Consider the following 115,343-nt stretch of genomic DNA (forward strand, 5'->3'; position numbering starts at 1 on the left):
TGTGAACATGACTGAACAGGAAAAACTGAACGCCCTGTTAAGCCAGAAGAAAAATGAGCTTAGCGAAAGAGAACGCACTATCAACGAGCTGCAGGATATGATTAATGCTCAAAATGATAAAGTGCAGAAACTATTGAGCAGCGTGAAAGATGCATTGCTGGGCTTTAGCACCGACGAACTGACCATCCGTGAGAAAGATGGGAAAGTGTATGTAGCCATGTCGGATAAATTACTGTTCGAATCAGGAAGTGCCCGCCTGGATAAGCGCGGTGAAGAAGCTCTTGGCAAACTAGCCGAAGTGTTGAACAAGCAGACAGACATTGATGTATTTATCGAGGGACATACCGACAACAAGCCTATCAACACGGTGCAGTTTAAAGACAACTGGGATTTGAGTGTGATTCGTGCTACTTCTGTTGTTCGCATCCTGATTAAGAACTATCATGTGAATCCGCTGCAAATACAACCCAGCGGTCGTGGTGAATATATGCCTGTTGCCGATAATGAGACAGCAGAAGGCAGAAGCAAAAACCGCCGTACGGAGATTATCATGGCTCCGAAACTGGATAAGTTGTTCCAGATGTTGCAGACTTCGGAAGAAGCTAAATAAAAATCTTACTATAAAAGATTATAGACTTTATAGAGATAATAAATGAAATAGGCGTTTCAACTTTGAAACGCCTATTTTGTTATAATAAAGGAAATCCATTTCTTCGTGATAACTTTTCTTTCATTCCAGTATTATTTAATCGCATGTATGGTGTTGTATTCTGTTTTTCTCTACCGACACTTCGTTGCAATCTCGTGTCTGAATAAAATCTGATTCTTTATTTTTCTCCGCATCGGAAGTATAAATCAAATTATGACGTATCACCAGTCCATCAACAGCTTTTGCCCGAATAACAGATGAACTGTTTTTACGCATATAAAAATAGTTTTCTTCGATAGTAATGTTTTTATGAACTGCACCTTTATATTCTCTGTTTTCCGGAGCTATATTGATGACCGGTTCTCCGCAGTTTAAGAACGTATTACGACGGATAGTCAGGTCGTGCACCGGTCCGGATTCATACCAGCTCAATCCGTCATCAGCTACCAATATTCCACTCATTTGCATGCCATAGAATGTATTCCCCTCAATCAAAGATTTGCGACGTGTTGTGATAAGAATTCCTCTGGTAGGGATTCGTTCAAAATAGTTGTTTGTAATCCGTACTTCCGGTGTCCATAATACGTTCTCTACCACCAAATCTTTTCGTTGTATCACTTCCGGAGAAAGCGGGCCGGATAGAGTGAGTTCCATTTCGCGTGGTGTCACCAACTTCGCTTCTTTCACTTTGGCTTTTTCCACTGCCAACAGCGAAAGAGGATCAACCAGTTCAATATCGTCCCCTTTGAAGAAAGCTTCAAATCCGAAAGTCTGATCGTGCATAAAACGAACTTTCAAGCGATTCGGCGACAGAAATTCCGTCACCCGCAAATGCGTACCATGTATATTGATAGGATCATCGTGCGCACCGGAAAAACGAGAGTTCCTGATATCAATCATACCACGGCAGCCAGAAACCTGAATGAAATCAGCAAATCCTGCATTGGTACGTCCGGAATCCGGACGGGGAGCGAAGTTACAACGATCAAAAGTGACATTCTCACTATATTGACAGACCACTCCGAAGTTTCCCAGATAATAGAAATTAAGATTCTCCAGCTGTACATTCTTACTCCTATTAACAAATCCACTCACTTCATCACGGAAAGAATCGCGCATCTGAAAGACAATATGCAGTCCCACTTGAGGTTTTTCTTTGTATTGCAGATATAACACATTCGGACGGAGTTTCACCGCACGAATCAGATTTTCCATCGGACTCCAAGAGCGCCAGGTCATATTACTTGCACGATCATACGACTGTGCAATTCCATTCTTGAAAGACCAGCCATCGCCATACCATTCCAATTGTTCGTCCACAATCCGATACTGGGAGGTGGGATGAACCTGAACAATCAGGTAATCTTTTCCTTCTTCCAACACTTCAACTTCCGTCTGGGTGGGATGTTTATAATCGATATTAAGATTCTTCAAGATAATCCCTTCACACCTGTCGAGTACGAAGCTTGTCATTTCACCATTCATCTGCAAGGTTGATCCGCAACCGTCGATGGTGATATTCTTTAATGAATGAAGATATAGTCCGATATGTTTGGTTGGATCAGGATCCTCTGATTCGGAAGTGGTATTCGATATGTGATATAACACTTGTGTCGATTTCGAACGGTCCAGCTCGTAAATACCCGGCGAAAGTCTGACGGTAACCGGTTTCCCTTTATACCCGGCAGCCTTTTCCAAAGCCAACATCAGATTTTCATTATCTTTTCCCTGTTCCGGAGAAATTTCAATCACTCTGGACTGCGCAAGAATAGTCAACTGGATAAGCCAAATACTGACCACAAATAAAATGCATTTTCTCATGGTATTAATCATTAGATTTCACTTCTTCCACAAAGATAAAGATTATATATCTCCCTCCTATCATAAATACAAAACAGTCAAAAAATAGAATACTTTACTGCAAATATCCTATTCTTTGACTGTTTCGTACTTATATTTTTTAAAAAATTCGTCTACAATCCCAATTGAGCCGAAATCTCCAGCATCCGTTGAATCGGCTTCACTGCTTTCTCTGCCACTTCAGGATCTACCGTAATTTCCGGTGCTTCATTCTTCAGACACTCATACAGCTTCTCTAACGTATTCAACCGCATAAAGCTACACTCATTACATCCGCACGTACTATCGTTCGGAGGAGCGGGGATAAACGTTGTTTGCGGACACTTCTTCTGCATCTCATGCAAGATACCCGATTCGGTAGCCACAATATATGTATTTTCAGGATGATTCACGGCATACTTCAACAGGGCAGCCGTAGAACCTACCACATCCGCCAGTTTCAACACCGTACTCTTACATTCGGGATGTGCCAATACCAAAGCTTCGGGATGCTGTGCTTTCAGTTCCACAATCTTTTCAACCGAAAATTGTTCATGCACATGACAGGCTCCGTCCCAAAGTAACATATTCCGGTTCGTAACAGAGTTAATATAATTCCCCAGATTCCTGTCCGGACCAAAGATTATTTTCTCATCTTTGGGGAAGCTTTCCACAATCTGCTTTGCATTGGTGGAAGTCACCACTACATCTGTTACCGCTTTCACGGCAGCCGTCGTATTGACGTACGAAATAACAGTGTATCCCGGATGCTCTTTGACAAACTGCGCAAACTTATCTGCCGGACAACTGTCGGCCAGCGAACAGCCTGCTTCCATGTCGGGAACCAACACTTTCTTTCCCGGACAGAGCACTTTCGCCGTCTCACCCATGAAGTGAACACCGCACATCACAATAATATCCGCTTCCGTTTTTGCCGCCCATTGAGCCAGTGCCAGACTGTCGCCAACGTAATCGGCGATGTCTTGTATTTCACCCTTCTGGTAGTAGTGACCCAGAATGATTGCATTCTTCTCTTTCTTTAGCTCGTTAATAGCCTTTATTAGTTCATTCATTATTATATTCTTTTTTCTTTCCTTCTAAAAAAAATCCTTTGTTAGTAATGATAGCCTGTTAATAGTGTTAGCAAATAAATCCGTTTTTTCTTGCCGGATAAGTTATTAGTCCACACTTCCACTTTATGAGTCCGTTATGAACGGAAAAAAAGAAGAAGATATCCTATCTATTCACTTCATTATCAATGAGAGTACCGACAATAGACAGTTTGCTATTAACTCCCTGTTGATAAAGTGCAAAGTTAAAAACTTTATGGATATAAACAGATAGATAAGTGCTGAAAAATATGTTTATGTCTGCATGGAAAGTTTTGATTTTATTTTTTGGAATGTTCATAACGAGTGCCTCATATATCTTCTTTTGAATAATGCAAGAATTATTTTTCAAAATCTTTGCCGATAGTTTTGACAGGTTTTAAACCGTTATCAACATCTCTGTTAACAGAAAAGAATTACCTTTGTAGCAAGAACGTAATAAAAGAAAAGACGTATGCGTAAACTGAAAATAACAGAGCTGAACCGTATCAGCGCCGAAGAGTTCAAACAGGTTGAAAAACTGCCTCTGGTAGTAGTGCTGGACGATATTCGTAGTTTGCACAATATAGGTTCTGTGTTCCGCACTTCGGATGCATTTCGTATTGAGTGCATTTATCTTTGTGGTATAACAGCTACTCCTCCACATCCTGAAATGCATAAGACAGCTTTAGGAGCAGAGTTCACTGTTGACTGGAAGTATGTTAATAACGCTGTTGATGCTGTTGATAACCTCCGAAAAGAGGGATATATCGTTTATTCCGTAGAACAAGCGGAAGGGAGCATCATGTTGGATGAACTTGAACTGGATAAGACGAAGAAATATGCCATCGTGATGGGAAACGAAGTGAAAGGGGTACAACAGGAGGTTATTAACCATTCAGATGGCTGTATAGAGATTCCTCAATATGGTACGAAGCACTCCTTGAATGTTTCTGTAACTACCGGTATTGTAATTTGGGATTTGTTCAAAAAGCTACGTTAGCGGCTTCAAACCGCATTGGTTAATAAGTAGTTGATAACTGGTGGATAATGTAGTTAATTTGCTTATAATCAATATATATAGAATTGTTCATAAGTATAGAATCCAAATGATGTAATTATACTCTTTACAGGATATATAGATGCTGTTTATAGGGGATATATATCCTGCGTATTGGACATATATGCGCTGCACGTTGGATATATAGTTCCTGTAAGTAGCATATATAGCTCTTGCACATTGCTTAGATTTGCCCGTTCTCTACCATCAACACCACACGTTCTGTTAGTTTGTCCTCACCCTGCGGATCATATTCCTTTTTGAGGCTGGCACCGAACAATGCGGCAAATGCCTGATAGAACCCTGCTTTGAAAGGTCCCATAAATGCTTTTACCAGTTCATAACTAGTCTGGTTACTTTGACGGTCTACTAACTTTATCAACAATTTTCCCTGTGTAAAAGAGAGTTTCTTCATTCGGGCAGTATATTGATCTTTCAATCCTTTTTCAACCCGTTTGATATGTTTCTGACGGGCTTTCTCATTGGGTAGTGTCTGAAGATATTCGTAAGTTTCGATGATAGCCTGGTTAATTTCTCTGGAAATAGGATATACTTTTTTCACATTCCGAATCAACCGATAGTATTCCTGGCGTTCTTTTTCATTTTTGAATTTAAGTGGTTTGAAGATATACACAGTTGGTAGCTGGATAGATGGGATTGTATCTCCGTTGTAGATACACATCGGAACCAAATATCCATTGATGCTCTGCTTTTCCTGCGCCTGTAAATGTAGTGAGCAGCAAACAGTGGCAAACAGTATCATTACTACTATGTTAAGCCTTCTTTTCACGATACAAAAATAGAATTAAAATTTTATTATTTAGACATTTATCCCGGACGTTAACCTATTTAAAGTATCTTTGCAGCCTTGTCTGTAAAAAAGCAGGAAGAAAGATACATTTTATTGATGAAAACTATTCAACTTTTACGGTTGATAAGTATTATAAACAGCCTGTTAATAATTCCTGCTTGTAGTGCTCAAAACCCTTCTGAAACTGTTTTAGAAGATATTCTTGAAGATTTATCTGTTAATAATGATACTGATAACTCTGTTAATACACCCAATTGGGAAAATGAGTTGGAAGAACTTTCCAATCGTTTGCAGGAACCGGTTAATTTAAATGCTGCGACCCGTGAACAACTTCGTCAATTTCCTTTTTTAAGTGATATACAAATCGAACATCTGCTGGCTTACATCTATATACACGGACAGATGGAAACGATCTACGAACTTCAGCTGGTAGAAGATATGGATAAGCAAACAATCCAGTATTTACTGCCTTTTGTCTATATAAAAGCTATTAACAATGAACCTGTTTTTCGGTGGAAAACTATGTTGAAAAGTGCAGGTAAGTATGGGAAGAATGAACTGTTAACTCGCTTTGATATACCGTTTTATAAGCGAAAAGGTTATGAACAAACCTATTTGGGACCTTCTGTTTATAACTCTGTGAAATACAGTTTCCGGTACAGTGATCGGCTCTATGCAGGAGTCGTTGCTGAAAAGGATGCCGGAGAGCCTTTTGGGGCTTTGCATAATCGCTATGGCTATGATTATTATTCCTTTTATCTGTTATTAAAAGATTGTGGACGGTTAAAAGCGTTAGCTGTTGGTAACTATCGTCTTAGTTTCGGACAAGGCTTGGTGATTAGCACCGATTATCTGATGGGAAAAACAGTCTACGCTTCTTCTTTCAACAGCCGTAGTAGCGGGATAAAGAAACATTCTTCCACTGACGAATACAACTATTTCCGAGGAGTAGCTGCCACTGTTTCTTTGGCAAAAGATTGGGATATTTCCGGTTTCTATTCACATCGTTCTCTGGATGGAGTAATCACTGACGAAGAAATCACCTCTATCTACAAAGCCGGGCTGCATCGAAGTCAAAAGGAAGCGGATAAAAAGAACCTGTTCACCATGCAATTAACAGGTGGAAATGTGAGTTATCAACACAACCGTATCAAACTGGGTATCACTGGTATTTACTACCTTTTCAACCGATCTTATGAACCGGAATTAACAGGTTATTCCAAATACAATCTTCATGGAAACAATTTCTATAATCTGGGGATTGATTATGCCTATCGCTGGCATCGTTTTTCTTTTCAAGGAGAGACGGCCATAGGAAAACAAGGTTGGGCCTCTTTGAATCGTTTGCAGTATTCACCGGTTCAAAACACTCAAATCATGTTGATACATCGATTCTATTCATATAATTATTGGGCTATGTTTGCCCATTCATTTGGTGAAGGAAGTACCACTCAAAACGAACAGGGGTATTATATCGGATTGGAAACTTCTCCTTTTGCTTATTGGAAATTCTTCGCTTCATTTGATTTATTTTCGTTCCCGTGGAAAAAATACCGGGTTAATAAACCTTCTCGTGGAACAGATGGTCTGGTTCAAGCTACTTTCACTCCATACAGCAATTTATCCATGTATCTAAAGTATCGCTATAAACAAAAAGAACGTGACTGGACAGGCAGTAAAGGAACACTAACACTTCCTATTTTTCATCATCAACTTCGCTATCGTTTGAACTATTCTTTAGGAGATGTGTTAAGCAGTCGTACAACTTTAGATTATAATCATTTTCATTCTCAGGACAGAGCTGCTAATAAAGGATATCAGGTTACACAAATGATATCCTCCCAACTGCCTTGGGCCAGGCTGTTTGCTGACGTTCAGGGCAGTTACTTTTTTACAGACGATTATGATTCGCGTGTATATATCTCGGAAAGCGGATTACTCTATACGTTTTACACTCCGTCCTTCCAAGGGCGTGGATTCCGGTGTACGTTTCGTTTGCGATATGAACTGAATAAACATTTCCTGTTAATAACCAAATTCGGTGAAACCGTCTATCTGGACCGTAACGAGATAGGTTCCGGCAACGATTTGATCTGTGGAAATAAAAAAGCAGATATGCAAATGCAACTGCGTATCAAGTTTTAGGCTATCTTTGTGCAGAACTAATTGGAGAAATTAGTAGACAAAGTGAACAGTTTAATTTTGCGGTGTTAACTAAGAATGATTAGTTGATAAAGTGGTAAATTGTAAATGATAAAATTAGAATAAAATGACTATTATTTTTCCTTCACCCATCTTCGGCCCTATCCATTCCCGCCGTTTGGGCGTTTCTTTGGGAATCAATTTATTGCCGGACGACGGTAAGGTTTGTTCATTCGACTGTATTTATTGTGAATGTGGTTTCAATGCCGAACATCGTACGAAGAAGCTTCTCCCTACCCGTGAAGAAGTTCGTGCGGCTCTTGAAGAAAAACTGAAAGATATGCAGGTGAACGGTCCCGCTCCTGATGTACTGACCTTTGCCGGAAACGGTGAACCAACTGCGCATCCCCACTTCCCGGAAATTATAGAAGATACGCTTGCGCTCCGTAATCAGTATTTCCCGAAAGCAAAAGTGAGCGTATTGAGTAACTCTACGTTTATTGATCGTCCTGCCGTGTTCGAAGCATTGAACAAGGTAGATAATAATATTCTGAAACTGGATACAGTGGATGAAGAATATATCTATCTGTTGGACCGTCCTAACGGAAAATATTCTGTGAGAAAAATCATCGAAAAGTTGAAAGAGTTCAAAGGAAACTGCATCGTACAAACGATGTTTCTGAAAGGAGGTTATCAGGGAAAGGACATGAATAATACATCTGATAAATATGTGCTTCCCTGGATAGAAGCAGTGAAAGAAATCGCTCCCCGTCAAGTGATGATTTATACGATTGACCGGGAAACACCCGACCATGATCTACAGAAAGCTACGCATGAAGAATTAGACCGTATTGTAGCTTTACTGGAGAAAGAAGGGATTTCGGCAACAGCTTCTTATTAAAATCTATGTGGTAGATATACCTGTGCCGAAAAGAAAGTAGTCAATAAAACTACGGGTAATTTGAGTCTGATCCGGTAAATCCTTTCTTCACATAATCTTTCGGCAATATCCCGAATTGCTTCTGGAAGCAACGGGCAAAATACGAAGGATTATTGAATCCGACAATGAAACAAACCTCATTGATCCGGTATTCTCCTTCGCGCAGAAGTTCTCCGGCTGTTTTGAGCCGTATCAACCGGATATAATCATTGGGAGGCATTCCAGTCAGCCCTTTCAATTTGCGTTGCAGATTGGAACGGCTGATTGCCATCTCTTCCGCCAGCTTGTCAATCGTGAATTCCTCATTGGTGAAGTTGCGAGTGATAATCTCATTGACCGTATTGATCCATTTCACATCAGACTTATTCATCAGCGTCTGATCGTACGACATATTCGGCACACTTGTGAAGTGATTGAACAACATACGCCTGTTTTCCAGCAGATTGTTGATCGTGGCTTTCATGTGATTCAGTGAGAAAGGCTTCTCTATGTAAGCATCCGCACCATAGTCGAGACCTGCGATCTTTGAATCAATGCTGTCGAGTGCCGAAAGCAAGATGAACGGGATATGGCAAAGCATATTATCGGAACGGATCGACTTTAATAATTCGAATCCGTCCATATAAGGCATGACGATGTCACTGATAATCAAATCCACCGTTGTTGTTTCCAGACATTCCAATGCTTCCTTACCATTGGTAGCCGTATGAATCGTATAGGCATTTCCCAGATTCTTAGCCAGAAATTCCAGCATATCCGTCGTATCCTCCACGACGAGTAGAGAATAACCACTGGGTTCGGCTTCTTCTTCCAGAGCGGCTACCTTGTCCGGTATGGAAGTGACGGCGTGGGTTGCCGGAATACTTTTCTCCAAATAAGGAATTTCGACGCACACTTCGCAACCATCGGTATAATTAGGGTTGATATAAACTTTCCCATTATGCTTTTCGACCAATAATTTAACCAGGCTTAGCCCGATACCTACTCCCGATCCGTTATTACCGGCATTTCCCACCTGATAAAACGGTTCGAACACCTTACCGCATTCCTCTTGCGGAATTCCCGGACCGTCATCGCGTACACAAATAGAAAGAATACGTCCTTCGGAAGACAAATGTTCGTCCATAATCACCCTGATGCAGGTACGGGCATATTTCATGGCATTGGTCAGCAGATTGCTGACGATTTTCGTTAAAGCCTCCTGATCTACATTATATTGCAGATGCTCCTCGGGCAGGGAAACACTGAAAGATATTCCGGTCAGGGAGATGGCACGGAAACGATCGATGATATCCTCAATCATCCGGTTAATATCTACTTCATTGAATGAAAGTGTATATCCTTCCTTATCCACTTTGCGGAAGTCGAGCAGTTGCTTGATAAGCTCCATCAGCCGGTTGGTGTTCTTCCGTATCACAGACAGGTTACTCTCTACTTCACTGTTCCATTCATGCATTTCCAAAATAGCTTCCAGCGGAGCCTTGATGAGGCTTACCGGAGTCTTAATCTCATGTGCCACCTGTGTAAAGAACGTAATCTTCGACTGAAACAATTCCTGATTCTTGATTTGCTCCATCTCTTTCATCTTTCTTAATTTCACGGCCTGTTGCTTGCGCAGATAAAGCCTTACCAGAAAATAAGTGAATCCACATGCAATTAGTAAATAGAAAATCTTGGCGTAGATCGTCTTCCAGGGTGGAGGAAGAACTTCAATATGCAGACAGCAGTCGTCATTGCTCCAATATTCATCGTTGTTACTCGATTTCACACGGAACGTATATTCACCCGGAGGCAGGTTGAGAAATGATACGTTATGTTTGTCCGTGTATATCCATTCCTTATGGATGCCGTCCAGTTTGTAGGCATATAAATTCTTGCTGGGAGCCACATAACTTAGACTTTCAAATGTGATGTCGAACGAAACTACCTGATAAGGAATAGTCACCTGTCCGCTAAGGGCAGGAATGCGTTTGCTAAGGCTCACCTTATCATCGGGACTGTGCATATACACTGCCGAAATAGACGCCGTAGGCTTTACCTTATTGATCGATAATTTGAACGGATAGAAACTATTGAATCCATTCACCCCACCGAAATAAAATTTCCCGTCACGGGCTTGCATGGAAGAGCGGAAATTGAACTGGTTACTTTGCAATCCGTCTTCAATGGTATAAAGTTGTGCCCGCTTGTTTTGCGGCTCATACCGGATCAGCCCCCTGTTGGAAGAAAGCCAATAGTTACCTGATTGATCGTCCAGTATGCCGTAAATGATATTGTTCGGCAGATTCTCTTTGGTGGAGAAATTTTCAAAACGGTCCTCCTGGTAGTGATAACGGCAGATGCCGCCTCCCTCGGTACAAAACCATAGATTCTGTTTATGATCGATATACACACGAATGACCCAGTTGCTACACGGAGAAGCGGGATTAGCCGGATCGTTACGGTAGTTGTGCAGCTTACCGGTCTGGCGGTTGTAACGCCAGATACCATCCCTTTTACTTGCCAGCCATAAATCCCCATACTGGTCTTCCACCATATCGTAGATAAAGATATGACTTAAAGGTTCCAGTGTCCGGAACGAATCACTGTTCGGATCATACTGGCAGAACCCGGACAGAGTGCCCAAATAAATACTGCCATCTTTCGTTTGATAAATGGAGTAGATATGATCGTTAGGAATGGAATGCGGGTTAGTACGGTTGTGGCGATAGTTCTTCGTTTTTCCCGTTTGGATATCCAGGATATATAATCCCCGGGAGAAACTGCCGATCCATAACTTTCCTTCATTGTAGAGCAGCGCATGGATATTGTGATAACCGATATTGAGATTACTGCTTTTCAATAGATGATTCTTAAACTTCCTCGTGCGGGGATCGAAGAGATTCAATCCTCCGTCTTCAGTAGCAATCCAGATATTACCGTCGGGATCTTCACAAAACTGGCTGATTACATTTCCCGAAAGAGAATTCGTACCATTGGGATAATACCACTCGATATCCTTATGCTTGGGAGACAGGTAACTCACTCCACTGAAATAACTCCCTATCCAAATTCCCCCTTCCCTGTCCTGATAACAGTCATAGATGCTTTCCTTGTTCTGTTCATCGTCAGTTGGCAGACACTCTCCTGTGGCAGTGTTGAAGGTATAAAGCCCGTCGTCGGAGCCAAGATAGAAAGAATTGGCCGTCCGTTGAAACAGGGTACGGATGCGCGGAATGGTGAGAGTATCCCCTTCTCCGAAGTAATAGCGGAATTGCCCCGTTTCCTTATTGAAACGTGCCAGCCCTCCATACCAGGTACCCGCCCATAGCACTCCCTGCGAGCTTTCCATCAAAGAGATAATCTCGTTGCAGGCAGGGCGTCCGAAAGAAGTCTCTTCGGATATATACCCTGTGAAATTGTCCGTACGCTGGTTATACTTTGCCAAACCATTCCGGGTGCCTATCCAGATCGTCCCGAACGAGTCGTTATAAATCACCCACACATGATTATCCGGTAATGAATGAGGATCGGAAAGAGAATGTAGATACTGCCTCAACGTACCTTTTTTCTCATTGTAGACAAACAATCCGTTGGTTGTTCCAATCCATAACTGCCCGTCATTGTCATAAGCCATTCCGAAGACACTGTTGACTGTCACCCCGTCTTCCGTCTGTTTGTCGAATACGGAGAATTTCTCTTCCTGCGAGTCGAATAAATACAGCTTTTCCGTGCTTGCCACCCAGATCTGATTGTTATCCTGATGGCGGCAGATGGTTACTATATTCATATAACTGTTTCCGCCGTTTTCTGACGAATGTCCGTAGTTGGTAAACTCGATACCGTTGAAACGATTCAACCCGTCCTGTGTGGCAAACCACATATATCCGATGCTATCCTGAAGGATGCTCCGGACACAATTGCCTGATAACCCTGATCTAACGTCATATTTCTTGTAGATATTGGCGAAGACCAGAGAAACCGATGCCAGCAATATACATATAGATAAGATGGATCGTTTCATAATTTCCCTTCTTTGTATCTCCTGTTTATAGGCAATATATCTTCTGTTTGCAGGATCTATATACCCTGCATGTTGTATCTATATACCCAACACGCAGGACATATATTGCCAACAGATTGGATCTATATCTCCTGTAAACCGGGTAACTATCCCCTCTGTAGGGCTCTTTATTTCACGTCATCCCACGTATCCGTGCGGAACGGGAAAGCGCTCAATCCGAAAGTGTTGCGCAGGGTGATATTTCCTACATAATTACGGAAAGCATAGCGCACGGCAACCGGTTGGGCAACCTCTTCACTCGATACTTCCACCGTGTTGGTACGTCCTATAATCTTCGCTTTCGCCGGATAGAACTTCTTGTCGGCTCCTGCAATCTCGAATCCCTCCAGTTGGGCGAAAGTAGGGAACAATCCCGCAGGTGCGTTATTGAATGTCACTATGGCCTTGTTGCCCTCATAGTCTACTTTAGTCATCATCGGACCGTTGGATGGCAATCGGCCGATACCGTATGTTTTGGTCAATGCAAGCGTAGCCAGCCGGAGCCCTACCACATCCTTTGGCGATGGATGGATACAAAACTCATCACCAATATCCGTAGTAGGTATCATGCCTGAATTAGGAATCGTTTTCAATGCTTCCATTTGTGCTTCACGCAATAAAGCGGCCCCCGTATTGCTGCTGTTTTCATATTTGTAAGGAGCAATCTGCACATAATAGAAAGGCATATCGGGAGCCTCCCATACGTTTCTCCATAGCTGCACCATGGCAGTCATCATCGGAGCATAGAACTGATAGTTGGATATGTTCGATTCTCCCTGATACCAGAGGAAACCCTTTGCCGTGAAGTTCTTAACAGGCCATAACATCGAGTTGTACAGACATTCCAGACGCTGATGCACCCCTCTTTTAGGATCTTTGGCAGCTTCTACGTCCATACCTTCGACGGTTTTCAATGTCGGTTCATCTATCCATGCTTCGATAGCCGAACCTCCCCAACTGTTGATAACCAGCCCTACCGGAAGATGAAGACTTTCAGTCAGTTGTCTGGCAAAGAAATAGGCGGCGGCACTGCAATCAATGGTCGTTTCAGGTGACGAAACTTCCCATTTCCTTTTTTCAAAATCCGTGCGGCGCTCTGTATCATTGGTTCTCGGTACGGTAATAAAGCGAATACGGTCGCGGTAATTTCCCGAGTTTAGAAGCGTTTCAAGTGAGTTGTCAATGGGCTGTGCGGCATTTCCCATCATGCGCATTTCCATGTTCGACTGTCCGGAGCAGATCCACACCTCCCCTATCAGTATATCCGAGAGAGTGACCGGAGTTCCGTCGCTGATTGTAATAGAATAAGGTGTATAACCTCCTTTGGGAGTGTCCACTTTCACCAGCCAGGCCCCGTCTTTGTCGGTAGATGCCTGATAAGTCCGGTTGTTCCATGAAGTAGTGACGGTTACTTTTTTGCCGTCTGCCCAACCCCATAATTTAACGGAACTGTTCTGTTGAAGCACCATGTGATCTCCCATCATTGCGGGGAGTTTTACTTTGCCTTGTGCAAGCGGTAGGAATAAAAGTGATAGAATCAGAAGTAGAAAATGTTTTTTCATACTGTTTTTTATTAGATATTCGACGAATAGTTATTAGGTATCCGGCAAAAATACAATCAATTTTTAAATATGGAATAAAATTAGCTAGTCATTTTCTGATAAAAGCTAGTCGAAATCTTAAAAGCTGGTTTTTCCTTTCCATTCTCGGTCGAATTTTCTTAATTAGTGGCATCAATCGCCTAAACAGTATTATTAGATTGGTTAAATATCCCATTTCTTTGCACTGTGAGTATTTAACAACCTAATTGTTTCATTAAATCTAATCAAATGAAAAAGAAGCATTATTTATTATTTTTATTGGCTTCGCTCTTTTTACTGACAGATGTGGTGTGGGCACAGACATCTGCTACAGTAAGTGGAGTAGTGATCGATGAGAATGGAGAAACCCTGCCGGGTGTTTCCGTCGTCGAAGTAGGTACAACGAACGGTGTCTTGACAGATTTGAACGGTCACTACACCTTAAAAACAACTTCTGCCAAACCTTCTGTTTCTTTCAGTTACATTGGTTATCAGACCACCATGCTTCCCCTGAACGGACGCACGAAACTCGACGTCCAGATGAAGGTGGAAACGAAAGTACTGGATGAAGTAGTGGTAGTGGGTTACGGTGTGCAGAAGAAAGTGAACCTGACCGGTTCCGTGACTTCCATCAACTTTGCCGATCAGACGGAGGGACGTCCCATCATGAGTGTTTCTTCTGCCCTTTCGGGGCTCGCTGCCGGTATGAACGTGACGCAGGCTTCGGGACAACCCGGATCGGACGGCGCCACCATCCGCGTGCGTGGTAACGGTACGTTCAATACCAACTCCCCATTGGTACTGGTAGACGGTATTGAATGGAGCATGGACAACGTGAACCCCAACGACATTGAAAGTATCTCCGTACTGAAAGACGCTGCCTCAACAGCTATTTACGGTACGCGTGCCGCTAACGGAGTGATCCTCATCACCACCAAAAGCGGAAAAGGTAAACCGCAAATCTCCTATTCTTATTCGGGAGTCGTGCAGATGCCTTACAACAATCTCTCTTTCGTAAGCGACTACGCCCGCTATATGGGACTGGTCAACGAGGCTTGCGAAAATGTGAATACCAAAGGTATTTTCTCGCAGGAAAGCATTGACCGCTGGAGGGCTGCTTCTGCCGATCCGAACGGACTGAATGAGTACGGAGTGCCCAATTACGTGGCCTATCCGAACACAGATTGGTTCGACGAAGTATTCGACACCGGATATTCGCAGGAACACAACCTCTCTGTCTCCGGCAGCTCGGAGAAAGTGAAGTATATGCTCTCCTTGGGCTATCTCGACAATCAGGGAGTCATGAACCGCTGGAACCTCGATTCAAGTACGCAGAAAATCAATTTCCGTACCAATCTGGAAGCCAAGATTGTGAAATGGATGACCGTCGGTACCCGCCTTTACGGACAAAAGCAAGATTACGGGATGGCAAACATCAGCAATGGATTCAAGTATCTCTACCAGACTACTCCGGGTGTATATCCGGGCGAACCGAACTACTGGGGACGTCCCGCACTGGCAAGTGAAGAATCTTCCAATGCCAATAATATCTTCGGGCAGATGGCGGGAGCTACCGGTTTCAATACCGTATGGCGTCTCAACGCTTCAGTCTACGGAATTATCACTCCTTATAAAGGCCTCAACATCGAAGGTACATTCAACTATTCGCCGACATTTACCGACAAGTCTTCCTATAGCCGCCAGAATGGTTATTGGGACTACGTGACCGACCAACGTGTCAGCGAAAGCGCACTGGAGAACGCTTCCATTACCAATACAAGCGCGCGCACCTGGCGTCAGAGTGCCGAAATACTGGTACGCTATCAAACCACCATCAAGAAAGACCACGATCTGGGCGCATTACTCGGATATTCCGCACAAGAATATTACAGCAAGAGCTTTGCCGTTTCCCGTAAAGGAGCTACTGACTGGACACTGAACGAATTGAGCACCTATGAAACTCTCGTCAGCTCTTCCAGCTCGGCACCTGCCAAGTGGGGACTGCTCTCCTATTTCGGCCGTGTCAACTATGGATATAAAGGACGCTACCTCTTCGAAGCCAACCTACGTGCCGATGCCTCTTCCCGTTTCGGTGTGAACCAGCGTTGGGGATATTTCCCCTCGTTCTCCGGTGGATGGCGTATCTCGGAAGAATCGTTCATGCAGGGAGCATCAGACTATCTCTCTAACCTGAAACTGCGTGTTTCGTGGGGAAAGACAGGTAACAACTCTACGGGCAACTACGACTGGCAGGCAAATTATGCCACAGGCAATGTTGTAATCGATGGTGAAGGAACCAAAGGACTGGTACGTAAAAAACTAAGCAACGACAAACTGCATTGGGAAAGTACCGCAACAACCGACATCGGACTTGACTTCGGTTTCTTCAACAACCGCCTGACGGGTGAAATAGACTACTATAATAAATATACTTCGGACATTCTCTACCATCCCGAACTCTATCTCTCGATGGGTGTTGTCGGCTCTGCTCCCGAAAATCTGGGTGAAGTGCGCAACCGCGGTGTAGAATTTACCCTGAACTGGAACGACCGTATCGGAAAAAACTTTGAATACCGGGTAGGCATGAACTTCTCTTTCAATGCCAATAAGGTAATGAAATTCAAGGGCGATCTCCAGAAATACTGGACGTATGATGCACAGGGAAACAAAGTCAGCTATGTCAACAACTTCAGTGATGTGTCCGAATCCGGATTCGGAGGATACATCTGCGAAGGTCGCCAACTGGGTGAAACCTATATGTATAAGGTGTACAGAGGTTCCGGCGAAGGCTATACCGGAGGTGCGGTGGACATCCATGCGGGACCGAAGGACGGAATGATACGTACAAAGGAAGACATGGTATGGGTACAGGCCATGATTGACTCCGGTTATTCATTCGGAGGAATGAAGACGATTGCCAAAGACCAGCTTTGGTATGGTGACATTCTCTATGCCGACAGCAATGGGGATATGAACTATGGTGATACGAACGACAGGGATTTCTCCGGTCATACCAGTGTGCCGAAATTCAACCTGGGCTTCAACTGTGCTTTCTCTTACAAAAATATTGATTTCTCCATGTTGTGGTCGGGAGCTTTCGGACATTACCTCAACTGGAATACGGATTACTACAACTCCACGCTCGTGAGTCACGGATATGGCATTATCGAACATATTGCCGACAATCATTACTTCTTCGATCCTTCCAATCCGGACGATTCGCGCACCAACCAGTCGGGCAAATACCCCCGTCTGACGTATGGAACTACGTATAATAACAGAATCCAGAGTGATTGGAACGAATATAAGGCCGACTATTTCAAGTTGAAGAATATCCAGATAGGCTATACATTGCCGCAGCGGATTTCCAGTAAGTTCTTTGTAAGCAAGCTCCGTGCTTTCGTGTCGATGGATAACATCCTGACGATTACAAGTTACCCGGGACTTGATCCGGAAATAGGAACTGAAATCGGCTACCCATTGATGCGTCAGATCTCTTTTGGCGGACAGATTACCTTTTAATGATGTAGAACTAAAAAACAGAATCTGATATGAAAAAGATATTAATGATTTTAACGATGGCTCTGGCTGCTACCTCCTGCATGGATATTCTCGATGTGGCCCCGGAAGACCAGATCGCAAGTGAAAACATGTGGACTACGGAGGAGCTTGCCGACAAGGGAATGGCAGGACTCTACTATCCGTTCTATGCCACCCAACTCTCGTCTACCCAGCTCCGGCGTGCCGACGGTTTGAACCGCCAGGGAATCGAAGCCATGAGCTTCGCAACCGATTATTATTCCAACAACTATCCGGTGGAACTGCTTTCGCTGGCTACCAAACCTGCCAATGACTTTCAGGTGTGGTATGAATGGAAGTTCTGTTACACCATCATCCATGCGTGTAACGATGCGATTGCCAATCTGCATAAAGCGGATATGAGTACTGATAAACTGGCACGTTATCAATGCGAAGCCCGTTTCCTCCGTGCGTGGGCCTATAACCGTCTGAATATGCTTTATCAGGGTGTTCCCGTTTATCTGGAACCCATCAATAATGAAGACTGTACGCGTGGTCAATCTTCGGTAGATGAAGTCTGGCAAGTGATTCTGGACGATTTGACGTATTGCATCAATAATCCTGATTTCCCCCATAACACGCTGAACGAAAACTACGGACGCCCTTCCAAGGGAGCTGCCTATGCGCTTCGTGGCATGGTGTATATGTGGAAGAAGCAATACAAGGAAGCAGGCAACGATTTCAAAGAAGTGGAAACCTGCGGCTACGGCTTGTGGACAGGCGAATATGCCGACTTCTTCAAATATGAAAACGAGAAAGACAAAGAAATGATTTTCTCGCTCCAGTTTAGCGAAGAAACCGGTTACTGTGACAACATTCAGCAAATGACCGGTGCGCGTGATACGTATGACGGATGGACGGAAATAAAACCTTCCGCAGACTTTGTAGACTATTATAAGAATGCCGACGGATCGGACTTCAAATGGTCGGAAGTAGACGGTTTGGAAGATTGGGACTTATTGACTCCGCAACAACGTGAAATCTTCTTCTGCCGTGACGGGTTGGAATCCATGTCCTCACAAAAGAATGCCCTTATCAAACGCGTAGGTGAAGATATTTATCAGAAATACTACCTGAACAGCGGTAACGAAGCCCGCATTAAAAAGGCGTATGACAACCGCGACCCACGTTTGCAACAGACAGTCGTTACCCCTTATATCCCGGTAGATTGCTACAAGCCTAACTATGCCGGAGATGCCAACCAAATCGGTAAACAACTCCGCTGGCCGTTGAAGGAACAAGGCACGAATGGAGGAGACTTCTGGCTGGATAAACGTACTTCCGCTTTCTACTGCTATCGTAAATACAATGAGTTTGAGAAAGGTCGCTTGATTAGCCGGAGCCGTTGTCATACCGACTGGCCGTTGATTCGCTATACCGATGTATTGTTGCAGTATGCGGAAGCATTGGCACAGACCGACCAGATAGGAGAAGCCATCCGCCTGGTGAATAAAGTACGTACCCGCGCCCACATGCCTGCGTTGACAGAGGGCGGAAGCGGTCCGTGCGCAGTGAACGGAAAAGAAGACATGCTCGAAAGAGTGCGCTATGAACGTCGCGTGGAATTCTGTCTGGAGGGAATTAACTTCTTCGACGAAGTACGTTGGGGAACCTATAAAGAAACCAAATTCCAGGGGAAAGACGTGAATGGCGGCAAGTCCTGGTGGGGCGATATGGTAGAGTATAACTGGTATTACACCGATTATATGTGGCCGTGGACTGCTCCTATCGTTGAAACGCAAAAGAACCCGAACCTGACTAAACGAAGCGGTTGGGCGTATTAATCATAAAGATTTGAATAAGGATGAAGAAAATACTTTTACTATTACTCATTTTTGTATCCGGTTGCACAGGTGTATTTGCGCAACAGTTTGACTATGGCAAGATAGCGCCTCATCCCCGGCTGTTATTGCCGGAGGGCGGAGAAGAAGCTATTAAGAAAGCTATTGCGGAGTATCCCCCGTTGGCAGCAGTTCACCAACGGATCATGGAACTTTGCGACCGGACACTTACGGAACCACCTGTGGAACGTATCAAGGAGGGCAAACGCCTGTTGGCGATTTCGCGCATCGCATTGAAGCGTATCTATTACCTCTCATACGCTTACCGTATGACGGGAGATAAGAAATACGCTCACCGTGCGGAACAGGAGATGCTCGCTGTCAGCCGTTTCACGGACTGGAACCCTACTCATTTCCTGGATGTAGGCGAGATGGTAATGGCATTGGCTATCGGTTACGACTGGCTCTATGATTCTTTGCAGCCCGACACCCGCCGGGTGGTGCGTGAAGCAATCATCGAAAAAGGATTTGATGCGGCAAAGAATACCCGTCATGCCTGGTTCTACACTGCCAAGAATAACTGGAATTCCGTATGTAATAGTGGATTGGCGTATGGTGCACTGGCTCTTTTCGAAGAGATTCCGGAGATTTCGAAAGGTATTATCGAGAAATGCATGGAGACAAATCCGAAAGCGATGGTAGGCTATGGTCCTGATGGAGGTTATCCCGAAGGATTCGGATATTGGGGGTACGGGACGAGTTTTCAGGTAATGCTCATTGCTGCGCTCGAAAGTGCTTTCGGCACAGACAATGGGCTCTCCCAAGCCCCCGGATTTAAGAAGTCTGCCCGTTTCATGCAGTATATGACGGCTCCGAGTGGAGACTGCTTCTGTTTCTCGGATTCTCCGGTAGAGGCGGAATGTAACATGATGATGTTCTGGTTTGCAGGCAAGGAGAAAGACCTTTCCCTGTTGTGGATTGAACGTCAGTATCTCGACCGCCCGGATATGCAGTTTGCCGAAGACCGTTTACTGCCCAGCTTGATGGTGTTCTGTTCACAGCTCGACCTGAACCGGATCGGAAAGCCGAAGAAAAACTTCTGGTTTAACCGTGGAGATACGCCTGTGTTTATCTACCGTGGCGGATGGGACAGCAAGAAAGATACCTATCTGGGAGTGAAAGGAGGTTCGCCCTCTACTTCTCATGCACACATGGATGCCGGGTCGTTTATCTTCGAGAGAGACGGAGTGCGTTGGGCGATGGACTTGGGGATGCAGAGTTATATCACACTCGAAAGTAAGGGAGTGGACCTGTGGAATATGTCGCAGAACGGACAACGCTGGGAAGTATTCCGGCTAAGCAATATCGCTCACAATACGTTGACGATTAACGGAGAACGCCATTTGGTAGAGAGCAATGCCCCGATCACCCGTACTTTCGAGTCGAAGAAACAGAAAGGGGCGGAAGTAGACCTGTCGACTGTGTTTGCCAATAGTGTGAAGAAAGCTGTCCGCACCGTGATATTGGATCAGAAAGACCATCTGGAAGTAATAGACCGCTTGGAGACGCGCGATAAGGAAGCTACCGTATCCTGGATTATGGTCACTCCGGCAGAAGCCAAGATTACAGGCAAGAACCGCATAGAATTGACTAAAGACGGACAACGGATGCTCCTGACAGCAGATACCGGTACGGAAGTAGAAATGAAAATCTGGTCCAACGTGCCCCCGCATGAATATGATTTCCGCAATCCGGGAACCATCCGCGTTGGCTTTGAAACGGTGATTCCTGCCAATCGTGCCTCGCAACTGAAAGTACGACTTATTCCTTTGAAGTAATACAAATAAATTCATTGAACCATGAAAACGATTCTTTTTAAAACAATCATCATAGCTTTCTTCGTAGGAACAGCCGTAAGTTGTTCCGATGAGGACGAGAACAGATTCCGTCCGGGATCTACCCATGAGAAACCGAATCCTACGGAGCCGGAGGGTGGACTGGATTATTCCAAACTGACTGCGGATAACCATCCCCGTCTGTTGATGAACGCCGAGGCTTTCACTGCATTGAAAGCCAAAGTGGATGCAAATACGAGTGCCAATCTGACTTTGCTGCATAACACCATTATGGGAGTGTGCAACAGCAAAGGGATGAATGCAACGGCACTGACTTATAAGCTGGATGCCAGCAACAAACGTATTCTCGACGTTTCCCGTGATGCTTTATTGCGTATTTTCACCTGCGCTTATGCCTACCGGATGACTGGCGATGCCAAATATCTGACTAAAGCAGAAACCGATATCAATGCCGTATGCAACTTTCCCGACTGGAACTCGAAACATCACTTTCTCGATGTGGGCGAAATGGCTACGGCCGTTGCTTTCGGCTACGACTGGCTCTATAACGAACTAAGTGCCTCCACCCGTACGAAAGCAGCCAACGCATTGCTGAAGTTTGCTTTCCAACAGGCACAGAACAAGAACTGGAACCTAAACTTCTATGAAGCTACCAACAACTGGAACCAGGTTTGTAATGGCGGACTGGTCTGTGCGGCACTGGCTTCTTATGAAAACAATCCTTCCGAAGCAAAGGACATGATTGAAAAGGCTTTAGAATCCAATAAACCTGCATTGGAAGTGATGTACTCTCCCGACGGCAACTATCCGGAGGGCAGCGGTTACTGGTGTTATGGCACGCTTTATCAGGTGTTGATGCTTGCCGCCCTCAACAGTACGCTTGGTACGGATAACGGGCTTTCCGATACACCGGGATTCTCCAAGACGGCAGAATATATGTTGTATATGACAGGGCTGAACAGCAAGTTCTTTAATTATTCGGACTGTGCTCCCTCTTCTACCGCAGCACTTGCTTCATGGTGGTTTGCCGATAAATACAGTAACCCGTCATTGCTCTATAATGAACTGAAAATGCTGAAGAACGGTGAATACGCTTCCTGTGCCGAAAACCGCTTACTGCCAATGATTATGGCTTTTGCCAATAATCTGAATCTGGATGCGATCTCCGCCCCTTCCAATAAGCTATGGAGTGGAAAAGGGGAAACGCCTGTGGTGATGGTGCATACCGACTGGACATACACGGATACGGATAAATACCTCGGTATCAAAGGGGGCAAGGCCGGTTCTAGTCATGGCCACATGGATGCCGGTTCATTTGTATACGATGCGTATGGAGTGCGTTGGTCGATGGATTTCGGTCTGCAAAGTTATACAACTCTTGAGTCGGTACTGGCCGGTTTGGGTGGTAATCTTTGGGATATGGGACAGAATTCGATGCGTTGGGATGTATTCCGCCTGAATAATCTCAATCATAGCACGATCTCAATCAATGATGCCCGTCACCGGGTGGACGGTGCGGCTACCCTGACCACTACTATCAACACTGCTACGGAATTGGGAGCCACTTTCGATCTGACAGAAGTAGTGTCCGATCAGGCTGCATCCGCTACCCGTACCGTGAAAATCGTGAACGATAAAGATTTAGTAGTCATGGATGAGATAAAGGCAAGAACGGATAAATCCGCCAAAGTACGCTGGTGCATGGTGACGCCTGCCGTCCCGACGGTGGAAAGTAACCGCATCGTACTAACTAATGGAAGCAAAGTGATGTATCTCACAGCCAGCGGAACCGTAAAGCCTACCTACAAAACATGGAGTACCACTAGTGAAAACTCTTATGACCAGGCTAATCCGGGCACTTATATGGTCGGCTTTGAAGCAACGGTCACAGCCAACCAGACTGCCACATTTACCACAACCCTGTCCCCCAAATAAAATGAATTGAACGTATGAGAATCTTATTATTATCTATACTAGGGCTTCTAACATTGGCATCCTGCTCCAGGCAGGAGCCAATGGAGGCGCTGATTGACCGTGTGTTTACCGTTGCAGAGCAACAATACACGAATATGGATACCCGCCTGACGGAAAAGACACTTCCCCGCACGCTCTCTGCCGAGGGTGAGTTTGTCCCTTCGAATATCTATTGGTGGTGCAGCGGGTTCTATCCCGGCTCCCTCTGGTATATCTATGAATATACCCGGAACGATGCCGTGAAGGCGCTGGCCGAGAAGAATACGCTGAAACTCGACTCTATACAGTATGTGACCAGAGATCACGATGTAGGTTTCCAGTTGAACTGCAGTTATGGGAATGCTTTCCGGCTGACGGGCAATGAGGCTTATAAACAGGTGCTCTATCAGGGAGCTAAATCCTTGTCAACCCGCTTCAAACCTACCGCCGGTGTAATCCGTAGCTGGGACTTTGTGCGCAAAGGTTGTGACTGGAAGTTTCCGGTGATTATTGACAATATGATGAACCTGGAATTACTGTTATCCATGTCGAAAGCCTATGCCGATGATTCTTTGCAGAACATAGCCTGCACGCATGCCAACACCACTATCCTGAATCATTTCCGCGATGATTACTCTACGTATCATCTAGTGGATTACGATCCTGAAACCGGAGAAGTGCGCGGCAAGCAGACAGTGCAGGGTTTCTCGGACAATTCTTCCTGGAGTCGCGGACAGGCATGGGCCTTGTATAGCTATACGATGATGTTCCGCCTGACGGGTTATCAGAATTATCTGTTGCAAGCCGGACATATTGCCGATATGCTGCTCCGCCGTTTACCTGCCGACGGTATTCCTTACTGGGACTTTGACGCTCCGGTGGAAGAACATTCCTATCGGGATGCTTCTGCTGCCGCTATCATGGCCTCTGCTTTTATCGAGCTAAGCCGCTATATCCCCGGAACGGAAGCCAAGGAATCTTATCTTGCCATGGCGGAAAAGCAACTTCGCACGCTTGCCTCGAAAGAGTATCTGGCCGAACCGGATACGAACGGGAACTTCCTCCTGAAGCATAGCGTAGGCGCACTTCCAGATAAAAGCGAAGTAGATGTCCCCCTGACGTATGCCGATTATTACTTTTTAGAAGCATTGCTACGGTATAAGAATCTACAAAAATAAAACTAATACAATATGATTATGAAGAACTTACATATAAGCATGGCATTTATCTTCGTATTACTGCTGATAACTGCCTCCTGTTCGGACAAGGATGATTCGGCTCCACGTGTCATCCCCACCATGAATCTGACAGTTTCGGAGATTGCAGACAATACGGCTCTGATTACTTCCGAACAGCAAACAGGTACTACATTCGGAGCGAAAGTCATTGATTTCTATCCGGTGGCCGACATCGGCTTTGACTATAACATTGAAGTGAAGCTGGTGAAATTCGTAGAAGAAAACGGAGAACCGGTATCTCTGCCCTATACCCGTAAAGTCACCGAAGGATTGCGTCCGGGAGTGAATTACATTAGTGCTATCATTGCCTATAATGCCGAGGGGCGTGCCGTGTGTTCCGCTTTTCAGACTTGGAAAGCGGCAGGAACAGAAGGCGCATGGAGTGATGGCGGTTCTGCCGGTGATCTGGAAGAGAATGAATGGTAAACGAGGATGTAACTCAAAAGAATGAATGGTATGAAAAATAAATTATATGCAATAGGTGTAACGATTCTGATGATGACAAGTTGCACACAGGACGAGCTTATTTCGTCCGATAACGGTCGGGAACCGGTAACGGCAGGTTCATGTCTGACGCTGGTCGGACTCTCGTCTCCGCAGACGCGTGTTTCTATCGGTGATAAAACAGGCGATGTTTATCCGGTGCTTTGGAGTGAGGGTGATGCCTTGGGAGTTTTCTCCCGTACGGCAGGGACTGATATTCACAATGTGCAGTCTTTATTAAGTGATGAATCGATCGGGCAGAATTCCGGTGTCTTTACTTCAGACGATGTGAAGATGGCGGAAGCAGGAGCTACGGAACTTCTTATCTATTACCCTTACCGGGCAAGTACGGAACTGGCCGAGGACGGGAACAAGATTACTTCTTCCTTGTCTGTAGAGCAGGAGCAAAGTCGTCCGGGTGATAGTCATCATATTGGAAAGTATGGGTTTGCATTTGCCAAGGCAACAGTCAGCGGTCCGGATATGCTTGCCAAATTTACGTTGAATCATGCGATGGCTTATGTGAAGTTCAGCATCTCGTCCCAGGAACTTTCTACGTACAGGCTAAAGAGTGTTTCCCTGTATGACAAGGAGACGAAAACGCCTCTTTCCGGTACGTTTACCGCGAATCTGGATACGGACGAGTTGACATACAGTACGGATGTCAAACCGTATGCCACTGTTTCACTGACTACTCCCGAGTTGCTTGCTTCCGCACAGGATATATATCTGACTACGTATCCTGCTGATTTAAGCGGCAAACAGGTGTACATTGTGGTCACTCTGGAGAATGACCGGCAGACGGTTACAATTCCTATTCTAAAGGAAGGAAAGCAGCTGAAAGCCAATGCAGTCAATACGATTGCTATTAATAACTTGAAACTTTCGGATAATTCCTGTGAATGGTACGAGCCTGTAGAGACACGTCTGCTGGCAGGTGGATGGGCTTATGGTGAATCCAACTGTTTGATGACGAATATTTCGACCAGTGGTGTGAGCAATACGATTAGTGTGAAAGCACGTGGTAACTTCATGGAAGTGGAAGAACCTAAGTATGCAAAGACTATTCTCGGGTGCGATTTGAATGTTAATCATAAGATGATTGCTGTGAATGGTTCTACTACGGACATCATTCCTGTTGGCAGTGATTACAATATTACGATTAATACCTATAAGGTAAGTGGAGGCTACGACGGCGGTTGCGGTCAGGTGGCTATCTATGGAGAGGATCAGACTACTGTTATCTGGAGTTTTATTATCTGGATGACCCCTACTCCGGCAGAACACCCTTATGGTAATACGGGATATGTAGTGTTAGATCGTAATTTGGGTACTTACATGACATGCGAAGGAGACAACTGGAAACAAAACGGTGTTTACTTCCAGTGGGGACGTCCTACGCCGGTGGGCTGGTCGGGAACCGTGGGTACTAACATACCTACTCAAGCCACCAATGTCCGCTTCTCTATCGAAAATCCTCGTGCATTGCTTTATACCAATGAAGTGGAGAATACAAAATCCGACTGGTATCTGGGTGCATGGACCGGTGCACGTACCGACCGTAAAGATGACTTCTGGGGTAATCCGAACGAATCGAGCACTTATCTCAATCCTTCTGACGGTCATAAATCTATTTATGATCCTTGTCCGAAAGGGTATCGGGTAGTGTCTCCCCGCGTATTGGATGAGATAGAGCAGAAAGGTGAATTTGTGAAACAGAGCGCAACTGCGGTATTTAAATATTGCTATGATGGTACAAACTATGCTTATTGGCCGTTAGCAGGTTGTAAGTGGGGATCTAATGGTGGAAATAATGGTAATAATACAGGGCTGGATGCTAGCAAGGGTGCTGCTTGCTATTGGTCCAACTCATCGGCAAGTAGTTATGGAAATGATAAGGATCAGGGAGCTACTTCCTTGTATTATAAAGTTTCCGATAAGACGTGGACTCACTCTTCCGGTCGTTCTCATGCATTCTCTGTACGGTGTATGAAAGATACCGAGAATCGTTAGGTTTATGGGCTGTATGAGGAAATAGAGTTTTCCATCTCTGTTCCATTTTTAAGATTCAGAAGAAAACCGGAATAAGATAAAAGGACCTAATAGAAGAAAAAGTGCATATTCAGTTGCAAGAATATGCGCTTTTTCTTTTTATATTGCATTTATTTCCTTGAAATATGCAATATATGGTGTCACTAAACCATCGGTTTGGTGTAATCAAAGCTTCGGTTTGTTTAAAACAAACGCTCTCTTTGGTATAAACAAACCGTCGGTTCCTTTTAAAGGAAGCGAAACTGGTTTTTGGGAGAGCAGAATTAGAGCTGGTTTGTCTTTCTTTTCTGTTGGTTTGTAAATAGCAATCTGATATGTGTCTGATGATATAGTGACTTTTTATACTTTTAAAAGGTCTGCTTTATTGCAATTTGTCGAGCAATAATAGGTGTTTGGTGTCGCTTGCGAATTGTGCTGTTTTAAATTGCAGGCGTTTTTTCTGATTCAGAAGAGAGAAGCTCGAATTATGAGGTACAGAATAGACAAAATATGCGTTTCTTCATATTTCCTCTTTTCTGCTCCGGTAACTGGCCGGTGATGTTCCCAAATATGCTTTTACATATTTCCCGAAGAAGGATTGATTGGGGAAGTTGAACTCTTCCGCAATTTCTTTGATAGACTTGTCCGAATGCTTCAACCGGTATTTTATTTGCTCCATAGCCGTTTCATTAATCAAGTCTGACGGAGTTCTGCCACACGCCTGCTTGATAACCTTTGAAAAATGTTTGGGCGTATAACAGAGCTCGTTGGCAAAATAACTCACCGAGCGGTGTATACCTTTGTCTCTTGATAATAGTTCCATGAATTTCCGTAAGGTATAATTCACCTGCTTGATATTCTCTCTCGAACGATCCGACTTATCGGAACACTCGATTTCCTTATGAAGCTGCCCCAACATCTCACAAAAGAGAGCGGAAAAGAGATGCTGCATCACTTCCCTGTGGTAGCAATGAGGTTCATCATTTATCTTGGCCACAATTAAATCCCGGTAGAATCCGAAAACAGAATTGTCTTCTTCGTCGCTTACGGACTTCACCGGATTGTTATGGATATGAACGGCTGTGTTCCACGTTTCCTTTTCCATTTTAATGATACGTTGCAGAAAACGGGTGGAGAATCCTGCAAGCCTTACCTTATATTTAGGGCTTAACATCGTATGGCTGATGACGGTATTGGGAAGGCCGAGCAATAGATCGCCTGCCTTCAACTGGTAAGTCCGGTAGTTGATGTCCAGTTGGATGCACCCTTCTATACAGACGGCGATGATGAAACATTCCAGTCTGACAATATCATTATTATCAGGAATTCCTTCCAAGCTGTTGACTATTGCAAAATCATTATCTATATAGTCCAGTGTATGCTGACTGTCCTTAAAGTCTTTTATATCTATTGGTCTGATGTTCTCTTTTTTCATATTCTTTTCTTTTTGCAAAGTTGGTGAATAAAGCGGAAAACAGAATGTCCTGATTGCCTTTATAATTGTCTGATATGTCGTTTATTGACAAATAGTTAGCTATAATAAATGAAAAAGGCGAGAATAGGACATTTATGGAGGGAAATTGGTCACTATTGCCTTGTTCTTTTCTCCTACTTTTGTCCAGGATTTAACAAAAGAACAAAAGAGAAAGTATGATTACAGTAAGCAAAAAATGGATACGGCTGATAGGGATTGTCGGTTGTACAGTGTGGATGGCATCTTGCAAGCAGGCATCGGATGCGGGAGTGAAATCTTCTTCTTATGCAGTAATGCAGATAGAAGCGGTGGACAAAGAGTTTTCTTCTTCCTATTCGGCGACTATACGCGGGCGGCAGGATATTGACATCTATCCACAGGTGTCGGGAACGATTGAGAAACTCTGTGTGACCGAAGGACAGAAAGTACGCCGGGGACAATTACTCTTCGTTATCGACCAGGTTCCTTACAAGGCTGCACTGAAAACTGCCACTGCCAATGTAGAAGCAGCACGTGCCGGGCTGGGTACAGCCGAACTGACTTACAAGAGCAACAAAGAACTGCATGCACAGAAAGTTGTTTCCGAATTTAGTCTGAAAACAGCCGAGAACACTTATCTCACTGCCAAGGCACAACTCTCACAGGCCGAAGCCCAGGAAATCAGTGCCCGCAACAACCTTTCTTATACCGAGGTGAAAAGCCCCAGTGATGGAGTAGTAGGCGCATTGCCTTATCGCGTGGGTGCATTGGTAGGTGCTAATATGCCTTATCCGCTTACCACAGTCAGCGACAACTCGGATATGTATGTCTATTTTTCCATGACCGAGAATCAGTTGCTTGCCCTTACCCGCCAGTATGGTGATATGGATGAGGCATTGAAGAATATGCCGGAAGTGGAATTGCATTTGAACGACAATTCGGTTTATGATAAGAAAGGTGTCATTGAATCCATCAGCGGAGTCATCGATCGCCAGACGGGTACTGTCGTAGCGCGTGTGGTGTTCTCCAACGAATCACGGTTGCTTCATAGCGGAGCATCGGGCACGGTAGTAGTGCCGAGTATCTATAAAGACTGTATTGCCATTCCGCAGACGGCTACCGTGCGGATGCAGGACAAGACTATTGTATATAAGGTAGTGGACGGTAAGGCTGTCTCTACCCTGATAACTGTGGCCGGTATCAATGACGGACGCGAATATGTAGTGTTGAGCGGACTGAAAGCCGGTGATGAAATTGTATCGGAAGGCGCCGGACTGGTGCGCGAAGGCACGCAAGTTAAATAAGAAGGAGACTGATTATGAAAGGAAATATGTTTATAAAGAGGCCGGTGATGGCAATCTCCATTTCCGTATTGATTCTGGCTATCGGGCTTATTTCACTCTTCACGTTGCCCGTGGAGCAATATCCCGATATTGCACCTCCGACGGTATATGTGAGTGCCAGCTATACCGGTGCTGATGCCGAGGCAGTGATGAACAGTGTCATCATGCCCCTGGAAGAGAGTATCAACGGTGTGGAAGACATGATGTATATCAGTTCGAGTGCCTCCAATGCAGGTTTGGCTATTATTCAGGTTTACTTCAAACAGGGCACAGACCCCGATATGGCAGCAGTCAACGTGCAGAACCGTGTGGCTAAGGCGCAGGGATTACTTCCGGCCGAAGTGACGAAAGTCGGTGTAAGCACGATGAAGCGCCAGACCAGTTTCTTGCAGATCGGTGCTTTGGTCTGTACTGACGGTCGTTATGACCAGACTTTCCTGGCCAATTACTTGGATATCAATGTTATTCCCCAGATAAAACGTATCGAGGGAGTGGGAGACGTCATGGAGCTGGGTGATACGTACAGTATGCGTATCTGGCTGAAACCGGAACGGATGGCACAATACGGGCTGGTACCGTCGGACATCACCGCTGTACTGGGTGAGCAGAATATTGAAGCTCCTACCGGTTCGCTGGGTGAGAGTTCGCAGAACGTTTTCCAGTTTACGATGAAATATCGCGGACGCCTGAAGAGCGTGGAGGAATTTCAGAATACGGTTGTCCGTTCGCGTGAGGACGGCTCGATACTCCGCTTGAAAGATGTGGCGGAAGTAGAGCTGGGCACTATGACATATAGTTTCCGTAGTGAGATGGACAGTCAGCCTGCCGTTCTCTATATGATTTTCCAGACAGCCGGTTCCAATGCTACCGCTGTCAATAAAGAGATTACCGCGCAGATAGAGCGGATGGAGAAAAATCTGCCGGAAGGAACGGAGTTTGTCACCATGATGAGTTCGAACGACTTCCTTTTCGCTTCCATACATAATGTGGTGGAGACGTTGATTATCGCTATCATCCTGGTAATCCTTGTGGTATATTTCTTCTTGCAGGATCTTAAAAGTACTCTTATCCCTTCCATCTCCATTATCGTATCATTGGTAGGTACGTTTGCCTGTCTGGTGGCTGCGGGGTTCAGTCTGAATATCCTGACGCTGTTTGCCTTGGTGCTTGCCATCGGTACGGTGGTGGATGACGCTATTGTGGTGGTGGAAGCAGTGCAGTCCAAGTTTGATGCCGGGTATAAGTCTCCTTATCTTGCCACTAAAGATGCAATGGGCGATGTGACGATGGCTATCGTTTCCTGTACCTGTGTGTTTATGGCTGTGTTTATTCCCGTTACATTTATGGGAGGAACTTCGGGCGTATTCTATACACAGTTCGGTATCACAATGGCAACTGCCGTAGGTATTTCCATGATTTCGGCCTTGACGCTTTGTCCTGCTTTGTGCGCCATCATGATGCGTCCGTCGGACGGAACCAAGAGCGCTAAGAGTATTAACGGACGGGTACGCGCTGCGTATAATGCTTCGTTCAATGCCGTACTGGGTAAATATAAGAGAGGTGTGATGTTCTTCATCCGCCATCGTTGGATGGTATGGACTTCGTTAGCAGTTGCCGTTGCTCTGTTGGTTTATCTGATGAGTACCACCAAGACGGGACTTGTGCCGCAGGAGGATCAGGGTGTTATCATGGTGAATGTCAGCATTTCACCGGGAAGCACGCTCGAAGAAACAACGAAGGTGATGGACCGTTTGGAAAATATCCTGAAAGATACGCCCGAAATAGAACACTATGCCCGCGTGGCAGGGTACGGACTTATATCCGGGCAGGGAACTTCTTACGGTACAATCATTATCCGCCTGAAGGACTGGAGTGAACGAAAAGGTAAGGAACATAGCTCGGATGCCGTGGTTTCCCGCCTCAATGCACAATTCCAATCTTTAAAGGAAGCGCAAGTATTCAGCTTCCAGCCTGCCATGATTCCGGGTTACGGTATGGGTAATTCCCTTGAACTGAACCTTCAGGACATGACGGGTGGTGATCTGGCTACGTTCTACGAAGCGGCTGTACAGTTCCTCGGTGCTTTGAACCAGCGTCCGGAGGTAGCAATGGCTTATACCTCTTATGCTATCAACTTCCCGCAGATATCGGTGGAAGTGGATGCTGCCAAATGTAAGCGTGCGGGTATTTCGCCAAGTGCGGTGCTCGATGCAGTGGGGAGCTATTGCGGTGGTGCGTATATTTCCAACTACAATCAGTATGGTAAAGTATATCGTGTGATGATGCAGGCTTCACCTGAATATCGTCTCGACGAACAGGCATTGAACAATATGTTTGTACGCAATGGTACGGAGATGGCTCCGGTAAGCCAGTTTGTAACGCTGAAGCAAGTGCTGGGACCGGAAACGGCTAACCGTTTCAATCTTTACAGTACCATTACTGCCAATGTGAATCCTGCCGACGGTTACTCTTCCGGTGAAGTGCAGAAAGTCATTGAAGAAGTAGCCGCACAATCTTTGCCGGCAGGCTACGGATACGAATATGGTGGTATGGCACGCGAAGAAGCAAGTAGCGGTGGTGCACAGACAGTCTTTATCTATGCGATCTGTGTCTTCCTGATCTATCTGATTCTGGCCTGTCTTTACGAGAGTTTCCTCGTGCCGTTTGCCGTTATCTTCTCCGTGCCGTTCGGACTGATGGGTTCGTTCCTTTTCGCCAAATTCCTTGGATTGGAGAATAATATCTATCTGCAGACAGGGGTGATTATGTTAATCGGTTTGTTGGCTAAGACAGCGATTCTGATTACAGAGTACGCCATAGAGCGCCGTCGTAAAGGAATGGGTATCGTGGAATCTGCTTACTCTGCCGCACAAGTCCGCTTGCGTCCTATCCTGATGACGGTATTGACGATGATTTTTGGTATGCTTCCGCTGATGTTCTCTTCCGGTGCAGGTGCCAACGGTAACAGTTCGTTGGGTACGGGTGTAGTAGGCGGTATGGTTGTCGGGACACTGGCATTGCTCTTTGTCGTTCCGGTTTTCTACATCATCTTTGAATTTTTGCAGGAGAAAATCCGCAAACCGATGGAGGAGGAAGCAGACGTACAGGTGCTTTTAGAGAAAGAAAAGAGTGAAGTTGAACGCGAACGTAACTAAATGAAAGAAAGAATGAAGAAGAATATCATCACATTAGTTGCCATCAGTCTGTCGTTGAGCGGTTGTGGCATCTATACCAAATACAAACCCGCCACTGTCGTCCCCGACCATCTTTATGGGGAGGAAGTGGTGGCCGAGGACACTGCCAGTCTGGGTAATATGGACTGGCGGGAACTCTTCACCGATCCTTATCTCCAATCCCTCATCGAAGTGGGATTGCAGACCAATACTGACTATCAGTCCGCCCAGCTTCGTGTGGAACAGGCACAGGCAGCACTGATGTCTGCCAAACTTGCTTTTCTGCCTGCTTTTGCCCTTTCCCCGCAGGGAACGGTGAGCAGTTTTGATACACACAAGGCTACGCAGGCTTATTCATTGCCTGTTACTGCCAGTTGGGAACTGGACGTATTCGGTCGTATGCGCAATGCCAAAAAACAGGCGAAGGCACTTTATGCTCAAAGCGAGGATTACCGTCAGGCTGTCCGCACCCAGTTGATAACAGGTATAGCCAATACTTATTATACCCTGCTGATGCTGGATGAGCAACTCGACCTTTCCCGTCAGACGGAGACAGCATGGAAAGAAACCGTGGCCTCCACCCGCGCTCTGATGAATGCCGGACTGGCGAACGAATCCGCTGTGTCGCAGATGGAAGCTGCTTATTATCAGGTGCAGAGTTCTGTACTCGATTTGCAGCAGCAGATCAGTCAGGTAGAGAATAGCCTTGCCTTATTATTGGCGGAGACACCCCGTAGTTATGAGCGCGGTATGTTGGCAAAGCAGCAGTTTCCTACGGATCTTTCGATAGGGATTCCTGTCCGGATGCTTTCTTCCCGTCCCGATGTCCGTTCTGCCGAGCGGACACTGGAAGCAGCGTTCTATGGAACCAATGCGGCACGTTCGGCTTTCTATCCTTCTATCACTTTAAGCGGAAGTGCCGGATGGACGAACTCTGCCGGGTCTTTGATTCTTAATCCGGGTAAGTTTCTGGCATCAGCGGTAGGTTCGCTCACGCAGCCGCTCTTTAATAAAGGACAGGTGGTGGCACAATACCGCATTGCCCGTGCACAGCAGGAAGAAGCCGCTCTCGGTTTTCAGCAGACATTGCTCAATGCCGGCAGCGAAGTGAATGATGCGTTGATTGCCTATCAGACCAGTCAGGGAAAAAGACTTTTGCTGGACAAGCAGATCGCTTCCCTGCAAACGGCTTTACAAAGTACTTCGCTATTGATGGAGCATGGTAATACTACCTATCTGGAAGTGCTTACCGCCCGCCAGTCATTGCTTAGTGCGCAACTGTCGCAAACGGCCAATCATTTTACTGAAATACAAAGTTTAATTAACCTATACCGTGCTTTAGGGGGAGGTCAGGAGTAAATGACATCATACTCTCTCTGTTTTTTAATTTAGAGAAAGAAGGGCTGCCGGAGAAGTGATTCTGTGGCAGCCCGTTTTATGGTAAATCGTCTTAATGTAGTGTGTCACTTATTTTATCAAGCTCTTTGCCCTCTCCAATGCGACATTGATATTCGGACAGATATTTTCTTTTCCCAGCAGTTCGTAGAATCCGGCTTTTTCCAGTACGTTATGCACGTTCTCGTTTACTCCGGAAAGGATAACGGTGGTTTTTTCCTTCTGTGACATCTCGCAGAGGGTAGTCAGATTATGAATACCTGTGGAGTCGATGAACGGAACCTTACGCATACGGATAATACGTACCTCCGGACGATCTCCCAGTTGAGCCATGGTTTCTTCAAATTTAGTAGCGATACCGAAGAAGTAAGGACCGTTGATTTCGTATACCTCTATGCCTTTGGGAATCATCAGGTTTTCTTCGTGTACGGCAAGATCCGATTCTTTATTGGGGTCGATTTCATCGGTAATCACCGAGATTTCGGTAGTCTCCATAACACGTTTCATAAAGAGGACGCAGGCGATTATCAATCCTACTTCGATAGCGACTGTCAAGTCGAAGATAACGGTCAGGAAGAAAGTAATCAGCAATACGGTGACATCCGATTTCGGGTTCTTCAGTAAAGCTCTGAATACACGCCATCCACTCATGTTGTAAGATACGATGACCAGTACCCCGGCAAGGCACGCCATCGGGATATATTGTGCAAGCGGCATCAGGAAGAGCAGAATCAGCAGCAGTATCACTGCATGAATAATTCCGGCTATCGGTGTCTTACCTCCGTTGTTGATATTTGTCATGGTACGGGCGATGGCTCCGGTAGCGGGAATACCTCCGAACAGGGGAGCTATGATATTGGCTGCTCCCTGGGCAATCAGCTCTGTATTGGAGTCGTGGCGGTCGCCTATCACACCATCGGCTACGGTGGCAGACAACAGGGATTCGATAGCTCCCAGTACGGCAATGGTGATAGCTACCGGGAATAATTCTCTGATAGCTTCCCAATCCAGTGCAGGTACAACGGCATCGGGCAATTCCGATTTAATGGTAAAACGGTCGCCAATGGTCTGGATGCAGTCGATACCTCCGAAAGTTTTCATCAGATAAACGGCTACTGTGACAACGATGATAGCAATCAGTGAACCGGGAATTTTCTTTGAGAATTTCGGAGTGATGGCGATAATAATAATACTGGCAATGCTTACAATGGTGTTCCACCAGTTGATCGTATCGAAGTGACGGAAATAGATCATCCACTTACCGACGAAGTCCCCCGGCACTTTCTCATCTCCGAAAGACAGGCCGAAAATATCGGCGATTTGGGTCGTGAAAATAGTGACAGCGATACCGCTGGTAAATCCGACGATGATAGGATAAGGGATGAACTTGATAACCGCTCCGAGCTTGAACACTCCTAATAAAATAAGGAGTACACCTGCCATGAGTGTGGCTACAATCAATCCGGCTTCGCCGTATTGCTGTATGATGCCGTAGATAATGACGATAAATGCTCCTGTCGGACCACCGATCTGGACTTTGCTGCCGCCCAATAAAGAAATGATAAATCCGGCAATGATAGCGGTGATAATACCTTTTTCGGGTGAGACTCCCGAAGCGATACCGAAGGCGATGGCCAATGGGAGTGCCACGATACCTACGATGATACCGGCCATCAGGTCCGCCATAAACGTTTCTTTCGAATAATTCTTTAGACAAGAAACCAGTTTGGGTTTAAATTCAAATAGCTTCATTTTTAGATGTTGTTATACGTATATTCCGTCTTTTTTGTAAAGTAGAGGTTGCAAAATTATATAAAATAATCGAAAGAAGTATGTTTTTGAACATACTATTTGTCTGTTGATAGATTTCATCGATGAACAGATAGTTATTATTAATGAATAAAAGGTGGTTTATTATGAACAAATCGCTTATATTTGTGTTGTAAATAGTACGACAAGTTACGTTTGGTAATCAACCAATTTAAAATATATATAGAATTATGGCTAAGAGTATTAAAGGAACCCAGACAGAGAAGAATCTGTTGACTTCATTTGCAGGAGAATCACAAGCTAGAATGCGTTACACTTATTTTGCAAGTGTCGCTAAAAAAGAAGGTTACGAACAAATTGCAGCTATCTTTACAGAAACAGCCGATCAGGAAAAAGAACATGCAAAACGTATGTTTAAGTTCCTCGAAGGTGGTATGGTAGAAATCACAGCTAGCTATCCGGCTGGCGTAATCGGTACTACACTTGAAAATCTTCGCGCTGCTGCAGCAGGTGAACATGAAGAATGGTCACTGGATTATCCTCACTTTGCTGATGTGGCAGAACAGGAAGGTTTCCCGATGATTGCTGCTATGTATCGCAATATCTCCATCGCAGAAAAAGGTCACGAAGAAAGATACCTTGCTTTCGTGAACAACATCGAAAATATGACTGTATTCGCTAAAGAAGGCGAAGTGGTATGGCAATGCCGTAACTGCGGTTACATCACTGTAGGTAAAGAAGCTCCTGAAGTTTGCCCGGCATGTTTGCATCCGCAGGCTTATTTCGAGGTGAAGAAAGAAAACTATTAACCAATAGATTAAGTAGAATAAAGAAATGCCGCTTACAAATTACTGCAAGCGGCATTTTCTGTTTTTATAGGATATATTGCCTTTGTAAATAGCAATTGTTCTCTTTCTTGTTATTTCTTCACGTGCGGATAATCAATCGTATAATGCAACCCGCGACTCTCCTTACGCTCCATTGCCTGACGCATAATCAGATAGCCCACGTTCACCATATTACGCAATTCGCAGATTTCTCTGGACGCAACGCTACGCTTGAACAGGCTTTCAGTCTCCTCGTAGATAATATCCAGTCGGTCCCACGCACGTTTCAGACGGAGGTCGCTACGGACAATACCTACATAAGTACTCATAATCTGGTTCACTTCCTTCATGCTCTGTGTAATGAGCACCATTTCTTCCGGCGAGCGGGTTCCCTCATCATTCCATTCGGGAATATCTTCATTATAAGAATATTGATCGACCGCTTGCAGACTGTGTTTGGCAGCAGCGTCGGCATATACCACTGCTTCTATCAATGAGTTTGAAGCCAGGCGGTTACCACCATGCAATCCGGTGCAGGAACATTCTCCCACGGCATAAAGACGTTCGATGGAAGATTGTCCGTCCAGGTCGACAAGGATACCTCCGCAGAGATAATGGGCGGCCGGGGCTACCGGGATATAATCTTTAGTGATGTCGATGCCCAGGCTAAGACATTTCTCGTAAATATTGGGGAAATGTTTCTTTGTTTCTTCGGGATCTTTGTGGGTAACATCCAGATATACATGGTCGTCTCCACGATTCTTCATCTCGTTGTCGATGGCACGTGCCACGATGTCACGGGGAGCCAGGGAAAGACGGGGATCGTATTTCTGCATGAACTCTTTGCCATCCATGGTGCGCAGTACGCCTCCGTAGCCGCGCATCGCTTCCGTTATCAGGAAAGAAGGACGATCTCCCGGGTGATACAGGGCGGTAGGGTGGAACTGTACAAACTCCATATCCTTCACCGTACCTTTGGCACGATACACCATAGCGATACCGTCTCCGGTAGCGACTAGCGGGTTAGTGGTCGTTTTATAAACGGCTCCTACTCCGCCGGTAGCCATCAATGTCACTTTGGCAAGATATGTATCTACTTTTCCCGTTTTCGGATCGAGGATATAAGCGCCGTAGCATTTAATATCCGGTGTCTGGCGGGTTACGGTAACCCCCAAGTGATGCTGTGTCAGGATTTCAATGGCAAATTGGTTTTCGATGACCGTGATATTCGGATGCCGTTGCACGGCTTTAATCAGACTGTCCTGAATCTCTGCTCCTGTATTGTCTTTATGGTGAAGAATACGGAACTCCGAGTGTCCTCCTTCGCGGTGCAAGTCAAATTCGCCTTTCTCGTTTTTGTCAAAGTCCACTCCCCACTTAATCAGTTCTTCAATCTGTGCGGGAGCTTCGCGCACTACCTTTTCTACTGCGGCACGGTTGCTGATCCAGTCGCCTGCAATCATCGTATCTTCAATGTGCTTGTCGAAATTATCCACCAGAAGGTTGGTGACGGAGGCTACCCCTCCCTGGGCGAAGTACGTGTTGGCCTCTTCCAGCCCGCTTTTACAGATAAGAGCAACTTTACCTTTGTGCGCCACTTTCAGCGCAAAACTCATACCGGCAATTCCGGAACCGATAACGAGGAAATCGAATTTTCTTACCATAATCTTGTTATTTCTCACCGCAAAGCTACAAAATAAGTTACTTCGTTGTACTTTTCGTTGTCACTAATTCATAAAATTGCTACCTTGCAGGCAAAAATCTGACAAAATGAATCGAATTTTCCATGCCCGCATCGCCTGGTACCAATATTTCCTGTTGGTGGTGCTTACTGTGAATGCCGTCGGCGCATTGTGGTGTAAATATATCTTGGTAGCCGTATTGTTCATGCTTATGCTGATTGTAGTAATCGAACAGATTATACACACTGCTTATACATTAACTACAGACGGTAATCTGGAGGTTTCACGCGGCCGTTTTATTCGTAAGAAGGTAATTCCGCTTTCCGAAATCACCACAGTCAGGAAATACCATTCCATGAAGTTCGGTCGTTTCTCGGTGACGGATTATATCTTGATAGAATACGGAAAAGGGAAATTTGTTTCGGTGATGCCTGTCAAGGAACAGGAATTTGCAGAACTGCTCGAAAAGAGAATGTTCGAAAAGAAGATCAAAGACCTGGAGGCAATAGACTCTGTAGACCCTCAAGGGGATGAACCATAGCATGTTTTGATAATAATGAAAAGATTAACTGATTATATACTATGAAATATCAAGTGATTATCATCGGTGGCGGTCCTGCGGGATATACGGCTGCCGAAGCTGTCGGTAAAGCCGGTTTGAGCGTATTGCTTATCGAAAAGAATAGTCTGGGTGGTGTCTGTCTGAATGAAGGCTGTATTCCTACGAAAACGTTGTTGTATTCGGCAAAGACTTATGACAGTGCAAAACATGCGTCAAAGTATGCAGTCAATATCCCGGAAGTCTCTTTCGATTTGCCTAAGATAATAGCGCGTAAAAGTAAGGTAGTGCGCAAACTGGTGCTGGGAGTGAAAGCGAAGCTGACTGCCAACAATGTTACGATCGTATCAGGAGAAGCACAGATCATTGATAAGAATACAGTTTGTTGCGGAGAAGAGACTTACGAAGGAGAGAATCTGATACTTTGTACAGGCTCGGAAACCTTTATTCCCCCTATTCCGGGAGTGGATGCAGTGAACTACTGGACGCATAGGGATGCTTTGGATAGTAAGGAATTGCCGGCTTCTCTGGTCATTGTCGGTGGCGGAGTGATCGGGATGGAGTTCGCATCGTTCTTCAACAGTTTGGGAGTACAGGTGACGGTAGTTGAGATGATGGACGAAATCCTGGGTGGAATGGATAAAGAGCTTTCCGCCTTGCTCCGTGCGGAATATGCCAAACGTGGTATTAAATTCCTGCTTGGTACGAAAGTTATCGGCTTGTCGCAAACGGACGAAGGAGCTGTAGTCTCTTATGAGAATGCAGAGGGAAACGGTAATGTCATAGCAGAAAAGCTGTTGATGAGTGTCGGTCGCCGTCCTGTGACGAAAGGTTTCGGACTCGAAAACCTGAATCTGGAGAAAACAGAGCGTGGTATTATCAAAATTAATGAAAAGATGCAGACTTCTGTATCGGGTGTGTATGTGTGTGGTGACCTGACAGGATTCTCTTTGCTCGCCCATACGGCTGTTCGTGAGGCAGAAGTTGCCGTACATTCCATTTTGGGGAAAGAAGACACCATGAGTTACCGGGCTATTCCGGGCGTAGTCTATACCAATCCGGAGATTGCCGGAGTGGGTGAAACGGAGGAATCGGCTTCAACGAAAGGAATCGATTATCAGGTTATCAAACTACCGATGGCTTACTCCGGCCGTTTTGTGGCGGAGAATGAAGGCGTGAACGGAGTTTGCAAAGTACTGCTGGATGAACAGCAGCGGGTGATTGGCGCTCACGTATTGGGAAATCCCGCTTCGGAGATTATCACTCTTGCGGGGACTGCCATTGAACTCGGACTGACGGCAGCGCAATGGAAAAAGATTGTTTTCCCGCATCCCACGGTAGGAGAAATCTTCCGGGAAGCTCTATAAACGGATTCCGATATCTGACATCGTTCATTGATGAAGATACCTATCTGATTCATTGATGAGGGGATATCTCACTGATAAAATCGAATATATGATGAGAAAATATATAATCACTCCGGCCTTATTAGCAATAGTTTGTATGGTGATGTGTCATTGTACATTCAATCGTAAAGCGTCAGTTGCCGCAAATGAATATTTGATTCAGGGCGAATTGGCCAATCTTCCCGACAGCATTGTGATCGGCCTGTATGAGGAAGACGGAAGTATTCTCAACTGTGTATGGAGAGATACGCTTATGAATGGGCAGTTCTCTTTCCGCGACACGGTTTCTACCACACGGAAAATGCTGATTATGTCTGATAACCGGGGCTTTCCGGGTACATGGCTGGAAGTGTGGATCGCACCGGGAGAATACATCGAAATCAAGGGGCAGGACAAACTGGTGAAAACATGGGAAGTAGTAAGCGATGTGCTGGAACAGCAGGAAGAAAACCGCTTTACGGCTTGCGCGATGCCCCAACAGAAAGAACTAATGCAGCACATGGCAGCAGAATATGACTGGCAACGGATGATGTTCATAGACCATCCGGGCGACTGGGAGTTTGAAAGCCAGGCCTGGGCCAAGATAGATTCTATCAGGAAACTGTCAATGCCGTTGCAGCAGGAAATCTGGAAAAAGGAAATGGAATACATGGAAGAAGCGCCCGTCTCTCCGGTGTGGATGGACAGATTATTGTTATTTGCTTCCATGATGAAATATGAAACCATCATGCCTTATAAAGAAGAGGTGAAAAACCTCTATGCCCGAATGTCCGAAGCCGATAAACAAACAGATGACGGACAGGAGATTACAACCTATGTTTATCCTCCCACTACAGTAGGGATTGGAGATATGATGGTTGATGGAGACCTATATGATGTGAATGATTCTCTCCATCATATTTCCGAATTCAAAGGAAAATTCATCTTACTCGATTTCTGGAGTAGCGGTTGTGGCCCTTGCGTGGAGTCGATACCCGAAATGGAGAAGGTGATGGATCTGTATAAGGATAAAATGACTGTGATTAGTATTAGTGAGGACCCGAAAGCACGTTGGAAAGAGTATATCAAGACGAAAGGAATGGGCGGCAACCAGTGGAACGAACTTCGTAAAGGACGCACCGGTCTTGCCCTAAACTATCAGGTACGGGGAATCCCTCATTATGTATTGATTGCCCCCGATGGAAAAATCCAGGATGTATGGTCCGGCTATGGCTCCGGTTCGCTTCTTGGACAGGTAGAGAAAAACTTGAAATAGATGTAGAATACTATCATTTGTTGATGTCATAAACAGTGTTATATGAAAAAAAGTCTTTTGTTAGTCGCCCTTTCTGTTTGTTTGTTGCCACTTTGGGGACAACAGAATTTCTCCCGGATAGATTCGCTTATCAAGAAGATGCTCCCCGAAGCATCCGAAGTCGGCATATCCGTCTACGACCTGACGGCTAAGAAATCGCTTTATAACTATCGTGCGGAGAAACTTTCCCGTCCTGCTTCTACCATGAAGCTGCTGACGGCCATTACCGCACTCTCCCGCCCCGAAGCCAACGAGCCTTTCCGCACGGAAGTATGGCACGATGGCGTGATAGAACATGATACCTTGCAAGGCAACCTGTATGTGGTAGGCGGATTCGATCCGGAATTTGACAGCCAGTCGATGGACTCATTGATAGAAGAGGTAATCACTTTTCCTTTTTCGGTCATTAACGGACAGGTATATGGTGACGTCTCAATGAAAGACTCCCTTTATTGGGGCAGCGGATGGGCCTGGGACGATACGCCTGCGGGCTATCAGCCGTATCTCTCTCCATTGATGTTCTGCAAAGGGACTGTCCAGGTTTCCGTGGTTCCCTCCACCGTGCAGGGCGATGCGGCAAGTGTTTCCTGCCAACCTGTATCTTCCTATTATACAGTGACGAATCAGACGAAAACACGCACCTCTTCTGCCGGGAAATTCTCTTTCACGAGAGACTGGCTGACGAATGGAAACAATCTCCTTGTTTCGGGTAATGTCACTTCGATCCGGAAAGATGATGTCAACATCTACGATTCCCCCCGTTTCTTTATGCACACTTTCCTGGAACGCCTTCGTGGGAAAGGAATCACGACTCCCCAGTCGTATGGCTTTGCCGAATTGCCTCGCGACAGTGTGAGAGTAGAGCGTATGGCTTGCTGGAACACTTCTGTGCAGAAAGTGCTGAACCAACTGATGAAAGAGAGTGATAACCTCAATGCGGAAGCATTTCTCTGTCGCCTGGGAGCGCAGGCTACGGGAAAGAAGCAAGTAGCTGCCGAAGATGGCATTGTCGAAATAATGAATCTGATCCGCGGCCTGGGGCATGATCCGAAAGACTATAAGATTGCCGACGGTTGCGGACTGTCCAATTATAATTACCTCTCTCCTGCCCTGCTGGTCGACTTCCTAAAATATGCGTACTCGCAAACAGAAGTGTTTCAGATGTTATATAAATCACTTCCCGTTGGCGGGGTGGACGGAACTTTAAAATTCCGGATGAAAGGTACTCCTGCTTTCCGGAATGTTCATGCCAAAACAGGCTCGTTTACGGCAATAAATGCGCTTGCAGGCTATCTGAAGATGAAGAACGGGCATGAAGTGGCATTTGCTATTATGAACCAGAATGTGCTTTCGGCTGCTAAAGCGAGAGCGTTTCAGGATAAGGTGTGTGAGGTGATTATCGGGAAATAGGCTAATATTGATGCATCAGTCCGAACAACAAGAGTGGAATCTCGTTGTTGAATCCAATTTCTATGTTGTCAAGGGGAGGTATCTATTCTCCATGGAGGGCTTATTGATTCTTCTACAAAAAGATAATTGTATTCTCTAATAAGCAAAAATCGTTGGATTTTGTTTACCAGAGAATACAATTATACTTGTTTTGAATCGAATACTGTAAATTCTAGATTCTATTTACTTTGAGTATTCAGCCCAATTGGTATTCTTCATATCGCCACTCTTAGCCAACTCTGCGTGCATACCCAGTGCAGCGTGTATAGCGTGCGGAGTCTGCGCTCTGTTACCTGCCAGTTTGAGGTAATCCCAAAGAAGCTCTTTGTAGTCAGGATGTGCACAGTTTTCGATGATGGCTTGTGCGCGTTCTTTCGGGCTCTTGCCACGAAGATCGGCAACACCTTGCTCGGTGATAACGATGTTTACAGAGTGCTCGCTGTGGTCGAGGTGAGAAACCATCGGCACGATTGCACTGATCTTACCTTCTTTTGCCACAGACGGACAAGTGAAGATAGAGATGTAAGCGTTGCGGGTAAAGTCGCCCGAACCACCGATACCGTTCATCATTTTAGTTCCGGAGATATGAGTTGAGTTTACGTTTCCGTACAGGTCAACTTCGATGGCTGTATTGATAGAAATGATACCGAGACGGCGAACCACTTCCGGGTTGTTGGAAATTTCCGACGGACGGAGAACCAGTTTATCGCGGAAGAAATCCATATCGTTGTAAATGCCTTCCAGACAGTCGTTTGTAACAGTCAGTGAGCAGGCGCTACCAAATTTGATACGTCCTTCGCGAATCAATCCGATCACGGAATTCTGGATAACCTCTGTGTACATCTCAAATGCAGGAATCGTTTTGTCACGTCCCAATGCACCGAGTACAGCGTTGGCGATGTTTCCTACACCCGATTGCAAAGGCAAGAAACTAGACGGGATGATACCGCGTTTCATGTCGGCAGCAAGGAAGTCGGCAACATTCTGCCCGATTTTGTCGGTCAACGGATCAGCAGCAGCGAAAGAACGCGCTTCATCCGGCCAATTGGTTTCCACTACGCCTATAATCTTTTTCGGGTCTACCTGAACGTAAGGCAGTCCGATACGGTCACTCGGTTTGTAGATCGGTATTTCGCGGCGGTAAGGCGGGTCGAGCGGTTCGTATACGTCGTGCATACCCATACCGGACTTGCTGTGTGCGCTGTTCAACTCCACGATAATCTGGTCGGCAAGACGGCAGATAGTCGGCGAAATACCACCGGCGGCAGTCAGATAAATCTTTCCGTCGGGAGTCACTTCGCAGGCTTCGATGATGGCTACGTTCACTTTGCCCATGAACCCGTAGCGTACTTCCTGTGCCATTTGTGAGAGGTGTATGTCGTTGTAGGCAATCTCTCCGTTGTTCACAGCTTTGCGGAAGTCGGCGTTGGTAGTATAAGGAGCGCGGTAGCGGATGGCTTTGGCACGTGACAGTACACCGTCACAGGATTCCCCTGTTGATGCGCCTGTGAAAATTCCTACTTGAAACGGGTTTCCTTTCGCATGTTCTGCTTCAGCAATTTTTGCGAGTTCGGCTGTTACAGCCTTGGCCGTTCCGGCGGGAGTAAATCCGCTTAGGCCGATGTTATAGCCATGTTTGATTAGGCTTGCAGCTTCCGCTGCCGAAATACGATTGAATGACATAAAATAGTAAATTTCGTGTTAAAAAACAGTTGATAAATTATGGTTAGTTATTGCTCAATGCTCTTAGCTCAATGTTCTTATAACCAATGTGTAATATTTAATCTTCTCTGATATATTTAGTGCATTTGGCAATGCTTTCATTTCTCCTTTTCTAATACTTTCGTTGAAGTATTTCTCCCCAGATAATAGCGCGTCGGGCTTCTTCTGCCGAATGAATCGTGAAGTCTTGTTCGTTGGGTGATTCGTGAGGAGTGTTATAGTGAGAGCCTTGCCTGGTATTTCGCTCATCCTGTGCGGCACTGTTTGCCAAGGATGCAGCGACGGATACTTCTTCTTTTTTCTTTTTGGATTTCGACGCTGGTTGTGCAACCGGTTTCGATATTGGTTTCGCAGCCGGTTTGGCTACGGTTGGCTCGTAAGAAGATGCGGGTGGGAACAATTCGTCGAGCGATTTGCCTCTGCCCCATGCTTCGGGCATAGGAACGACATCCGGATCTATTTCTGTGGGAGATGACATTGGGGGAACAGGGCGTTTATTTTGAGCCTTTTTCGACTTGCTATTTTTATTCACCTCTTTGAATATTCCCACAAGAATGACACCTGCTATCAAGAGAAATTTCAAAAAATCTTCCATTGTGCTTCACTTCTAAATAGTTATCCGCCAAAGGTAGGCATTTTATCTGGTTTGAACTAACATTTGGGTATGAAAAAAGGGCAGCTTCACAGCTCCCCTTAATTTTTTTAACCTAAACCTTAACTATGAAAAAATCTAATGTTTCTTTCATTGCACAAATGTGAAAAATAAATTTAAATTTGCCAAGCATATCGCCTAAAAATGTTTATTCCCTTAACATTAATTACAAATTTGCTTGCCAAATCATAAGTTTTTGCGTTATTTTGATATCAATTCACTACTTATTGAAAGCGAAGCCGTATCTTTGCATCCGAATTTTTAAACTAAGATTTGAGTATGAACGAATTAACGGGAGCGGACTTTAAATCCGCAACTGAAATGAATGATGACAACAAAAAGTTGTTTATCGAAACCTATGGCTGCCAGATGAACGTAGCCGACAGTGAGGTGATTGCCTCGGTGATGCAAATGGCGGGTTATTCCGTAGCCGAAACGCTGGAGGAAGCCGATGCCGTGTTTATGAATACTTGTTCCATCCGCGACAATGCGGAGCAAAAGATTCTGAATCGCCTGGAGTTTTTCCACTCGCTAAAGAAAAAGAAAAAGCACCTGATTGTAGGTGTATTGGGCTGTATGGCCGAACGGGTAAAGGATGATCTGATAACGAATCATCATGTCGACCTCGTTGTGGGGCCGGATGCTTACCTGACGTTGCCCGACCTGATTGCTGCCGTAGAAACCGGTGAAAAAGCAATCAATGTGGAACTTTCTACTACCGAGACTTATCGGGATGTGATTCCGTCGCGTATCTGCGGCAATCATATTTCGGGTTTTGTATCCATCATGCGTGGCTGCAATAACTTCTGCACCTATTGCATTGTGCCCTATACTCGTGGACGCGAGCGTAGCCGTGACGTAGAAAGCATCCTGAATGAAGTGGCAGACCTCGTGGCGAAAGGCTATAAGGAAGTCACCTTGTTGGGGCAGAACGTCAACTCTTACCGTTTTGAAAGACCGACAGGCGAAGTGGTTACTTTCCCGATGTTGCTCCGAACAGTGGCTGAAGCTGCTCCGGGAGTGCGTATTCGTTTCACAACTTCCCATCCGAAAGACATGAGCGATGAGACGTTGGAAGTAATTGCGCAAGTCCCCAATGTGTGTAAACATATCCATCTGCCTGTGCAGAGCGGCAGTTCGCGTATTCTGAAACTGATGAACCGTAAATATACCCGTGAGTGGTATCTGGACCGGGTGGCAGCTATCAAACGTATCATCCCTGATTGCGGATTGACTACCGATATTTTCTCCGGTTTTCATTCTGAAACGGAAGAGGATCATGCCTTGTCACTTTCGCTGATGGAAGAATGTGGATACGATGCTGCTTTCATGTTTAAATACTCCGAACGTCCGGGAACGTATGCATCGAAGCATCTCGAAGATAATGTGTCCGAAGAGGTGAAAGTGCGCCGCCTGAACGAAATTATCGCTTTGCAGAACCGTCTGTCTGCCGAATCCAACCAGCGTTGCATCGGTAAAACGTATGAAGTGCTTGTAGAAGGAGTTTCCAAGCGTTCGCGCGACCAGCTGTTCGGCCGTACGGAGCAGAACCGTGTGGTGGTGTTCGACAGAGGTACGCACCGTGTAGGTGATTTTGTCAACGTGCGTGTCACGGAAGCCAGTTCGGCTACGCTGAAAGGGGAAGAGGTCGTTTCAAATTAGTTCGCAAGAGAATTTTAAGATCGAACAAATATTGCACGAATTAGCAGATTATTTCATTTAATGTGCTTCTTACGGCTTACTATATTTCTCATTGCAGAGGACGCAAAAAACGCAGAGGTATTATTTTCTTTAATCTCTGTGTCTTTTGTGTCCTCTGTGTTTTTTTCGTCTTTTTGGCTCTCTTTTACGATGAGATTTACATCATCATGTGCCTCCTGATGGAGAACTTCACAATCGCCATTGCATTGATGGACGCAAATGGAATGTCCATCGGTTCGTGGTGTGTATTGTAACTCACCAGTTTGAGATAGCCCTCCTTATCGGAACGGTTCACGTATTTCACTGCCAGATACTCGTCTCCGTCAATCATAAACGACACCAGATATATTTCCCCGTAAATGACATTATCGAAGCTGCTGATTTCTTTATATCCGATAATGTCTCCCGATTTCAATATAGGATACATGCTGTCTCCGTTGACGTAGACTGCTCCGTCGCAGACGGAAATATTCGGAATTAATATCTTTCCCAGTGCATATTGCTTTTTGTTGGTGAACAATGTTTTCAGGTTTGCAGCTGCCGTAATATCGTATAATGTCACGCTGCGGTCGTCTATTGGTTCGGGTGTTTTCGGATTGTGTATAATCTCGACTTCTCCCTGCACCAGTTCGCTTTCGCAATATCTTGACTGGTGTTTCGGATTTCCCTTTCCCAATAATAGCCAATTGTAGTCCACCTTGTCCCCGAATTTATCGAGTAACAGGCGGAAGTCAATGCTATTTCGTGCACCCCAATTGGATACTGTAGCGCGTGAGACGCCTAAATATTCAGCTAATTCGCTGTCGTTCTTGAAGTTTAGCGCCTGTTTGGCACGCTTCACTATTCCTGTAACATCCAAAAATGTATCCATTCTATTATCGTTTATTTTTGATGTAAAAATTCATAAACTCGTTAATTGCTCATTGATAATTTGTTATCTACTTTTTTAAAGTTAATTCTCAAAATCATTTGTTTTCTTTGTGAAAACTGTTTTATCTTTGTAGCAACGAAATCACAAAGATGTTTCAAAATTATAAATTTTAAATAGAAAAACCATGAGAAACCGCAAAAAGTTTACGAAAGGTTGCAAAATACCTCATTCACCCCCTTTTTAAGGAAGCCGTGCCGGACGGGCGGAAGTAATATTGAGCCCGCTTACACCATCTATATATCTTGCGTCTAGCATCTATATACCCAATGTGCAGCCGATATATCTCCAATATACAGCAACTATATGTCCTGCGCGCAAGCGATATATCTCTAATATACACACGAATATTTAAATATGAAAATTGTAAAAACGGAAAGCAGTATGGAAACCATTATGAATCAATCTCTACACATCTGCGGATGTTGCAAGCGTAAGCTCCCACAGAAAGCCTTTTATATGAATCAGCGTACCCGGGCTTCAGATAATTACTGCAAGGAATGCCGTAAGGCAAACACGCGCAGACATCGCAATCAGGATAAAAATATATCATTTGAAAACAAACCTCTTTCTTATCCGGTAATAACCGAGGTAAAGGACTACGCTTTGCGGATGCTCCTTATCCGTCATGCCCGTCAGGTGGTGGCGGACAGTATTCGCCGGAAGCAGGAAAAGGAAAAACTACACGCACTATGGGAAGAATAAAACAGGGGTTGGATTATTTCCCCATGAGCACCAGTTTCATGCACGACCGCGTGGTGCGTCGTGTCATGAAGCGGGAAGGTGATGCTGCTTTTGCCACATTGGTAGAAACGCTGTCGTACATCTATGCCGGAAAAGGATATTATATCTCTGCCGGTGATGAATTTTACGATGAACTGACGGACAGCCTTTACAATACGGATATGGATGATGTGAAACGTATCATCGCCCTGTCCGTGGAATGTGGTCTGTTTGATGCCGGGCTTTTCCGCCAATACGGCATCCTGACTTCCGCCGATATCCAACGGCAGTATCTCTTTATCACCAAGCGTCGTAGCAGTTCGTTGATAGAGCCGGACTACTGCCTGTTGGAAGCGGAAGAGCTTGCATCGTACCACCCTTCTCAAAGTAGCAAAAATAGCGCGGATGATACTGATAACAAAACAGTCGATGCTGTAACATCAACTGCTGATTCTGTAACATCAAACACCGGTTCTGCAACATCGGAAGCCGAAATGTCGACATTGGGTACACAAAACAAAGAAAAACAAATTAAAACAAAGGAAAACAAATTAAACCACCTCTCTGACTCTCCTCAAGGAGAGGATAGAGGAGGAAAAATCTTGAAAAGAAGGAAGGTGATGACACAGGAAGACATCGACAACCTGCAACCACCGTCCGACGGCACGCAGCGTAACTTCGAGGGACTGCTGGAGAACCTTCACTCTTACAAGATTCCGCCTTCCGAGCAATATGCCATTATCCTGAAAAGCAACTTCGGAGCTATCGGAAACCCGGTGTGGAAGGGATTCAGCAACATTCGCGGGAGCAATGGAAAAATCAAATTGCCGGGACATTACCTTTTGAGCGTAATTAATTAATTTATGAACGCACTTTGAAAAAATGATTGGGTCAGTCTGAATAATACCCGTATCTTTACAGTGTCATTAAGCTTAAGGACAACACTAAACTAATTTATTAACACGTAAAAACTATTACAATTATGCCAGTATTGTACAAACCCTTCCAGTCCGTTCTGGAAGACAAGAACAAAAAGAAATTATTTCATCCCCGTGTGATATACACGGCCAATGTGTCAACCACCCAACTCGCCAAAGAGATAGCCGCTTACTCGTCTCTCTCCACCGGTGACGTGAAGAATACACTCGATAATCTGGTGACAGTGGCTGCCCAGCATCTGCAAGCATCGGAAAGTGTAACGCTCGACGGCTTCGGGACTTTCCGTATGGTGATGAAGTCCAACGGCAAAGGGGTGGAACTGCCGGAAAAAGTATCGGCTGCCCAGGCTTCCCTTACCGTCCGTTTCCTGCCCAACTATACCAAGAATCCTGATCGTACCACCGCTACCCGCTCTTTGGTGACAGGTGCCAAGTGTGTCCGTTTCGACCTTGCCGATACTTCGGCTTCGGGTGGCGGAAATGGCGGTGAACCCGATGACGGTGGTGGTTCCGGCGGCAGTGGAGAAGCACCGGATCCGGCAGCATAGTCTGTCTGTATGACGCAACACAAACACGAATGGCTGACTAAACGGAACTTTTTAACTAGACTAGTAAACTAATTATCCACTAACATGCGAATTATTAATTTAATCGTGGTGCACTGCAGCGCCACGCGGGGGGATTGTACGCTCTCTCCGGAAGATTTGGACCGGCTGCACCGACGTCGCGGATTCAACGGAACAGGCTATCACTACTACATCCGCAAGGATGGAACAGTGCACCTCACCCGCCCCATCGAACGTGTCGGAGCGCACGCAAAAGGTTTCAATGCTCATTCAATAGGTATCTGCTATGAGGGTGGTCTGGACTGCCGGGGACGCCCGGCAGATACCCGGACCCCGGCACAGCGGGCCACGCTCCGGCAACTCGTCGGGCAACTACAGGAGAAATTTCCCGGCTGCCGGGTATGCGGACACCGGGATCTTTCACCGGACTTGAACGGAAACGGCGAGATAGAACCGGAAGAGTGGATTAAATCGTGCCCGTGTTTTGAGGTGGCGAAGGAATTCAAGGAACTTGAGGAGTTTGCTATCAAAACGGAAAACACGGAAGAACACAGAGTAACACAACACATTAAAGAACAGAAAGGAGGTAAATGATGGCAATGAAGAAATCAGTATGGGATATGATCCTTAAGGTGGTTATCGCAGTGGCTTCGGCTTTGGCTGGCGTTTTGGGTGCTAACGCGATGAATCTGTAAGTCTTTCAATAGTCTTATAATTCTGCAGATTCCTAGGTTTGGAGTCTGCAGAATTTCAAACCCATATTTCAACACGGACTAAGATCCAATTTAAATACCATTCCTTAGTTTTAACCATTTATATAACAAAAATAAAATATGAAACGATTAATTTTTATACTATCATTTTTCGCTGCACTCTTTCCTTTTACGGCACGTGCAGCTTCCACACTTCCATACGTTACACCTTCTGTCCCCACTTCTCCCCAGGCGGCAGCCTTTAAGATGTATGGAGATGTAGCCGTGAATCCAGCCATGGGAGTGCCCGACATATCTATTCCCTTGTTCGACATTGACCATCACGGCTATCGATTGCCTTTGAGCTTAAAATACAATCCGGCTCCGTTCCATCCCGGCTACAACTATGACGTGTTCGGCCGTGGCTGGGCATTATCTATCAGCAGTTGCATCTCGCGAAGCATAGAATGCATGCCCGATGAACTTACAGACTTTAAACTGGATACCGACAAGTTTGGAGAGTCATACCGGAACTTAACGGAAGAATACTTGAACACGTTGAATCTAAAATCCGACCTCTTTACCGCTACCCTTCCTGATGGTAGTTCCTTCGAATTCGTTATCAGAAAAAACTATGACGGCAAAATCGAATATGTTGTTTCAGGTGGACGTGATGTGAAGATAACCCATGCTACTAGGGATAGGAAGATTATATCTTTTAAAGTGGTAGATGAACAGGGTGTTGAGTATGCTTTCACCGGTGCCGATACCACCTTTAGAGGAACGGGTTGTACGATTACTCCCTACAACACCACTTATGTGTCTTGGCAGCTCACCTCTATCCGTCTGCCTCATTCCTCGGAACTTATTACTTTTGATTATGACAAGAGTATTCATTCTGATTTTGGGTATCAGCAGGCAGAGCCGGCAGTACGTTTCCATCATTTTTATGAGTTTAAGTGCAGTTCAGACGTATTTGACGTCACTTTTCATACTTATACACGGCAGCATGCATATCAGATGAAGCTTCTGACTTCCGTCACTTATGGTACTACCACCATCCGCATCAATTATAATGACGGTACAAATAGTGAATGTTATAATTATGCCCAAAGTGTCAGTATAAAAGACGGAGATAGACTTGTGCGAACTATCAACTTGGAACAGCACCAGGGGACTTTGCAATCTAACAGTTTATCAAAGTCGCCTTTCAGCATGCTTGACAGCGTCACTCTACTTGGCGGTAATGATGGATTATCCGAGACCTACCGGTGTGAATATACATCTTCGTATGCCAGCTTTGGTGGGACAGACCATTGGGGCAACCTGAATTTTCGCAGCAACAATTATGACGTGGCCTATATGAATCTGTTTGTGGGCTTTGATGTGTCCAGAGCCGCTACCACTTCTTATGTAACAGACGTACCAAAAGACGAAAATGATTTGTCTCCTTTGGATAAAGTGAAACTTTCTAATGTGCCCTACAATTCACGTAAACCTGCCGGTCCTGAAAGCCATTGTTTGCTTCGCAAACTAACTTATCCGACAGGGGGCTACACAGAGTTTGACTTTGAGAACCACAAGTTCTTCTCATTCACTGATAACGACGGAGACTATATTCACGATAAAAAAAGACGCGTGAAAGCCGAAGCTACAGGTTTTAGGATTCGTGAAATCGTCAACTATACGGCAGAAGGTGTACGGAGTGATTCCAAGCGCTACTGTTATGGGAAAACCGAATACGATGCAAATGGCGGTATAGGCGACCGTTATTACCATACAGGCGCAGGTGAACCAACCCTCGATCCTACGATTCAGACTTATATGAACTACCAATCGACCGACCTTCCGATGTCGGTATTGAACATGGTTCTGGGGCTTGATCCGGATGGGAAATATCGCTCCTTCAAATCCAATCCTTTCATGAGTTATAGTCCGTCAGCAGGATATCCTGTTTACACCTGGGAGTGGGAATGTACGTTCAGTGCGTTCAATTTCCAGCGGCTTCTGAACGGTCGTCCCGCAGTGGTCTATCCCGAAGTTACGGTCTATTATTTAAAGGATGGTGCAACTCAATTTACTCCCGAAAATTGCAATGGTAAGACTGTCTATGAGTATGACATCTACGAAGAAATGCAAAATGACACAGCCTTTTTCGAGAAACCGCAGTACTATGGCAATGTGCTCTCGTATGAAGGAGAGAAATATCGCTATAATCTATTAAAAGAACAGACTGACTACATGAGCGACGGACGGGAATATAAACTGAAGCGACGCGAATCACTGATTTGGCGTTCCGGTGGCTCGCCGGTGATAGGCTGGGAATATTCCAATTCCTATGGAACCCCATTTTTTGTCCCTATAAATGCTGTTCTTGGTAGTTTCTATACTTCTACCTGTCAGATGCTTGGACACTCACTTCTATATGAACGTAAGGTAACCGCTTATGACGAATCGGAAATAGGTATTCCAAATACAGAGCACTACAGCTACCTCTCCGGTAACCGGATGCAATGGAAAGAACGGAATGCATGGGGAGTGCATCGAGAGACCAATTGGGAATACCCGGCTCTCGCACGAACTGGTATAACCCCGGATATTGTTCGCAAAATGGTGGAAAAGCACATACTTAACCCCGTGTTGACAGAGAAACAAAGCAATGACGACGGCTATAGACGTGAATTCGGAGAGTTTCCTACAGAAAGTGGGGATACACTGATATTGCCTGCCCGACTTTATCAGGCACCTTACTTTCAGAATATACTCCATAGCGAAGTTCTTGCCTACTCTTCCAACGGAAATCCCCGTGAAGTAGTTTCTAAGGATAAGCTACATACAGTCTACCTATGGGGATATAGTGATCGCTATCTTATTGCCGAAATCAAGAATGCCACTCTGGCACAGGTGGAAACCGCCGTACTCTCCGTCTTTGGCACGACATCCTCCGCATTGGCAAAGAGCACTGCTCCTGATTCCGCCAAGCTAAAGGCATTGCGTAACCATACGTCTCTCTCGGAAGCACATATTACCACTTTTACTCATCTTCCGTTGGTGGGTGTTACCTCGATCTCCGATCCTACAGGGAAGACTTCGTATTACGACTACGATGGACTGGGGCGCCTGAAGGTGAATTACTATTATGAAGGTAACGTTGTGGAGGAAAGCAAGAGACGCGTCGTGCAGGAATATGATTATCATTACCGTAACCAATAAACAAAATATGTACAAACTTATGAAACGAATATATTTACTTCTTTCGCTCTTATTGTGCTCTCTTTTATGCATGTCGCAGGTGAGCACCTCACAGAACTATATCAGCACACGTACTTACACCTCGCCCGACCATAGCGGTTGCCGTGAACAGGTGGTATACTTTGACGGCCTGGGCCGTTCCTCACAAATGGTAGATTGCGGCATTACGCCCGACGGGAAAGATCTTGTCTCATTACAAGAGTATGACGATCAGGGACGCAAGTTACGAACCTGGCTTCCTGCCAAATCACTGGGAAATGGCAATTACATGACTATCTCTTCCTTACAAAGTGGTGCAAGCTCATTAGCAGGCGGTGATGCACATCCATACCTACAGACCACGTATGAAGCCTCTCCCTTGAACAGGCCGGTTGCACAGCATGGGGTGGGTGAGGCATGGGCAGAGCATCCTGTAAGCTACCAATACATCACTCGCGATCCCCGGTCCTTTTCTTGGCTTTATTATAAAATTCCCTCCGGTAATTTCCTGGGGGTCTGTACTACCGATGAAGACGGGAATCCGACCTATGAATTTAAAGATGGTTTAGGACGTACAATTCTAGCGGGACGCATGGACGGTTCTGATCCCTATTTCGTTTATTATGAATATGACAACCACGATGATTTGGTGAATGTTTATCCGCCCTTTGTTACTTACCCCAAAATGGATGAGCCCGAAGGACCTTTTGCTACGCAGAGTAGTTATTCCTACCGCTATGATTTCCTGCACCGCTGTGTTTACAAGAAACTGCCGGAGTGTGATGTCATCTATTACATTTACGATCATGGCGACCACCAGGTGCTTTCGCAGGACGGCGAGCAACGTGTTCGTGGAGAATGGGCTTTCTCCCTTAGCGATGAATTAAATCGTCCGGTACTCACGGGTATTTGCCACAATTCTTATTATTACGATGACTTTCCGTTGTGCGAAACCGATGTGAAAGCACGACGGGATGATACAGGCACTGCCTTTCATGGCTATATTCTCGAGAATATCCCGATGACGGATCCTGTAGTGTATACAGTGAACTACTACGATGACTACTCTTTCATCGGCAAACATGGAGTACCCACATCTCTGAATTATGTCACACCTCCATCGGGCTATGGAATCTGCTATACGGAAAGCAGCAAAGGATTGTTGACAGGAACAGTTACAGCACGCATGGACGCTACCGGTGTGACCGGATATGATTATGCCGCTTTCTACTACGACGAGCGTGGACGCATCATCCAAAGCCGGACGACGAATCACATGGGAGGCATAGAGGAAGAATATGTCGCCTACAACTTTACGGGAGAACCCCTGAAGCGACAACATGCCCATACAGCTACAGGAAAGAGCACGCAGACGGAAGTCTGTATGTACGAGTATGACCACGCAGGACGCCTTTTAAAGACGAAGCATAAACTGGATACGAATGATGAAGTGACTCTCGTTGAAAACACCTATGATGACTTGGGTCGAATCAAGAGCAGCAAACGCCATGGCAACTCTGCTCTTACAACGGACTATACCTATAATGTCCGTTCATGGATCAAGACACTGGCTACCGACACGCTGTTCACCCAGACGTTGCATTACAATGACTCATACGGCGGAAGCACGCCTTACTACAACGGCAACATATCCGGCATGAGTTGGAAAGCCGCAGGTGACACCGGAATGCATGGATACCGCTTCAGCTACGACGGATTGTCACGGTTGACCGCTGCGGGGTATTTGTGGAATGGAGCTCCCAGCGCAAATTATAACACCTCCTACACGTATAACAGGCAGAGTAACCTGACTTCACTCCGTCGTAACGGACGCACAGGCGCTTCCTTCTACGGCTTGATTGACGACCTGACGTTCACTCTGGATGGCAACTGGCTGACACGTGTGGATGATGCCGCCACATCGTCGGCTTACAACGACGGGTTTGAGTTCAAGGATGCCGTGAAGCAGGACAATGAATACACCTATGACAAGAATGGCAACATGACCAAAGATTTAAACAAAAATATTACTGATATTCAATATAATTGTTTAAATTCGCCAAGTAAAGTCACGTTCAAGGATGGCAGTACCATTACTTATACGTATGCATTGAACGGAGCGAAGCTGCGCACAGTGCACACAATAGGCAACACTACCACCACAACGGACTATTGCGGAAATGTGATCTATGAAAATGGTGTACAGAAACTATTACTGACTGATGCCGGTCATGTTACGTTGTCCGACAAGAAGTATCATTACTACTTGCAGGATCATCAGGGAAACAATCGCGTAGTTGTCGACCAGACGGGGCAAAAGGAGGAGGTAAACCATTATTATCCTTTCGGAGGCACGTTTGCTTCAGCAGAGAAGAGTATTCAGCCTTATAAGTATAATGGTAAAGAAATTGATACCAAGAATGGGTTGAATTGGTATGATTATGGGGCAAGACAGTATGATGCTGCGATTGGAAGGTGGCATGCGGTGGATCCGATGGCGGAAATGTATTACAGTTGGTCACCGTATGTATATTGTGTAAATAGTCCCACAAATTATGTTGATCCAACAGGATGTTTTTCAACTAAATTTGGAGCATGGTTATATAAACTGTTTAATGGCGGGGATCAAATTTTAAAGGATAAAGGTGGAGAGTATTTTGTAAGTACTCAGGTAGAACATTCTGGTGATGAGATTGGGGCTACAGTAAATCGAAGATTTGATTGGAATGGCAGAAATACTGGTAGGAATCTGGCAGTTGAAAAACAATGGGATGTATATATTGCAGATACTAAATTTCAAGAGCTTTGCGCAACTCATGGAATGGAATATGTGAGAACGGAAAATCAATCAGATGCTGTTGCAGGGATGTTACAACCTGCAATGCAAACAATTATACCAGTTCCGTTTATTAAATCAGGAAATGCATTAATAAATGCAGTACGTGGACAAAAAAATGTAACGACTCCTGTTATTCGATTTGGTGGTAATGCAAATCAGGTATATCACACTTTTCGGCATACAGACGCTTTAGGCTTGGACAGATCATTAGTGCAGTCAATGATACGAACTCATTTTGAAACTGTTTCTTCACAAGTAGTAGTGGGTAGGCCTTTTAATCAGGTTATTAGAATAGGTGGTCGAAATATACAGTATACAGCTTTTAAGCTTTCTGATGGTACATTTAATATAGGAAGAATACATGAAATTTTATAGAATACCGACTAAGCAAGAGGAGCAACTTATTGAACTACTTGTTCATAAGTCCTCTTTAAAAATGTCTGAAGATTGGAAAAATGGATTATTAGTATGTCCAATGGATGATGGGGAAATGGGTGGTTTATATTTGTTTCCACAGGGGAAAATAATTGAAAGTAGAAAATTTGGTAAACAAGTTAGTGAATTTCAATTTAAGGATATTGATGGAGTTGAGGTTATCGCATCCTTAAATGTGGATGTTGATGGGATCCTGTTTGAGCTCGAAATATGGAAAACAAATTTTGAAAAACTTGTAAAATTGCCTGATTTATAAATTGATTACTACCTTGACATGATATAGAAATATTCTTAGGTGTCAGGGTAGTTTTTTTATATTATTGTTCGATAAAACTGATAGTGTCTTACTCTGATACGAATTGATCAAATATGTTTAACTTGTGTCAGGGCATTACTGATGTTTTATATATACGACGCTCGCAACCGTCAAATAGACAAAGATTTGAATAAAAGATAATTGCTATTCAATATAATTATTTAAATTCGCCAAGTAAAGTCACATTCAAGGATGGTAGTACTATTGCTTATACGTATGCAGTGAACGGCACGAAGCTTCGCACAGTGCACAAGATAGGAGACACTACCACCACAACGGACTATTGCGGAAATGTGATCTATGAGAATGGTGTACAGAAGTTGTTATTCACAGATGTCGGTCATGTTACGTTGTCCGACAAGAAGTATCACTACTACTTGCAGGATCATCAGGGAAACAATCGGGTAGTTGTGGATCAAACGGGGCAAAAGGAAGAGGTAAACCATTACTATCCGTTCGGAGGCACGTTTGCTTCAGCAGAAAAGAGTATTCAGCCTTATAAGTATAATGGAAAAGAGCTGGATACAAAGAACGGATTGAATTGGTATGACTATGGGGCAAGACAGTATGACGTAGCGATTGGAAGGTGGAATGCGGTGGATCCATCAAGTGAGAAGTATTACAATTGGAGTCCATATGGCTACTGTAAGAATAATCCAGTGTTGAGAATAGATATTGATGGAAAAGATGATTATACAGTAAACAGTGCAGGTAGGCTTTCAGAACTGTTGTAGAAGGTTCTCTGATGATAGATTGATGAGCACTAGATCAGGCGTTAAACCGATAACTGTGAATGATAAAAAAATACTTTCTGGAATGTATAATATGCAAGATGGTAAATCAGGAGGTCTTGAAACTTATAATTCAACATCAAGCCTTGAGGATGCAGCTGCAGTTTTCAAATTTGGAGCTGACAACACTTCTGTTGAATGGAAATTGGATATATATAATGATAAGGGAGATAAAACGGCTCTTATCGGAACTTCGGGTAGAGAAGATAGTGTATTCTCTGATAAACAGAGTGAATTGAATGTAAAAGGAGATAAAGTGATAGATATGCATTCACATCCATATAATACCCAAGCTTCTGACCAAGACATGAAAAATTTGAAAATAAAGACAGGTGCTGTTTATCACAGGGATAGTAAAGTGTTATTCTTCTACAATAGTGAAAATGCACGTATTGGGAATAATGAATATAAAATAGATACGAGTAAAACGTTATTAGATAAGTTGAATGATAAATTTATGAAGTAATGAGGACTGCGTTTCTAAATTTGATATTATTATTTGTTATAGTAGGCTGTAAACAGCCTACTATAAACAAAGTTCAGCAAGCGGTGAAAACGCAAGCCAAATTGCTTGTGGATAGTGGCTTGATATGTAGTATTATATGAGTTGGCTATTAATGATTCCAATCATATATACAGTATTCAAGCAGCTGATTGTCCGGCAGATTTAAAATTTGAATATCCTTCAAAGATCATTAAGTACAAGGATAAGTATCTCTGTTTTATAGAATTGGATGAGACACCGATGTCTGCAAAGGAAATGATAGAGGCATCTGGTTATTCGGGCAATCTTGTGGTAGAAGGAGGCGGGGGAAAGAGTTGGCTTTTGGTTGTTTCCAAACTTGGAGAGAAGAAAATATTGATAGATACTTCATTGCTTGGGGGATGGGGCACATATTTTAATATAACGGAATTGTGGCCCTATTTTTCGGGATATGTGAAAGGATGCCCAGTACAGATGGGGATTATGTCTCATGATGTTGAGTTGAGCGATTCCTATTTTAGTTGTAATGTGGATAGTATAAAACGGAATTTGCTTTGGAATGAAAACCAGAATACTACAATGATAAAGAACGTATATGGACAAATGTATCTGAAAAACAATACAGATTCCGTTATTTGTCTATCGTCAAATACAAAAAAACATTATGTCATCGCACATGGTCAGGATAGCCTTTATTTGTCGCTTTGTGATTCTTTACCCATTACCTTAGCACCGAATGAAAAGAAAATTTTAGAATATAAAAGCCTGTCTCACCAAGATGAGTTCTTTAAAAATCTTACGTTGAAAGAAGATCCTTGGGAATATTTCTATAATCTATTTTGCAGATCAACATACAGTCTTATAAATGTAAATGGAAAAGATTCCCAAACAAAAGTGATGTTCCATGATATTGATAATTATGGATTTAATGTTTCTATGACGTTTCCTAGTGTTCATTTTCAGATATTAAACCGCGGTATATATGATAAGAAGTATGGGGAAATGTCGAGATTCAGATTTTGGTCTGATAAATGGGATGCTATGAGTAATACTGATAAGCAGAGGTTATCAGATGATGCAGATGAAAGATTTCAAAGAAACGTGAATTAGGTAAAGAATAATAGTAAGTAAATGAATCTCTTGTCTATAGTAGATAGCACGAAGCTCCGCGCTGTCTTATCCTGATATGGAGTTAGAAATTATTCTGTGTTAGGGTATCTTTTTATTTGCTTTTACATAAATACAGAAAGGATATGCGCTTGATATTTCAGCTAGCCTAATTGTAGATACTGATGTCTTAATTGGTTTATCTATTAAAAGTCCTTAACGAAAGCCCATTACATCACTTTTTATTTGTTTCTTTGCACCAAATTCGGGTATAGTGTTGTCTTGTCATTCGAGGCAGCACTTAATTTTGCTTAGAAACTAATGGAGAAACTCAGTATAAATGCTTGTCCGGTGTGTGGCGGTACGCACTTGAAACGCGTCATGACTTGTACGGATTTTTATGCTTCGGGCGAACAGTTTGAACTGCATTCGTGTGAGGACTGTGGATTTACATTCACACAAGGAGTTCCCGTGGAAGCAGAGATAGGCAAGTATTATGAGACTCCCGACTACATCTCCCACACTGATACGCGCAAGGGCGCGATGAATAATATCTACCATTACGTACGTTCTTATATGCTGGGCCGCAAAGCGCGTCTGGTAGCTAAGGAAGCGCATCGCAAGACGGGGCGTTTGCTTGATATAGGTACGGGAACCGGCTATTTTTCCGATACAATGGTTCGTCGGGGATGGAAAGTAGAGGCAGTGGAGAAAAGTCCGCAGGCACGTGAGTTTGCAAAAACACATTTCGAACTGGATGTAAAGCCCGAATCGGCTCTGAAAGAGTTTGCTCCTGCTAGTTTTGATGTCATCACTCTCTGGCATGTGATGGAGCATCTCGAATCTTTGAATGAGACTTGGGAGACGCTTCGCGAACTGCTGACAGAAAAAGGAGTATTGATTGTGGCAGTACCTAACTGCTCTTCTTATGATGCCAAGCGCTACGGTGAGTATTGGGCGGCTTATGACGTTCCCCGTCATCTTTGGCATTTCACTCCGGGCACTATACAACAGTTGGCTTCCCGCCATGGTTTTATTATGGCGGCACGTCATCCGATGCCGTTCGATGCGTTTTACGTATCTATGTTGAGCGAGAAACATCGTGGCAGTTCATGCAGTTTCCTGAAAGGGATGTTTGCCGGGACGTTGGCCTGGTTCAATGCTTTGGGAAGGAAAGAACGCAGCAGTTCAATGATTTATGTATTCCGAAAAAAGAGATAACGCATGGGAAATCAAAACAAATATAAGTCAAGTTCGATTTTCGACATGCAGTTCATCACGTCGAGTATCAGTACGACACTGGTATTGCTGTTGCTGGGACTGGTTGTCTTTTTCGTATTGACGGCGCACAATCTTTCCGTATATGTCCGCGAGAATATCAGTTTCTCCGTTCTTATCAGTGACGACATGAAAGAAGCGGATATACTGAAACTTCAGAAGAAGCTGAATCAGGAACCTTTCGTGAAACAATCCGAATATATCTCTAAAAAACAAGCATTGAAAGAACAGACGGAAGCAATGGGAACAGATCCGGAAGAATTCCTGGGCTATAACCCTTTTACCGCTTCCATCGAAATCAAACTCCATTCTGACTATGCCAACTCGGACAGCATTGCGAAGATAGAGAAATTGATTAAAAAGAACACCAACATACAAGATGTGCTCTATCGAAAGGAGTTGATTGACGCCGTGAATGATAACATTCGAAATATCAGTCTGGTACTGCTTGCCTTGGCAGTAGTGCTTACTTTTATCTCTTTTGCCTTGATAAACAATACCATAAGACTGGCTATTTATTCCAAACGCTTCCTCATTCACACCATGAAACTGGTAGGGGCGAGTTGGGGATTCATCCGGGGGCCATTCCTTCGAAAGAATGTATGGAGCGGGATATTGGCAGCCATCGTTGCCGATTCCATATTGATGGGGACCGCTTATTGGGCCGTGACGTACGAACAGGAATTACTTCAGGTCATCACGCCTGAAGTCATGTTGATAGTCTGTGCAAGCGTATTGGCGTTTGGAATTGTAATAACGTGGCTATGCGCCTATTTCTCCATGAATAAATACCTGAGAATGAAAGCAAACAGCCTGTACTATATTTAGCGGATGGCGAATGGCTGACGGCAAACCTGTGTTTGCGTGTGATTAGCATCAGTAACAACCGACTGATAGAGTAAGGGAATGATTGAAATTAGTAATTTGTAATTAAATAAACTATGTCTGACAAGCAGAAATTTGCCTTTGATAAAGTGAACTTTATCTTGCTCGCAATAGGGATGGCGATTGTTATTATCGGCTTTCTATTGATGACGGGACCTACATCGTCCGAAACGCTTTTTGAACCCGATATTTTCAGTGTACGCAGAATCAAGGTGGCGCCGGTCGTTTGCCTGTTTGGCTTTGTATCTATGATTTATGCAGTATTACGCAAACCTAAAACACAAAAAATAGAAGAATAAAGATGGGGGATTTAACAACATTTGAGACGATTATTATTGCTATTGTAGAAGGGTTGACAGAGTTCCTACCGGTTTCTTCTACAGGACACATGATTATTACACAAAACATACTAGGGGTAGAAAGTACAGAATTTGTAAAAGCGTTTACTGTAATTATTCAGTTTGGCGCAATTCTTTCAGTTGTCTGCCTTTACTGGAAACGTTTTTTCCGGTTGAATCACACACCGGCTCCTGCAGGCGCTTCTGCTTTGAAGTGTTTTTTGCATAAATTCGATTTTTATTGGAAGCTGTTGGTTGCCTTTATTCCTGCTGCAATTTTGGGTTTCCTGTTTAGCGATAAGATAGACGAGATGCTGGAAAGTGTAGCGATAGTGGCAGTGATGCTGGTAATCGGTGGTATATTCATGCTGTTTTGTGATAAGATTTTCTCGAAAGGAAGCGAAGATACTGTGCTGACAGAAAAAAAGGCATTCAATATCGGTTTGTTTCAATGTATTGCAATGATACCGGGAGTATCCCGTTCGATGGCTACCATTGTCGGAGGTATGGCCCAGAAGCTGACTCGTAAGGATGCTGCCGAATTTTCATTCTTTCTTGCCGTGCCAACTATGTTTGCGGCAACCGGTTACAAGGTGTTGAAACTCTTCCTGGATGGTGGAACCGAGATTCTTGTCAACAACATGCCGGCACTTATTATCGGTAATGTGGTGGCTTTTGTCGTTGCTTTGCTAGCTATCAAGTTCTTTATTAGCTTTGTTACGAAATATGGCTTTAAAGCATTTGGATGGTACAGAATTATTGTTGGCGGAACCATTCTGGTAATGCTGCTGCTTGGATACAACTTAGAAATTGGCTGATGAATTTTAAAAAAGGAGAAGTACTGTTTTTCAATAAACCTTTCGGATGGACTTCATTTAAGGTAGTAGGGCATGCCCGCTATCATATTTGCCGCCGGATAGGAGTGAAAAAACTAAAAGTCGGCCATGCCGGAACACTGGACCCGCTTGCAACAGGGGTGATGATTTTATGCACAGGCAAGGCAACCAAACGAATAGAAGAGTTTCAATTTCATACGAAGGAGTACGTCGCAACGCTGCGTTTGGGTGCCACTACTCCGTCATACGATTTGGAACATGAAATAGATGCCACCTACCCTACCGAACATATCACGAGGGAACTGGTGGAAGAAGTGCTGACGCACTTTATCGGTGCCATCGATCAGGTACCTCCTGCCTTCTCTGCCTGTATGGTAGACGGTAAGCGTGCTTACGAACTGGCCCGGAAAGGAGAGGAAGTCGAACTAAAAGCAAAACAGCTTGTTATCGACGAGATTGAATTGCTGGAATGTCGACTGGATGATCCGGAACCGATGATTCAAATCCGTGTCGTATGCAGCAAAGGAACCTATATCCGTGCCCTGGCCCGCGACATCGGCGAAGCACTCCATAGCGGAGCTCACCTGACAGGATTGATCCGCACCCGTGTAGGTGATGTCCGGTTGGAAGACTGCCTGAATCCTGAACACTTTAAAGAGTGGATCGACGGACAGGAGATAGAAAATGAGGAAGAAAATAATTAACGTAATAAGGAATAGATATGAAATTATCACAATTCAAATTTAAGTTACCCGAGGATAAGATCGCTCTACATCCTATGAAATATAGGGATGAGTCGCGTTTGATGGTATTGCATCGTAATACAGGTAAGATTGAGCACAAGATGTTCAAAGATGTGTTGGACTACTTTGATGATAAAGATGTGTTTATATTCAATGATACGAAGGTGTTTCCTGCCCGCTTGTACGGTAACAAGGAGAAGACAGGTGCTCGTATCGAGGTATTCTTGTTGCGTGAGTTGAATGAAGAACTTCGTTTGTGGGACGTATTGGTTGATCCGGCACGTAAGATACGTATCGGTAACAAGCTATATTTCGGTCCGGACGATTCAATGGTGGCTGAAGTGATTGATAACACCACTTCTCGCGGACGTACGCTCCGTTTCCTTTACGACGGACCTCATGACGAGTTCAAAAAGGCACTGTATTCTCTGGGTGAAACTCCACTCCCCCACTCTATTATCAACCGTCCTGTAGAACCGGAAGATGCTGAACGCTTCCAGTCTATTTTTGCAAAGAATGAAGGTGCGGTGACTGCTCCGACTGCTAGTTTGCACTTCAGCCGTGAGTTGATGAAACGTCTGGAGATCAAAGGTATAGACTTTGCATATATCACTCTGCACGCTGGTCTGGGTAACTTCCGTGACATTGACGTGGAGGACTTGACGAAGCATAAGATGGATTCGGAACAAATGTTTGTAAACGAAATGGCGGTGAAAACCGTGAATCGTGCCAAAGATAACGGTAGAAATGTATGTGCGGTAGGTACGACAGTGATGCGTGCTATTGAAAGTGCAGTCAGCACCGACGGACATCTCAAGGAATTTGAAGGATGGACTAACAAGTTTATCTTCCCTCCGTATGAATTTACCGTAGCCAATTCAATGATTTCCAATTTCCACATGCCGCTTTCTACCTTACTGATGATTGTAGCTGCTTTTGGTGGTTATGACCAGGTGATGGATGCTTATCATGTAGCATTGAAAGAAGGTTATCGTTTCGGCACGTATGGAGATGCAATGCTGATTTTGGACAAATAATGGCAAAAGTTTATCTGGGACTCGGCACTAACCTTGGGGATAAAGAACAAAATCTTCGGGATGCCGTGCAAAAAATAGAAGAGCAGGTAGGGAAAATCGTTTCCCTGTCTGCTTTTCACATAACTGCCCCTTGGGGATTTTCTTCCGATAACAGTTTCCTGAATGCAGCGGTTTGTGTAGATACCGAATTGGCTCCCATAGACGTTTTACAGAGAACGCAGGCGATTGAACAGGAATTGGGGCGTACGAAGAAATCCGTCAACGGCATATATAGCGACCGCCTGATTGATATTGACCTGTTGCTTTATGATGATTTGATACTTTCCACCACTTCTCCTTCAGGAGCAAAGTTAATCCTCCCCCATCCGTTGATGGCAGAACGTGACTTCGTCATGAAACCACTGGCGGAAATTGCTCCCGGATTAGTGCATCCGGTACTTGGAAAAACGATGAAGGAGCTTACTTCTTCTTTTTCTCCGCAATAAACACCGGTAAATAGGCAATGCATCCTATCAATACTGCATACAGCAAATGAATCTCCTGAAACGGCTTATCGATGAAATGGCAGACAATGGCATAGATGGCAATCGTGAAGCCTATATAAAGAGCCAGCACCAAAAGCGTTTTTAATTTCTTATTTAGAATCATTATAAATCTATTTATGTGTTAAATACAGGGCAAAGATACTCATTATCTCCGAAATCTCTTTATCTTTGTACCCGAAATGAAAGTGTGGACAGATTTGAGTAGCTTGCAACCACGGAAAAAAATGCTAAAACACGTCTGATTGACGCCTTTCGGTTTATCCTTTGCAGCACTCGCCTCTCCTACTCTCTCTCATTTTTTAATTTTCAATTTTTAATTCTTAATTTAAAAAGATGGGATACTTATTTACATCCGAATCGGTGTCAGAAGGACACCCCGACAAGGTAGCCGATCAAATATCGGATGCCGTGCTTGACAAACTGTTGGCTTACGACCCCAGTTCGAAAGTAGCTTGCGAAACACTAGTGACTACCGGACAAGTGGTGCTAGCGGGTGAAGTGAAAACTAAAGCGTACGTTGACCTCCAGCTCATCGCGCGCGAAGTGATTAAGAAAATCGGTTATACCAAAGGAGAGTACATGTTCGAAAGTAACTCTTGTGGCGTACTTTCCGCTATTCATGAGCAAAGTCCCGATATCAACCGTGGTGTAGAGCGTCAGGACCCGATGGAACAGGGTGCAGGCGACCAGGGTATGATGTTTGGTTACGCTACCAATGAAACGGAAAACTACATGCCGCTTTCTCTTGATCTGGCACACCGCATTCTGCAAGTGCTGGCCGACATTCGTCGTGAAGGAAAGGTGATGACTTACCTCCGCCCCGATGCCAAAAGCCAGGTTACTATTGAATATGATGATAACGGAACTCCTGTTCGCATCGATACAATCGTTGTTTCTACGCAACATGATGACTTTATCCAACCGGAAGATGATTCTCAAGCTGCCCAGCTGAAAGCTGACGAAGAAATGCTGTCTATCATCCGCCGTGATGTGATCGAGATTCTGATGCCTCGTGTCATTGCTTCTATCCATCACGATAAAGTGTTGGCGCTGTTCAATGATAAAATCATTTATCATGTGAATCCTACGGGCAAGTTCGTAATTGGTGGTCCTCACGGAGATACCGGTTTGACAGGTCGTAAGATTATCGTTGATACTTATGGTGGTAAAGGTGCTCACGGTGGTGGTGCTTTTTCCGGAAAAGATCCTAGCAAGGTAGACCGTAGCGCAGCTTATGCAGCACGCCATATCGCTAAGAATATGGTAGCGGCAGGCGTAGCAGATGAAATGCTTGTGCAGGTGAGCTATGCTATCGGTGTGGCTCGTCCGATCAATATCTTTGTAGATACTTATGGCCGTTCCCACGTCAACATGACGGATGGTGAGATTGCCCGCGTTATCGACCAGTTGTTCGATCTACGCCCGAAAGCAATCGAAGAACGTCTGAAGCTTCGTAATCCTATTTATCAGGAAACAGCTGCTTACGGTCACATGGGACGTGAACCGCAAGTGATAACGAAGAAATTCTTCTCTCGCTACGAAGGGGACAAAACTGTGGAAGTGGAACTCTTTACATGGGAGAAACTCGACTACGTAGATAAAATCAAGGCTGCTTTTGGTCTGTAAAATAGCTTGAAAGCGAGCTTAGCTCATTAGGTAAGAGCCACAATCTCAACTCCTTTTAGTAGGATATGAGGTTGTGGCTCTTGATTTTAAATAAGTTATATTTAAATAAATGTCTTTTGGATATTAATCTTCTTTTGCCGGAATTTGCTACTTTTGACCCGTAAATAAACAGACTGCCTAATGAAAACAAGATGTTGTTGTTCTAAACGCTATTTATTGGCGTTCTTTAGTTTACTTGTCAGCGTAGGTAGCATTCTGATGTCTGTCTCTCTATCTTCCTGCTCTTCTTCGGTGAAGAGTTCATTGCTACTATCTGCTGACTCATTGATGGAAATATATCCTGATAGTGCATTATCTATTTTGGAATCAATTTCCTCCCCACAGAAATTGCCACGTGCCGACAGAGCACTTTATGCGCTATTGCTTACGCAAGCAAGGCATAAAAATTATATTGCTTTAGGAGATGATTCGCTGATAAAAACGGCTGTTGAATACTATGGTGATAAGAAGAAAAGTGTACGTGCTGCAAAAGCTCATTATTATTGGGGAGCTACTTATGGTGAGAAGGGGTATACTTCATTTGCTGTAGACGAGTATTTGACGGCAATTCGGTTGATGCCTGTTAGGGATGAGTTCTTAGCAATGATATATGATAATCTTGCGGATTGTTATGAAAAAGATGATTTGTATGATATAGCGATTGAGGCTTATCGCCAAGCTTATCAGATATTAGAGGGGGGAAGTCAGCAGACATATCCATTGAGAGGTATTGCGCGTATCTGTTTATTACAAAATAAAAAGGATAGCGCATTGTTATATTATCAAAAAGCTCTTGATTATGCATTAGTAGAGCAAGACTCTAGTTTGATAGGAGCTCTTTATCATGACCTCGCTATGGTTTACAATGAAAAAAAAGATTATGTTCAAGCCGATAAATATGTATCGAAAGCAATGATTATGCAAGGGGAGGATGCTGTTAATGTCTGTTTGTCAAAAGCTCAAATTATGTTGAATTTGAATAAACTTGATTCTGCCAGTTATTTCTTTAGTAAGAATATAGACCAACTTAATATTTATGGAAAGGCTGTTTGCTATGATGGAATGCATCAAATAGCAAAGAAAAGAGGTGAATGGAAGATTGCGACAGAAAATATGGATGCATATAGAGTGCTTTATGATTCTATGCAGATTATGAATGACAATGAAGAACTCAATCGACTTATGGATAAACATCAATTAGAAGAACATAAGAGGTTATTGTCAGAACATACTAAAATGCTGGTTTTTACTTTGGTTTCTGTATTCTTTTTCTTAATGATTATTTGTGTCTTTTGTTTTATGTGGAATGATAGGAAAAGGAAAAAGCGTTATATAGCATTACAACGTGAATTGACCCAAAATCGGGTAGATACTATGCTGCTCAAAGAGGAAGAGGTCTCGGAAACTAATAAAGAAGATCTAGATAAGAAAAGGTCGAAGTTAACAGAGCAACAAATTCAATTATGTATATCTGTACTTAAAACAACTAATTGTTACGATCAATTGGAAGCATTAGAGAAAGCGACTCCTAAACAGCTATTGGTGATGCGTAGTTTGAGAAAAGAGATACGTTCTGAAATTTCTAGTGCATTTGTTGATGTGATGATGAATTTGAAGGAACGTTATCCGGCTTTAACTGGTGATGATATATTTTATTGTGTTCTTTCATTGCTTTGTTGTTCGAAAACTGTCATGATGGAGTTAATGGATGCTACATCAGATGCTCTTAAAACCCGTAAGAATCGTATAAAGAACAAAATGGATGCTCAAATTTTCGATCGCGTGTTTGGCGTTGATATTCAGTGAGATATATTGATTTCTCTAGGTTTGTTTTGCTTTTAAATGAAAGGCTGTTACCATTGTTACCGCATAAAAATCGTTTCTTTTGCTTCATCTGTGTATTTTTGGAGCGAAATTTTAAACCCATTTATTATGAAAGCTAAATTTTTACCTTTTTTGTTGTTGACTGTCTTACTTCAAGTAAGTATGTTTTCTTTTGCACATGAAATGATATCTGCACGTCAAATCAGACTAAAGAATAAAACTGAGGTACAACATCGGTCTATCCCTGTTACTCCTGATGCTTTTATTGAAAACTCATTGTTGTCTATTGACCTTCTTTCTACTGTTCCTACTGTAACTGTTACCATCAAGGATGCAGAGACAGGAGAGGTAGTTTATACATCTACTGATTTAAATGTAGATAAGGTTTATATTGATCTTGCAGGTGAAGAAAAAGGTAAATATACTTTGGAGATACAACTTCCGAAGGAAGCCTTTATCGGAGATTTTGAATTAGATTAAATCTTTGGAATATATATTATTTGCAACTAACATAAGATGATATACCTAAATCATTAACTGTTGAAGCCCCGCTGTTGAAATATATGGCGCATTGCTGAAATGACGATTTGGATGACCGAAAGGGGAAAGAATCGGTTAACTTTTATTCGTGGGTTTAATAAGCCTTGTGAAAGGCCCATTAAGGTATATTGAAACGTAAAATTAAAATCACTTTTTTAATTGTGTGCTGGATTACTACTGGTAGGGTATTTGAACGATTTTATGGTTCAGATAATGAAGTTTATTCAGCAACAATGTGATACACCTGTTAGTAGATGAGAAATCTGTGATAGATGTATTCTCTGTGAGAAAAGCTCTTGGACTTCTTATTTTTAGAAGTCCAAGATTTTTTTTATGAAGATAGATAAATGTGGAGATAAAAATGATCTCTGATTAAGTTGAATATGAATAACGGAATTTTTTCGTAATTTTGCCTCCTTGATATAATAATGGATAGTGATGAAGATGAATCAGATAAATTCCGTATGCGTATATAGTGCTTCCAGTACCAAGATAGATGCTGTTTACTTTCAAGCAGCCGAGACTCTCGGCCGTCTGCTTGCTGAACACCATATCCGTTTGATAAACGGAGCTGGAAGTATCGGTCTGATGTGCTCTGTGGCAGATGCTGTGTTGAAAAATGGCGGTGAAGTGACCGGAGTGATTCCCCGCTTCATGGTGGAACAAAACTGGCATCATACTGGACTGACAGAGCTGATCGAGGTAGAATCCATGCACGAACGCAAACAGAAGATGGCCAATTTAAGTGATGGTATCATTGCTTTGCCGGGTGGATGCGGTACCCTTGAAGAATTGCTGGAAATTGTCACTTGGAAACAGTTGGGGTTGTATCTCAATCCGATTATAATCCTCAATACAAACAGATTTTTCGATCCGTTGCTCGAAATGCTTGAAAAAGCAATTGATGAAAACTTTATGCGACGTCAACACGGTGATATATGGAAAGTGGCGCAGACTCCGGAAGAAGCTGTTCAGCTGCTTTATGAGACTCCTGTATGGGATATTTCCATTCGTAAATTTGCAGCGATATGATAGGTGACACATTAAGTTCTCAGAACACGGATACCTTGTCTCTTCTCCAGCAGAAACAGATTAGTCCGGCAAAGGCAGACAGTGATAGCCTGCAGTTGGCCGATCTTCATGCTGTACAAGAGGTTGATTCCGGCTTTGAAGGAACCCCTATCTCCTACTCTCCCCGTACGGACGATGCTATTGCACTGACATTACTGGCTTGCTTCTTTCTTTCCTCTATTGCCTTGGCACGCGGAAAGAAATTTCTCTCCCAACAGGTGAAAGACTTTGTGTTGCATCGCGAACGGACGAGCATTTTTGATAGCTCTACGGCGGCTGATGTGCGTTATCTCCTTGTGCTTGTATTGCAGACCTGTGTCTTGTCGGGCATCACATTTTTCAATTATTTTCATGATACATGTCCTGCTCTGATGGACCATGTATCCTCCCTCCTTTTGCTAGGTATTTACGTTGGTTTTTGCCTCGCTTATTTCTTACTAAAATGGTTGCTTTATATGTTTCTGGGGTGGACGTTTTTTGATAAAAATAAGACAAATATATGGCTGGAATCGTATTCTGCGCTCATATATTATGTCGGATTTGCCCTTTTTCCGTTCGTTCTTTTCCTGGTTTATTTTGATTTGAGTCTAACGAATTTGGTTATAATTGGGTCTATTATTTTAATTTTCACTAAAATATTGATGTTTTATAAGTGGATAAAGCTTTTTTTTCATCAATTTAGCGGGCTTTTCCTATTAATTTTGTACTTTTGCGCTCTTGAAATAGTACCTTGTCTTTTACTGTATCAGGGTATGATTCAAATGAACAATATTTTGCTAATAAAATTTTAGGACGTTGAAAATTAAAAAAGTACTAGTGTCGCAGCCTAAGCCTGCGTCAGAGAAATCTCCCTATTACGACATAGCTGAAAAGTATGGCGTTAAAATAGATTTCCGGCCCTTTATTAAGGTTGAAAGTCTTTCGGCGAAAGAATTTCGGCAACAGAAAATTTCGATTCTCGACCACACTGCCGTAATATTCACTTCGCGCCATGCTATTGACCATTTTTTCACTTTGTGTACTGAATTGCGCGTGACAATTCCCGAAACTATGAAGTATTTCTGTGTGACGGAAGCTGTTGCATTGTATATTCAGAAATATGTGCAATATCGTAAGCGTAAGATCTTCTTTGGAGCTACTGGAAAGATTGAAGACCTGATTCCTTCCATCGTAAAGCATAAAACGGAGAAGTATCTCGTTCCGATGTCAGACGTACATAATGACGATGTGAAAAACCTGCTCGACAAGAACAGCATTCAGCATACGGAAGCTGTGATGTATCGCACGGTGAGCAACGACTTTACACCGGACGAGGAGTTTGATTATGATATGTTAGTGTTCTTCAGCCCTGCCGGAGTGACTTCTTTGAAGAAGAACTTCCCGGATTTTAATCAGAAAGAGATTAAGATCGGAACGTTCGGATCTACTACCGCACAGGCTGTACGTGACGCAGGTCTCCGTCTGGACCTTGAGGCTCCTACGGTGCAGGCTCCGTCAATGACTGCCGCACTTGACATGTTTATCAAGGAAAACAATAAATAAACAGAGTGGGTATATATACTTTGTGTAAAGCCGAAAGGCTGAATAGTAAAATTTTGATCGGAAAGATGTTTGAAGGCGGTGTTTCTAAATCGTTTTCCATCTTTCCGATACGCGTTGTATATATGCCTGTCGAGCAGGGCGAGGCTCCTGCCTCCATATTAATCAGTGTATCGAAACGTCGTTTTAAACGGGCGGTGAAACGCAACCGGGTGAAACGCCAGGTACGTGAAGCCTACCGGAAGAACAAGTCTCTTCTGGTGGATGAACTGCAACGCCGGGAGCAACGGTTAGCCGTTGCCTTTATCTATCTGTCGGACGAGCTTGTTGCTACTGCCGAGCTGGAAGAGAAAATGAAAATAGCGCTTGCGCGCATCTCCGAAAAACTATTCTCATGAAACCTCATCACTCCCGGATATCTACCGCATGGGTATTCGTTACGGGAATTTTGAGAAAGGTATTTTCCTTCTTCCTGCTTGTTCCCATCTATTTTTACCGGATTTGTATTTCACCCCTTACTCCTCCCTCTTGTCGGTTCACGCCTACTTGTTCAGTGTATGCGCTCGAAGCAATTAAGAAACATGGTCCTATAAAGGGGCTTTATCTTGCTGTGCGGCGTATTCTGCGATGCCATCCCTGGGGTGGTTCCGGTTATGATCCCGTGCCTTGAGACAACTGAAACGAGAAATAGGAAATGAAAAAGAAGGTGACTGATATTTTAGATATCCATACTCATAAACAGGAAGTTGATACCCAAGGAAAATCCATCATCAATTATCCGTTATTGGCAGACTCTCCATTGTATATGCCTCTGGCAGAGAATGTGGAAGTGGCTGTGGGTAGAGGATCTTATTATTCTATCGGTATTCATCCTTGGGAGGTGAGAGAGAGTAATGTCAGTCAGCAATTGAGCTTTCTTCAACAGCAACTGCAGAGAAAGCAGTTTGTAGCTGTAGGAGAGGCGGGGTTGGATAAATTGGCAAAAGCTCCGATGGAGCTTCAGTTAGCGGTGTTTAAGGAACAGGTAAAGTTGTCGGAAAAGCTCGGTTTGCCGTTGATTATCCACTGCGTGAAAGCAATGGAAGAACTGCTGGGTGTGAAAAAAGAATCTCGCCCCCAACAACCTTGGATATGGCATGGCTTTCGTGGAAAACCGGAGCAGGCAGTACAGTTGTTGAAGAAAGGGTTTTATCTTTCTTTTGGAGAATATTATCCCGATGAAACAATACAGATAGTCCCCGATGAACGCCTGTTTTTGGAAACGGATGACAGCTTGCTTGATATTGAAGATATCCTGTGTCAGGCAGCCAGGGTGCGTGGGGTAGAAGTGGAAGCGTTGCGTGAGGTGATTCGCCGGAATATCCAAAATGTCTTTTTTAGGGCGTAAGAGTTGTATCTTCCGAGAAAGAGTCGTACTTTTGTCGCACATGGAATTGAAATACAATAAAAACCAAATAATTAAAGAGTAATACGATGAATTTTGTAGAAGAATTGAGATGGCGTGGCATGTTGCAGGACATCATGCCGGGAACAGAAGAGTTGTTAAGCAAAGAGCAGGTGACTGCCTACTTGGGTATCGACCCGACTGCCGATTCGCTACACATTGGTCACCTTTGTGGAGTGATGATCCTTCGTCATTTCCAACGCTGCGGTCATAAGCCGTTGGCACTGATCGGTGGCGCTACAGGTATGATTGGTGACCCTTCCGGTAAATCGGCAGAACGTAACCTGCTGGACGAAGAAACATTGCGTCACAATCAGGCATGTATCAAGAATCAGCTTGCCAAGTTCCTCGACTTCGAGTCGGATGTACCTAACCGTGCCGAGCTGGTGAACAATTACGACTGGATGAAAGACTTCACTTTCCTCGATTTTGTTCGCGAAGTAGGTAAGCACATCACTGTAAACTATATGATGGCGAAAGACTCTGTGAAACGTCGTCTGAATGGTGAAGCGCGTGATGGATTGTCATTTACCGAGTTCACTTACCAATTGCTTCAAGGATATGATTTTCTTCATTTGTATGAAACAAAGGGGTGTAAGCTCCAAATGGGTGGTTCCGACCAGTGGGGAAACATCACTACCGGTGCCGAATTGATCCGCCGTACCAATGGGGGAGAGGTATTCGCATTGACTTGCCCCCTGATTACAAAGGCTGATGGTGGTAAGTTTGGTAAAACAGAATCCGGAAATATCTGGCTGGACCCTCGCTATACTTCACCATACAAGTTCTATCAGTTCTGGTTGAATGTAAGCGACTCCGATGCCGAACGTTATATTAAAATCTTCACTTCTATCGAGAAAGAAGAAATTGAAGCATTAATTGCCGAACATCAGGAAGCTCCGCATTTGCGTCTTCTCCAGAAACGTCTGGCTAAGGAAGTGACTGTGATGGTTCATTCTGAAGATGATTATAACGCAGCAGTAGACGCATCGAACATTTTGTTCGGTAATGCGACTTCGGAAGCTCTGCGCAAATTGGATGAAGATACGCTGCTTGCTGTATTCGAAGGAGTGCCTCAGTTTGAGATTTCCCGTGATGCATTGGCAGAAGGAGTAAAGGCTGTTGATCTATTCGTTGATAATGCGGCCGTATTTGCGTCGAAAGGTGAAATGCGTAAGTTGGTTCAGGGCGGTGGCGTTTCGTTGAATAAGGAGAAGCTGGCGGCCTTTGATGAGGTAATTACGACTGCCGACCTGCTCGACGAGAAATATCTGCTTGTTCAGCGCGGTAAAAAGAACTATTATCTGCTGATTGCAAAATAATAATGCACGATTCACTCGATAGAATATAAAAAAGTGAACGAAATATTTGGAGGTTTGCTTGCAAACCTCTATCTTTGCACCGCTTTTTAACAGAAAGCACATAAGTTTGGACTATGGTGTAATGGTAGCACAACAGGTTTTGGTTCTGTTTGTCCAAGTTCGAATCTTGGTAGTCCAACGAAGAAAAGTCCCTGAAAGAGAATATCTTTCGGGGGCTTTTTCTTTTTTTTGTGGATGCAAAGTCGCTTCTTAGCTACTGCGGTGCAGTAGAAGGTTGCTGTCATATACCTGATCAGATATATATCTGATCAGTCCAAGATCACTTTTCGACTTGATTCCTTCTTCCCAGGCAAAGTACTTGCTATCATTTCTCTATTAATTAAAAAAGCATAATAAGGTAACATTTATGTTCCTTTCTTTTTGCTTAATTGGAACAAAAACGTTACTTTTGTATATCCAATTAATAAATAGGTCTTTTACTTTATGAAGTATTCTGAATTTTACAAGTTGATAGAAGCCGCAGGCTGGACTATTGACAAGGGGACGAACCACTACAAGTATGTTCATCCTGATTTCGATTACTTTATTCCGGTAGCGAGACATCAATCTCACGAAGTTCCTCGCGGAACACTTGAAAGTATGATGAAAGCGGCAGGTTTAAAGAAAAAGAAAGAAAAGAAAGAGAACAAGTAAAAGTTCCGCCACCCCTTCGGGGGTGGTTATTAATTGGATTTTATGACTAAAAAAGAAATTTATGAGAACTATTACAGCAACTATTGAGAAAGCATCTGACGGTGGTTATGGTATCTATACCAATATTGCAGGATTAATTGGTAGCGGACTAACAGAGGAAGAGGCAAAGGCTGATTTCCGTGAAGTGCTCGAAGAACAAGCGATATACTATTATGGGCGTACTGCTGAATATCCCGACTGGTATAAAGACGGCTATGAAATTGAATATCGCTATGACCTATCTGGATTCTTTTTAAGTTTTCCCTTTATCAATGCTTCCGAATTTGCGTCTTATGTGGGTATCAACCCCTCTCTGATGCGCAAATATAAGAGTGGGCTTGTAAAAGCCAGTGCAAAACAAAAAGAACAGATACAGGCCAAATATAGTGAAATGATACGGAACTTAGAGAGGGTAAAATTCTGAATATAAGGACCTATTAATTGGATACTAATCGTTCCTTTCCTCTCGATTAAAGAAAGAGACTGTCTAACAACAAAAAGTTAGATGGTCTCTTTTTCTTTCTCTATTAGGATGTAAGAAATTTGTTATAGCTTATTTGTACGTAATATTGACTGTTTCGATGTTTGCCTTACTCATATTTGAATAGACTTCTATATTGTTAGCAATAATATATTTACAGTTCTATAATAAATCCGAATACCGTTTTTAATAAATAGTGGGAGAGTTTATTAAGAACGGTATCTGAGTTTATTAGAAACTATTTTCAGAGAATTATCAGAATGTTTGTGATTTATATATACAAAATGGGAGAAAATCAATACTGATTTTCTCCCATTCGGTTCTTCCATATATGGAAATATATGTTTTGATAATGTGTTATTATGTCTTGATTTTTATATAACTCATATTACTTTTTTCTTTTTTTGTTCCTCAAAGATACAAAATAAAAAGAGGAAAGTCAATAGCTAATCTTATTTTAATGGAAGTATAAGCAGAAAACGTGCACCATTGGTGTAGCTCTTGTCTACTTTAACTTCTCCATGTAATCGTTCGGCTATGGTACGGCATATATTCAGTCCCAGTCCTGATCCCTGTTTGAACTCATCCAACTTCTTGAAGCGTTCGAATACACTATCCATCTTATCGGCAGGAATGCCCGGTCCGGTGTCACTGACAGAGAACGTGATTCTGTCGGGATACTCGGTCAGTGAGCAATGCAGATGGATTTCCCCTTTTTCCGTGTGCTTCTCTGCGTTGGTAAGGAAGTTGATAAGCACTTGTTGCAGGCGTTGTTCATCTGTGGTGATCTGGAAATCGTCTGCCACTTCGGAGGTATAATAAAGCTTCACTTCTTCCGCTTTTCGATCCATTACGGTAGAGAGTATGAGCCTGCACATTTCGTTGCAATGGCAGGAAGTCAGGTTCATGGTGTATTTGCCGCTTTCCAGTGCGGAAAGGTCAAGAATATCGTTGACAAGCGTGGTGAGCAGCTCGGAGTTGTGTTGGACGAGCGAGCTGAATTCTAGCTTTTCTTCATCTTCCAATGGCAGATCCGGGTTGGATAATAATTGTGAGAATCCTACGATGGCATTGAGTGGGGTACGGATTTCGTGGCTCATGTTCTGCATGAAATGAGTCTTCATCTTGTCTGCCTGTTCGGCACGGTCGCGGGCGATTGTTAGTTCTTCGTTCTTCTCTTGCAGTTGTCTGATCGATTTTCTGCGTAGATAAAGGTAGAATGTGAGAGCGGCGGCAAAGAAACAGAAGAGTATCAGGATGAACTTCAATATCATCAGCTGGCGTTCGGATTCTGCCTGTTTAGCTACCATAAGGCTTTGTGTACGTTCGGTTTCCGCTTTGAATTGTGCAAGCTCCAGGTTACGGTTTCTTAGTAGTAGCTCGTTATTTTCGGCATTCATCTTCTCGATTTCCACTTGTGATTTTGTTTGTTGTAGTTCGAGCGTTGTCTTTTGCAGGTTTAATTGTGTGTTTTCCAGCTGCAAGGCCTGCGCTTTTCTTTTCAGCTGTTCGTTGCCGATACGCACATTCAGTTCCGACAGGTCGGCAGTCTGTATGAGCTGATTCAGAGAGTCCTGTAGACTTTGGAGCTTCTGAAGTGCCTGGTAAGCTTCTTTGTACTTCTGTTCTTTTGCGTAAATATTCGTCTGAAAGATCATTCTTTCATGTAAGCTGGAGGTTGAATCGGCAAGAGCGTGTGCTTTGTCAAATTGTTGGTTGAGTATATAATTGTATATCTTCAACTTGTAGAGGTCGTTTTTTCTGGTTTCACCATGTTTTTTAGTCGCCTTTAAGCATTCCTGATAATAGCTTTTGAATTCCTCCTCCCTGTCGAGCGCATATAAAAGTGTGCATTTGCGCAGCATACAGGCATATTTGTTGGTTGAAGTTTTGGCACATTTGATTCCTTTTTCGGCATTTTCATAGGCTGCTTCGTATTGTTTCAGGTTCTGTTGTAGCATGGATATATTCCAGTATATATACGATAAATCCTGTTCGGGGAGCTTCTCCTGTGTGTATACCAGTGATTGTTGGTAGTAATCCAGTGCCGTCCGGTTTTCCCTGCGCGCAAAGTAAATGTTTCCCATCATTCGCAGGCAAGTGGAGATACCGTAGGGATAGTCGTCGGCAAATGCCTGTTCTTTGGTCAGTTCAGCCTCCTGGAGCGCACGCAGGGTATTACCTGTGTTCATCAGGTAATTAACTTTGTAGATGCTGCCAAAGTAGTAATATTGCAGGTAGTTGTTCTTTCGGGATATCTCCTGAAGCCTGCTGATTGCTTTCTCCAGTAATTCCGTTTTCCCATTATTGAAATAGTAGATTACCGGAATGGTAAGAGCGAGGCATTGTGCCTTTTTATCGTTGATCCGGATGGCTTTGGTATAGATAGTGTCAGCTATTTCCAGTCCGGTTGCGTTGTTACGGTGTTTAGTTGCCTCCTCATAAAGTAGATAAAGAGAGTGGTCTATCTTGTACGGATTGTCCTGCGCCTTGGTTGGAAGGAGAGATCCGATAAAGGTGAACAACAAACATATACTGATGTACCTGACTATTTTCATCTTGATTACTATGGATTTACAGTGTTCTTATTGTTTATTTATGGCATTGTTATATTCGTATTCTTTGGCGGGAATCACCCACATCCAGTTGTTGGCGTCTTCCGGGTTGATAGTTACGGCTGCGTTGGTCATGTAGTTTCCTCCGTCTTCGAAGGTGTGGCGTACGATGGTGTCTTTGCGCCGTTTGAAGTCAAACCAGCTGAATCCTTCGCCCCATAGTTCGATGCGGCGGTAGAACTTTATTTCGTCGAGCAGTGCCTGACCACTCTTGTCGCAAGTATATTGAGGGTCGCGTCCGCTGTCGCGGATCAGTTCTTTCAGTAATTGCCTTGCTTCCGCTTCTTTTGGAGGCGTCAGGTGACAGTTGGCTTCTGCTTCGATGAGATACATCTCCGAACTGCGGAAAAGGTTGAAAGGCATGGCACCTACTTTGTCGATACACTTAAATTTGAACGACATATAAGCGTATATTTTTGCCGAAGTATTCAGGTCGGGATACAGCCCTTGGGCGTAACTGGTGAGTGCATTTCCGCCCAGACCATTGTTTGTTATACCACCCGTGTTATAAGTATATTCGAGCGGATCGAGAAAAAGTCCCCTGCGGATATCACTTTCCGGTAATGCATCGTACAGTTCACGGTTGATACAGGCCGGATAAGTGCATACAAGAGTAGAGGAGGAGTTGTATGCAAGGCGTGCGGCGAGGGATGAGTTTCCCAGCGATTCTTCTTCACTGTCATAGATACTCCATATCCATTCGCGGTTGACGGTACTGAATCCGTCGAAATATTCATCGGCATTCATAAGCGGATAACCGGCACGTGCCAGTGCAGCGTAATGGGCGGCAGTACTCCAATCCTCACGGGTGAGTGCGGCACGGGCATAGGTGGCGTAAGCGGCATTCACATTGATTTTGTGATTCTCGTCTTCTTTGCGGGCAATTCCGGATGTCTGATAATAGGTGATGGCCTGGTTGAGGTCGTTGTAAATCTGTTCGTAGCAGGCCAGCATAGAAGAAAGAGGACAGTCGCCGGTAGAAGATGTATTGAGCCGGAGAACTACCCCGTCAGCACTGCCGTTTTGCGAATCACACCAGCGTGGCGAGTAGAACTGCAGCAGTTGCAGATAACAATAGGCACGGTAGGTTAGTGCCTGCGCATAGATATATTTGAATTTATGACTACCTTCGGGGTCGACATAATTTATAATAGCGTTGGCATTACTGATTACTTTGTAGTAATAATGCCACATATACTCCGTGTAACCACTGGTAGGTATGGCATGAGAAGCCCCGTTGAATATCGTATAGAAATTGTTGCGGGGACAATACATGTCAGCCCCCTGATATTCGGCATACATCAGTTTGACAGATCCTTCACCGTTGAATGACACGCCATCGAGTTTATTAGTGGGATAAGTGGTTTTCATCAACTTCTCCAATCCGCTGACAGCATAGGCAGCGTACGCTTCATCCTTGAATAAATCGGCAGGAGACACCTGATTGGTAGGGGCGGTATCCAGATAGTCGCTGGCGCAGGAGTAACACAACAGCGTCAGGAGCAGGCAGAATCCTATGGAGTGATTCAGGAATTTCATGTGTATGGCTTTTTTCTTCATAAGGCTATAAGTTAATGTTGACTCCGAACGAGAAAACACGGGCGATACTCGTATAATTGTTGACGATTCCGTCAAAGGTCTGTACCGGGTTCAGCCCTTTGCGTTTGCTGAACAGGGCGACATTCTCTATGGCAGCATGCAAACGGATGCCACCGAGTGTCAATCGTTTGCTCCATGTGGCGGGCAGGCGATAGGAGAGGGTGATGTTCTTGATGCTTAGATAGTCGCCGCTTACAATATAGCGTGTAGATGCTTTCTGGCTGTTGTATCCATTGATCGTTGCATCCAGATTCACTTGCGGAATACCCGATGGATCGAGACGGTTGGGCGATGTGGGCGTCATGCCTTCGGGGATTGCTGTCCATGCATTCAGTAAATCGGGAGTCAATGAATGTACGCCTACCGATGTCAGAGTCTGATAAGGCTGGTCGAAGACTTTGGAACCGCAACTGAAAATCATCAGGGCGGACAAAGTCAGGTCTTTCCAGCGGAGAGAGGTGTTGATCGAGCCGTTTATCTTCGGTAACGAACTGCCCGACCAGTCTTTGCGTGCATATCTCGGGTCGCCTGTATAATATTGTCCGTTGATGTCCACCCAACTGTCTGTCGGAATCGGATTTTTGCCCTCGGTGTTCTCTTCTCCGTTTACGGGTGTTTTTCCATCCTCTCCGGCAATGTAATAAGCGTTGAAATCCGGTAGATATACACTGCGACCTGTCATCTGGTCTACGCCAGCATACTGGTACAGCCAGAATTCATAAATACTGTGTCCCTCTTTGAACTTCTGGAAATCTCCGTTCGTAATTCCCTCTTCCCGATCTTTATCCGGTAGTTTTCCGATCTTGTTTTTCACTTTGGAAAGGTTCAGACCTACATTCCATTCCCATTCCCGGTTGCGGATGATATCCCCGTCGGCAGAGAATTCCCATCCTTTATTGGAAACGTCTCCAATGTTTCGCCAGACGGTGGAAAGACCAGTCGATGAGTCAGTGGCACCGGCAGATAGCGGTTGGATAAACTTGAACAGCAAGTCGTCCGAATGCTTGTTATAGTATTCGAAACTTAGGTTCACACGGTTGAAAAGACGAGTTTCCAGACCGATATTCAGCGAAGAATTCGTTTCCCATTTCAGTTCTGGGTTTTCGTTCTGCACTTTGTAGTAAGCGGCTTCCCCACCGTTGACGGCAGAGCCGTAGAGAGACATCCACTGGTACAGGCCGTTGCTGCTTCCAAAGTTATCGTTTCCCACTTGCCCGTAAGAAACCCTTAACTTGAGACGGTTCAGCCACGACACGTTTTTCAGGAACGCTTCGTTGGAAAGCATCCAGCCGACACCTATGCTCCAGAAGTTACCCCAGCGATGATCTGTATGAAAGATGGAGGAACCGTCGCGCCGGAAAGAAGCCTCGGCAAAATAAGTTTCGTTGTAGTCATACCGGGCCCGTGTGAAGTAACCCTCTGTACGATAGGTGTCCTTATACCCCTCACTGTAAGTTGTGGTGGTGAAATTCGAAAGTTCGTCTATTCCGGGGAAACTCTCATTCTTTTTCTGTATGGCGTCGAAATTAAGCTTGTAATCATAGTTCTCGTGCCCCACCATCCATTCTACGAAATGCCTGCCAAACTGGTGTTTCCATGCCAGTAGCTGTTGCAGGGTATATTCCTTATATTCCTGATCGATCTTGCTGATAAAACCAGTGTCCTTGTAAGCGCCTATTTCCGCATTTCCGTATTGGCTATCCTCGATATTGCGCAGGCTGATATTGCCTTTCAATGAGAATGTAAAATCGCGTAGGAAAGAAACGTCCACATAGGCATTTCCTTGCAAGGTATTGGCAGCGTTCCACAGCTTGTTCTTTTCGCTTTCCCACAACAGATGGCGTCCATTGCTGGCGGCATCCGATTCCGAACGGCTTTCCGAACCGTCATCATATTGTTTTCCTCCTTCTTCGTTCAGGATATAATCTCCTTTGGAATGAAGCAATGAGCCGTCGCTTGCAAATACATCTTCTGTATAATGAAGGTGCACCGGATAGATCGGTGCTATTCTCCGTGCAAAGTAAAATGCATTCGACAAGTTATTGGATTGCGCACTTCCGGCGGCTCCTATATCCCAGTTCGTTTTCTGGTGCGTGCCTCCGAGCGACAAGCCCGTCTTGAGCCATGGGCGTGGGGTGAAGTCAGCGTTGAGTGAGCCGCTAAGACGATTGAAATCACTCTTCCTGGTATATCCGTCTTCATTAAGATAACCTAGCGAGAAACGGATCCGGTTCTTTTCATTGCCGGATTCTCCGCTTAGGTTGTATTCCTGGCGGTGACCGTTACGTGTGTAGGGAGAATACCAGTCGAGATCGTCCTTATATCCGTCCAGTATCCGGGCGTCGGATACCAGATGACCGTTTGCGTCGAAAAGAGCATTATCGGCTTTGTTATAGATGTTGATTCCTACTTTGCTGATAATGTCATTGTTGGTGGCGATGGTCGCTTCTTCGGGGCTACTGCCGTTGTTGATAAGCTGGTTGCGATAGCCCTGCCACATCGTTTCCATGAATTGATTGGCATTCATACGCTCGTAATCACCCTGTCCACGCGCGCTGAAACCGTGGCGAATGTCCAGTTGAAGGGAAACTCCCTGTTTCTTCGCCTTTTTGGTAGTAATTAAAATCACGCCATTCGAAGCCCGGCTACCATATAATGCGCATGAAGCAGCATCTTTCAGTACGCTGACACTTTCTATGTCTGCCGGATTAAGATCGGTGATCCATCCCGTATAGGGCATACCGTCTACCACGTAAAGCGGCTTATTGCTTCCGTTCACCGAACTGTATCCCCGGATCCGGACTTCCGCTTCGATGCCAGGCTGCCCCACTCCGTCAATTATCTGTAGCCCCGGTACTGCTCCGTTGAGCACGGAGATAACAGAACTGACCGGACGCATTTCGATTTGCTTACTGTCCACTACGGAAACAGCCCCGGTAATTGATCTTTTGAGGGCAGTGCCATACGCTACCTGCACTACTACTTCATCCAGTTCGTTCACGTTCGGACGCAACCGGATTTCCATCATATTATGCCGGGCAGGCACTTCGATGGTTTGGTATCCTATGTAAGAAATAACCAGCATTTGCTGTCCGGGGAGGGTTTGTTGAAGGGTAAACTTTCCATCCAGATCTGAAATACAGCCTTGCCGACTGCCTTTCACTGTGACGGAAGCACCTGTCAATGGTTCCCGGCTTTCCTCATCAATGATGATTCCTGTTATATTTTTTGTTTGGGCAAAAGCTAGGTTAATGGATAGAAGCATGTAAATACATATCACTCCTATCTTTATTAAAGTATCTTCTGTCCGTCCTTTAATAATTGTCATAAGTTGTATATCTTGACGTATTTGTTGATTTTGCTTGCTTATTTAAACATTTACAAAACTAATATATTATAATTAGTGTTATAATACATTGCCTCCTATTTATGCAATTTTAACGGTGTAGACTGCTAATTATTAGCTGAATTGGCAAATTAGATGCTTTTTCTTGTTCCATATTTTATATTATTTGCTCTTGCGGCTCGAGAGATAGAGGCTTCTTTCTTTTTTTCATTGCATTAAGTAGAAATCTCTCCCAAAACGTATTATAGTTCGTTAAAAAAGTATACATTGCACGGATTCTGGACATTTTTGGTGGATAATTGGAACAAAATTGCAAGGTAAACCCGTTTTCTTTTGCTATTTTTGCATCGTGTACGTAAACGAAGTGCACGTAGAAAGAGAACTTATTCAATAACTATAAATAAATAAGGTATGAAAACGAACTATGAAATTCGCTATGCTGCGCATCCGGAAGATGCAAAAAGTTATGATACAACAAGAATCCGCAGAGATTTCTTAATCGAAAAGATATTTGTCCCCAATGAAGTAAATATGGTATATTCCATGTACGACCGTATGGTGGTAGGTGGTGCGCTTCCGGTAGGAGAGGTGCTGACGCTCGAAGCGATTGATCCGCTGAAGGCTCCGTTCTTCCTCACCCGTCGCGAAATGGGTATCTACAATGTTGGCGGTCCCGGTATTGTGAAAGCAGGCGACGCAGAGTTCGAACTGGACTATAAAGAAGCTCTTTATCTGGGTTCGGGCGACCGCGAAGTGACTTTCGAAAGCAAAGACGCTGCTCATCCTGCTAAATTCTACTTCAACTCACTGACTGCACATCGCAATTATCCCGACCGTAAGGTGACGAAAGCCGATGCCGTAGTAGCCGAAATGGGTTCTTTGGAAGGTTCCAATCACCGCAACATCAATAAGATGTTGGTGAATCAGGTGTTGCCTACCTGCCAGTTGCAGATGGGTATGACGGAACTCGCTCCGGGAAGTGTGTGGAACACAATGCCGGCCCACGTACACAGCCGTCGTATGGAAGCCTACTTCTATTTCGAAATTCCCGAAGATCATGCTATCTGCCACTTCATGGGTGAGGTAGGCGAGACGCGTCACGTATGGATGAAAGGCGATCAGGCCGTTCTTTCACCCGAATGGTCAATCCACTCGGCTGCTGCTACCCACAACTATACTTTTATCTGGGGAATGGGTGGCGAGAACCTTGACTACAGCGATCAGGACTTCTCGTTGATTACAGATTTGAAATAACAACTACAATAGTTTTCCTAATTTAATAACAAAAAGAATTATGAATCAGTTTTTGAATTTTTCTTTGGAAGGTAAAGTAGCTCTCGTTACAGGTGCTTCTTATGGTATCGGATTTGCTATTGCTTCTGCATTTGCAGAACAAGGCGCTAAAGTTTGTTTTAACGACATCAATCAAGAGTTGGTAGACAAAGGTATGGCTGCTTATGCTGCAAAAGGTATCAAAGCTCACGGTTACGTATGCGACGTGACAGACGAACCGGCTGTTCAGGCGATGGTTGCTACGATTGCAAAAGAAGTAGGTACAATTGATATCCTTGTAAATAACGCAGGTATTATCCGTCGTGTTCCTATGCACGAGATGGATGCTGCTGATTTCCGTCGTGTAATCGACATCGACTTGAATGCTCCGTTCATCGTTGCTAAGGCTGTTTTGCCGGCTATGATGGAAAAACGCGCAGGTAAGATCATCAACATCTGTTCTATGATGTCTGAATTGGGTCGTGAAACTGTATCTGCTTACGCTGCCGCTAAGGGTGGTTTGAAGATGCTGACTCGCAATATCTGTTCTGAATATGGTGAATACAACATCCAGTGTAATGGTATCGGCCCGGGTTACATCGCTACTCCGCAAACTGCTCCTCTTCGTGAGCCGCAGGCAGACGGAAGCCGTCACCCATTCGATTCATTCATCTGCGCTAAGACTCCTGCCGGTCGTTGGTTGGATCCGGAAGAATTGACAGGTCCTGCCGTGTTCCTTGCTTCTGAAGCTTCTAACGCTGTTAACGGTCACATTCTCTACGTAGATGGTGGTATTCTTGCTTATATCGGAAAACAACCGAAATAATATAAGATAGAAGAGATTCTGGTAAGGTGATAGAATGGCAAAGAGCATCCTCTTTTCATCTGTCACCTTATTTTTTATTATTCCCTTTGCAGGAGCTATATGGCCGATTTATTGGACATATATGCCCAACGTGTTGAACATATAGCTCCAACACGTTGGATATATATAGCTGACGCGTTGGATCTATATATCCAACATGCCGGATATAATAGCCTCTGATTTGCAAAGTATATGTTATTCATTCAATGTAGACTAATTATGAGAAAGATATTAATTCTGTTTGCTGTAGCCTTGATCGGTTTTGCTTCTTGTGCCGACAGCAAGCAGTCAATGACAGTCACAGTGACCAATCCTTTGGCTCTTGAACGGGCAGGGGAGATGGTTGAAGTGCCGATGAGCGATGTGGTCGCTAAATTGAAACTGGCGGATACGGCACAGATTGTGGTGCTTGACGTCGACGGTCAGCAAGTGCCTTATCAGGTGACGTATGATGAGAAGGTGGTCTTCCCCGTTACGGTAGGGGCAAACAGTGCGGTTACTTATACCATTCAACCGGGCACACCGGCACCTTTTGATGTCATTGCTTGCGGTAAATACTACCCCGAACGTCTGGACGACGTTGCCTGGGAGAATGATCTTGGCGGATTCCGTGCTTATGGTCCTGCTTTGCAGGCTCGTGGAGAACGTGGTTTCGGCTACGATCTTTTTACGAAGTATAACACTACGGAACCGATTTTGGAATCTCTGTATGCTGAAGAGCTCAATCCTGAAAAGCGTGCCAAGATAGCCGAACTGAAAAAGACAGACCCGAAAGCCGCTTCCGAATTGCAGAATGCCATCTCTTACCATATCGATCATGGATACGGTATGGATTGCTATGCCGTAGGACCCACATTGGGTGCCGGCGTTGCCGCTTTGATGGCAGGTGACACTATTATCTATCCTTACTGCTATCGCACACAGGAAATCCTTGATAATGGTCCGTTGCGTTTCACGGTGAAGCTGGAGTTTAATCCGCTGGTGGTCCGTGGAGATTCTAACGTGGTGGAAACACGCGTCATCTCCTTGGATGCAGGTTCTTATCTGAATAAAACAGTTGTTTCATATACCAATTTGAAAGAAGCAATGCCGGTAACTACGGGACTTGTGTTGCGTGAACCGGACGGTGCGGTTGTGGCAGATGCTGCAAATGGCTATATCACTTATGTAGATCCTACAACTGACCGTAGCGGTGCGAATGGTAAGATATTTGTCGGTGCTGCATTCCCTGCGCAGGTAAAAGAGGCGAAAGTGGTTCTTCTTTCCGAAAAGGAAAAGAAAGATCGTGGCGGAGCCGACGGTCATGTGCTCGCTATCAGCGAATATGAGCCGGGTTCTGAATATACTTATTACTGGGGATCTGCCTGGGATAAGGCTGCTATCAAGACTCCGGATGCCTGGAATAAATATATGGCTGAATATGCGCAGAAATTGCGTACTCCGTTGGCGGTGGCATATTAATTAATCCTGGGAAAGATGTAAAACATACTAATTTCCCTGATTAGGGGGCGATTATTTGGTAGAACATGGGTAGCACATAGAAAGAGATAATACTGAAAATATATGTGCATGAGTATTGTGGGAGTAAACAATATGGTAGCGAAAAAGTATATCAGATTACTCTTGCCCAATCATAAAAAGGAACAGCCGTTTTATCACAAAACGGCTGTTCTAAAATAATTAATGTAAAGCTAAATCTTCCTTAAGGGACTATACGATTTAACTTGTTGAAGCGCGCTCGCTTTATACTATCCAAAACAATGTTATTTCAAGGACTTCTGCATCGTAAAAGTGGGGAACAGAATCGGGTATCCCTGATAACTGCTGCCTTTGAAGAATCCGATGACAAAGAATAAGCCCGCATCGTCATAAGTCAGCGTGACCACTCCGTTTTTGATGGAGGGAACCAGAGCAATATCTGCGCTTAAATATAAACCTCCACCCTGATCTGCGGCAATGAGGTATCCGGACATTCCGGATGTACTTATAGGTTGGGCAAGAGGAGTGGTAACTACAAATTCGCCTTTGTCATAAACGGCGGTCAATTCCATCGTTAGACCCTCTGCAAGCATATCCATTGGAACGGTAATCAGATATTCACCCTCCGTCTTACTCTCCTCGACTGTTGTACCGGCTAATGAGAACAAACCGGAGATTCCGAAATCTTCTCCTATGACTTGTGTTTCTCCATTCCATCTACCCATGTAATCGGTAACACTGCATTGTATGACTGTGTATTCCACTTCACGATTGTTCATCTTGGCCTTGAAGGAGGCGGTGCGGCGACTGTCTGTCGTATTCTCCTGCACAGACAGCTTGAATCCGGTATCTGTCACTTCTCCTGCTATCCATTGCTTGGCACTTTCAGGAATATCTAGTTCAATAGGGAATGTTCCGGATGTCTCCACAAACACGTCACCTGCAATGTCTCTTACAAATAGCTTTGTTTCGTTTTGATTATAGATCCACACGGCACCTTGCTGTAAAACGGCTACCTTCCGGTTTGTTTGGCCATCTGACAGTATGATAGCAGCGGTACGGCTCGGATATCCTGCATTCACGTCCACTGTTACTGTCACTTTCTTATCCGTAATCTCCTTTATCCGGCACCAGTTAGCATCTACACTGGCTTTTATTTCCGCACCTTCGGATATAAACTCTATGGTTGCTTCACCCCCTTTAGCCGACAAATCGATATTGGTGGACTGGATGATCTCAAACTTCGGCGTAGGAATCAGATGGTCATTTTCTTCATCAGAGCATGCAGCCGCTATCGCTAAGCCACACAACGCCAAGCATAATGCATATATATTCTTTATTCTCATAACCTTTTATTGTTTAACCATTTTTTTTACGTAAGGGATTTGGAAAACACTTTGGTGTGTCTTAAAGTCATAAGCGATGAATGAATCTGTATTACCCCATACTCCGTTATCTTTAAAGTTAATGACACCATTATTGTCATTGATGCCAACCATTCCGGCTCCGGACAGATTGGTAAGGTTTCCGCCAGCAGCAAGCCCCCAGACACACAGATAAACATTACCGTACAGAGGTTGCGTCTGAAGAGTTATCCTGCCGTAGGCAGCATCATAAGTCATCAGAATGTCGGTGGGAAATCCTTTCATGATATAGAGTGTGTTGAAAGGATCGTTTTCTACGCGACTAAGAGTAACTTTTTTCGTACTGTTGTAATAAAACATGTACGTTCCCAGGTATTCATCGTATGGCTTATATCCTTCCGGAATGAAGGCTTCCATGGCTATATCTCCATTAACGTAGGCCTTTCTTTCTTTATCCCAAGTCAGTGACTGCATCTGCGCATTACCCAAATCTATCGGTTCGTAGAACTTGATTCCATCTGTGGTGTAGACAAACGGAAGATCTTCTTGTGTACCGTCTTCGTGGGTTAGCACAAATTTGTGGTACAGTTGTTCCACGTCATATTTCTTTTCAGTTCCTACTTTTACATCATACAGGGCAGGGGACGCCTCTTTGGAAACTGCCTTGACTTCGTCCAAATACTCTTTCCATGTTTTGTTTTCGGGCAGTGGAGTCATCAGCATCGTTGTACCGGTCTTTTTACCTTTGAGCATCACTTTCTCCGGAGTACACTCCAATATGAGGAATTCATAATCGCCCTCCATTCCTTTACCCGAACTACCGATACCCAAGTTATTGAGAGGCTCGGAGAACAGGTGGAATATCTCATTGTAGCTATCGAAAGTCAATGTCGGACCTGTACTCTGCTTTACGTCATACAGGCTGGTCACTTTCTTGTCGCTGGCAAAGAGGTCGCATGACACCGTTGCGTTCTTCTTATCGTCGAAAGAAGTCAGAATGGTGTATCCTCCATACATTTTTGTGGGAGAGGGGTAATATTCAATCACCCATCCGTTTTTGGCACTTTGCAATATGTTTAAGTCTTCTTTGATGGCTTTATTGATGCGCTCGGATGCTGTCTCGTTAAACAACTCATCCACTTCGGGAGAGCATGCCGCAAAAACAAATACGGCCAGCAGAAGGCTGATGTTATATAAATGTTTCATATAGTTCATACTTTTAATCGTTTAGGTTTACCAAATCCAAGTTTGTAATTTCCGAAGAACGTCTTTGAACGATGTCTCGCAGGCTATCCAAATCGATGTTCCACGTTTCTGCCATATAGGTACGTGCCAGTTCAAGCTTTTGCTCAATGTAGGGGGCTCCATCACCGGCAATCTCAATCTGCTCATTCCACCAAGCCTCATCGTGAGTGACAAAGTTGGATATCGTTTCGGCAAAGTCTTCATGCACTTCGTTGCTGGCATAAGCTGTGATGAATCCTCTTCTCAAAGCTTCTTCATCTGTGTAGTTCACCCAGCTTCCCCCCGTATATTTACCGGTGGATATTTCATAAAACTCCTGTGGAAACTCTATTGTCTGGTGCAATATATGCGCAAATTCATGGTGCATGGTTTTGAAATACCAGAAGTTAAGCACTTCTATGTCCGGGTTGTCCGGATCAAGAGCATTTACGTTGTACAGCGTGACTTTCAATCCGCCCTCTGCCGTACCCAGCACAATTTGCCCTTCTTCATAAGCCGGAGAACCGATTAAGTGAATCATCTTCGGACCGTATGTGCAGATAAATTCCCGATCGTTGTTCATCACTTCGATGTAAGCGTCGATCCATAGGAACTTCACCAACTTGGCTATGGCTACGGATTTGCGAAATTCAGCCGGCACCAAATTATATTTTTGGTCGGATTCATGGTCTTCCAGCCGGTATTTGAAGTCTACGTTATAGGGATATACGTAGTTGTTCAGTAGCCAGTTGTCAAATTCTGCTCTTTGGATGGCAGTACCTTCAAAGATACTCCGATCGTCCAGATCGTCTTCACTGCAAGCACTTAGCCCGCAAATGGCAAACAGGATGATAGTTATATATTTAAAATAGTTCATACGTATTCTCTTTTTTAATTGTTTCTAGGATTAGGTTGCATTCCCGCATTGATAACGTCTTGAGGCAATTGGATGGCACGCCGTGGGTCGTCTTTCTTCAATACGGTAGACGAGCTTGTGGCGTGGTTGTGAGAAAATTCAATGCCATAACGTTTCAGGTCATACCAGCGTATTCCCTCTTGGATTCCACCCAGGCGGCGTAACTGGAGAATCAGTTGTATCAGGTTCTCTTCCGTTCCGGCTGCCACGGTGAATCCTTCAGGGTTCAGTTTCTTCTTTACGCTCCGTTGATCACGTGAATCAATTTTTGCAGGAGCATACGGAAGGGCGTCGTAATATTCATTTAAGGCAGATAGTGTCAGGTCGGTTCCCGTATCTTGACTCATATCGCTGTTGTATACTATCCACTGATTGATGTCGGCCAATGCTTGTGCATAGTTATGCTTTCCCACTGCATAGGCTTCCGCGCGACAAAGGAGTATTTCGTCACCGCTAAACGTCACATTTACTGCGTGGTTGAATCCGATGCCGTTTGCTTTGTCCGTATATTCAAAATACGTTATCAGCTTTGGGAATGGATTCTTTTGCTGGTTGGCGCCAATGAAGTACAGCAATCCTGAACCGCCTCTCCAGCTCCAGGGACCTTGGGTGCCGATCGTCTCCGTATTGTATATCTCTATCCCGTGGGCATAGCGCTCGTATATGCTATATGGTCCGGCTATGTAGGCCCATTCCGAATAAACCGGGGATATCAACAAGTTGGCAGCTACTTTTTCCGAAATATATTTGGATGCGATATCTTCTACTTGGCTCAACTCTCCGAAGTCTTCCGTCCAGTGCCGGAGAGAGGTGACGGGATTGCTTCCCAAGACGGCGTCGGCGTGTTCTATCACTTTGTTCCATTTCTGGTAAAAGAGGTAGAACCGTGCGGCGAATGCATTGGCTGCTTTTTTGTTGAAATGGTATTTGGGAACACTATAGATGGCATCTCTGATTAAGGGTAATCCTTTTGTGATATCTTGTTCTATTTGTTCATATGTCTGTGCCAGTGTACCTCGTTCATACTGAACGAATACCTCCTTTTCGGGTGTTGTGCAGTAAGGTATCCCCAGCTCCTTGTCTGCTGTCTGCGGATTATAGGGCATGCAGAAAATATTTGCCAGTACGAAATGCGCATACGCCCTGCACACTAGCGCTTCCCCTTTCTGGGCGGACAAGTTATCGGGGTCTCCCAATTCTTCAATGCTTTTCAATGCTTGGTTGGCCGAAGCAATGGCCTTGTAGCATGATTCCCACAGATCGTAAGGGCAATCGCTGGATTCCCTGTCTGTGGGGTCTTCCCATAAGTAGGTCTCTTCCTGTAATTTCATGTCATCAAACCGGGCACCGTTGTCCATCACATTGTCAGAGGACATTTCTGCTATAAAAAACGGTGACCTGTCCGGATAGGCGGATACCAATAAGGTGGTGATCTTGTCACCTTTGTCAATTTCCGTGCGGCTGTCGGGAACCGTGTCAAGAAAATCGCTGCATGACGACACGAATACCGATATTGAAGCAACCAGCAGGATATAAAGTATATTCTTTTTCATAATGTATTGTCTCCTGTTAAATTCCTAATCTTAAAGTCAAAGTAAATTGTTTAGCCATAGGTACAGCCACCCCACCTGTATTGAAGAACTCCGGATCTTGTCCGTTGAGTTTGTCGTCCGAGTAAATCAGGAATAGGTTAGTACCCTGAAGTTTTACTGAAGCCGTAGACAGCCCTACCCGATTTGCCCATGACTTGGGGAAATCATACGATAATGAAATTTCTTTCATACGAATGAAGTCTCCCTTTGCTATCCGTTCGGTAGAATAGTTGTATGCGTTGTAAGCGCGGCTTAGTCGGGTGTCTTGCGTGTTCATTCGTTTATCAGCAATGGAGGGAATGTTGGTGGTTTTTTCATCTCCGGAAGTCATCCACCGGTTCTTGAATTCCTTGGGTGTAGCATCCAAATCTGAATATTTATTGTGGAAAGCCGGGTCTAGGCGTATCACATTGCCGAAAGAATATGTGATGAACACATTTAGCTTGATCCCTTTGTAGGAGAACACGTTGCCGAAGCTACCGGTGATGGTGGGATCGGTTGAGCCTTCGTATATCAAATGGGCTTTGTGGTCACGGTCCTGAAAGTTAATGTCGCTTGTCGTCAGTTTACCGGATTCATTGATGAACGTTGGTACACCCTCTTCGTTTAGTCCTTGGAAATCCATTGAGAAAAGGCTGCGCACCGGATAACCCTCTAAAGCAAATCCGCTGCCGCTGATCATCTCCATAACGGTAGAATTGGATTTGAGATCGGTGACTTTATTTTTTGCTTTGGAGAAGATGAAATCCGTATTCCATTTGAAATCCTTTGTCACTATGTTTTGTGTCGACAAGGTAAATTCCACTCCATGTGACCGCATACTGGCCATATTGGCATACTTAGAAATCTGCCCTCCAACGCCGACTGTATTTACGACACCTATCAGGTCATAGTTATTGCGACGGTACCAGTCGAAGGCTACATTGATGCGATTGTTGATGAAACCTATATCTGCACCTATGTTCAATTCATGCTTTTTTTCATAAGTCAGTCCGTTGTTTTCCAACTCTTTAATTTGCAGTCCGGACTCTTGGACATTTGCGGTGGGTCGCCACGGATTATAGCTATTGATAATTGCCAGTGAATTACTCACATTAGCCGGTCCTCTGTCTGCCGTCAGGGAGTAGGAGGCTTTCAGTGTGAAATTAGAGAGTGTGGGGCGCAGACTTTCAAACCATTTTTCTTCGTGCATGTTCCATGCACCGGATATGTTCCATGTAGGAAGCCAGCGCGCAGCGCGGCTTTTCCCCAGTTTGTTGGATCCTTCATAACGAAGTGTGCCGTTAATGGTATATTTGCCTTGGTATGAGTAGGTAGCTGTTCCGAAGAAAGCCACTTCCCGCGAACGGGTTTCATCCACAGTATAATAGTTAGAATTTTCCTCGTTCGCTTGTTTGAAATAGAGATAGTCATAGGCCGGCAATAGTCCCATGCCATATTGCATACCTACTCCGTTGAACCAAGTTTTGTTGCGGTTGGTGGAGTTTACTTCCATACCTGCAAAGACGTTCAGGATGTGATTTTCGTTGAATACGTCGTTGTAGCTTACAGTGCCACGGAAGTCAAAGCTGTTCATGGCATATTTTGTTTCGCGATAGAACCCGCCGACGGGCATCACACTTTCTGGAAGTGTGTTCACCTTGTCAGGGTCGGTATATAGCCACGGATTGGCTTTCTGCATCGTGGCATCATCCATAGCGCGGTATGCCCATGCCTGATTGGAGTAATCTTTCACATAATGGTCTTGAGTCGTAGTAGAATATTTGTAAGCACCCAGGGCAGACAGTTCTACTTTATGAATAGGTTTCCATTTCAGTTCTGCCTGAAACTTCATATCTACTACATGAAGATCCATATAGTTATTTTCCAATTCATTAAAGATATTGAACGGGGCATAATTGCGTACATAATACTCATTTGGATCCATTGTGCGTGAAGTATTCAGCGCAAACGAATAGGGATTGATGTCGAAGTCGCGTTTCACTTCTCCGTTTACGGGGTCCGACTGCGAACCTAAAGCTCCCGGTGCTTCCTGTTTACGGTAAGAAGCATTGCCAATCAGATTCAATGATACTTGTTTTGAAACATTGTAGAGTGCATTGATATTGGCGGTATAGCGTGAAACTTTGCTTTTCTTTGACCATCCCGGATCTATCATGGCACTAAGTGAGGTGTAATAGGATGCTTTTTCCGTACCGGTGGACATACTGACGGCATGGTTCTGGGATATATTGTTACTGAACAACAGGTCAAACCAATCCGTATTGTTATATTCCGCTTGTTCGAGGAAGGCAATGCGTGCTTCCGGTGTATTTTCCAATCCGTAAGTCCCGTTTGTAGCATTATACTGGTTGATGAGATGATACATTTTGCCATATACTCCACTGTTAGAAGCACGGTACGAATCAGAGAAGTTCAAGTAGCCGGCTGCTTCCAAGTCCCTGTAAACACTCATTTGCTCTTGAGAATCCATGATGTTGAAGTTCCGGTACTGCGGCTTCAGGCGCATCGTAAATTCACCGGTGTAATTGATTTTGTTGGTCCCGGCTTTTCCTTTTTTGGTGGTGACTACGATGACGCCCGCCATGGCTCGTGCACCGTAAATAGAAGTAGCCGATCCGTCTTTCAATATCTGAAAACTCTCGATGTCGTCGGCATTCAAACCTGCAATGGCCGAACTGATCAATGTTTCCGCATTACCGGAGGATAAATCATCAGCTCCTACTTCCGTCACATCTTCCATGATAACCCCGTCTACTACCCACAGAGGCTTTGAGCTACCATAAATGGAGGTGGCACCACGAACACGAATCTTCGGTGCTGTACCGAATGTTCCTGATACATTTTGGACAGATACACCGGCTGCCCGTCCTTCTAAGGCACGGCTGACATCTGCGAGACCATCTAGCTTGGCATTTTCGGCCGAGATCTTTGTGGCCGCTCCCGTAAACAATCGCTTATCCATTTTCTGCATACCGGTGACGACAACTTCTTGCAGTATTTCCGCATCAGGCTTCATTACTACTTTCATTGTCCCTGGCTTAATGGAAACTTCCTCCGTTTTCATGCCGATGTAGCTGATTTTCAAAGTCCTTGCAGAACTTAATACTATTTTATATATTGGGGAATAATAGTCAATACTATTTCCTAAGTGTCAAACTATCAAAATGATATTTACATCCCTTTTATTTGTAAGTATGCTTCAAACGTATGTATCCTGACCTTTTTTTCTATATCGAATATTTATAGAAAAATGAATGTTGCCCATAATTGTATTTCTGTCGCATAATGATAGGGATGTTCCTCTTTTACTACCATTTCAGTATCTTCTAGTTTTTATCGCTTATTTTTATATTTTGGGAAACGTATTCAATACCTAAAGTCGGTATTTTTCATCCTTATTTATTATTTTACTAGTCTTCCAAATCTTAATTCCATTAAAAATACCAATACTTATTTTCTATATAATTAAACTTCTATTTAGTGGCAATTTTTTTCTCAATTTCCGCAAAGAAAACGTTTGGTTTTATTAATAATAGCAATATGTTGTTTGAAATTGATTATAAACTTTCTTTGGGATATAGCATATATAAATTGGCTTTCAAATTATCTTGCAAGTAAATTGGTGATTTTTTATTGTTTTTGTTTTGTTTTTAATAAAATGTGCTTATTTTTGCAAAAAGCATACAAGCGAATAAACAACTATTATATTAACCAAATATTTAGGGAGCGTATGAAAAAAAGATTTGTGTTGTTATTGGCCTGCTTATTGGCAGGAGTCAGTCTAGCGATTGCCCAAACACCTAAAACAATCACAGGCTTTGTCATTTCGGAAGAGGACAACCAGCCTGTTGTAGGGGCATCCGTACTAGTAAAAGGTACGTCTATAGGGACTACCACTAACATGGATGGAAAGTTTACTATTAGCAATGTACCAAGTTCTGCAAGAACTATGTAAATCAGCTACATCGGTATGAGAACACAAAAAGTTTCCATCAAATAGAAAATGTTGAAAGATTTTATGAAGCTGAATGTTTGGGAAAATTAACTTGTAGTTGCAAGTATGGCAAGAGTGGATAAATGTTTTTTATCAGTGCAGCCGACTGTTTGGCGGCAGCAAGTGGTAAAACTAGAGGGTCTACCCAATATAGTTATGGATTGAAAGGAGGATCTCTCGGAGTATCTATTTAAAATCTACCTGGTACTTTGGGTATAGGTTGTGAGCTAGATAAGAATTAGCGCAGAAAAAGATTCAATACGACCAATTGTATATTAAATCGCCCTATTTTTCAAAATATGTAACCTTCCGCAATTGGGGCGGGGAAAATCGCAAAATTTGCCATCAAGGGATTCGATAAATGTTATAATAGCAGTTTATCGTTCATTTTTTTATGTTGTCTGATATGTTTCTTTAAATGGAATGCCTTGTATTTCACCGGAAAATGATTACGAAAGGTTCTTCATTTATATATATCAACGATTTATTACGGGAAAATCTGATAAATGGAACATTTCCTTGTTGGGATATAATAAAAGTTTATGAAGGGAAGATTTGGTAAACACAGTTTAGGGTAAGCTTTTAATTCAGTTTCGCTCTAATTTTTCACAGAATCATAAAGTTCTTGAGATTACGGCGAATGAGAAAATAGATCTCAAAATCTAATCATGCAGATTAAATACATATTTCTTTGATAAAAAGAAACTTTTGCTTAATTTTATCTTTCTGAAAAAGAAAGAAAATTAAGAATGTGTCTTTATGGGAAAGAAAGAACTACTAAAACAACTGATTGCAGGATTTCAAGCCTCACTACCAGTAGAGATACGTCCTCGTGAACTCACTCTGCCTGTTGATAGCGGGAAGATCATAACAGTGTCTGGCGTGAGAAGATGCGGTAAGTATTCTTTTTTTCTTGATAATCAATCAGCTTGTTTATGAGAAACGCTAGAATGATATACTGTTTTGAATATTTTGCTTCCTTTACCATTTTCCAGTTTTACTTATGAGTGAAGTTTTTTGTTGCTACTTTTTTATTCATCTTTTCCTTCAATTTCCACGTTTGTTGCTGCTGTAGTCGCATAGAGTAAAGTAAATATAAATGTAGTGCCCTTACCAAATTCGGAGCTGACGGAAATTTTTCCACCGAGCCGCTCAATGATAGATTTGCAAATGGATAATCCCAGTCCTGTTCCTTGTGCGTAATTGTTCAATTTTGTAAAACGCTCGAACACATGTCCCACTTTCTCTGGTTCAATTCCCATTCCGGTATCTGTTACGTGGAAGATGATTTGGTTGTCTGTCAGTTTGTAGCCATAACTGATGTTTCCTTTTGGGGTGAATTTGATAGCATTTCCGACCAGATTTGAAATCACCTGAAATATCCGATCTTTGTCTGTTGTGATCATCAGGCTCTCGTCCGAAAGCTCGTAAATAAGGCTTACTCCCTGTGGAATACGGAATATATGGGCATTGCGCACTTCCAGACAGATATTGTGGAGACTGGCAGGTTTGAAAGAAAATTCAATAATTCCCGATTCAATTCTCGAGAGATCGAGGATCTCATTGATAAGCTGCAGTAGCCGTTCGTTGTTGGTGTTGACGATACTGTAATACTTTTTGCGTTCTTCCGCATCGTCGCTTTCGGCAATGAGGTATGAAAAACCGACAATGGCATTTAGTGGAGTTCGTATTTCATGACTCATATTGGCGAGGAAAGCCGATTTCAAGTTATCGGCCATCTCTGCTTTCTCTTTTGCCAATTGGAGTTCACGTTTTATTATTTCCAGTTCTGTGATGTTCCATTCGATGCTGATGATAATGGGGGAAGACAATTCGTCTCCGTCCACTCGAATTTTCCGTTTGTCAAGGATTATCAGATTCCCATTTTTGTCTTTTTCTTCAATAATCCAGTGTAACTCTTTCCCTGTAGTAGCTACCTGGATGTCTTCCAGTCTCTTCTTTTCTGCTACTGCGCGAGGATGAAAATCAAAGTCATCCTTACCAATGGGGTCATGTGGATAAATATCTCGATTGTATGATTCGCGATTTCGGTATATGTATCGGAAGTTGTTATTGATCTCTTTTACTACAATTCCGGCGGGGAGGTTGTTGATTGTGGTATCCATGATCCGGTTGAGTCGTTTAATTTGGGCTTCATATCTGATTCGCTCGGAAATGTCATGCGCAAATGACCAATAACTTTCCTCACCGTAGTCATTAGCTACATTATACATTGTGCCTTCGTAGCCTAATATGTTTTTATTAGTTTTGGAAGGATAATAGGAGGTGAAATTGCTGCTTTTACCGTATCTTATATCTTTACAGCGCTCTTCCCAAGCTTTTTGTGTAGGTATGTTTTCAGCAATATTATAAATTTTCAGTTGACTAAGGTCTTCGTTTTCGGTAATTCCGTGATTATATAAGAAACAACGATTGGCGAAGATAATCGTACCATCGGATTTGGCAGCGAAGATGCTCTCTTGGACATTGTTGATGGCGTGTGTCAGTGTATTGATATAGTTTCTATGATGTTGTATGTCCGTGATGTTCTGAATATATCCTTCGATGTTAAAGCTGCCATCGGAGAGTGGTTTGCGCAGGTAAGTCTGAATACGCATATAAAATATTTCCCCATTTGTGCGGACACGGTAACTGATACTTTTTATGTTGAGTTCCTCTTCGTTCGTGTGCAACCATTTTCTGAAACTTTGACGATCTTCTTTTACGATTAGCTTGATGTATTTTTCAATAGCAATATTTTGGACATTTTCCTCGTATGAGGCTCCTGTATAGTCCGAATAATGCAGCATCTTTTTATGCGTATTGTATGTCCATTGTCCGATTTGAGCTACTTTTTGAATCGTTCGTAGCGTATAGTTCGCTTGTTCCAGTTCACGTTTTACATTGCTTCTTTGCGTGATGTCACGATATTGGCAGAGTACCATGTCGTCATAAGGAAACATGAGGCATTTGAAGTAAAAAGTATCGTTTTTCAGCACTAGTTTGAAGTTCTTGTTAATACTTCGCTGTTCTTTGAGGACAGTCTGAAAAATAGGTATTACTCTCTTTCTTGTGTATTCCGGTAAAAGTTCGAATATATTTTTTCCTAAAAGTATATTTTCTTGCAGAAACCACAGGTCACAATGAGGTTCAATATCCATGCAGACGCCATGTTTGTCAATCAGTAACATAGTGTCTGCTGTCAGTCTCAAAATTCTTTGTGCGTTATTCGCATTATGTAATATTCTGCTCATTTTTATTTTATTAGTTGGGCGTACCGGTTGTTGTTTGTAAAGTAATATTGCATAAGTTTTGTTTGATATACAGCTCTTTGTATGTTTGATGGTTTTCAAATAGTATTATGCATATTTCAGTGGCTGTACTACTCTTGTAGGTGTATTTTTATGACTTTTATTAATATGCTGCAAAAATAGGTAAAAGAAACGTGTTGGCAGAGGAATGTGTAGTTCCAACAAGTAAACATAAGTGTATCCTATTTGGATACATTTGTAAAGTTGGTGCTATTAATATTGTTAGATAAGTCGTGGAAAAAATCATGGTCAAGAATACAGGAAATACGCCAAAGTAGATAAATGTCGATATTTTCTTTCTGGAATATCTTGTAGACGTTGGGGCGTGTGCAGCATAATTGAGTGGCGAACCAGGTGACGGTGCGTCCCTGTTCGTGAAGTATGTCTGCGATAAGTTGTCCCACATGAACCATATATCTATTCTGCTTCTGTGTACCTCCAGATTCCCTTAGGCGGACGAGTCATTCTAAAGTTGACAGATTATATAGAAAAGACGTGGGAATCTTACCTTCATCCGTTCTGTATTCAAGGCCTTCGCAATGCCCTACCCCGAGAACGAACAACGCAGAAAGCCCACGCCGATATGCATAACATCCGTAACCTCTCTTTGTTTTAAAGCGAGGCACGGATGTATATAAATACACATCAGGAGGACGTCTTAGTTGCTATTCGTCAATTCGGGGTCAAAGTTTGCGAAGTTTTGAATACGAAAGACAAACGCTTATAAACGTCTTCTCTATATATACGTCTCTTCTACCACCACCCGGAGGCTTTCTGCAGAAGAGACTGTTGCAAATGTATAAAAAAATATGGTTGGAGAGGGTAATGTGAATCAGAAACTTTTTGAAAGTAGGTTATTTTGTCCTCTTTTTGCCCTTTACCGGGTGAAATGCAGTTGTGCTGATATCTTATAAGAAAGAGGAGGAATCTTTCAATTTTGAGCACGAAACGGGCTTTAAACTACAAAAGCCGGGGCATAATACCTCGGCTTATGTTTTTTCTTCTTGTCAGGGAGCTTTTTTATTCATCAGAAACCTTTGTTCCCCATACATTTGCTGCGTAGGTTCACAACGACGGCGGGTTCCGAAAAGTCGGATAGTAAAGAGAGTAGGAAAACTGTAAATCATAAAGAAGTATGGCAACTATTGATGGAAAAAGTATAATGGATTTTCTTATCGGTGGGATGGATAATCCGTTACCTGGCTGGTTCAAACCTTTCGGACACGATCCTGTAGTCGGATTAGAAAAAAAATGTAGCCTATGATGCCCAATTTGGATCTGCCGGTCAAGATGCTAATTGGTCTCATGATGTGATTCATCTTGTAAAATGGACAAACGAGGGTTCTAAGGAGGTGCCTTACTCTATAGATCTAAATCTTGAAGGATTAGAACAATTGTGATGTGAAAAAGTAATTTGTTGATTCATTGTACGTAGGCGCACTAAGTTTCGTAGTTGCTACAAGAATCTTGATTTCAAAAATGGAATATACAGGGATAAACGCTTGTAATAAGAATGAAATTATTGCAGGAGTTTCCTTTATAAAAGGTTAAAACTTATTGTTTCTCCGGAAATAAGAAAGTACGCAGCTTTTCCAATCCCGCCCTGTGCTTTTTAGGATTGTCCTTTTTGAGTTTGGCGATATTCTGTAATTTCCATTTTACAGACGGATAGCTGTTTAAATCTCCTGCACAGCATTTCCCCCAGTCAGGTTCGTCGTTCTCGAATGACAGAAGAAATTCCCGGTCTGTTTCGGTCAGGCTGTCGTTTACCTGTTGAATGAGGTTATGCCTCGCCTCTTCATAATCGGAATAAGTGAACGAGGTATCGGACATTCCTTCAAACTGATTTTCCAATGCTTCCGTTTGGTCGATGGCATTTGGCTGCAATGATTCGATGAGAGGCTTGTCGCTTCCCAGCAGGTAAAACATGAAGCCGTCCTTGACATCATTGAACGATGTCATTTTCATATACTTCCAATCGAACAGGTCCCGTGGGTGTTGGCGGCTCAATGCCGCTGCTATCTTGCCCCCGTAAAGTTGTGAATAAGAAACGGTACGTGCTTTGCAGGTCATGTTGAACTCCGTTTCGGCCCGTTCGCACAGTATCCTGTCCTCTGTCTCCCCAATGATGCCGCGCTTTGTCCCGTTCACCTCGATTTTGACGGTCGCACTGTCCAAGGTACACTGCAATTTCCAGACATCGGGCTTGTGAAGCACTCTGATACCCGGTATGGATTTTTCTATGCTGCTTTTCAGGGTTCGCAGATGGCTGTTGATAGTCTCCAGACTCTTCGCCCTCTCCTGCACAGGAATATAGGTAAGGTCTATATCGACCGAATAGCGCGGCATATTCTTATGGAACAGGTTAATGGCCGTACCTCCATGCACCGCGAAATCTTTGATGCGATACACGGACGGTATAATGCGTATCAGCAGGGCCACTTGTTTTTTATAGATGTCATTCATATTCGTTTAATTCTTTGGGTACGGTTATTCTGTATTTGGCGATATAAGCCCCGTTTTTTATCAGTTGCAATTTGGAGGTTCCCAACTCTATTTTTGATGTATCGAGTGCTTCATGCCAATAGTGTCCCGCCTTTTCCGCCATGTAAAGGAACATACGTTTTACTTTAAGGCTCTTGGTCGTTTCAAGCAGTCGTTGTAGTATTTCGGGGCGCAGCGTTGTCAGTTGTTCCATCATATAGAATAAATCCATATAAGAGTATTGTTGCGGCGCAAGCAGCAAACACTCCAAGAATGCCTGTTCCGGAGTGGAAACCAGTAAATCCGCTTCGTCTTTCACGACCGTTGTGACTTGCGGCTCTGAAAAAGCATCGGTGGAAAATGGTTTTATCACTCTGTCGAAAACATCATTGCGCATCCATTCCGGAACACGTTGTTTGCTATGCGCTACCATCAGCAACGGTTTGCCCATAGGTACATAGTGATTGAAACCGAATAGCTCCAAGGCGGAATGTGCTGCAACACGGATTCTCTTGCCTAATTGTCTGTTGTAGCAGGACAATGCGGCGTATGCCGACAGACTGTCTCCTGTGCGGTACATGACTCCTTTTGACAACATCTCGAGCCAGCCAGATTCCCGGTATCTTTTTATCAACTGGTCGGAATAGCCGTTCCTTTTCAACCATTCGGAAAACAACAGCCCTTTTGGAGTGGCGGAAAGTAACAGTTGGTTTATCTTGCTTTTGGGTTCTATATTCACAGTATATTATTTGTTTTTTATTTCAACTGCAAAGATACTGTTTCTTTTGTCTTAAAAGTCAGAATAGTTAATTTTGTTTCGGTATAATATACTTTCTGTGTAGTATTGAATGACAAAACCAACAGCTACGAAAACCATTTTTTCTCTCCCTCATATCGGAATCCGCTTTTTACTTGGCGTTTCGTTTGTTCAGCACGTCCTTTATCATCTCCTTCACGTCTTGCCCCATCTGTACGAAATTCCTATATCAGAAATCCCTGTTCTTTTCGAAGTTTCTGTTTTCTCAAAGATTATAACACCTTGAATTCATAACCTTCCTCTTTCAGGAATTCGATGGCACGGGGGAGTGCGTATTGCAGGTTACCGTTGTTCCATGACTTCAGTGAATCGTGGAAAGTGATGATAGAACCGTTTCGCGCATAGCGTTTCACGTTGTTCAGCACTTGTTCCGGGCACATCCGCTTACTGTAATCGCGGGTCACGAGATCCCACATAATAATACGGTAATGATAACGCAATGTATAATACTGCCTGAATCCCATGTGTCCGTGTGGCGGACGGAAGAGATCGGAATGAATAATATCATCTACCTTTCTGGCATTTGCCAGGTAATCCGGATTGGAATATTCAAATCCACGGATGTGGTTGAAAGTATGGTTGCCGATGCGGTGTCCGTGCTCTACCACCATCCGGTATTCATCCGGGTGTTTGCGTATATTGTCGCCTACCATGAAAAAGGTAGCTTTAATATGATGCTTTTCCAGTATTTCCAGTACCCAGGGAGTTACTTCGGGGATGGGGCCGTCGTCGAAAGTCAGATAGACTGCCCGCTCATTCGGGTCCATCCGGAAGATAGCCTGTGGATACAACGCCCGGAAAAGCCAAGGTGGTTGTTCTATAAACATGAGAGTTTGCGTTAAACAAGTATTAAGTAATAAGTATTAAGTATTATACCATGCGGAAAACATGCCGGAAGCCATGATTAATACTTAATACTTAGTACTTGATATTTAATATTTATTTCCCTTTCATTCTCGTCACGTACTCGTTGTATAGCTGATCGAGTTGCGTAGAGTAATGTTTTGCGAGTTCTTCTGATTTGTATTTTTCCATTAGGCGGACTTCGGCGTCAAGCAAGCTGGCGTTGTACACGAAGTTTTCGCTGGCGATGGCAAGCTGGTTATCGTTTAGGCTAAGATACCAGATCATGTATTCGAGCGACTTGTTGGCAAGCTCGTCGATAATCTTGTTGGCTTTCTCGTTCTGTCCCAGTTGATAATAAGACTCTGCCATTTGGAAGGCGCCATTTGCCCAGTCATACGGTACGTTGATTGCCGGAATCATCTTTTCGGCGTAATCGAGTGCAGCGAGCGCCTTGTCCTTCTTACCTTCTTTGATAAGCTGTCCTACGAGTTGCGTGAAGATACGGCGGTGCGTGTAGCACATACGCATCACGTTCTCGTCGATGTAGATACCCGGCTTGTCGATACCGCCGAACTTGAACTTGTTCATCAGGTTGTCGTACATCTTTTCACTATCGATCTTGCTGTCCAGCTTGTTCGTATCGAACGGAGTGAAGCGGTAGGCGAGACCCTCCTGTGTGAAGTGATTGCCCATGCCCAGATGGTTTTCGCTTCCTACGGTGATTGCCATATAGATAGGACGTTCCCAGTTAGCGTTGGCAAGCATTTCGAGCATCATCAGTTCACTCTTGTAGAGGGCGCGTTTCGGGCTGCCGTTGGCGTCTCTAAGGGTGATTGTCATGTATTCGGGGATAGAGTCGCCCAGAGCTTCCGGAATCTTCATGCCGGAGCGGCGTACGGCTTCCTTATCTATCTTCATGACGATGCTGTCCGTAGGGATCAGCGGGAGCTGTATCTCTTTTCCTGTCTTCTTGAGAAGCTCTTTCAATTGGTCGTTCTTGCCAAGCATCCAGCGGTTGATGATTTCCTTCAGTTCATAAGGATTTTCACCGAAGATGGAGTGAACGAGTGACAATATGGTAGTGTCTCCTTGTGCAGCCAGTTCGTTTGCCTGTTTGAAATAGCTGTCGATAAGAGCTTTCATTTCCGGACGGATAGAGATATATTCGTTTTGTCCTTCCACGTATTCCACACGGTCCCAGGTGATAGGGAGTGACGGAGAATCGTAGGCCGGACGTTTCATCTGGTCGATATACCAGTCTGTTTGCAGGTAACTTAAGTTACAGGTGCGGGCATCCGTACGGAAACCTTCCGTTTCCTGATTGTACCACAATGGGAAAGTATCGTTATCACCATTGGTGTAGATAATCGGGTTGCCTTCTTCCTGCAAAGTCATCAGGTAGTTCTGTCCGAAGTCGCGGGCAACGAAGCGTCCGCTGCGGTCGTGGTCATCCCATGTCTGTCCCGCCATCTGAATGGGGACGAACAAACAGAGAACAGAAGCCAGAATGGCTGCCGGAAGTTCCTGCATCTTGGCGTAATCCCGCAACATGCGGATGATGCCTGCCACTCCCATACCTACCCAGATGGCAAAGGCATAGAACGAACCGGCATACGCATAGTCTCGTTCACGGGGTTGTGCAGGAGTTTGGTTGAGGTAGAGTACGATAGCGATACCTGTCATAAAGAACAGGAAGAATACCACCCAGAATTGCTGGATACCTCGCTGGCTATGGTAAGCCTGCCAGAAGAGTCCGATCAAACCGAGAATCAGCGGCAGACAGTAGAATACATTATGACCTTTATTGTTTTTGAGATCTTGCGGAAGCAATTCCTGGTTACCTACCAGCAGGTTGTCGATAAACGGGATACCGGTGATCCAGTTGCCGTGCTCGATTTCTCCGCTACCCTGTATGTCATTCTGCCGTCCGGCAAAGTTCCACATGAAGTAACGCCAGTACATGAAGTTCAACTGGTAGGAGAAGAAGAATTTGATATTTTCCCATTGGGTAGGCATGTTTACCATCACCATTTCTCCACATTGGTCGTAAGGAACATCATATCCCTTGATGTCTACCCATTGCTTGTAGAGCGGTGCGTGTGACGAACTGTACATACGCGGGAAAAGCATATTCTGTGCATATTCATATTCCACACGTCCGGGAAGTTCGATATAAGAGTCTTTTTCGTCGGGCGAAGTCTTTTCCTTGCGGACAAACTTGCTTCCTGCTTCCGACTGGCGCGGAATACAATATCCGTCTTTTACGTCGAGTGCCACTTTCGAAGAGAAAGCAGGACCGTAGAAAAGAGGACGGCTTCCGTATTGTTCACGACCGAGGTATTCGCCCAGTGTGAATATATCTTCCGGTGAGTTTTGGTCCATCGGAGTGTTGGCAGTAGAACGGATAACGATCAGTGCGTAAGAAGAATATCCGATTACGATCATCATGGTGCATAGCAAAGCCGTGTTCATGGTGCGGGCGGTGATACGCCATCTCTCTTTGATCTTGGCCTGTACACCCGGAGCGAGGTAAAGTCCCAGTGCGGCGATAACCAGAATACCGATGATGATACTGCTGGCTCCGTGTCCGTAGAACGGGATACCCAGTAGAGCAATCGTCAGAATAAAGGAGATAGCCATGCGCGTCTTGTTCTTTTCGGTATAGCTTTCGTATACGCCCCAGATCAGAGCCGCTGCAAGCAGAATGATATAAACCACTACGCCTGAATTGAATGACATTCCGAGTCCGTTGACAAACAACAGCTCGAACCAGCCGCCTACTTTCACAATGCCCGGTACGATGCCGTAAAGCACGGCTGCAACGAGTACCATTGAACCGAATAACGCAATTAACGAACCTTTGGCGGTAGCGTTTGGAGTTTTCTTGTAGTAGTATACCAGTACGATGGCGGGCAGACAAAGCAGGTTCAGCAAATGGACACCGATACTCAATCCCGTCAGATAGGCGATGAGGATAATCCAGCGGTCGCTATGAGGCTGGTCGGCCACGTCTTCCCATTTCAGAATCAACCAGAAAACGACAGCGGTAAACAGAGAGGAGAAGGCATATACTTCACCTTCTACGGCCGAGAACCAGAATGTGTCACTGAATGTATAAACCAGTGCACCGATCAGTCCGCTACCCATGACCGTGATAAGCTGTCCTTTGGTGATATTGTTTTCGTCAGTGATAATCAGTTTGCGTACCAGATGGGTGATGCTCCAGAAAAGGAACAGGATACAGGCACCACTCATCAGGGCACTCATGTAATTCACCATTTTCGCAACGGTTGTTACGTCGGAAGCAAATTGAGTAAACAGGTTCGCCATCAGCATGAAGAAAGGTGCGCCGGGCGGGTGTCCGACTTCCAGTTTATAGCCGGTGGTTATGAACTCCGGGCAATCCCAGAAACTTGCGGTCGGTTCTATTGTCAGGCAGTAGACGGTTGCCGCAATGATGAATGTAAGCCAACCCATAAGGTTGTTTACGGTTCTGTACTGTTTCATTAGCACTATCGTAGTTTATTCGTTAAAAACAAATTATGAGGTCGCAAAGATAGTGATTTGTAAGGATAATGAGGAAGAAAGTAAGAAATATTAAGTAACAAAGGGGTGATTTACTATCTCTTTCACTCTTCCGGAAGGCGGCAGAGAGGGAAGATACATTTTAAAACAAGGTAGCCGGATATCTATATAAAGTCTATGTTTAATGATGGTGATGATGCTCTCCTAAAACCCGGTGAGGCAATGTACCGTGTCCCAATAGCTCGATAGGGCAGTTGAAGTTTCTTTCCAACCATTCGGTAGTGACGCCTGTATCCGGATGGTAATCCAGCGTTTCATTGACACAAGCGATGGATTTTACCTGTTGCAGCACAGTGCCGATATCATGGCTGACAAGAATGATGGCACACTCTTTATTGATTTCAGCCAATAACTCATAAAGACGCGCTTCGAAACGCTTGTCGATATATGTGCTGGGTTCATCGAGAATCAATACCGCAGGGTCGGAGATGATGGCGCGCCCCAACAGGGCACGTTGCAGTTGTCCGCCGCTTAATTGTCCGATAGAACGGTGTTCGAGTCCTTCAAGCCCCATACGGGAAATAATCTGTCTGCCTTTCTCTCTCTGTTCGGGAGTGAATCGGGAAGTGAGCGACTTTTGTATGCTCAATCCGGATAGAATCACTTCTTCCACGGAGATAGGAAACTTCCGGTCTATGGTGCTATATTGTGGTAGATAGCCGAGGAGAAGCTGGGATTTTGCAGAAGAACTTTGAAAGGAGACTCCTGTAGATGTTGTTGATGAAGCCTCTTTGGGAACATTGAATATAATTTCCCCTCCGGTTGGCTTCAACAGACCGAGGATGCACTTTATAAGCGTCGTTTTGCCGCCTCCGTTCGGACCTATAATACCTAGAAAATCCCGTTCGTAGATGCTTAGATTAACATCGTGGAGAACAGTGCGACCGTCATATCCGGCGGAAAGATTCTTTATTTCGATTATTGGTTTCATCGTTGGAAATGGCTTGATAGGTTCTTTCTTTATACGTTTATTTTGTTGCAGCCTGTGGCGCGAGGGCTTTGGCTACATTCAGCATTTCTTCTTCCCAGTCGTAACTTAGCGGATTGATAGGGATCACTTTCGTTCCGGTTTGCTGCGCGATGGTTTCCGCATTGCGTTTGTCAAATTCCGGTTGAACAAAGATAACACGTACATCTTCTGCTTGACACAGGTCTATCAAGGCTTTCAGATGGGCGGGAGAAGGTTCTTTACCTCCTTCTTCGATGGAAATCTGATGCAATCCGTAGTCGCGGGCGAAGTAGGAGAGAGCCGGATGATAAATCATGAAGGCTTTGGCTGCTTCGGGAGCGGAGAGTTGACGGCGAATCAGGCTGTCGGTGTGCTGGATACGCTGGCAGAGCGAATCGTAGCGGTTTCTATAGTATACCTCATTTGCCTTATCCAGTTGGCTAAGGGCTTTGTAGGTGTTTCCTGCAATGATTAAAGCATTACCGGTGGAATTCCATACGTGAGGCTCTACGGCGTGGATATGCCCGTCGTGGCTGTTATGTTCGTGGGCATGGTCGTGGTCATCATTGTTGAGTATGAGGTCGATTCCTTTGGAGGTGTCGAACACTTGAATATGGGGGGTATTGTTCATTAAACGATCCATCCAGGTCTGTTCGAAGCCGATGTATCCGATGCGGAAATAGGCTTTGCTGTCTCCCAGAGAAACAAGTTGTTGGGGGACAGGATCATAGGTTTCCGGGCTGGAACCTTTGGGGACCATGCTGACTACTTTAAATTTATCTCCGGCAATAGCTTCCGTGAAATAACGTTGCGGTTCCAGGGTGACGGTAATCACCGGTTTTGCTTCGTCATCGTTGCTTGCTTGGGAAGAGCGTCCTGTGCAGGCTGCCATTAGGAGGCAGGCACTAAGGAGGAAAAGGGTTCTCATATCTTTTAGTTGTTTTTTCATGACTTCTTCTATTTCGGGGTTTCTTTCTTATCTTATTCCTATTCTTATTTTCGGGCCCGTAATATTTCCCGTTTACCACCCGGAGGTCCGGGCAGGCGTTCTACTGTGAATCCGGCTGTCTGCAACATCCGGCGGACGACACCTTTGGCGCAGTAAGTGGTCAGGATACCGTCTTTATCTAATAAAACGTAGAGGCGGTTGAATAGTTCTTGCGACCACATTTCCGGTTGCTTTTCCGGTGCAAAGGCATCGAAGTAAATGAGGTTAAATGAAGGATTCAGGGCAGGTGATTCGGCGTTGGTTACGCTATCATTGACATTGCTCATTGTCCGTTCTCTGTTCTCAACCCATTTGTTTACGTCTGTCTCTACTTTCTGTAGGGTGAAGTGTGGAGTGAGTTGCACGTCTTTCTCCCAAGGTGATGTATGAAGTTGCTTAAACAATTCGATAGCCGGTTGCTGCCGGTCGCTCGTTGTTAATTGTTCATCATTGGAGATATATCCTAGTTGCTCTATCGTCTGCCATTCCAGCGGATAGAGTTCCAATCCTGTATAGTGTATATTCCATCTGCTTCTTTCTGCTTCTTCCAGGGTGAGCCAGGCGTTTAGCCCTGTCCCGAAGCCGATTTCAAGAATACGCGGAGTAGTGGCGGAAGAGGCTTTAAGTCCCATATCGATGAAAATATGTTGAGACTCCGTGCGTGCCCCTTTCGTTGAATGATAATGTTCATTCAATTCCGGAACAAACAGGGTAGCGCTCCCGTCGTCGGTTTTCTCAATAATCCTTTTCATCATACAATCTCTAATACTTACTGTCTAACGTCTAATACTTTATACTTAATACCTAATACTTATTTCCTATCCTGCTATAGCATCCCAGGCACTTTCGAGTGCATACAGGAGAAGAATATAACGTATCAGTTTGCCGACAAACATGGAAACTATGATGAGCCATGTGTTGCTTCGCATAAATCCCAGTGCAATGGCTATCACTTCCCCAATGGCGGGAAGAAAGGTGAAGAAGGCCATCAATGCTCCTTTCCCTTGCAGGAATTTCACCATTTTGTCTACTTTCTCTTTCTTTACCTTGAAATATTTCTCAATCCAGCTGATTTTGCCCAGACGCCCCATGTAGTAGCAGGTCATTCCGCCTACTGTATTGCCCAGAGTGGCGGAGATCAGACAGGCTATCGGGGGCAGCCCGAGTTTCACCAGTGCCACCAGTACCAGTTCGGAACTGAAAGGCACGATGCTCCCAGCCAATAAAGCCGAGATGAATAATCCCGGGAGTCCCCATTCTATGAGGAGTTGTATCGTTGAATCTATAAAAGCGTCCATATATTAAAAGCGAATAAGAGGATGAGACCGACCAATGAAATGATAAAAAACACATTCGAACTTTTACTATTGGTCAGTACAAAGAAATGTCCGATCAGGATGCTGTTGCTTATGATAAGCAAAGGCAATAGGGCACTGCAATATATCGGTTGCAGGGCAATCAGCAGGAACAGGAAAATCGTCAGGTCTATCAGGAATTGGAGATAGGCGCGTGTGCGTATCTTATCCTCAAATCCGGCGGCGATGCAATGGACGGCACTGACGATGAACATCACCAACAGATAGCCGAGTATTGCCAGTTCCCAAGGCTGGAGGATTTGTAGGTTGAAGAATTCTCCGAAAGTAAGTAGCTGATTGAAAGGACGATAGAATAAATCCATCTCGTTGTAGAAGAAGGCGTGTCCGAACAGCATCCAGTATGGCAGCATCCATCCGAGCAGCGCACCGCAGAAACTACGCGGAGTGAGCGACTGGAAACGGTAGGCTTCGAGCAACCAAAGCACCGAGAGGATGGTGAACTGTGGGAACAGAATACTTCCCGCTCCAATAAAGAAGAAGGAATAGAATAAATAACCCGCAGCTTGAGTTTGCTGATAGCTTTTAAACAGAAAATAAATGGAAATGAGAAAGCCCAAGGCAACAATATCTCCTGTATATAGGAAATGCATTTTCGGGCAGACGGTGACCAGCAGGAAATAGATAGCCGTCTGCATGGAAGCCCTCATACGGATAATGCTGAACTGATTGTTCAGCTCTATCAGAAAGTAGCCGATAGTTGCATAAATCAGGAAGCTGACAATCCGGTCTGCCCATCCCGGAAGCAGAAAATCGCGGGCGGGTTGCCAGGCAGAAGGGCTGTCTTCGAGTACGGTTGAGGCTATGGAACCGGGAAATAAAAAGTAAGTCAACACCCAGCATAGGGCGCAGATAAAGATAACGGCAGGCAGGGTCCACCGTCCTGCCGTCACTTGACTTTGTAGTCTTTTATTTCTCATTGATCTGTCAGTTCTGTTGTCGCCCGGCAGGCATATATCATCGCTTTGTTGGATCTATATGCCGTGCGTGTTGGATCTATATATCCTGCGTGTTGGAACTATATGTCCTGTACATTGGATCTATATGCCCTGCAAATAGGAGATTTATACCTGCCGTGGCGTATCATTATAGGTTGTTTTTTACAAATCGAATCCGATATCGCGGCGGAAATACTTCTTGTCGAAGTCGATCATGTCTGTCACTTTGTAGCTCTGTGCCAGTGCCTCTTCTTTCGTTGCACCGTAAGAACAAACGGCAATCACACGTCCTCCGTTCGTCACGACTTGTCCGTCTTTCATGGCTGTTCCGGCATGGAAAATGATGCTGTCGGTAGCGGCAGCCTGTTCCAGTCCGCTGATAGGGAATCCTTTTTCGTAAGCTTCGGGATAACCGCCGCTGACAAGGATGACACAGCCGGCTGAACGTGGGTCCATCACCAGTGTCTTTTCGTTCAGGTTGCCTGCGGCAGTGCCTTCAAGCAGTTCTACGAAGTCGCTCTGGATACGGAGCATTACACTTTCTGTTTCCGGGTCGCCCATGCGGACGTTGTATTCGATCACCATCGGTTCACCTTTTACCTTGATAAGGCCGAGGAAGATGAAACCTTTGTAGGTGATGTTTTCTTCTTTCAGGCCGTTGATGGTTGGTTCGATGATGCGTGTGCGTACTTTCTCCATAAACACTTCATCGGCAAACGGAACGGGGGTTACGCTACCCATACCACCTGTATTCAGTCCTTTATCGCCTTCACCGATGCGTTTGTAGTCTTTGGCTACCGGAAGGACTTTATAGTGTTCTCCGTCTGTCAGTACGAATACAGAGCACTCGATACCGCTTAGGAACTCTTCGATTACAACGGTTGCCGATGCAGAGCCGAACATGCCACCCAGCATTTCTTTCAGTTCTACTTTAGCTTCGTCCAGCGTAGGGAGGATCAGTACTCCTTTTCCGGCACAAAGACCATCAGCCTTCAATACATAGGGAGCTTCCAGCGTTTCGAGGAAAGCGAGACCTTCTTCGAGGTTTGCAGAAGTGATGCTTTTGTAGCGGGCTGTCGGGATGTTATGGCGCATCATGAAGCCTTTGGCAAACTCCTTGCTTCCTTCCAGTTCTGCTCCTTGAGCCGAAGGGCCGATAACGGCAATATGCTTTAGCTCCGGACGGTTCTGGAAGTAGTCGTAGATTCCTTCTACCAACGGATCTTCGGGGCCTACTACTACCATTTGAATGTTCTCTTTCAGAGCGAAAGCGCTGATGGCTTCAAAATCGGTTGCTTTGATGTTGACATTCTCGCCTACGGCAGTTGTTCCGGCATTTCCCGGAGCAATGTACAGTTTTTCAACTTTCGGACTTTGGGCAATTTTCCATGCCAGTGCATGTTCGCGGCCGCCCGAGCCAAGTAATAATATCTTCATCTTTGTGCTATTATAAGTTATACTGTTATATATGATTCGTAATGGATGCGGTGGACTTTGCAGGTTTTATAAATTCTGCTCAAAGTACCGGGTGATTTTCTCGTGCAGATGTACACGGTCACGGCCTGCTACGTTGTGCTTGTGGCACGGGTAGATAAACAGGTCGGGATAAGTGCGGGCATCTACACAGGCTTTCATAAACGACAGGGTGTGTTGTGGCACGCAGGTATCGTCATGATCGTCGTGAATAATCAACAGGTGACCTTTCAGTTGGCCGGCAAGATTCTTCAGGTTACATTCTTTGTAGCCTTCCGGATTGCTTTCCGGTGTGTCCATATAGCGTTCGCCGTACATTATTTCATAGTAACCCCAGTCGATTACCGGACCTCCGGCAACGCCTACTTTGAATATCTCCGGGTAACGGAGCATCAGGGCGGTAGTCATGTGACCTCCGAAACTCCATCCGTGTACGCCGATGCGTTCGCTGTCTACGTAGGGGAGGGATTTCAGGAATTCAACGCCTTTTACCTGGTCTTTGCCTTCTTCGATGCCGAGACGGCGGAAGGTGGCATTTTCAAATGTTAGTCCGCGGTTGCTGCTACCGCGATTGTCGATGGTGAACATTATATAGCCTTTGCCTGCCATGTATGTGTCCCATCCGCGTGCGCCGTTCTGCCATCCTCCGGTGACGCATTGCGCGTGAGGGCCTCCGTAGACATATACGATTACGGGATATTTCTTAGCCGGATCGAAGTTTGCCGGCTTCATCAGGCGGTAATGCAGGTCGGTAGTGCCGTCTGCCGCTTTGATTGTTCCGGTTTCGATGCTTGGCATCTGGTATCCGTCGTAAGGATTTTCGGCTGTCAGCAGGTTGACTGTTTCTTTGAAGTTTTTGGTGTCTACCAAGTTGATGACGCGGGGTTGATCTTTGGTGGAATAACGGTCGATAAGGTATGTGCCGGAGGCACTAAGTGTTCCGCTATGTTCGCTTTCCTTGCAGTTTTCGAACGGCTGGCTTATCTTTCCATTACTTACGTTTACTGCAAAATGGCCGCTTCTCAAGCCTTCTACGGCAGTGAAGATGATCTCTTTACGCTTTGTGTTGAATCCCAGGATTTCGCTGACCAGCCAGTTGCCTTTGGTTAGCTGTTTCACTTTACCGGCCTGGAAATAGCTGCCGCCGTTGGCACTATTATAGGTTTCACCTTTCATGTTTGCTGCATTTGTCTCAAAGAGATAAAGGTGATTGTAGCCGTCACGCTGACTTTGATAGATGAACTTGGTAGGGTCCCACGGCAAAAATACGATGGGGGTTTGCGGTTCGACGTATTTAGGGTGCATTTCTTCATAGAGGACTCCCATGGGTTCTCCTGTCTCTGCGTTGTACTGGCAGAGTTTGGCATGATTCTGATTGCGGTTTACTTCGATCAGGCAGAGACTCTTTTCATCTGGTGCCCAGCTGATGTTAGTGAAATAACGGTCTGTCGGATCGCCTGCATTCAGATAAATGCTTTTACC

At 44.3% G+C, this 115,343-nt stretch carries 86 protein-coding genes, 1 tRNA gene and 2 pseudogenes (2 of these 89 running past the window's edge); 56 read left to right on the forward strand and 33 right to left on the reverse strand.

The features are described from left to right. Positions 1–610, forward strand: the 3' portion of a protein-coding gene (locus tag DXB58_RS04640) for an OmpA family protein (RefSeq protein WP_122136060.1). The gene continues 233 nt to the left of window position 1, outside the view; the window shows 610 of its 843 coding nt (coding positions 234–843); the start codon falls outside the window, past its left edge; its stop codon occupies positions 608–610. A 135-nt stretch (positions 611–745) separates the two neighbouring features. Here the strand turns inward: DXB58_RS04640 and DXB58_RS04645 are convergent, their stop codons facing one another. Further along, positions 746–2,470 carry a right-handed parallel beta-helix repeat-containing protein gene (locus DXB58_RS04645; RefSeq protein WP_233527231.1) on the reverse strand — a complete coding sequence of 575 codons (1,725 nt, stop codon included), beginning with the start codon at positions 2,468–2,470 and terminating at the stop codon, positions 746–748. 152 nt (positions 2,471–2,622) lie between these two features. After that, entirely contained in the window at positions 2,623–3,561 is a 939-nt protein-coding gene (gene nadA / locus DXB58_RS04650; RefSeq protein ID WP_122136061.1) for a quinolinate synthase NadA, read from the reverse strand. 490 nt (positions 3,562–4,051) lie between these two features. Between nadA and DXB58_RS04660 the strand changes: the two genes are divergently transcribed. Further along, positions 4,052–4,579: an RNA methyltransferase gene (locus DXB58_RS04660; protein WP_117933345.1), complete on the forward strand. Its 528-nt coding sequence runs from the start codon at positions 4,052–4,054 to the stop codon at positions 4,577–4,579. Positions 4,580–4,820: 241 nt separating this feature from the next. Here DXB58_RS04660 and DXB58_RS04665 read toward each other — a convergent pair whose 3' ends face one another. Beyond that, a complete protein-coding gene (locus DXB58_RS04665) occupies positions 4,821–5,399 on the reverse strand; it encodes a DUF4294 domain-containing protein (RefSeq protein WP_199487919.1) in 579 nt (192 codons plus the stop codon). A 144-nt stretch (positions 5,400–5,543) separates the two neighbouring features. On the opposite strand from DXB58_RS04665, the gene DXB58_RS04670 reads away from it, so the two are divergent. Then, positions 5,544–7,592 (forward strand): helix-hairpin-helix domain-containing protein, encoded by a 2,049-nt coding sequence (locus tag DXB58_RS04670; RefSeq protein ID WP_122136062.1) that lies wholly within the window; start codon positions 5,544–5,546, stop codon positions 7,590–7,592. A gap of 124 nt (positions 7,593–7,716) precedes the next feature. Continuing rightward, positions 7,717–8,490: a radical SAM protein gene (locus DXB58_RS04675; RefSeq protein WP_122136063.1), complete on the forward strand. Its 774-nt coding sequence runs from the start codon at positions 7,717–7,719 to the stop codon at positions 8,488–8,490. 49 nt (positions 8,491–8,539) lie between these two features. Here DXB58_RS04675 and DXB58_RS04680 read toward each other — a convergent pair whose 3' ends face one another. Next, positions 8,540–12,532 carry a hybrid sensor histidine kinase/response regulator transcription factor gene (locus tag DXB58_RS04680; protein ID WP_122136064.1) on the reverse strand — a complete coding sequence of 1,331 codons (3,993 nt, stop codon included), beginning with the start codon at positions 12,530–12,532 and terminating at the stop codon, positions 8,540–8,542. Between the two features lie 167 nt (positions 12,533–12,699). Further along, the gene (locus DXB58_RS04685) at positions 12,700–14,133 is read right to left on the reverse strand and encodes a sialate O-acetylesterase (RefSeq protein ID WP_122136065.1); all 1,434 of its coding nucleotides are present in this window, start codon (positions 14,131–14,133) and stop codon (positions 12,700–12,702) included. A 267-nt stretch (positions 14,134–14,400) separates the two neighbouring features. Here DXB58_RS04685 and DXB58_RS04690 point away from each other — a divergent pair, with 267 nt between their 5' ends. The 7 genes from DXB58_RS04690 to DXB58_RS04720 are packed head-to-tail and all read left to right on the forward strand — an operon-like array spanning position 14,401 to position 27,054. Beyond that, positions 14,401–17,673 (forward strand): TonB-dependent receptor, encoded by a 3,273-nt coding sequence (locus tag DXB58_RS04690; protein WP_122136066.1) that lies wholly within the window; start codon positions 14,401–14,403, stop codon positions 17,671–17,673. Between the two features lie 29 nt (positions 17,674–17,702). Continuing rightward, the gene (locus tag DXB58_RS04695; RefSeq protein ID WP_074559266.1) at positions 17,703–19,514 is read left to right on the forward strand and encodes a RagB/SusD family nutrient uptake outer membrane protein; all 1,812 of its coding nucleotides are present in this window, start codon (positions 17,703–17,705) and stop codon (positions 19,512–19,514) included. A gap of 20 nt (positions 19,515–19,534) precedes the next feature. After that, positions 19,535–21,349 carry a heparinase II/III family protein gene (locus tag DXB58_RS04700; protein WP_004324158.1) on the forward strand — a complete coding sequence of 605 codons (1,815 nt, stop codon included), beginning with the start codon at positions 19,535–19,537 and terminating at the stop codon, positions 21,347–21,349. A 21-nt stretch (positions 21,350–21,370) separates the two neighbouring features. Continuing rightward, on the forward strand, positions 21,371–23,302 hold the full coding sequence (locus tag DXB58_RS04705; RefSeq protein ID WP_122136067.1) for a heparinase II/III family protein: 1,932 nt from the start codon (positions 21,371–21,373) through the stop codon (positions 23,300–23,302). A gap of 14 nt (positions 23,303–23,316) precedes the next feature. Then, positions 23,317–24,498, forward strand: a complete 1,182-nt coding sequence (locus tag DXB58_RS04710; RefSeq protein ID WP_122136068.1) for a glycoside hydrolase family 88 protein — start codon at positions 23,317–23,319, stop codon at positions 24,496–24,498. A 12-nt stretch (positions 24,499–24,510) separates the two neighbouring features. Then, a complete protein-coding gene (locus tag DXB58_RS04715) occupies positions 24,511–24,984 on the forward strand; it encodes a hypothetical protein (protein WP_004324161.1) in 474 nt (157 codons plus the stop codon). A 30-nt stretch (positions 24,985–25,014) separates the two neighbouring features. Continuing rightward, positions 25,015–27,054, forward strand: a complete 2,040-nt coding sequence (locus tag DXB58_RS04720) for a fimbrillin family protein (RefSeq protein ID WP_122136117.1) — start codon at positions 25,015–25,017, stop codon at positions 27,052–27,054. Positions 27,055–27,592: 538 nt separating this feature from the next. On the opposite strand, the gene DXB58_RS04725 is transcribed toward DXB58_RS04720, so the two are convergent. After that, positions 27,593–28,507: an AraC family transcriptional regulator gene (locus DXB58_RS04725; RefSeq protein WP_122136069.1), complete on the reverse strand. Its 915-nt coding sequence runs from the start codon at positions 28,505–28,507 to the stop codon at positions 27,593–27,595. 215 nt (positions 28,508–28,722) lie between these two features. On the opposite strand from DXB58_RS04725, the gene DXB58_RS04730 reads away from it, so the two are divergent. The 3 genes from DXB58_RS04730 to DXB58_RS04740 are packed head-to-tail and all read left to right on the forward strand — an operon-like array spanning position 28,723 to position 34,400. After that, on the forward strand, positions 28,723–29,829 hold the full coding sequence (locus tag DXB58_RS04730; protein ID WP_122136070.1) for an efflux RND transporter periplasmic adaptor subunit: 1,107 nt from the start codon (positions 28,723–28,725) through the stop codon (positions 29,827–29,829). 14 nt (positions 29,830–29,843) lie between these two features. Beyond that, positions 29,844–33,023: an efflux RND transporter permease subunit gene (locus tag DXB58_RS04735; RefSeq protein WP_122136071.1), complete on the forward strand. Its 3,180-nt coding sequence runs from the start codon at positions 29,844–29,846 to the stop codon at positions 33,021–33,023. Positions 33,024–33,035: 12 nt separating this feature from the next. Continuing rightward, positions 33,036–34,400, forward strand: a complete 1,365-nt coding sequence (locus tag DXB58_RS04740; RefSeq protein WP_004302840.1) for an efflux transporter outer membrane subunit — start codon at positions 33,036–33,038, stop codon at positions 34,398–34,400. 108 nt (positions 34,401–34,508) lie between these two features. On the opposite strand, the gene DXB58_RS04745 is transcribed toward DXB58_RS04740, so the two are convergent. Further along, positions 34,509–36,188: a SulP family inorganic anion transporter gene (locus DXB58_RS04745; protein WP_122136072.1), complete on the reverse strand. Its 1,680-nt coding sequence runs from the start codon at positions 36,186–36,188 to the stop codon at positions 34,509–34,511. Between the two features lie 248 nt (positions 36,189–36,436). Here DXB58_RS04745 and rbr point away from each other — a divergent pair, with 248 nt between their 5' ends. Further along, the gene (gene rbr, locus DXB58_RS04755; protein ID WP_004302842.1) at positions 36,437–37,015 is read left to right on the forward strand and encodes a rubrerythrin; all 579 of its coding nucleotides are present in this window, start codon (positions 36,437–36,439) and stop codon (positions 37,013–37,015) included. Between the two features lie 110 nt (positions 37,016–37,125). On the opposite strand, the gene nadB is transcribed toward rbr, so the two are convergent. Next, positions 37,126–38,697 carry an L-aspartate oxidase gene (nadB, locus tag DXB58_RS04760; protein WP_008641519.1) on the reverse strand — a complete coding sequence of 524 codons (1,572 nt, stop codon included), beginning with the start codon at positions 38,695–38,697 and terminating at the stop codon, positions 37,126–37,128. Between the two features lie 106 nt (positions 38,698–38,803). Between nadB and DXB58_RS04765 the strand changes: the two genes are divergently transcribed. The 4 genes from DXB58_RS04765 (at position 38,804) to dacB (ending at position 43,384) form a co-directional block, all read left to right on the forward strand. Next, a complete protein-coding gene (locus tag DXB58_RS04765) occupies positions 38,804–39,256 on the forward strand; it encodes a PH domain-containing protein (RefSeq protein ID WP_117933373.1) in 453 nt (150 codons plus the stop codon). A 41-nt stretch (positions 39,257–39,297) separates the two neighbouring features. Beyond that, complete coding sequence (gene lpdA, locus DXB58_RS04770; RefSeq protein WP_122136074.1) at positions 39,298–40,641, forward strand: dihydrolipoyl dehydrogenase; 1,344 nt, start codon at positions 39,298–39,300, stop codon at positions 40,639–40,641. A 91-nt stretch (positions 40,642–40,732) separates the two neighbouring features. Next, positions 40,733–41,935, forward strand: coding sequence for a TlpA disulfide reductase family protein (locus DXB58_RS04775; RefSeq protein ID WP_122136118.1), 1,203 nt, complete (start codon positions 40,733–40,735; stop codon positions 41,933–41,935). A gap of 42 nt (positions 41,936–41,977) precedes the next feature. Next, complete coding sequence (dacB, locus tag DXB58_RS04780; protein ID WP_122136075.1) at positions 41,978–43,384, forward strand: D-alanyl-D-alanine carboxypeptidase/D-alanyl-D-alanine-endopeptidase; 1,407 nt, start codon at positions 41,978–41,980, stop codon at positions 43,382–43,384. A 222-nt stretch (positions 43,385–43,606) separates the two neighbouring features. Here the strand turns inward: dacB and DXB58_RS04785 are convergent, their stop codons facing one another. Continuing rightward, the gene (locus tag DXB58_RS04785) at positions 43,607–45,106 is read right to left on the reverse strand and encodes an acetyl-CoA hydrolase/transferase family protein (RefSeq protein WP_122136076.1); all 1,500 of its coding nucleotides are present in this window, start codon (positions 45,104–45,106) and stop codon (positions 43,607–43,609) included. Between the two features lie 151 nt (positions 45,107–45,257). Beyond that, positions 45,258–45,740 (reverse strand): hypothetical protein, encoded by a 483-nt coding sequence (locus tag DXB58_RS04790; RefSeq protein ID WP_009001353.1) that lies wholly within the window; start codon positions 45,738–45,740, stop codon positions 45,258–45,260. A gap of 336 nt (positions 45,741–46,076) precedes the next feature. Here DXB58_RS04790 and miaB point away from each other — a divergent pair, with 336 nt between their 5' ends. Next, positions 46,077–47,459, forward strand: coding sequence for a tRNA (N6-isopentenyl adenosine(37)-C2)-methylthiotransferase MiaB (gene miaB / locus DXB58_RS04795; protein WP_009001354.1), 1,383 nt, complete (start codon positions 46,077–46,079; stop codon positions 47,457–47,459). A 196-nt stretch (positions 47,460–47,655) separates the two neighbouring features. On the opposite strand, the gene DXB58_RS04800 is transcribed toward miaB, so the two are convergent. Further along, positions 47,656–48,369 carry a helix-turn-helix domain-containing protein gene (locus DXB58_RS04800; protein ID WP_122136077.1) on the reverse strand — a complete coding sequence of 238 codons (714 nt, stop codon included), beginning with the start codon at positions 48,367–48,369 and terminating at the stop codon, positions 47,656–47,658. 441 nt (positions 48,370–48,810) lie between these two features. Between DXB58_RS04800 and DXB58_RS04805 the strand changes: the two genes are divergently transcribed. From DXB58_RS04805 to folK, 17 genes and pseudogenes are all read left to right on the forward strand, one after another. Further along, complete coding sequence (locus DXB58_RS04805) at positions 48,811–49,131, forward strand: hypothetical protein (RefSeq protein WP_122136119.1); 321 nt, start codon at positions 48,811–48,813, stop codon at positions 49,129–49,131. Then, positions 49,119–50,009, forward strand: a complete 891-nt coding sequence (locus DXB58_RS04810; protein WP_122136078.1) for a DUF4373 domain-containing protein — start codon at positions 49,119–49,121, stop codon at positions 50,007–50,009. Before DXB58_RS04805 ends, DXB58_RS04810 begins: the two co-directional genes overlap by 13 nt. 122 nt (positions 50,010–50,131) lie before the next feature. Beyond that, on the forward strand, positions 50,132–50,635 hold the full coding sequence (locus DXB58_RS04815) for an HU family DNA-binding protein (RefSeq protein WP_122136079.1): 504 nt from the start codon (positions 50,132–50,134) through the stop codon (positions 50,633–50,635). 84 nt (positions 50,636–50,719) lie between these two features. Next, positions 50,720–51,247 carry an N-acetylmuramoyl-L-alanine amidase gene (locus tag DXB58_RS04820; protein WP_122136080.1) on the forward strand — a complete coding sequence of 176 codons (528 nt, stop codon included), beginning with the start codon at positions 50,720–50,722 and terminating at the stop codon, positions 51,245–51,247. Positions 51,248–51,252: 5 nt separating this feature from the next. Next, positions 51,253–51,348 carry a smalltalk protein gene (locus DXB58_RS27660; protein ID WP_005681936.1) on the forward strand — a complete coding sequence of 32 codons (96 nt, stop codon included), beginning with the start codon at positions 51,253–51,255 and terminating at the stop codon, positions 51,346–51,348. A gap of 138 nt (positions 51,349–51,486) precedes the next feature. Continuing rightward, the gene (locus DXB58_RS04825) at positions 51,487–54,558 is read left to right on the forward strand and encodes a hypothetical protein (RefSeq protein ID WP_122136081.1); all 3,072 of its coding nucleotides are present in this window, start codon (positions 51,487–51,489) and stop codon (positions 54,556–54,558) included. 19 nt (positions 54,559–54,577) lie between these two features. Continuing rightward, positions 54,578–57,790: an RHS repeat domain-containing protein gene (locus tag DXB58_RS04830; protein WP_369907068.1), complete on the forward strand. Its 3,213-nt coding sequence runs from the start codon at positions 54,578–54,580 to the stop codon at positions 57,788–57,790. Beyond that, the gene (locus DXB58_RS04835) at positions 57,777–58,106 is read left to right on the forward strand and encodes a hypothetical protein (protein WP_122136082.1); all 330 of its coding nucleotides are present in this window, start codon (positions 57,777–57,779) and stop codon (positions 58,104–58,106) included. The genes DXB58_RS04830 and DXB58_RS04835 overlap by 14 nt, the downstream gene beginning before the upstream one ends. A gap of 174 nt (positions 58,107–58,280) precedes the next feature. Further along, a pseudogene (locus tag DXB58_RS28405) lies at positions 58,281–59,423 on the forward strand (RHS repeat-associated core domain-containing protein); the annotation flags it as partial. A gap of 141 nt (positions 59,424–59,564) precedes the next feature. Further along, on the forward strand, positions 59,565–60,551 hold the full coding sequence (locus DXB58_RS04845) for an Imm65 family immunity protein (protein ID WP_233527234.1): 987 nt from the start codon (positions 59,565–59,567) through the stop codon (positions 60,549–60,551). 318 nt (positions 60,552–60,869) lie between these two features. After that, entirely contained in the window at positions 60,870–61,769 is a 900-nt protein-coding gene (locus DXB58_RS04850; protein ID WP_009001364.1) for a methyltransferase domain-containing protein, read from the forward strand. A 3-nt stretch (positions 61,770–61,772) separates the two neighbouring features. After that, positions 61,773–62,654: an ABC transporter permease gene (locus DXB58_RS04855; RefSeq protein ID WP_122136083.1), complete on the forward strand. Its 882-nt coding sequence runs from the start codon at positions 61,773–61,775 to the stop codon at positions 62,652–62,654. A 113-nt stretch (positions 62,655–62,767) separates the two neighbouring features. Next, entirely contained in the window at positions 62,768–63,010 is a 243-nt protein-coding gene (locus tag DXB58_RS04860; protein WP_117933405.1) for a DUF3098 domain-containing protein, read from the forward strand. A 2-nt stretch (positions 63,011–63,012) separates the two neighbouring features. After that, positions 63,013–63,867: an undecaprenyl-diphosphate phosphatase gene (locus DXB58_RS04865; protein ID WP_004322592.1), complete on the forward strand. Its 855-nt coding sequence runs from the start codon at positions 63,013–63,015 to the stop codon at positions 63,865–63,867. Continuing rightward, positions 63,867–64,589, forward strand: a complete 723-nt coding sequence (gene truB, locus DXB58_RS04870; RefSeq protein WP_117933407.1) for a tRNA pseudouridine(55) synthase TruB — start codon at positions 63,867–63,869, stop codon at positions 64,587–64,589. Before DXB58_RS04865 ends, truB begins: the two co-directional genes overlap by 1 nt. Before the next feature lie 17 nt (positions 64,590–64,606). Then, entirely contained in the window at positions 64,607–65,665 is a 1,059-nt protein-coding gene (gene queA / locus DXB58_RS04875) for a tRNA preQ1(34) S-adenosylmethionine ribosyltransferase-isomerase QueA (RefSeq protein ID WP_004302895.1), read from the forward strand. Next, complete coding sequence (gene folK / locus DXB58_RS04880; protein ID WP_117933409.1) at positions 65,665–66,150, forward strand: 2-amino-4-hydroxy-6-hydroxymethyldihydropteridine diphosphokinase; 486 nt, start codon at positions 65,665–65,667, stop codon at positions 66,148–66,150. The genes queA and folK overlap by 1 nt, the downstream gene beginning before the upstream one ends. Here the strand turns inward: folK and DXB58_RS04885 are convergent. After that, the gene (locus DXB58_RS04885; protein ID WP_004302899.1) at positions 66,125–66,313 is read right to left on the reverse strand and encodes a hypothetical protein; all 189 of its coding nucleotides are present in this window, start codon (positions 66,311–66,313) and stop codon (positions 66,125–66,127) included. The genes folK and DXB58_RS04885 overlap by 26 nt on opposite strands. A gap of 230 nt (positions 66,314–66,543) precedes the next feature. On the opposite strand from DXB58_RS04885, the gene metK reads away from it, so the two are divergent. The 13 genes from metK (at position 66,544) to DXB58_RS04950 (ending at position 76,771) form a co-directional block, all read left to right on the forward strand. Next, the gene (gene metK / locus DXB58_RS04890) at positions 66,544–67,836 is read left to right on the forward strand and encodes a methionine adenosyltransferase (protein ID WP_008023738.1); all 1,293 of its coding nucleotides are present in this window, start codon (positions 66,544–66,546) and stop codon (positions 67,834–67,836) included. Between the two features lie 180 nt (positions 67,837–68,016). After that, positions 68,017–69,681 carry a tetratricopeptide repeat protein gene (locus DXB58_RS04895; RefSeq protein WP_122136084.1) on the forward strand — a complete coding sequence of 555 codons (1,665 nt, stop codon included), beginning with the start codon at positions 68,017–68,019 and terminating at the stop codon, positions 69,679–69,681. 126 nt (positions 69,682–69,807) lie between these two features. After that, on the forward strand, positions 69,808–70,179 hold the full coding sequence (locus DXB58_RS04900; protein ID WP_004298899.1) for a DUF3244 domain-containing protein: 372 nt from the start codon (positions 69,808–69,810) through the stop codon (positions 70,177–70,179). Between the two features lie 504 nt (positions 70,180–70,683). Then, positions 70,684–71,271 carry a TIGR00730 family Rossman fold protein gene (locus DXB58_RS04905; RefSeq protein WP_122136121.1) on the forward strand — a complete coding sequence of 196 codons (588 nt, stop codon included), beginning with the start codon at positions 70,684–70,686 and terminating at the stop codon, positions 71,269–71,271. Next, positions 71,268–72,101 carry a DUF4271 domain-containing protein gene (locus tag DXB58_RS04910; protein WP_182281669.1) on the forward strand — a complete coding sequence of 278 codons (834 nt, stop codon included), beginning with the start codon at positions 71,268–71,270 and terminating at the stop codon, positions 72,099–72,101. Before DXB58_RS04905 ends, DXB58_RS04910 begins: the two co-directional genes overlap by 4 nt. A gap of 4 nt (positions 72,102–72,105) precedes the next feature. Further along, positions 72,106–72,852, forward strand: coding sequence for a uroporphyrinogen-III synthase (locus tag DXB58_RS04915; RefSeq protein WP_004307801.1), 747 nt, complete (start codon positions 72,106–72,108; stop codon positions 72,850–72,852). Between the two features lie 5 nt (positions 72,853–72,857). Beyond that, positions 72,858–73,247: a ribonuclease P protein component gene (gene rnpA, locus DXB58_RS04920; protein WP_122136085.1), complete on the forward strand. Its 390-nt coding sequence runs from the start codon at positions 72,858–72,860 to the stop codon at positions 73,245–73,247. Beyond that, positions 73,244–73,519, forward strand: coding sequence for a membrane protein insertion efficiency factor YidD (gene yidD, locus DXB58_RS04925; protein ID WP_369907070.1), 276 nt, complete (start codon positions 73,244–73,246; stop codon positions 73,517–73,519). The genes rnpA and yidD overlap by 4 nt, the downstream gene beginning before the upstream one ends. Before the next feature lie 24 nt (positions 73,520–73,543). Beyond that, the gene (locus tag DXB58_RS04930) at positions 73,544–74,236 is read left to right on the forward strand and encodes a TatD family hydrolase (protein ID WP_122136086.1); all 693 of its coding nucleotides are present in this window, start codon (positions 73,544–73,546) and stop codon (positions 74,234–74,236) included. Positions 74,237–74,322: 86 nt separating this feature from the next. Further along, positions 74,323–75,615, forward strand: a complete 1,293-nt coding sequence (tyrS, locus tag DXB58_RS04935) for a tyrosine--tRNA ligase (protein WP_009001377.1) — start codon at positions 74,323–74,325, stop codon at positions 75,613–75,615. Positions 75,616–75,722: 107 nt separating this feature from the next. Then, a tRNA-Gln gene (locus DXB58_RS04940) sits at positions 75,723–75,793 on the forward strand. Between the two features lie 305 nt (positions 75,794–76,098). Continuing rightward, on the forward strand, positions 76,099–76,308 hold the full coding sequence (locus DXB58_RS04945; protein ID WP_022041708.1) for a type II toxin-antitoxin system HicA family toxin: 210 nt from the start codon (positions 76,099–76,101) through the stop codon (positions 76,306–76,308). Positions 76,309–76,369: 61 nt separating this feature from the next. Then, positions 76,370–76,771: a type II toxin-antitoxin system HicB family antitoxin gene (locus tag DXB58_RS04950; protein ID WP_122136087.1), complete on the forward strand. Its 402-nt coding sequence runs from the start codon at positions 76,370–76,372 to the stop codon at positions 76,769–76,771. A gap of 509 nt (positions 76,772–77,280) precedes the next feature. Here the strand turns inward: DXB58_RS04950 and DXB58_RS04955 are convergent. The 3 genes from DXB58_RS04955 to DXB58_RS04965 are packed head-to-tail and all read right to left on the reverse strand — an operon-like array spanning position 77,281 to position 84,370. Next, on the reverse strand, positions 77,281–79,386 hold the full coding sequence (locus DXB58_RS04955; RefSeq protein WP_122136088.1) for an ATP-binding protein: 2,106 nt from the start codon (positions 79,384–79,386) through the stop codon (positions 77,281–77,283). Positions 79,387–79,413: 27 nt separating this feature from the next. Continuing rightward, positions 79,414–81,003 carry a RagB/SusD family nutrient uptake outer membrane protein gene (locus DXB58_RS04960; protein WP_122136089.1) on the reverse strand — a complete coding sequence of 530 codons (1,590 nt, stop codon included), beginning with the start codon at positions 81,001–81,003 and terminating at the stop codon, positions 79,414–79,416. A 4-nt stretch (positions 81,004–81,007) separates the two neighbouring features. Further along, a complete protein-coding gene (locus DXB58_RS04965; RefSeq protein WP_122136090.1) occupies positions 81,008–84,370 on the reverse strand; it encodes a TonB-dependent receptor in 3,363 nt (1,120 codons plus the stop codon). A gap of 429 nt (positions 84,371–84,799) precedes the next feature. On the opposite strand from DXB58_RS04965, the gene kduI reads away from it, so the two are divergent. The 3 genes from kduI to DXB58_RS04985 all read left to right on the forward strand — a co-directional run bounded on the left by kduI (position 84,800) and on the right by DXB58_RS04985 (position 87,986). After that, on the forward strand, positions 84,800–85,642 hold the full coding sequence (gene kduI / locus DXB58_RS04975) for a 5-dehydro-4-deoxy-D-glucuronate isomerase (RefSeq protein ID WP_117933419.1): 843 nt from the start codon (positions 84,800–84,802) through the stop codon (positions 85,640–85,642). Between the two features lie 40 nt (positions 85,643–85,682). Further along, positions 85,683–86,486, forward strand: coding sequence for a gluconate 5-dehydrogenase (locus tag DXB58_RS04980; RefSeq protein WP_004296873.1), 804 nt, complete (start codon positions 85,683–85,685; stop codon positions 86,484–86,486). 258 nt (positions 86,487–86,744) lie between these two features. Next, on the forward strand, positions 86,745–87,986 hold the full coding sequence (locus tag DXB58_RS04985; RefSeq protein WP_122136091.1) for a DUF4861 domain-containing protein: 1,242 nt from the start codon (positions 86,745–86,747) through the stop codon (positions 87,984–87,986). A gap of 302 nt (positions 87,987–88,288) precedes the next feature. Here the strand turns inward: DXB58_RS04985 and DXB58_RS04990 are convergent, their stop codons facing one another. From DXB58_RS04990 to DXB58_RS05010, 5 genes are read right to left on the reverse strand one after another with little or no spacing between them, the layout of a single operon-like run. After that, positions 88,289–89,350 (reverse strand): BACON domain-containing protein, encoded by a 1,062-nt coding sequence (locus tag DXB58_RS04990; protein WP_122136092.1) that lies wholly within the window; start codon positions 89,348–89,350, stop codon positions 88,289–88,291. Positions 89,351–89,356: 6 nt separating this feature from the next. After that, on the reverse strand, positions 89,357–90,574 hold the full coding sequence (locus DXB58_RS04995; protein ID WP_158571549.1) for a DUF4302 domain-containing protein: 1,218 nt from the start codon (positions 90,572–90,574) through the stop codon (positions 89,357–89,359). A gap of 13 nt (positions 90,575–90,587) precedes the next feature. Then, positions 90,588–91,469 carry a putative zinc-binding metallopeptidase gene (locus tag DXB58_RS05000; protein WP_122136094.1) on the reverse strand — a complete coding sequence of 294 codons (882 nt, stop codon included), beginning with the start codon at positions 91,467–91,469 and terminating at the stop codon, positions 90,588–90,590. A 14-nt stretch (positions 91,470–91,483) separates the two neighbouring features. Next, positions 91,484–93,061, reverse strand: coding sequence for a RagB/SusD family nutrient uptake outer membrane protein (locus DXB58_RS05005; protein ID WP_122136095.1), 1,578 nt, complete (start codon positions 93,059–93,061; stop codon positions 91,484–91,486). A gap of 16 nt (positions 93,062–93,077) precedes the next feature. Beyond that, positions 93,078–96,221 carry a SusC/RagA family TonB-linked outer membrane protein gene (locus DXB58_RS05010; RefSeq protein WP_255421134.1) on the reverse strand — a complete coding sequence of 1,048 codons (3,144 nt, stop codon included), beginning with the start codon at positions 96,219–96,221 and terminating at the stop codon, positions 93,078–93,080. 612 nt (positions 96,222–96,833) lie between these two features. Between DXB58_RS05010 and DXB58_RS05015 the strand changes: the two genes are divergently transcribed. Next, entirely contained in the window at positions 96,834–97,058 is a 225-nt protein-coding gene (locus tag DXB58_RS05015) for a carboxypeptidase-like regulatory domain-containing protein (protein WP_122136123.1), read from the forward strand. 798 nt (positions 97,059–97,856) lie between these two features. Continuing rightward, positions 97,857–98,036: a hypothetical protein gene (locus DXB58_RS05020; RefSeq protein WP_233527236.1), complete on the forward strand. Its 180-nt coding sequence runs from the start codon at positions 97,857–97,859 to the stop codon at positions 98,034–98,036. 98 nt (positions 98,037–98,134) lie between these two features. Here the strand turns inward: DXB58_RS05020 and DXB58_RS05025 are convergent. Beyond that, positions 98,135–100,351 (reverse strand): annotated as a pseudogene (locus DXB58_RS05025) (ATP-binding protein); the annotation flags it as partial. 239 nt (positions 100,352–100,590) lie between these two features. Next, positions 100,591–100,821 carry a hypothetical protein gene (locus tag DXB58_RS05030; RefSeq protein ID WP_122136097.1) on the reverse strand — a complete coding sequence of 77 codons (231 nt, stop codon included), beginning with the start codon at positions 100,819–100,821 and terminating at the stop codon, positions 100,591–100,593. A 722-nt stretch (positions 100,822–101,543) separates the two neighbouring features. Between DXB58_RS05030 and DXB58_RS28340 the strand changes: the two genes are divergently transcribed. Further along, positions 101,544–101,672 carry a hypothetical protein gene (locus DXB58_RS28340; RefSeq protein ID WP_255421133.1) on the forward strand — a complete coding sequence of 43 codons (129 nt, stop codon included), beginning with the start codon at positions 101,544–101,546 and terminating at the stop codon, positions 101,670–101,672. Positions 101,673–101,962: 290 nt separating this feature from the next. Here DXB58_RS28340 and DXB58_RS05035 read toward each other — a convergent pair whose 3' ends face one another. From DXB58_RS05035 to DXB58_RS05085, 11 genes are all read right to left on the reverse strand, one after another. After that, entirely contained in the window at positions 101,963–102,874 is a 912-nt protein-coding gene (locus tag DXB58_RS05035; RefSeq protein ID WP_122136098.1) for a nucleotidyl transferase AbiEii/AbiGii toxin family protein, read from the reverse strand. Continuing rightward, complete coding sequence (locus DXB58_RS05040; RefSeq protein ID WP_122136099.1) at positions 102,867–103,631, reverse strand: type IV toxin-antitoxin system AbiEi family antitoxin; 765 nt, start codon at positions 103,629–103,631, stop codon at positions 102,867–102,869. Before DXB58_RS05040 ends, DXB58_RS05035 begins: the two co-directional genes overlap by 8 nt. Positions 103,632–103,921: 290 nt before the next feature. Beyond that, the gene (locus DXB58_RS05045; RefSeq protein WP_122136100.1) at positions 103,922–104,536 is read right to left on the reverse strand and encodes a polysaccharide deacetylase family protein; all 615 of its coding nucleotides are present in this window, start codon (positions 104,534–104,536) and stop codon (positions 103,922–103,924) included. 112 nt (positions 104,537–104,648) lie between these two features. Further along, complete coding sequence (locus DXB58_RS05050; protein ID WP_122136101.1) at positions 104,649–108,062, reverse strand: DUF2723 domain-containing protein; 3,414 nt, start codon at positions 108,060–108,062, stop codon at positions 104,649–104,651. Between the two features lie 199 nt (positions 108,063–108,261). After that, complete coding sequence (locus DXB58_RS05055; protein ID WP_117933431.1) at positions 108,262–109,071, reverse strand: metal ABC transporter ATP-binding protein; 810 nt, start codon at positions 109,069–109,071, stop codon at positions 108,262–108,264. Between the two features lie 37 nt (positions 109,072–109,108). Beyond that, on the reverse strand, positions 109,109–110,038 hold the full coding sequence (locus tag DXB58_RS05060; RefSeq protein WP_122136102.1) for a metal ABC transporter solute-binding protein, Zn/Mn family: 930 nt from the start codon (positions 110,036–110,038) through the stop codon (positions 109,109–109,111). A gap of 44 nt (positions 110,039–110,082) precedes the next feature. Then, positions 110,083–110,829 carry a tRNA (5-methylaminomethyl-2-thiouridine)(34)-methyltransferase MnmD gene (gene mnmD, locus DXB58_RS05065; RefSeq protein ID WP_122136124.1) on the reverse strand — a complete coding sequence of 249 codons (747 nt, stop codon included), beginning with the start codon at positions 110,827–110,829 and terminating at the stop codon, positions 110,083–110,085. Positions 110,830–110,895: 66 nt separating this feature from the next. After that, on the reverse strand, positions 110,896–111,375 hold the full coding sequence (locus DXB58_RS05070) for a YqaA family protein (protein ID WP_122136103.1): 480 nt from the start codon (positions 111,373–111,375) through the stop codon (positions 110,896–110,898). Continuing rightward, positions 111,360–112,370: a hypothetical protein gene (locus DXB58_RS05075; protein ID WP_122136104.1), complete on the reverse strand. Its 1,011-nt coding sequence runs from the start codon at positions 112,368–112,370 to the stop codon at positions 111,360–111,362. The genes DXB58_RS05070 and DXB58_RS05075 overlap by 16 nt, the downstream gene beginning before the upstream one ends. Before the next feature lie 180 nt (positions 112,371–112,550). Next, positions 112,551–113,825: a phosphoribosylamine--glycine ligase gene (gene purD, locus DXB58_RS05080; protein ID WP_122136105.1), complete on the reverse strand. Its 1,275-nt coding sequence runs from the start codon at positions 113,823–113,825 to the stop codon at positions 112,551–112,553. Between the two features lie 66 nt (positions 113,826–113,891). Then, positions 113,892–115,343: the 3' portion of a DPP IV N-terminal domain-containing protein gene (locus tag DXB58_RS05085; protein WP_122136106.1), read on the reverse strand. Its footprint extends 747 nt past the window's final position; only the last 1,452 of its 2,199 coding nucleotides appear in the window; the start codon falls outside the window, past its right edge; it ends in the stop codon at positions 113,892–113,894.

It is taken from the genome of Bacteroides sp. OM05-10AA (assembly GCF_003439055.1).
GTDB classification, from domain to species: Bacteria; Bacteroidota; Bacteroidia; order Bacteroidales; family Bacteroidaceae; genus Bacteroides; species Bacteroides intestinigallinarum.

Coding starts and splice junctions, on each gene's coding strand:
- DXB58_RS04860 (WP_117933405.1), top strand. CDS start 62,768: ATGTCTGACAAGCAGAAATTTGCCTTTGATAAAGTGAACTTTATCTTG.
- DXB58_RS04645 (WP_233527231.1), bottom strand. CDS start 2,470: ATGAGAAAATGCATTTTATTTGTGGTCAGTATTTGGCTTATCCAGTTG.
- DXB58_RS04900 (WP_004298899.1), top strand. CDS start 69,808: ATGAAAGCTAAATTTTTACCTTTTTTGTTGTTGACTGTCTTACTTCAA.
- DXB58_RS04960 (WP_122136089.1), bottom strand. CDS start 81,003: ATGAAGAAAAAAGCCATACACATGAAATTCCTGAATCACTCCATAGGA.
- DXB58_RS04690 (WP_122136066.1), top strand. CDS start 14,401: ATGAAAAAGAAGCATTATTTATTATTTTTATTGGCTTCGCTCTTTTTA.
- DXB58_RS04765 (WP_117933373.1), top strand. CDS start 38,804: ATGAATCGAATTTTCCATGCCCGCATCGCCTGGTACCAATATTTCCTG.
- purD (WP_122136105.1), bottom strand. CDS start 113,825: ATGAAGATATTATTACTTGGCTCGGGCGGCCGCGAACATGCACTGGCA.
- DXB58_RS04680 (WP_122136064.1), bottom strand. CDS start 12,532: ATGAAACGATCCATCTTATCTATATGTATATTGCTGGCATCGGTTTCT.
- DXB58_RS04950 (WP_122136087.1), top strand. CDS start 76,370: ATGAGAACTATTACAGCAACTATTGAGAAAGCATCTGACGGTGGTTAT.
- DXB58_RS04865 (WP_004322592.1), top strand. CDS start 63,013: ATGGGGGATTTAACAACATTTGAGACGATTATTATTGCTATTGTAGAA.
- DXB58_RS04730 (WP_122136070.1), top strand. CDS start 28,723: ATGATTACAGTAAGCAAAAAATGGATACGGCTGATAGGGATTGTCGGT.
- DXB58_RS04705 (WP_122136067.1), top strand. CDS start 21,371: ATGAAAACGATTCTTTTTAAAACAATCATCATAGCTTTCTTCGTAGGA.
- mnmD (WP_122136124.1), bottom strand. CDS start 110,829: ATGAAAAGGATTATTGAGAAAACCGACGACGGGAGCGCTACCCTGTTT.
- DXB58_RS05045 (WP_122136100.1), bottom strand. CDS start 104,536: ATGTTTATAGAACAACCACCTTGGCTTTTCCGGGCGTTGTATCCACAG.
- DXB58_RS04930 (WP_122136086.1), top strand. CDS start 73,544: ATGAAAAAGAAGGTGACTGATATTTTAGATATCCATACTCATAAACAG.
- queA (WP_004302895.1), top strand. CDS start 64,607: ATGAAATTATCACAATTCAAATTTAAGTTACCCGAGGATAAGATCGCT.
- tyrS (WP_009001377.1), top strand. CDS start 74,323: ATGAATTTTGTAGAAGAATTGAGATGGCGTGGCATGTTGCAGGACATC.
- DXB58_RS28340 (WP_255421133.1), top strand. CDS start 101,544: ATGGCAACTATTGATGGAAAAAGTATAATGGATTTTCTTATCGGTGGG.
- nadA (WP_122136061.1), bottom strand. CDS start 3,561: ATGAATGAACTAATAAAGGCTATTAACGAGCTAAAGAAAGAGAAGAAT.
- DXB58_RS04835 (WP_122136082.1), top strand. CDS start 57,777: ATGAAATTTTATAGAATACCGACTAAGCAAGAGGAGCAACTTATTGAA.
- DXB58_RS04885 (WP_004302899.1), bottom strand. CDS start 66,313: ATGATTCTAAATAAGAAATTAAAAACGCTTTTGGTGCTGGCTCTTTAT.
- DXB58_RS04685 (WP_122136065.1), bottom strand. CDS start 14,133: ATGAAAAAACATTTTCTACTTCTGATTCTATCACTTTTATTCCTACCG.
- DXB58_RS04830 (WP_369907068.1), top strand. CDS start 54,578: ATGAAACGAATATATTTACTTCTTTCGCTCTTATTGTGCTCTCTTTTA.
- rbr (WP_004302842.1), top strand. CDS start 36,437: ATGGCTAAGAGTATTAAAGGAACCCAGACAGAGAAGAATCTGTTGACT.
- DXB58_RS05050 (WP_122136101.1), bottom strand. CDS start 108,062: ATGAAACAGTACAGAACCGTAAACAACCTTATGGGTTGGCTTACATTC.
- DXB58_RS04895 (WP_122136084.1), top strand. CDS start 68,017: ATGAAAACAAGATGTTGTTGTTCTAAACGCTATTTATTGGCGTTCTTT.
- DXB58_RS04905 (WP_122136121.1), top strand. CDS start 70,684: ATGAATCAGATAAATTCCGTATGCGTATATAGTGCTTCCAGTACCAAG.
- DXB58_RS04945 (WP_022041708.1), top strand. CDS start 76,099: ATGAAGTATTCTGAATTTTACAAGTTGATAGAAGCCGCAGGCTGGACT.
- DXB58_RS05075 (WP_122136104.1), bottom strand. CDS start 112,370: ATGAGAAATAAAAGACTACAAAGTCAAGTGACGGCAGGACGGTGGACC.
- DXB58_RS04985 (WP_122136091.1), top strand. CDS start 86,745: ATGAGAAAGATATTAATTCTGTTTGCTGTAGCCTTGATCGGTTTTGCT.
- DXB58_RS04725 (WP_122136069.1), bottom strand. CDS start 28,507: ATGAAAAAAGAGAACATCAGACCAATAGATATAAAAGACTTTAAGGAC.
- DXB58_RS04660 (WP_117933345.1), top strand. CDS start 4,052: ATGCGTAAACTGAAAATAACAGAGCTGAACCGTATCAGCGCCGAAGAG.
- DXB58_RS05015 (WP_122136123.1), top strand. CDS start 96,834: ATGAAAAAAAGATTTGTGTTGTTATTGGCCTGCTTATTGGCAGGAGTC.
- DXB58_RS27660 (WP_005681936.1), top strand. CDS start 51,253: ATGAAGAAATCAGTATGGGATATGATCCTTAAGGTGGTTATCGCAGTG.
- DXB58_RS04825 (WP_122136081.1), top strand. CDS start 51,487: ATGAAACGATTAATTTTTATACTATCATTTTTCGCTGCACTCTTTCCT.
- DXB58_RS05035 (WP_122136098.1), bottom strand. CDS start 102,874: ATGAATGACATCTATAAAAAACAAGTGGCCCTGCTGATACGCATTATA.
- DXB58_RS05055 (WP_117933431.1), bottom strand. CDS start 109,071: ATGAAACCAATAATCGAAATAAAGAATCTTTCCGCCGGATATGACGGT.
- DXB58_RS04790 (WP_009001353.1), bottom strand. CDS start 45,740: ATGGAAGATTTTTTGAAATTTCTCTTGATAGCAGGTGTCATTCTTGTG.
- yidD (WP_369907070.1), top strand. CDS start 73,244: ATGAAACCTCATCACTCCCGGATATCTACCGCATGGGTATTCGTTACG.
- DXB58_RS04695 (WP_074559266.1), top strand. CDS start 17,703: ATGAAAAAGATATTAATGATTTTAACGATGGCTCTGGCTGCTACCTCC.
- folK (WP_117933409.1), top strand. CDS start 65,665: ATGGCAAAAGTTTATCTGGGACTCGGCACTAACCTTGGGGATAAAGAA.
- DXB58_RS04745 (WP_122136072.1), bottom strand. CDS start 36,188: ATGAAGCTATTTGAATTTAAACCCAAACTGGTTTCTTGTCTAAAGAAT.
- dacB (WP_122136075.1), top strand. CDS start 41,978: ATGAAAAAAAGTCTTTTGTTAGTCGCCCTTTCTGTTTGTTTGTTGCCA.
- DXB58_RS05060 (WP_122136102.1), bottom strand. CDS start 110,038: ATGAAAAAACAACTAAAAGATATGAGAACCCTTTTCCTCCTTAGTGCC.
- DXB58_RS04855 (WP_122136083.1), top strand. CDS start 61,773: ATGGGAAATCAAAACAAATATAAGTCAAGTTCGATTTTCGACATGCAG.
- DXB58_RS04955 (WP_122136088.1), bottom strand. CDS start 79,386: ATGAAAATAGTCAGGTACATCAGTATATGTTTGTTGTTCACCTTTATC.
- DXB58_RS05030 (WP_122136097.1), bottom strand. CDS start 100,821: ATGGTTCATGTGGGACAACTTATCGCAGACATACTTCACGAACAGGGA.
- DXB58_RS04980 (WP_004296873.1), top strand. CDS start 85,683: ATGAATCAGTTTTTGAATTTTTCTTTGGAAGGTAAAGTAGCTCTCGTT.
- DXB58_RS04850 (WP_009001364.1), top strand. CDS start 60,870: ATGGAGAAACTCAGTATAAATGCTTGTCCGGTGTGTGGCGGTACGCAC.
- DXB58_RS04665 (WP_199487919.1), bottom strand. CDS start 5,399: ATGATACTGTTTGCCACTGTTTGCTGCTCACTACATTTACAGGCGCAG.
- DXB58_RS04775 (WP_122136118.1), top strand. CDS start 40,733: ATGAGAAAATATATAATCACTCCGGCCTTATTAGCAATAGTTTGTATG.
- metK (WP_008023738.1), top strand. CDS start 66,544: ATGGGATACTTATTTACATCCGAATCGGTGTCAGAAGGACACCCCGAC.
- DXB58_RS04805 (WP_122136119.1), top strand. CDS start 48,811: ATGGAAACCATTATGAATCAATCTCTACACATCTGCGGATGTTGCAAG.
- DXB58_RS05020 (WP_233527236.1), top strand. CDS start 97,857: ATGGGAAAGAAAGAACTACTAAAACAACTGATTGCAGGATTTCAAGCC.
- DXB58_RS04800 (WP_122136077.1), bottom strand. CDS start 48,369: ATGGATACATTTTTGGATGTTACAGGAATAGTGAAGCGTGCCAAACAG.
- nadB (WP_008641519.1), bottom strand. CDS start 38,697: ATGGTAAGAAAATTCGATTTCCTCGTTATCGGTTCCGGAATTGCCGGT.
- DXB58_RS05000 (WP_122136094.1), bottom strand. CDS start 91,469: ATGAACTATTTTAAATATATAACTATCATCCTGTTTGCCATTTGCGGG.
- DXB58_RS04740 (WP_004302840.1), top strand. CDS start 33,036: ATGAAGAAGAATATCATCACATTAGTTGCCATCAGTCTGTCGTTGAGC.
- kduI (WP_117933419.1), top strand. CDS start 84,800: ATGAAAACGAACTATGAAATTCGCTATGCTGCGCATCCGGAAGATGCA.
- DXB58_RS04720 (WP_122136117.1), top strand. CDS start 25,015: ATGAAAAATAAATTATATGCAATAGGTGTAACGATTCTGATGATGACA.
- DXB58_RS04815 (WP_122136079.1), top strand. CDS start 50,132: ATGCCAGTATTGTACAAACCCTTCCAGTCCGTTCTGGAAGACAAGAAC.
- DXB58_RS04820 (WP_122136080.1), top strand. CDS start 50,720: ATGCGAATTATTAATTTAATCGTGGTGCACTGCAGCGCCACGCGGGGG.
- truB (WP_117933407.1), top strand. CDS start 63,867: ATGAATTTTAAAAAAGGAGAAGTACTGTTTTTCAATAAACCTTTCGGA.
- DXB58_RS04735 (WP_122136071.1), top strand. CDS start 29,844: ATGAAAGGAAATATGTTTATAAAGAGGCCGGTGATGGCAATCTCCATT.
- DXB58_RS04810 (WP_122136078.1), top strand. CDS start 49,119: ATGGGAAGAATAAAACAGGGGTTGGATTATTTCCCCATGAGCACCAGT.
- DXB58_RS04715 (WP_004324161.1), top strand. CDS start 24,511: ATGATTATGAAGAACTTACATATAAGCATGGCATTTATCTTCGTATTA.
- DXB58_RS05070 (WP_122136103.1), bottom strand. CDS start 111,375: ATGGACGCTTTTATAGATTCAACGATACAACTCCTCATAGAATGGGGA.
- DXB58_RS04710 (WP_122136068.1), top strand. CDS start 23,317: ATGAGAATCTTATTATTATCTATACTAGGGCTTCTAACATTGGCATCC.
- DXB58_RS04700 (WP_004324158.1), top strand. CDS start 19,535: ATGAAGAAAATACTTTTACTATTACTCATTTTTGTATCCGGTTGCACA.
- DXB58_RS04965 (WP_122136090.1), bottom strand. CDS start 84,370: ATGACAATTATTAAAGGACGGACAGAAGATACTTTAATAAAGATAGGA.
- DXB58_RS05005 (WP_122136095.1), bottom strand. CDS start 93,061: ATGAAAAAGAATATACTTTATATCCTGCTGGTTGCTTCAATATCGGTA.
- DXB58_RS04990 (WP_122136092.1), bottom strand. CDS start 89,350: ATGAGAATAAAGAATATATATGCATTATGCTTGGCGTTGTGTGGCTTA.
- miaB (WP_009001354.1), top strand. CDS start 46,077: ATGAACGAATTAACGGGAGCGGACTTTAAATCCGCAACTGAAATGAAT.
- lpdA (WP_122136074.1), top strand. CDS start 39,298: ATGAAATATCAAGTGATTATCATCGGTGGCGGTCCTGCGGGATATACG.
- DXB58_RS04995 (WP_158571549.1), bottom strand. CDS start 90,574: ATGAAACATTTATATAACATCAGCCTTCTGCTGGCCGTATTTGTTTTT.
- DXB58_RS04675 (WP_122136063.1), top strand. CDS start 7,717: ATGACTATTATTTTTCCTTCACCCATCTTCGGCCCTATCCATTCCCGC.
- DXB58_RS04785 (WP_122136076.1), bottom strand. CDS start 45,106: ATGTCATTCAATCGTATTTCGGCAGCGGAAGCTGCAAGCCTAATCAAA.
- DXB58_RS04910 (WP_182281669.1), top strand. CDS start 71,268: ATGATAGGTGACACATTAAGTTCTCAGAACACGGATACCTTGTCTCTT.
- DXB58_RS04670 (WP_122136062.1), top strand. CDS start 5,544: ATGAAAACTATTCAACTTTTACGGTTGATAAGTATTATAAACAGCCTG.